91 protein-coding genes are annotated in these 107,751 nt (G+C 35.0%); 40 read left to right on the top strand and 51 right to left on the bottom strand.

What is annotated here, in order from left to right; genetic code table 11:
* Window positions 1-152 precede the first annotated feature (152 nt).
* Entirely contained in the window at window positions 153-434 is a 282-nt protein-coding gene (locus tag B3C16_RS04250; RefSeq protein ID WP_121313638.1) for a hypothetical protein, read from the bottom strand.
* Between the two features lie 98 nt (window positions 435-532).
* Here B3C16_RS04250 and B3C16_RS04245 point away from each other — a divergent pair, with 98 nt between their 5' ends.
* Genes B3C16_RS04245 through B3C16_RS04230 form a run of 4 tightly spaced genes read left to right on the top strand, consistent with a single transcriptional unit; the run spans window position 533 to window position 4,701 of the window.
* Window positions 533-1,387 carry an aldose 1-epimerase family protein gene (locus B3C16_RS04245; RefSeq protein WP_291129131.1) on the top strand — a complete coding sequence of 285 codons (855 nt, stop codon included), beginning with the start codon at window positions 533-535 and terminating at the stop codon, window positions 1,385-1,387.
* Between the two features lie 18 nt (window positions 1,388-1,405).
* Window positions 1,406-1,966 (top strand): GNAT family N-acetyltransferase, encoded by a 561-nt coding sequence (locus B3C16_RS04240; RefSeq protein WP_291129128.1) that lies wholly within the window; start codon window positions 1,406-1,408, stop codon window positions 1,964-1,966.
* A gap of 9 nt (window positions 1,967-1,975) precedes the next feature.
* Entirely contained in the window at window positions 1,976-3,148 is a 1,173-nt protein-coding gene (locus B3C16_RS04235; protein ID WP_291129124.1) for an ATP-binding cassette domain-containing protein, read from the top strand.
* A gap of 11 nt (window positions 3,149-3,159) precedes the next feature.
* Window positions 3,160-4,701 (top strand): hypothetical protein, encoded by a 1,542-nt coding sequence (locus B3C16_RS04230; protein WP_291129122.1) that lies wholly within the window; start codon window positions 3,160-3,162, stop codon window positions 4,699-4,701.
* On the opposite strand, the gene B3C16_RS04225 is transcribed toward B3C16_RS04230, so the two are convergent.
* Both B3C16_RS04225 and B3C16_RS04220 read right to left on the bottom strand, forming a co-directional pair.
* Entirely contained in the window at window positions 4,698-4,928 is a 231-nt protein-coding gene (locus tag B3C16_RS04225) for a VF530 family DNA-binding protein (RefSeq protein ID WP_121313633.1), read from the bottom strand. The two genes, B3C16_RS04230 and B3C16_RS04225, sit on opposite strands and share 4 nt — an antisense overlap.
* Window positions 4,929-5,008: 80 nt before the next feature.
* Window positions 5,009-5,647, bottom strand: coding sequence for an outer membrane beta-barrel protein (locus tag B3C16_RS04220; RefSeq protein WP_121313632.1), 639 nt, complete (start codon window positions 5,645-5,647; stop codon window positions 5,009-5,011).
* A gap of 153 nt (window positions 5,648-5,800) precedes the next feature.
* On the opposite strand from B3C16_RS04220, the gene smpB reads away from it, so the two are divergent.
* On the top strand, window positions 5,801-6,256 hold the full coding sequence (gene smpB / locus B3C16_RS04215; protein WP_121313631.1) for an SsrA-binding protein SmpB: 456 nt from the start codon (window positions 5,801-5,803) through the stop codon (window positions 6,254-6,256).
* 29 nt (window positions 6,257-6,285) lie between these two features.
* Here the strand turns inward: smpB and B3C16_RS04210 are convergent, their stop codons facing one another.
* Both B3C16_RS04210 and B3C16_RS04205 read right to left on the bottom strand, forming a co-directional pair.
* Window positions 6,286-10,032 carry a transglutaminase domain-containing protein gene (locus B3C16_RS04210; protein ID WP_291129117.1) on the bottom strand — a complete coding sequence of 1,249 codons (3,747 nt, stop codon included), beginning with the start codon at window positions 10,030-10,032 and terminating at the stop codon, window positions 6,286-6,288.
* 24 nt (window positions 10,033-10,056) lie between these two features.
* Complete coding sequence (locus tag B3C16_RS04205; protein ID WP_121313629.1) at window positions 10,057-10,698, bottom strand: protein-L-isoaspartate(D-aspartate) O-methyltransferase; 642 nt, start codon at window positions 10,696-10,698, stop codon at window positions 10,057-10,059.
* A gap of 99 nt (window positions 10,699-10,797) precedes the next feature.
* On the opposite strand from B3C16_RS04205, the gene B3C16_RS04200 reads away from it, so the two are divergent.
* From B3C16_RS04200 to B3C16_RS04165, 8 genes are all read left to right on the top strand, one after another.
* Window positions 10,798-11,766, top strand: a complete 969-nt coding sequence (locus B3C16_RS04200) for a Gfo/Idh/MocA family protein (RefSeq protein ID WP_291129113.1) — start codon at window positions 10,798-10,800, stop codon at window positions 11,764-11,766.
* An 81-nt stretch (window positions 11,767-11,847) separates the two neighbouring features.
* Entirely contained in the window at window positions 11,848-12,735 is an 888-nt protein-coding gene (locus B3C16_RS04195; protein WP_121313628.1) for a 3-hydroxyacyl-CoA dehydrogenase family protein, read from the top strand.
* An 89-nt stretch (window positions 12,736-12,824) separates the two neighbouring features.
* A complete protein-coding gene (locus B3C16_RS04190; RefSeq protein ID WP_291129109.1) occupies window positions 12,825-14,051 on the top strand; it encodes a DUF1015 domain-containing protein in 1,227 nt (408 codons plus the stop codon).
* An 11-nt stretch (window positions 14,052-14,062) separates the two neighbouring features.
* On the top strand, window positions 14,063-14,725 hold the full coding sequence (locus tag B3C16_RS04185) for a YggS family pyridoxal phosphate-dependent enzyme (RefSeq protein ID WP_291129106.1): 663 nt from the start codon (window positions 14,063-14,065) through the stop codon (window positions 14,723-14,725).
* Between the two features lie 78 nt (window positions 14,726-14,803).
* Entirely contained in the window at window positions 14,804-16,165 is a 1,362-nt protein-coding gene (locus B3C16_RS04180; RefSeq protein ID WP_291129103.1) for an exonuclease domain-containing protein, read from the top strand.
* 3 nt (window positions 16,166-16,168) lie between these two features.
* Window positions 16,169-17,002, top strand: a complete 834-nt coding sequence (locus B3C16_RS04175; protein WP_121313624.1) for an ion transporter — start codon at window positions 16,169-16,171, stop codon at window positions 17,000-17,002.
* Complete coding sequence (miaA, locus tag B3C16_RS04170) at window positions 16,995-17,930, top strand: tRNA (adenosine(37)-N6)-dimethylallyltransferase MiaA (protein WP_291129099.1); 936 nt, start codon at window positions 16,995-16,997, stop codon at window positions 17,928-17,930. Before B3C16_RS04175 ends, miaA begins: the two co-directional genes overlap by 8 nt.
* An 11-nt stretch (window positions 17,931-17,941) precedes the next feature.
* On the top strand, window positions 17,942-18,679 hold the full coding sequence (locus B3C16_RS04165; RefSeq protein ID WP_291129097.1) for an acyl-[acyl-carrier-protein] thioesterase: 738 nt from the start codon (window positions 17,942-17,944) through the stop codon (window positions 18,677-18,679).
* Window positions 18,680-18,817: 138 nt separating this feature from the next.
* Here B3C16_RS04165 and B3C16_RS04160 read toward each other — a convergent pair whose 3' ends face one another.
* The 15 genes from B3C16_RS04160 to B3C16_RS04090 form a co-directional block, all read right to left on the bottom strand.
* Window positions 18,818-19,519: a response regulator transcription factor gene (locus tag B3C16_RS04160; RefSeq protein WP_121313621.1), complete on the bottom strand. Its 702-nt coding sequence runs from the start codon at window positions 19,517-19,519 to the stop codon at window positions 18,818-18,820.
* 11 nt (window positions 19,520-19,530) lie between these two features.
* The gene (locus B3C16_RS04155; RefSeq protein ID WP_121313620.1) at window positions 19,531-21,114 is read right to left on the bottom strand and encodes a sensor histidine kinase; all 1,584 of its coding nucleotides are present in this window, start codon (window positions 21,112-21,114) and stop codon (window positions 19,531-19,533) included.
* A 70-nt stretch (window positions 21,115-21,184) separates the two neighbouring features.
* Window positions 21,185-21,769: a dephospho-CoA kinase gene (coaE, locus tag B3C16_RS04150; protein WP_121313619.1), complete on the bottom strand. Its 585-nt coding sequence runs from the start codon at window positions 21,767-21,769 to the stop codon at window positions 21,185-21,187.
* Window positions 21,766-22,770: a glycosyltransferase gene (locus B3C16_RS04145; protein ID WP_121313618.1), complete on the bottom strand. Its 1,005-nt coding sequence runs from the start codon at window positions 22,768-22,770 to the stop codon at window positions 21,766-21,768. The genes coaE and B3C16_RS04145 overlap by 4 nt, the downstream gene beginning before the upstream one ends.
* Window positions 22,771-22,891: 121 nt before the next feature.
* Entirely contained in the window at window positions 22,892-25,483 is a 2,592-nt protein-coding gene (locus B3C16_RS04140; RefSeq protein WP_291129090.1) for a T9SS type A sorting domain-containing protein, read from the bottom strand.
* Between the two features lie 103 nt (window positions 25,484-25,586).
* Window positions 25,587-26,072 carry a T9SS type A sorting domain-containing protein gene (locus B3C16_RS04135; RefSeq protein WP_291129087.1) on the bottom strand — a complete coding sequence of 162 codons (486 nt, stop codon included), beginning with the start codon at window positions 26,070-26,072 and terminating at the stop codon, window positions 25,587-25,589.
* Complete coding sequence (locus tag B3C16_RS04130; protein WP_147406840.1) at window positions 26,035-26,241, bottom strand: hypothetical protein; 207 nt, start codon at window positions 26,239-26,241, stop codon at window positions 26,035-26,037. The genes B3C16_RS04135 and B3C16_RS04130 overlap by 38 nt, the downstream gene beginning before the upstream one ends.
* A gap of 104 nt (window positions 26,242-26,345) precedes the next feature.
* A complete protein-coding gene (fabV, locus tag B3C16_RS04125; protein WP_121313614.1) occupies window positions 26,346-27,539 on the bottom strand; it encodes an enoyl-ACP reductase FabV in 1,194 nt (397 codons plus the stop codon).
* Window positions 27,540-27,605: 66 nt separating this feature from the next.
* A complete protein-coding gene (gene recN, locus B3C16_RS04120) occupies window positions 27,606-29,258 on the bottom strand; it encodes a DNA repair protein RecN (RefSeq protein WP_291129083.1) in 1,653 nt (550 codons plus the stop codon).
* Window positions 29,259-29,299: 41 nt separating this feature from the next.
* Window positions 29,300-30,187 (bottom strand): DUF4835 family protein, encoded by an 888-nt coding sequence (locus B3C16_RS04115; protein ID WP_121313612.1) that lies wholly within the window; start codon window positions 30,185-30,187, stop codon window positions 29,300-29,302.
* A 72-nt stretch (window positions 30,188-30,259) separates the two neighbouring features.
* Window positions 30,260-31,474 (bottom strand): bifunctional phosphopantothenoylcysteine decarboxylase/phosphopantothenate--cysteine ligase CoaBC, encoded by a 1,215-nt coding sequence (coaBC, locus tag B3C16_RS04110; RefSeq protein WP_291129078.1) that lies wholly within the window; start codon window positions 31,472-31,474, stop codon window positions 30,260-30,262.
* A 5-nt stretch (window positions 31,475-31,479) separates the two neighbouring features.
* On the bottom strand, window positions 31,480-31,800 hold the full coding sequence (locus B3C16_RS04105; protein WP_121313610.1) for a DNA-directed RNA polymerase subunit omega: 321 nt from the start codon (window positions 31,798-31,800) through the stop codon (window positions 31,480-31,482).
* 7 nt (window positions 31,801-31,807) lie between these two features.
* Window positions 31,808-32,602, bottom strand: a complete 795-nt coding sequence (locus tag B3C16_RS04100) for an outer membrane protein assembly factor BamD (RefSeq protein ID WP_121315042.1) — start codon at window positions 32,600-32,602, stop codon at window positions 31,808-31,810.
* Window positions 32,603-32,711: 109 nt separating this feature from the next.
* Window positions 32,712-33,596, bottom strand: coding sequence for a 4-hydroxy-tetrahydrodipicolinate synthase (dapA, locus tag B3C16_RS04095; protein WP_121313609.1), 885 nt, complete (start codon window positions 33,594-33,596; stop codon window positions 32,712-32,714).
* A 1-nt stretch (window position 33,597) separates the two neighbouring features.
* Window positions 33,598-34,116, bottom strand: a complete 519-nt coding sequence (locus B3C16_RS04090; RefSeq protein ID WP_121313608.1) for a DUF6913 domain-containing protein — start codon at window positions 34,114-34,116, stop codon at window positions 33,598-33,600.
* Between the two features lie 48 nt (window positions 34,117-34,164).
* Between B3C16_RS04090 and B3C16_RS04085 the strand changes: the two genes are divergently transcribed.
* Window positions 34,165-34,944: a 5'-nucleotidase C-terminal domain-containing protein gene (locus B3C16_RS04085; RefSeq protein WP_121313607.1), complete on the top strand. Its 780-nt coding sequence runs from the start codon at window positions 34,165-34,167 to the stop codon at window positions 34,942-34,944.
* A 1-nt stretch (window position 34,945) separates the two neighbouring features.
* Window positions 34,946-35,860 carry a bifunctional metallophosphatase/5'-nucleotidase gene (locus B3C16_RS04080; RefSeq protein WP_291129070.1) on the top strand — a complete coding sequence of 305 codons (915 nt, stop codon included), beginning with the start codon at window positions 34,946-34,948 and terminating at the stop codon, window positions 35,858-35,860.
* On the opposite strand, the gene B3C16_RS04075 is transcribed toward B3C16_RS04080, so the two are convergent.
* The 5 genes from B3C16_RS04075 to B3C16_RS04055 all read right to left on the bottom strand — a co-directional run bounded on the left by B3C16_RS04075 (window position 35,846) and on the right by B3C16_RS04055 (window position 47,537).
* On the bottom strand, window positions 35,846-36,529 hold the full coding sequence (locus B3C16_RS04075) for a hypothetical protein (protein WP_121313605.1): 684 nt from the start codon (window positions 36,527-36,529) through the stop codon (window positions 35,846-35,848). The genes B3C16_RS04080 and B3C16_RS04075 overlap by 15 nt on opposite strands.
* A 69-nt stretch (window positions 36,530-36,598) precedes the next feature.
* On the bottom strand, window positions 36,599-38,596 hold the full coding sequence (gene ligA, locus B3C16_RS04070) for an NAD-dependent DNA ligase LigA (protein ID WP_291129068.1): 1,998 nt from the start codon (window positions 38,594-38,596) through the stop codon (window positions 36,599-36,601).
* 114 nt (window positions 38,597-38,710) lie between these two features.
* Window positions 38,711-40,645 carry an OmpA family protein gene (locus B3C16_RS04065; protein ID WP_291129066.1) on the bottom strand — a complete coding sequence of 645 codons (1,935 nt, stop codon included), beginning with the start codon at window positions 40,643-40,645 and terminating at the stop codon, window positions 38,711-38,713.
* A 12-nt stretch (window positions 40,646-40,657) separates the two neighbouring features.
* Entirely contained in the window at window positions 40,658-41,590 is a 933-nt protein-coding gene (locus tag B3C16_RS04060; protein ID WP_291129065.1) for a PorP/SprF family type IX secretion system membrane protein, read from the bottom strand.
* Window positions 41,591-41,633: 43 nt separating this feature from the next.
* The gene (locus tag B3C16_RS04055; protein ID WP_291129062.1) at window positions 41,634-47,537 is read right to left on the bottom strand and encodes a gliding motility-associated C-terminal domain-containing protein; all 5,904 of its coding nucleotides are present in this window, start codon (window positions 47,535-47,537) and stop codon (window positions 41,634-41,636) included.
* A 576-nt stretch (window positions 47,538-48,113) separates the two neighbouring features.
* Here B3C16_RS04055 and B3C16_RS04050 point away from each other — a divergent pair.
* A complete protein-coding gene (locus B3C16_RS04050; protein ID WP_291129059.1) occupies window positions 48,114-48,821 on the top strand; it encodes a LexA family transcriptional regulator in 708 nt (235 codons plus the stop codon).
* Window positions 48,822-48,842: 21 nt separating this feature from the next.
* On the opposite strand, the gene B3C16_RS04045 is transcribed toward B3C16_RS04050, so the two are convergent.
* The 4 genes from B3C16_RS04045 to rpsF form a co-directional block, all read right to left on the bottom strand.
* Window positions 48,843-49,316 carry a DUF6495 family protein gene (locus B3C16_RS04045; RefSeq protein ID WP_291129054.1) on the bottom strand — a complete coding sequence of 158 codons (474 nt, stop codon included), beginning with the start codon at window positions 49,314-49,316 and terminating at the stop codon, window positions 48,843-48,845.
* Window positions 49,317-49,565: 249 nt separating this feature from the next.
* Complete coding sequence (gene rplI, locus B3C16_RS04040) at window positions 49,566-50,006, bottom strand: 50S ribosomal protein L9 (RefSeq protein WP_121313598.1); 441 nt, start codon at window positions 50,004-50,006, stop codon at window positions 49,566-49,568.
* Window positions 50,007-50,072: 66 nt separating this feature from the next.
* Window positions 50,073-50,369, bottom strand: coding sequence for a 30S ribosomal protein S18 (gene rpsR / locus B3C16_RS04035; protein ID WP_121313597.1), 297 nt, complete (start codon window positions 50,367-50,369; stop codon window positions 50,073-50,075).
* A 2-nt stretch (window positions 50,370-50,371) separates the two neighbouring features.
* Window positions 50,372-50,713, bottom strand: coding sequence for a 30S ribosomal protein S6 (gene rpsF / locus B3C16_RS04030; RefSeq protein WP_121313596.1), 342 nt, complete (start codon window positions 50,711-50,713; stop codon window positions 50,372-50,374).
* 188 nt (window positions 50,714-50,901) lie between these two features.
* On the opposite strand from rpsF, the gene B3C16_RS04025 reads away from it, so the two are divergent.
* On the top strand, window positions 50,902-51,597 hold the full coding sequence (locus B3C16_RS04025) for a LytR/AlgR family response regulator transcription factor (RefSeq protein WP_121313595.1): 696 nt from the start codon (window positions 50,902-50,904) through the stop codon (window positions 51,595-51,597).
* Window positions 51,598-51,603: 6 nt separating this feature from the next.
* Here the strand turns inward: B3C16_RS04025 and priA are convergent, their stop codons facing one another.
* From priA to nadC, 3 genes are all read right to left on the bottom strand, one after another.
* Window positions 51,604-54,054, bottom strand: coding sequence for a replication restart helicase PriA (priA, locus tag B3C16_RS04020; protein WP_291129047.1), 2,451 nt, complete (start codon window positions 54,052-54,054; stop codon window positions 51,604-51,606).
* Between the two features lie 112 nt (window positions 54,055-54,166).
* Complete coding sequence (locus B3C16_RS04015) at window positions 54,167-55,123, bottom strand: YihY/virulence factor BrkB family protein (protein WP_291129044.1); 957 nt, start codon at window positions 55,121-55,123, stop codon at window positions 54,167-54,169.
* A 1-nt stretch (window position 55,124) separates the two neighbouring features.
* Window positions 55,125-55,982: a carboxylating nicotinate-nucleotide diphosphorylase gene (nadC, locus tag B3C16_RS04010; RefSeq protein WP_291129041.1), complete on the bottom strand. Its 858-nt coding sequence runs from the start codon at window positions 55,980-55,982 to the stop codon at window positions 55,125-55,127.
* Window positions 55,983-56,179: 197 nt separating this feature from the next.
* On the opposite strand from nadC, the gene B3C16_RS04005 reads away from it, so the two are divergent.
* Window positions 56,180-57,199, top strand: coding sequence for a quinone-dependent dihydroorotate dehydrogenase (locus B3C16_RS04005; RefSeq protein ID WP_291129038.1), 1,020 nt, complete (start codon window positions 56,180-56,182; stop codon window positions 57,197-57,199).
* Here B3C16_RS04005 and B3C16_RS04000 read toward each other — a convergent pair.
* Window positions 57,185-57,898, bottom strand: coding sequence for a DUF3307 domain-containing protein (locus B3C16_RS04000; protein WP_291129034.1), 714 nt, complete (start codon window positions 57,896-57,898; stop codon window positions 57,185-57,187). The two genes, B3C16_RS04005 and B3C16_RS04000, sit on opposite strands and share 15 nt — an antisense overlap.
* The gene (locus tag B3C16_RS03995; RefSeq protein WP_121313589.1) at window positions 57,895-58,506 is read right to left on the bottom strand and encodes a hypothetical protein; all 612 of its coding nucleotides are present in this window, start codon (window positions 58,504-58,506) and stop codon (window positions 57,895-57,897) included. Before B3C16_RS03995 ends, B3C16_RS04000 begins: the two co-directional genes overlap by 4 nt.
* 171 nt (window positions 58,507-58,677) lie before the next feature.
* Between B3C16_RS03995 and B3C16_RS03990 the strand changes: the two genes are divergently transcribed.
* Window positions 58,678-59,541 carry a hydroxymethylglutaryl-CoA lyase gene (locus tag B3C16_RS03990; RefSeq protein WP_291129031.1) on the top strand — a complete coding sequence of 288 codons (864 nt, stop codon included), beginning with the start codon at window positions 58,678-58,680 and terminating at the stop codon, window positions 59,539-59,541.
* Here B3C16_RS03990 and B3C16_RS03985 read toward each other — a convergent pair.
* Entirely contained in the window at window positions 59,538-62,036 is a 2,499-nt protein-coding gene (locus tag B3C16_RS03985; protein WP_291129030.1) for a cation-translocating P-type ATPase, read from the bottom strand. The two genes, B3C16_RS03990 and B3C16_RS03985, sit on opposite strands and share 4 nt — an antisense overlap.
* A gap of 342 nt (window positions 62,037-62,378) precedes the next feature.
* Here B3C16_RS03985 and B3C16_RS03980 point away from each other — a divergent pair, with 342 nt between their 5' ends.
* Together B3C16_RS03980 and guaB are read left to right on the top strand one after the other, a co-directional pair.
* Entirely contained in the window at window positions 62,379-64,211 is a 1,833-nt protein-coding gene (locus tag B3C16_RS03980) for a tetratricopeptide repeat-containing sensor histidine kinase (protein ID WP_291129028.1), read from the top strand.
* A 62-nt stretch (window positions 64,212-64,273) separates the two neighbouring features.
* Window positions 64,274-65,746, top strand: a complete 1,473-nt coding sequence (gene guaB / locus B3C16_RS03975) for an IMP dehydrogenase (RefSeq protein WP_291129025.1) — start codon at window positions 64,274-64,276, stop codon at window positions 65,744-65,746.
* A gap of 67 nt (window positions 65,747-65,813) precedes the next feature.
* Here the strand turns inward: guaB and B3C16_RS03970 are convergent, their stop codons facing one another.
* From B3C16_RS03970 to B3C16_RS03960, 3 genes are all read right to left on the bottom strand, one after another.
* A complete protein-coding gene (locus B3C16_RS03970) occupies window positions 65,814-68,054 on the bottom strand; it encodes a cation:proton antiporter (protein ID WP_291129022.1) in 2,241 nt (746 codons plus the stop codon).
* A 106-nt stretch (window positions 68,055-68,160) separates the two neighbouring features.
* Window positions 68,161-69,504 (bottom strand): adenylosuccinate lyase, encoded by a 1,344-nt coding sequence (purB, locus tag B3C16_RS03965; RefSeq protein ID WP_121313583.1) that lies wholly within the window; start codon window positions 69,502-69,504, stop codon window positions 68,161-68,163.
* A gap of 80 nt (window positions 69,505-69,584) precedes the next feature.
* On the bottom strand, window positions 69,585-70,298 hold the full coding sequence (locus B3C16_RS03960) for an SIR2 family NAD-dependent protein deacylase (protein WP_121315041.1): 714 nt from the start codon (window positions 70,296-70,298) through the stop codon (window positions 69,585-69,587).
* A gap of 88 nt (window positions 70,299-70,386) precedes the next feature.
* On the opposite strand from B3C16_RS03960, the gene B3C16_RS03955 reads away from it, so the two are divergent.
* Window positions 70,387-71,043: a TrmH family RNA methyltransferase gene (locus B3C16_RS03955; RefSeq protein WP_291129019.1), complete on the top strand. Its 657-nt coding sequence runs from the start codon at window positions 70,387-70,389 to the stop codon at window positions 71,041-71,043.
* On the opposite strand, the gene B3C16_RS03950 is transcribed toward B3C16_RS03955, so the two are convergent.
* From B3C16_RS03950 to B3C16_RS03940, 3 genes are all read right to left on the bottom strand, one after another.
* Entirely contained in the window at window positions 71,044-71,835 is a 792-nt protein-coding gene (locus B3C16_RS03950) for a carboxypeptidase-like regulatory domain-containing protein (protein ID WP_121313581.1), read from the bottom strand. It lies immediately after the preceding gene.
* Between the two features lie 242 nt (window positions 71,836-72,077).
* Window positions 72,078-74,054, bottom strand: coding sequence for a DEAD/DEAH box helicase (locus B3C16_RS03945; RefSeq protein ID WP_291129017.1), 1,977 nt, complete (start codon window positions 74,052-74,054; stop codon window positions 72,078-72,080).
* Window positions 74,055-74,327: 273 nt separating this feature from the next.
* Window positions 74,328-74,900, bottom strand: a complete 573-nt coding sequence (locus tag B3C16_RS03940) for a non-canonical purine NTP diphosphatase (protein WP_291129014.1) — start codon at window positions 74,898-74,900, stop codon at window positions 74,328-74,330.
* Between the two features lie 232 nt (window positions 74,901-75,132).
* Between B3C16_RS03940 and B3C16_RS03935 the strand changes: the two genes are divergently transcribed.
* Together B3C16_RS03935 and B3C16_RS03930 are read left to right on the top strand one after the other, a co-directional pair.
* Window positions 75,133-77,517: a hybrid sensor histidine kinase/response regulator gene (locus B3C16_RS03935; protein WP_291129012.1), complete on the top strand. Its 2,385-nt coding sequence runs from the start codon at window positions 75,133-75,135 to the stop codon at window positions 77,515-77,517.
* Window positions 77,518-77,590: 73 nt separating this feature from the next.
* Window positions 77,591-78,850: an aminotransferase class I/II-fold pyridoxal phosphate-dependent enzyme gene (locus B3C16_RS03930; RefSeq protein ID WP_121313578.1), complete on the top strand. Its 1,260-nt coding sequence runs from the start codon at window positions 77,591-77,593 to the stop codon at window positions 78,848-78,850.
* A 53-nt stretch (window positions 78,851-78,903) separates the two neighbouring features.
* Here the strand turns inward: B3C16_RS03930 and B3C16_RS03925 are convergent, their stop codons facing one another.
* Entirely contained in the window at window positions 78,904-79,479 is a 576-nt protein-coding gene (locus B3C16_RS03925) for a sigma-70 family RNA polymerase sigma factor (RefSeq protein WP_291129008.1), read from the bottom strand.
* 308 nt (window positions 79,480-79,787) lie between these two features.
* On the bottom strand, window positions 79,788-80,285 hold the full coding sequence (locus tag B3C16_RS03920) for a hypothetical protein (protein ID WP_121313576.1): 498 nt from the start codon (window positions 80,283-80,285) through the stop codon (window positions 79,788-79,790).
* Window positions 80,286-80,446: 161 nt separating this feature from the next.
* Here B3C16_RS03920 and B3C16_RS03915 point away from each other — a divergent pair, with 161 nt between their 5' ends.
* On the top strand, window positions 80,447-80,593 hold the full coding sequence (locus B3C16_RS03915; RefSeq protein ID WP_291129004.1) for a hypothetical protein: 147 nt from the start codon (window positions 80,447-80,449) through the stop codon (window positions 80,591-80,593).
* A gap of 46 nt (window positions 80,594-80,639) precedes the next feature.
* On the opposite strand, the gene B3C16_RS03910 is transcribed toward B3C16_RS03915, so the two are convergent.
* Window positions 80,640-84,065: a methylmalonyl-CoA mutase family protein gene (locus tag B3C16_RS03910; protein ID WP_291129002.1), complete on the bottom strand. Its 3,426-nt coding sequence runs from the start codon at window positions 84,063-84,065 to the stop codon at window positions 80,640-80,642.
* A 229-nt stretch (window positions 84,066-84,294) separates the two neighbouring features.
* Between B3C16_RS03910 and B3C16_RS03905 the strand changes: the two genes are divergently transcribed.
* Window positions 84,295-85,005 (top strand): DUF4197 domain-containing protein, encoded by a 711-nt coding sequence (locus tag B3C16_RS03905; RefSeq protein WP_291129135.1) that lies wholly within the window; start codon window positions 84,295-84,297, stop codon window positions 85,003-85,005.
* A gap of 168 nt (window positions 85,006-85,173) precedes the next feature.
* Here the strand turns inward: B3C16_RS03905 and B3C16_RS03900 are convergent, their stop codons facing one another.
* Together B3C16_RS03900 and pyrF are read right to left on the bottom strand one after the other, a co-directional pair.
* On the bottom strand, window positions 85,174-85,983 hold the full coding sequence (locus tag B3C16_RS03900; protein WP_291129000.1) for an ABC transporter substrate-binding protein: 810 nt from the start codon (window positions 85,981-85,983) through the stop codon (window positions 85,174-85,176).
* A gap of 6 nt (window positions 85,984-85,989) precedes the next feature.
* Window positions 85,990-86,805 carry an orotidine-5'-phosphate decarboxylase gene (gene pyrF / locus B3C16_RS03895; RefSeq protein ID WP_291128999.1) on the bottom strand — a complete coding sequence of 272 codons (816 nt, stop codon included), beginning with the start codon at window positions 86,803-86,805 and terminating at the stop codon, window positions 85,990-85,992.
* Between the two features lie 255 nt (window positions 86,806-87,060).
* Between pyrF and B3C16_RS03890 the strand changes: the two genes are divergently transcribed.
* The 6 genes from B3C16_RS03890 (at window position 87,061) to B3C16_RS03865 (ending at window position 91,265) form a co-directional block, all read left to right on the top strand.
* A complete protein-coding gene (locus B3C16_RS03890; RefSeq protein ID WP_121313572.1) occupies window positions 87,061-87,618 on the top strand; it encodes a helix-turn-helix domain-containing protein in 558 nt (185 codons plus the stop codon).
* A 3-nt stretch (window positions 87,619-87,621) separates the two neighbouring features.
* Complete coding sequence (locus B3C16_RS03885; protein ID WP_121313571.1) at window positions 87,622-88,068, top strand: response regulator; 447 nt, start codon at window positions 87,622-87,624, stop codon at window positions 88,066-88,068.
* Between the two features lie 14 nt (window positions 88,069-88,082).
* Window positions 88,083-89,873, top strand: a complete 1,791-nt coding sequence (locus tag B3C16_RS03880) for a sensor histidine kinase (RefSeq protein WP_291128995.1) — start codon at window positions 88,083-88,085, stop codon at window positions 89,871-89,873.
* Window positions 89,874-90,056: 183 nt separating this feature from the next.
* Window positions 90,057-90,446, top strand: a complete 390-nt coding sequence (locus B3C16_RS03875; protein WP_121313569.1) for a hypothetical protein — start codon at window positions 90,057-90,059, stop codon at window positions 90,444-90,446.
* A 33-nt stretch (window positions 90,447-90,479) separates the two neighbouring features.
* The gene (locus B3C16_RS03870; protein ID WP_121313568.1) at window positions 90,480-90,632 is read left to right on the top strand and encodes a lmo0937 family membrane protein; all 153 of its coding nucleotides are present in this window, start codon (window positions 90,480-90,482) and stop codon (window positions 90,630-90,632) included.
* A gap of 39 nt (window positions 90,633-90,671) precedes the next feature.
* On the top strand, window positions 90,672-91,265 hold the full coding sequence (locus B3C16_RS03865) for a hypothetical protein (protein WP_233549776.1): 594 nt from the start codon (window positions 90,672-90,674) through the stop codon (window positions 91,263-91,265).
* A gap of 53 nt (window positions 91,266-91,318) precedes the next feature.
* Here B3C16_RS03865 and prfA read toward each other — a convergent pair whose 3' ends face one another.
* Window positions 91,319-92,392, bottom strand: a complete 1,074-nt coding sequence (gene prfA / locus B3C16_RS03860) for a peptide chain release factor 1 (RefSeq protein WP_121313567.1) — start codon at window positions 92,390-92,392, stop codon at window positions 91,319-91,321.
* Between the two features lie 150 nt (window positions 92,393-92,542).
* On the opposite strand from prfA, the gene B3C16_RS03855 reads away from it, so the two are divergent.
* The 7 genes from B3C16_RS03855 (at window position 92,543) to B3C16_RS03825 (ending at window position 101,438) form a co-directional block, all read left to right on the top strand.
* Window positions 92,543-93,811, top strand: coding sequence for a chloride channel protein (locus B3C16_RS03855; RefSeq protein ID WP_291128985.1), 1,269 nt, complete (start codon window positions 92,543-92,545; stop codon window positions 93,809-93,811).
* A gap of 3 nt (window positions 93,812-93,814) precedes the next feature.
* Complete coding sequence (locus B3C16_RS03850) at window positions 93,815-94,423, top strand: HPP family protein (protein ID WP_291128982.1); 609 nt, start codon at window positions 93,815-93,817, stop codon at window positions 94,421-94,423.
* Between the two features lie 72 nt (window positions 94,424-94,495).
* Complete coding sequence (locus B3C16_RS03845) at window positions 94,496-94,978, top strand: DUF6265 family protein (protein ID WP_121313564.1); 483 nt, start codon at window positions 94,496-94,498, stop codon at window positions 94,976-94,978.
* Between the two features lie 174 nt (window positions 94,979-95,152).
* Window positions 95,153-97,273, top strand: coding sequence for a TonB-dependent siderophore receptor (locus B3C16_RS03840; RefSeq protein ID WP_291128978.1), 2,121 nt, complete (start codon window positions 95,153-95,155; stop codon window positions 97,271-97,273).
* Window positions 97,274-97,348: 75 nt separating this feature from the next.
* Window positions 97,349-98,494, top strand: a complete 1,146-nt coding sequence (locus B3C16_RS03835; RefSeq protein WP_291128975.1) for a PepSY-associated TM helix domain-containing protein — start codon at window positions 97,349-97,351, stop codon at window positions 98,492-98,494.
* 149 nt (window positions 98,495-98,643) lie between these two features.
* A complete protein-coding gene (locus tag B3C16_RS03830; protein ID WP_291128972.1) occupies window positions 98,644-100,884 on the top strand; it encodes a TonB-dependent siderophore receptor in 2,241 nt (746 codons plus the stop codon).
* A 5-nt stretch (window positions 100,885-100,889) separates the two neighbouring features.
* Complete coding sequence (locus B3C16_RS03825) at window positions 100,890-101,438, top strand: PepSY-associated TM helix domain-containing protein (RefSeq protein ID WP_121313560.1); 549 nt, start codon at window positions 100,890-100,892, stop codon at window positions 101,436-101,438.
* Window positions 101,439-101,479: 41 nt separating this feature from the next.
* On the opposite strand, the gene B3C16_RS03820 is transcribed toward B3C16_RS03825, so the two are convergent.
* The 3 genes from B3C16_RS03820 to B3C16_RS03810 form a co-directional block, all read right to left on the bottom strand.
* Complete coding sequence (locus B3C16_RS03820) at window positions 101,480-103,828, bottom strand: hypothetical protein (protein WP_291128969.1); 2,349 nt, start codon at window positions 103,826-103,828, stop codon at window positions 101,480-101,482.
* Window positions 103,788-104,819, bottom strand: coding sequence for a hypothetical protein (locus tag B3C16_RS03815; protein ID WP_291128966.1), 1,032 nt, complete (start codon window positions 104,817-104,819; stop codon window positions 103,788-103,790). The genes B3C16_RS03820 and B3C16_RS03815 overlap by 41 nt, the downstream gene beginning before the upstream one ends.
* A 118-nt stretch (window positions 104,820-104,937) precedes the next feature.
* Window positions 104,938-105,300 carry a DUF983 domain-containing protein gene (locus B3C16_RS03810; RefSeq protein WP_291128963.1) on the bottom strand — a complete coding sequence of 121 codons (363 nt, stop codon included), beginning with the start codon at window positions 105,298-105,300 and terminating at the stop codon, window positions 104,938-104,940.
* Between the two features lie 82 nt (window positions 105,301-105,382).
* Between B3C16_RS03810 and B3C16_RS03805 the strand changes: the two genes are divergently transcribed.
* Complete coding sequence (locus B3C16_RS03805) at window positions 105,383-106,246, top strand: helix-turn-helix domain-containing protein (protein WP_291128960.1); 864 nt, start codon at window positions 105,383-105,385, stop codon at window positions 106,244-106,246.
* A 59-nt stretch (window positions 106,247-106,305) separates the two neighbouring features.
* Here B3C16_RS03805 and B3C16_RS03800 read toward each other — a convergent pair.
* Window positions 106,306-107,751, bottom strand: a 1,446-nt coding sequence (locus tag B3C16_RS03800) for an aminoacyl-histidine dipeptidase (protein ID WP_291128957.1), incomplete at its 5' end; no start/stop codon positions are given.

The raw sequence follows: 107,751 nt of genomic DNA, 5'->3' as shown, positions 1-107,751 counted from the left end.
TACAAATAAAATCGTTGAAATACACTATTATATAAATTTAATAAGATATTTTCTTACTATTATGCATTTCGTCGATATTTTTAGTTTCTCTTTTGTAAATAAAAAAACCACTCCGAAGAATGGTTTATATTTTCTATAAAAATGAAAAAGTATTAAGCAGATTTGTAAATCCTATTAATCGGTATTGAATGGCCTTGTTTTAAAATAACTCTTTGGTCTGTAACAGCCCAAACAGTAGTTTCTACCACTTTTTTAGATTGATTGTCCTCAAAATAAATTCTGATTTTCGAATGTTCCAAATTGCCTAAAGCCAAAGCTCTATGCAAATCTAAATGTCTTTGTTGGATTTCTTCACTGTTATCAAGTACGTCGGATTGAGGAAAGGAAAGAAGCTGAATAGTCTCCTTCTCGATAGATTCAAAGTTGGGTTTCATAATGCTAAGATTAAGTTTGTAAATAGATTTATGGGCAGAATAAAATTAATAAAATATATTTGCTAACCAAACATTTACAAAAAAAAGCTTAATTAATTTTGACTACAACTCTCTCAAATTCAATACTGTCTGTAACTATAAACCATAAAGGCGCTGAACTTATTTCGTTACAATCCCTTAAAACAAAAAAAGAATACATTTGGGAAGGAGACCCTTATTTTTGGGGCAAACACTCACCTGTACTATTCCCGATTGTTGGTACTTTAAAAAATAATTCTTACCAATATAAAGACAAGATTTACTTCCTATCTCGACATGGATTTGCCAGAGATTTTGATTTTAATATTGTCTCGCAAGAAAAAAACAAAGTAGTTTTTTCTTTACAAAACACTCTTGAAACTTTTAACATTTATCCATTCCAATTTGAGTTACAACTCATTTATACCTTAAAAAAAACAGAGTTAATTGTTACTTATAAAGTAATCAACAACAGTTCAGAAACGATGCCTTTTTCTATCGGCGGTCATCCGGCTTTTGCTTTAAAGGGTAAATTCGAAAACTATACTCTACAATTTGAATCAGGTGAAAAGTTGATCAGTTATGGATTGGAAAATGATTTACTTTCGGATAAAACGCAATGTATTCAATTGAAAAATGATCAATTGCCACTCACCTATTCTTTGTTCGAAAAAGATGCTTTGGTATTTAAATCATTACAATCCAAACAAATTCAAATTCTTGAAAACAACAATCCTATTTTAAATTTCAAGTTCGATAATTTTCCTAATCTCGGCATTTGGACCAAATTAAACGCGCCATTTATCTGTCTCGAACCTTGGTTAGGCTATGCTGATACTATAAACGCTAATGGAAACATACTCGAAAAAGAAGGCGTAAAATTATTGGAAAGTAATTCTGACACAGCGTATACTTTTAGTGTAGAAATTGTATAAATTTACAAAAACGAATTTATGCTTACCATTAATTTTCATCCCTTTCAAAATATTGAAACCGAACGATTACTCTTGCGCCGAATTGACCAAAATGATGTTGAGGAAGTTTTAGCCCTTCGCGGCAATCCTGAAACCATGAAATACATTCCGAGACCTTTGGCCAAAACCAAAGAAGAGGCGCTGGTACATATTGCTATGATTGAAGAAAAAATCGAAAACAATACCGGTATCAATTGGGGAATCACTATCAAAGGAAGCAACAAAATTATTGGTATCATAGGCCATTACCGAATCCAACCCGAAAATCATCGGGCAGAAATTGGTTATATGTCGTTACCAGAATACAATGGCAAAGGTTATATCACCGAAGCGATAAAAGCCGTTGTAGAATATGGTTTTGAACAAATGAACCTGCATTCTATTGAAGCGGTAATTGATCCCGGAAACACGGCATCGGAAAGGGTTTTGCAAAAAAACGGCTTTGTCAAAGAAGCTCATATTCTCGAAAATGAGTTGTGGGAAGGAAAATTTTGGGACACTGTTATCTATTCTTTATTAAAACGAAACTTTAAAAAATAACACCATTACATGAACGAATTTGAAAAGCAATTTCAGGAGTTACTCAACTTTTTAAAGTTTGAAGACTACACCATCCTAACCAAAAGAATCATTGATTTAACGCTAGATACTGAAGACATCAATCATTATAAAAAGACATTGCATTTTTTAGATTGGGTTGATGCCAATGAAAACACAATCGAAACCAAAAAAGAAAAATACGAAACGATTTTAAATGATTTGCATTCCCATTTATCGCGAAAACCATTAGCTGATAGAGATACTTTGGTTTCTACTAAAGCCATTGTCAAATCGTATGGAAATGCGAGATTTGCACTTGGACCAATTGACATGGAACTTAAGCAAGGAGAAATTCTGGGCTTAGTTGGTGAAAACGGTAACGGAAAAACCACTTTACTTCGAACACTTTGTGGTGAATTGCATGCGACTCATGGTGATTTGAAATATCATTTTGATTACAAAGATACTTATGACTTGAGAACCAAGTTGGTTTACATTCCGCAACGAACGGATACTTGGTATGGTTCAATGCTTGAAAATTTGCAGTTTGCCGCCGTAACTTATGGTTATAATCCTGAAGAAAATGAATTGGTTGTAGAACTAATCATTGCTCGTTTAGGTTTGCGAAAATTTAAAAATCATAGTTGGAAAAGCTTGTCATCCGGCTACAAAATGCGTTTTGAACTGGCGAGAATGCTACTCAGAAAACCAAAAATATTATTGATTGACGAACCTTTGGCCAACTTAGATATCATCGCGCAACAAACGGTTTTAGAAGATTTCAAGTCGATTGCCAAATCGCCGTTTCGACCTTTAGGAATTGTGTTAAGTTCGCAACAGTTGTATGAAGTTGAAAAAACTTCCGATCAAGTAATCTTCCTGAAAAATGGTGTGCAAAAGAATCTTCACCAAAGCAAAATGGCAGAAGTTGACAGCCAAGCAAAAGCAGTCGTTAATCATTTGGTCATCGAATTTGAAAGCAGTTGGGCACAAAATGAATTAGGCGACTTGTTTAACAAACACGGAATGGTCTCCATTCAGTTTAATGGCGGCACTTTCATCATTACGTTTTCTGATAGTGTTTCCGTACACGATTTTCTTAAAATCATAGCAGAAAATAAAGTGCCACTACTCTATTTTAGAAATATATCCAACTCAACCCGAAGATTTTTCGTTTCCTAAAGCCATTTCTTATGTTCAAAAAAACTCAAAAATATTTACTACTGAATTATCCATTGCTTTGGAATACAAAAGCGGTGCCTTTAACTTGTTTCTTAGTAGTAATGCATGTCATCTTTCTGGTGATTGGCTATATCGATGGCGCTTTAAATTTCAATGAAACGGAACAAAACTACAACTCTAGTAATGAAGGTGCTATCATCTTTTTTAGTGTCTTAATCTCTTTTCTAACCTTTGTTATTTGGCTGGTCTATTACTTTAAAAATAATGCTTTCAAGGCCTTTTATCCAAAAGGGGATTTTTCATTATTTAAAGAATGGTGTCTGATTTTATTGATTTCATTTCTAGTGAGCACCTTTGCGCTTACTTATGAGTTGGGTTGTGATTTAAGAATCAAAAGCTATTATTCTGAAAATGAAGCCAAAAAACGCTGCGAAACTTTAAGCAAAGCCAGTATTTTTTATGGTCAAAATTATGACGAAGCCAAAACAGAAAAAAGGTTCATTAATGATTCTACACATTATGTCGTGTTGGATTACATGCTTTTCAAGGACAAAAAATATCCTCTAAATTCATTACTTAACAAAGACATTGAAAATTATTCTTTTTTTGATGCAAAATGGGATTCGATCACCAAAGTCAAAGTCAAAAGTTGGTTGGTAAATGACAACAAAGATTCTGTCAAAGCCGTGATGAAAAACTATTTTGACATGGTAAAAGAACACCAATTGGTTTCCAACATAGATGAAAATCAATGGTTTTCTTTAGTTTACAATTTCCCTGAATTTGAACAAAAAAGGGTTATTGCCAAGCGAGTTAAAGATTTCTATAACAATGGAGATTATAACTATGACTATGATAATTACGATCAATATGCTACAGAAGCAGTAACGGCTGTACCACTTCAAAAAGGCAAAATCGATTCTATTAATGAGTATTTGAAAGTAATTGGTAGAGACAAATATGTTTATTATAAAACTTATATTCCTGCGGATCAATTAGAATACAATTACCAAAAAATTGCTGACACTTATGTCAATTCATCAGTAACCTCAGAAATGTTTTTAATCTTTCTTTATTTTGCGATGGGCTTGTCAATTGTAGTGTTTTCATTCAAAGCGACTTCAGGACGGAATTGGTTAATTGCGCTGGTCAGCATGGGCGTTTTAAACATCTTACTCGGAATAGCTGCTGCGCTTTCTTCTTCAGAATATTTTTACATATGGGCATTGTTAATTATCACTTTGGTCTTATTCGGGTATTTCATAATAGTAATAGCAAATAAGACAAAAAAAGGTATTTCAGGCATTACGCTTAATGCATTATTGTGGTTATTTCCAGCATTCATACCGCTGGTTTATACGGTCACATTACAGATAATGAGATATACCTGTGGTTACTACAGAGCCGGATTCAAATATGAAAATCATCCAACATTAAAATTCTTGAAAGACAATGATGATCTAATGCTAATGATAAACTTTGGATTCATTTTCTTAATGATGGCGTTCTTTTCAATAAAAATTAAAGCTTGGCGAGCTTTGGCTGATAGCTAACTGGAAAACTTAGGAAGGGTTTTGATGTAGAGCGCTTCCACTTGTTTTCTGGCCCAATCGGTTTTTCGTAAAAAAGTTAAACTTGATTTAATACTCGGATTGCTATTAAAGCATTTGATATTGATCAATTCGCCTAAAGTATCAAAGCCATAATAGTCGACCAATTGTTCCACTATTTTTTGAAGAGTAACACCATGAAGTGGATCTTTTGAAGAGGTTTTTTGCATGGGATAAAAATATAAAAAAACCGTCACTTTTTAACAAGTGACGGTCTTTCAACCCAAAAAAATTGGGGCAAACGATAATTTTAAAATATAAACTTAAATCCGAAAGATAACGGAGTGGTTAAGTTTGGAGCACTTCCACCAAGTAAATTAACATAAGCTTGATCCGGAGTAGCTACGTGTGCAATTGAAAAATTGTTAACGGTTGTTTTATCGCCACTATCAGGCTTAATAGTTGTTGATGTAAAGTTGGCTAAATCATAAGAAAACTCAACTGAGAAGTTTTTAGTAACAAAAAAATCAAAACCACCAGACATCGCTACACCAAATTGGGTCACTTTAGTATCTGATTCTTTTTCCTTTCCTGAGATAATTGGTGTTGCCAATTGACCAAAAAAGTAAAGATTTCCGGCTACATTCCAGTATTTTCTAACCAATGGTTCAAACACAACTAGATTTGTATTGGCATTTGTTGTAGAACCAGTTTCAGATTTGATGTTGATCATCCCAACACCGGCGCCAACAGTTACAGATGGAGAAACAAAATAACCTACCAAAGGTAAAACGGTTAAATTAGTCCCTTTTGTATCACCCTCTTTTGTCTGTTGGTAACCAAATTGTGAAGTTGCCCACCATGCGCCTTCTAATCCTTTACTTTTTTCTTGTGCTTGAGCAGTTAAACTAAAAATGGCTAATCCTGCTACTAATAATAATTTTTTCATTTTGATTTGTTAGTTTAAAATTATACCCCAAAATTAGTCGGAAGAATTAGCCCAAAAACTGATATAAATCATTGTTTAAACATTTTTTTTATTGATAATTTCGTCCCCATTTCTGAAAATAATTAGGCATTTGTTTATTACATTTGCCATCCGATGTTGAAAACGATAAACATACTTAACAAACGTGCAAGGTTCGATTACGAAATAATCGAAACTTACACAGCGGGTATTGTTTTAACCGGAACCGAAATCAAATCGATTCGTTTGGGTAAAGCCAATATTACAGAAGGATTTTGTGAATTTCACAACGGAGAATTATTTGCTATCAATACGCAAATTGATGAATACTTGTATGGTAATCAATTCAACCATAAAGCCAAAAGCGAACGCAAATTGTTGTTGAATAAACGCGAGTTAAAAAAACTCGAAAGAGCTATGGATACTAAGGGCTTGACCATTATTCCACTGAAGTTATTTACCAATGAAAAAGGAATGGCCAAATTGGATATCGGACTTTGCCGAGGAAAGAAAACCTATGACAAACGCGAAAGTTTAAAAGAACAAGATACGAAACGTGATATTGATCGTATTAAAAAAGAATTCAAATAAAAAATCCACCTTTTGGGTGGATTTTTCTGTTATTTGAAACCTACGACTTGCTCTTCTGTAGCGAGTACTTCTTCGAGGTATTTTTTGTATTCCGGATAATCAGCTACATTGATATCATCCCAAGGCGTTTTTACTGTTCTAACAATTTTCAAAGAATTTGGTTTAACCAATTCAAAGTTGATAGAATAATTGTGGTCTTTATAGTTATAAGCTTTACTTTCAGGAATCTCGGTGAATTTTTTACCTTCCGGAACATTAAGAAAAATTGTTGAGTTATAGTCAATATTATTTTCATAAGAAATATATTTGATGTCATAATTTCTGGCTTCTTGAGCTATAATGTCACGTGTGTAAACTCTTTCTACAAAAGGAATATCTGTTATTTTTAAATTGCCGACACTCTTAATTTTTTCACTGAGTTTTAATTGGGTCTCAAATTCAATTGCATCTTCAAAAGTGTCATTTTTTATCACTTTAACAGATTGGAGTTTGATTCCCTTTTTGATTTTGGAACTAAATTGCTCTTCCAAATCTTTTTTGCGTACATCTTCCGTAGTTGAATTGGAAAATAATTCATTGTAATAAGACTTATTGGCACCTTTTACAATGTGAGTACTCACATAACTAATATCAGTATCCGTAACATGAACAATACTAGTTGAACTCAAGCCGTTTACAATAGCATTATCAAACGGAATTTCAATTATTGATGCTTTTTCATTTTCAGTTTTATCAAATGAAATTACTAAAGCATTTGCTTTGTACAATGACATTGGTAACGCTTTGAAAGGCAAAAATTTATCGGTTAATTCTAAGAATACTTCTTTTCCGTCAATGATAGTTTTGACGATACAATGGTTGAAATCTTTAGAAGGTAAAGACATCATGTGTGCGCTATTTTCATTGGTAGAAACCAAAACCAAATTTGATTTTAATCCGGCCAATTGAGACAAAGCAACAAAAAGTGTTGATACATCTTTGCAATCCCCTAATTTAGTTGTAATGGTTTTAGACGGCTTTTGCGGAACATAACCACTTTGTCTGAAATCTTGTGAACTGTACTTGATATTGTCTTCTATGTAAGCATAAATCTTTTTAGCAATAGCTTCTTGTGACATACCGTTTACTCCATTTGGGAATATACCGTCAAAAGTGGTTTTAGTTATTTTATCTAAAGTCAATGTTTTTTTAACCAAATCAGCATACCAATTCGAAATTTCTTTCCAAGATTTTATAGAACTAATATTAATAGTATTGGTTAAATCGGTAAAATTTTTGGAGAACGGTTCCAATAAAGGCATCGCTGGAATATTGTTTCTTTTCCATATATGACAGATCTTATTGTTTATTTTTTTGACAACCGGTGTAATGTTTCCATTATTTAATTTAGAAGAATATTTAATGTTTTCCGGATTGATAATAGCAAAAACAGCTTCAACCGAAGGATAAGTACTATTGAAATAACAATCTAAGTTAAAGTCTTTATAGAATCTTCCTGTCGAATTGCTAAACGATTCATACTCGATGTAAATAACATCACCAACTTTCAAATTAGGAAAAACCAATGTTTCAGAGCCTTCTTCTGCTGGTACAACCGTACCGTCAGTATTTACGATTTCTGATTTTTGAAGTGTAATGCCATAAGTATTTAAATGGTATTCTTTCATTTCCTCAATTCCATTTTCAGCGGTAATTTCATAAATAAGAACTACTTTCGATTTTCTTCCACCTTCAGGTAAAATATTAACAATGTATTCATCTAATAAGGTAACCACTCCATAATCGCTTTTCAATTTAGAATTTCTTCTTTCTTTGATTATTTTGTATTTGTCTTTTACATCAATTTCCTCAATCTCATCGGGTGTTTTGGTAATGTCATACAATTGTTTTCTCAGATTGCTGTTTTCAGGATTGTATTCCAATGATTTTCTCATGTACTTTTCCGCTTCTTTCAAATTTGACATATAATTGTATACCATTCCCTTTCGTTCCATTAAATAGAAAGAATACGGATAAAGCGCCAATGAATTATCAATTTCTACCAATGCTTCAGCATACTTCTTCTCTTCGATAAGTATATTGATGTAATCCGAAGCAACTCCGGTAAAATAAGGATAACAATTTTTTCGTTCGATAAATAAACGCTTTATGTCTTCCTTTCTGTTTGCCTCTCTATAATATCTGATCAATGCAGCCATAGCTTTGAAATTGTCTTTTTTATTAACCAAATCTTCAAGCATTTTGATAGTTTTCTCTTTGTTTTTTTCTAAAGAATCATATAATGGTGCAAAAGTGGTCACATAAAACTCGCTGTTGTGCGATATACTCATAATTTCTTCTGCGTTTTTCATCATAGCTTGAACATTCGAATTTCGAGCATTGATTAAAAAATCAAACAAGTAACCAAAAACCGGTGAAGTCAATTTCTTGGCATTGTCTCGCATCTTTTCCAGTTCTGCAATACTTGCAGATTTTAACCACTCGCTATCTATTGCTTTAGTGGCAATAGTATAATAATATTCTGGATCTTGAAGTTCAAGATTTTTTACAATTTCATTAACTTTGGCGGTATCATCTTTATAAGAATAGTATTGACTGATTCTTGTTTTCACAATGGAACTATTAGGATACATGGTGTTTAACTCGTCAATAAGATCGTGAGCCAGTTCTAATTTTTTGTTATGAATATAAGCATCGTACAACATGAATTTATAAAACACGTTCGTTGGATTTTCTTTTATTTTTTGTGCCAAAAAAATTTCATAATCAGGAGTCAATTCTTCCACTTGTAAAGATTGAAATGTTGATTTTGTATACTCTTTATATGTATTATGATAAACTAAACTATCTATTTTTTTGTTTTTTGCATCTGTTAACGAAAGAATGAAGTAGTTGTTTCCTCCAGCAATTGAAGACTTAACCAAAATTCTATTCATCCCTTTCGGCAATTTAACTTTTAACTTGAAGGCATTCAAATCAGATAGTTTGTTCAAAGTATTAACATAAACTTCAGTGTCATTTATAAATATTTTCAACGACGAACTCATTCCGAAATTTAACACAACTTCCTGCTCTATCGGATTTTCAACAAACACTTGCGAATACATTATTCCGTTGCCATATTCATCTTCATTAGAAAAAGTATGATAACCTTCATTTTGTATTATTTTTGGATTATACCAACCAATTTTACCGTTACTGTTCGCATCAAATAACTTGTCATTAATTGGATAAACCTCCGGTTCGTACTCAATATCAATACCACTATCGTTTAAGTTTTCGAAAACACCACACAATTGCCAGTTCATAATCGAATTCAATTGTTTGATGTATTTATTATAACCTTCGAGATTTTTGATATTTCTGTCGGCTGTAGCCTTGTAATAAATTACAACCGGATCATCTTTGAAAATCTCTGAAGCTATCAGTGCATCAATCTTTTTATAGGTGTAATCATTAAAACCAACCGTTTGTATATCATCTAAAATAAATTGTTGTTTCAATAATGAAGTCAAATAGTATTTGCTTTCGGGAAATTTCACCAAAGTTGTAATGAATGTTTCATCAAAATCTAATTTCCCGTTTTCGAGTTCAATCATTTTTCCGAGTAAAAAATACTCCAGTTTGGTATCGGATGTAGTTTTAAATTCTTTATCAAATAGCTTTTTAGCTTCTGTTCTTTTGTTGGCGAGTAATAAATCCCAAACTTTCTTTTCTGCTGTTTGAGCAAACATAAAAGTTGAGAATAACAAAAAGAAAATTTGGATTTTTTTCATTATACTGATTTAAAAAGGGTTGGTTTAATTTTTATCTTGCAATAACGGTACAAAACGGAATTCTCCAAACTCATGTTTTTCAAATTGGGTTTCATTTTTACGAATTAACATCGTCATTACTTGGTCACCTTCGCCTAAAGGAATGACCAATCTTCCGCCTACTTTTAATTGTGCCATCAATGGTTTCGGAATAATCGGCGCGCCGGCAGTTACAATGATACTGTCAAACGGAGCATAATTAGGTAATCCTTTATAACCGTCACCAAACGATAAATGTTTTGGGCGAATGCCTAATTTGGGCAACAACGCTGAAGTGATTTTAAACAGCTCATTTTGTCTTTCCACCGAATAAACTTTGGCACCCATCGCCACCAAAACCGCTGTTTGATAACCCGAACCTGTTCCGATTTCGAGTACTTTATCATCTTTCTTTACCTTTAATAATTCGGTTTGAAAAGCTACAGTATAAGGTTGAGAAATGGTTTGTCCGGCCGCAATTGGAAATGCTTTGTCTTGGTACGCAAAGTCTTCAAAACTAGAATTTAAAAACAAATGTCTCGGAATTTTACGAATAGCATCTAAAACATGTTTATCCGTAATTCCTTTTTCTTCCAGCAGTTTAGCCAATTGATTTCGAAGTCCTTGATGTTTGTTGGTATCTTTCAATGTAGGTAGCGATTTATTTTGGTAAAAATAGAAAACAAATTATCAATTATCAATTACCAATTATCAATTAATTTCTATTTTTGTTTAAAATACATTTCTATGCTCAAAGTTGGCGTTTTAGGTGCCGGTCACCTCGGAAAAATACACTTGCGATTACTACAACAATCTGAAAAATACGAACTCGTTGGTTTCTATGATGAAAATCACGAAAACGGAGCCAAAATCGAAGCCGAGTTTGGATACAAACAATTTGATACGATAGCCAAATTAATTCACGCTGTGGATGTGATTGACATCGTTACTCCTACACTATCGCATTATAAATGTGCCAAAGTGTCTATCAAATCGGGGAAACATGTTTTTATAGAAAAACCAATCTCCGCCACAGTAGCCGAAGCGGAAGAAATCATTGCTTTGGCCAAAGAATACAATGTCAAAGGACAAGTGGGTCATGTTGAAAGATTCAATCCTGCTTTTACAGCCGTCAAAAATCAAATAGACAACCCAATGTTCATCGAAACCCATCGCTTGGCCGAATTCAATCCGCGCGGTACCGATGTTCCGGTGGTTTTAGACTTAATGATTCATGATATCGATGCAATTTTGAGCGTGGTCAAATCAAAAGTAAAAGCCGTTCATGCCAGTGGTGTTTCTGTTTTGAGTCAATCCCCTGATATTGCGAATGCCCGAATCGAATTTGAAAACGGCTGTGTCGCTAATATTACTTCGAGCCGTATTTCGATGAAAAATATGCGTAAGTCACGTTTCTTCCAAAAGGATGCTTATATCTCTGTCGATTATTTAGACAAAGTTTGTGAAGTCGTAAGAATGAAAGAAGCACCTGAAGTTCCGGGCGATTTTGATATGATTTTACAAAATGCGGAAGGCGAAAAGAAGCAAATTTATTTCAATAATCCTGAAGTGGCACCAAACAATGCGATTTTGGATGAACTGGAAACTTTTGCCGATGCCATCAATAGTAACGGAACTCCGGTAGTAACTTTAGAAGACGGAACGGAAGCTTTGCGAGTTGCTTATATGATTATCGATTCGATGAATGAAAAATAAAATTCTACCACAAATTCACAAATTACCTATTTTTAATTTGTGAATCTGCGGTTAAATATCAAAACAAACTAAACCAATATAATGAATACAATTGCTGTAATAGGCGCAGGAACGATGGGCAACGGAATTGCTCATACTTTTGCACAAAGCGGTTTTACCGTAAAACTAATTGACGTTTCAGAGAAATCTTTGGAAAAAGGAATGGCCACAATTGCGGCTAATCTTGACCGAATGGTTTCAAAAGGAACCATTACTGAAGACGACAAACACAAAACCATAAGCAACATCATCACTTACACCGATATTAAAGACGGTGTCGTTGGTTGTGATTTAGTGGTGGAAGCAGCGACAGAAAACGTTACGTTAAAACTAAACATCTTCAAGCAGCTAAGTGATATCTGTGACCATAATGTCATATTAGCTACAAACACTTCTTCAATTTCTATTACCCAAATCGCTGCACAAGTTGTTCATCCGGAAAGAGTAATCGGAATGCATTTTATGAATCCGGTGCCGATTATGAAATTGGTAGAAATTATCCGCGGTTACAACACCTCTGACGAAGTGACGAAAATCATCATGGACTTATCGGTGAAATTAGGAAAAACACCAACAGAAGTCAACGATTATCCGGGCTTTGTAGCCAATAGAATTCTGATGCCAATGATTAACGAATCTATTGAAACTTTATACAATGGCGTTGCCGGCGTAAGCGAAATTGATACCGTAATGAAACTCGGAATGGCACATCCCATGGGACCGTTACAACTAGCCGATTTCATCGGATTGGATGTTTGTCTTTCTATTTTGAACGTAATGTACGACGGTTTCAAAAACCCAAAATACGCGCCTTGCCCACTATTAGTAAATATGGTTATGGCCGGAAAGCTTGGTGTGAAATCCGGTGAAGGTTTTTATGATTATTCAGAATCTAAGAAAGCTGAAAAAATTTCAAATCAATTTAAATAAAATCTAACCGCAAAGTTCGCAATGGAAATGCAAAGCACGCTAATCCTTTCCGACCTTTGCGAAAACTTAGCGACCTTTGCGGTTAAATTATGAGCAAAATAATCCCTTTCAAAGCGGTCCGTCCAACACCCGATAAAGTAGCATTGGTCACCTGCAGAAACTACGATGATTACAGTTCGGCGGAGCTAGCGGCTTGGTTGAGTTTTAATCCGTATTCGTTTTTGCATGTAATTCATCCTGCGTATATGTATTCGCAGAAAATTACTTTGGACAAACGTTTTAAAGGCGTAGCGCACAAATACCAAGACTTCAAAGATGATGGTGTTTTTATGACAGAAGACAAACCTGCTTTTTTTCTGTATGAAATCAGAACCAAAGCACAGTCTTTCATTGGAATAGTTGCCGGCACTTCAATTGAAGATTACAAGAATAATGTCATCAAAAAGCACGAAGATACATTGCAGTATCGCGTAGAATATTTTAAAGATTATTTGCACCAAACGGGTTTTAATACCGAACCGGTTTTGATTACGTATCCAGATAATGCAACTTTAAATTCTTGGATAACTGAAAAGAAAAAAAGTACACCAATTTACAATTATTCAACCACGAACAAAGAGCAACACCAACTTTGGAAAATAGAAACCGAGGAAGAAATCAATTGGTTAATCCAACAATTTGAAAATATTCCTGAGCTTTATATAGCTGATGGTCATCACCGCTCAGCATCGGCGGAATTACTTTATAATGAAGACCAACATTTAGGCAATGAAAATCTGAATTATTTCATGAGTTTTTTGATTGCTGAAAGCAATGTCAAAATCTATGAATTTAACAGAATTATTCGCGATCTGAATGGTCATTCAAAAGATATTTTTTTAGAAAAACTCTCCGAATATTTCATCATTAAAGACAAAGAACAAGAACTTTGGAAACCGCAAAGTAAGTTTGAATTTGGCATGTATCTCGATGGCAATTTCTATGCTTTGTTTTACAAACAGGGAAACAATGTCAATGATGAAAATTCTATTTTAGGAAATTTAGACGCACAAATTTTATATGATAAAGTTTTGCAACCTTTGTTAGGCATAGAAGATTTGCGAAATGATGAACGCATTGAATACATTCCCGGAAAGCAATCTATTCTAACGATAAAAGAATTGGTAGACGAAGGCGAATTTGAAGTAGGCTTTATGCTCTACCCTTCGGATATCTCTGAAATCAAAGCATTAGCAGATAACAATTTAATCATGCCACCCAAAAGTACGTATATTGAACCTAAATTCAGAAGTGGATTGATGGTTTATGAATTATAATCAAAAAGCAAATGTCAATTAAAGACAATCTTCTCGAAATAAAATCTTCTCTTCCTGAAAATGTAACATTGGTAGCGGTTTCTAAAACCAAACCTGTTGCCGATTTGATGGAAGCCTACAATGCAGGCCAACGCATTTTCGGAGAAAACAAAATCCAGGAAATGACCGAGAAATGGCAGCAAATGCCAAAGGATATTGAATGGCACATGATTGGTCACGTGCAATCGAATAAAGTGAAATATATGGTTCCGTATGTGAAACTAATTCACGGTGTTGATAGTTTGAAATTGCTCAAAGAAATCAACCGTCACGCGGTTCGTTGGCGAAAAAATATTAATTGTTTACTTCAAATTCACATTGCTGAAGAAGAAACCAAATTTGGTTTAGACGAAAAAGAACTGGAAGAATTATTAAATTCAGAAGAATTTAAAAGCTTTACAAATATTAAAGTCATTGGTTTAATGGGAATGGCTACATTTACTGATAATCAAGAACAAATTAAACGAGAATTCAATCATTTAAAATCGATATTTGACTCGATACAAAAACAACCTACAACCCAAAACTTGCAACCTACAACCCTATCCATGGGCATGTCCGGTGACTACCAATTAGCAATTGACTGCGGAAGCAACATGGTTCGGATTGGAAGTAGTATATTTGGAAATAGATAATTTGAAAATGTGTCAATTTGAAAATTTGAAAAATGAATTTCATTCTGAACACTAAAAACTGAACACTGAACACTTATTTTGTACGCAATACTCGACATAGAAACTACCGGAGGTCAATTTAATGAAGAAGGCATAACCGAAATCGCCATCTACAAATTTGACGGACACGAAATCGTAGACCAATTCATCAGTTTGGTCAATCCTGAAAAACCGATTCAGCCTTTTGTGGTGAAATTGACCGGAATTAATAATGCTATGCTACGCTCTGCACCAAAGTTTTATGAAGTTGCCAAGCGTATTATAGAAATTACTGAAGGTTGTATTGTTGTCGCACACAATGCGTCTTTTGATTATAGAATTTTGCGAACAGAATTTAATCGATTGGGTTATGATTATATCAAACCAACACTTTGCACGGTTGAATTGTCTCAGAAATTAATTCCGGGACAAGCTTCTTACAGTTTGGGTAAACTGGTTCGGTCTTTGGGAATTCCGGTAACCGACAGACATCGTGCCAGTGGTGATGCTTTGGCTACCGTAAAATTGTTCAAAATGATTTTGGATAAAGATGTCGAAAAAGAAATCTTAATCAGTTTAATCAAAGCCGAAATCAAAAAAGGATTGTCGCCAAAGTTACTTGACATTGCTGAAAGCATGCCTAACAGAACCGGCATTTACTACATTCACAACGAGAAAGGCGATTTGATTTATATTGGCAAAAGCAAAAATATTAAAAAGCGAATTAACCAGCATTTCACCGGAACTTCAAGCAAAAGCAAGAAGATTCAGCGCGAAGTTTTTGCCGTAACTTATGAAGAAACCGGTAACGAGTTAATTGCTTTATTAAAAGAAAGCGAAGAAATCAAAATAAACAAACCAATTTATAATCGTGCCCAGCGCAAGACTATTTTTCAATATGCATTGTATGTTGAAAAAGATGAAAATGGGTATTTGGCCTTAAAAGTTCAAAAAGCGGATGGTCGCAAAAAAGAAATCACTTCGTTTACATCGATTCAGGAAGGCAAAAACATTTTGCATAAAATCACGGCTGAACATCATTTGTGCCAAAAAATTAATGGTTTATACGATACGCAAAACGGTTGTTTCCAATTAAAAATAAAAGAGTGCAACGGCGCTTGTTTAAATCAAGAGCCAACCAATGAATACAACGCACGCGTAGAAGAATTCATCCGTGAAATGAAGTTTGAAAATGACAATATGGTCATTATAGATCGTGGTAGAAATATCAACGAACGCAGTGCTGTTCTCATAGAAAATGGTATTTACAAAGGTTATTGTTTCTTCGATTTAAACTACCAAGTCAACAACATCGAAATCTTGAAAAACATCATTATCCCGATGCAAAATAACCGAGATACAAGAACGATTATTCAATGTTATTTGCGACGTCATAAAGTAATCCGAATTGTAAAATTCTAGGAGATGAAACAAATCAAGAGCAAATACGATCTTTTCAGACAAAAAATTTACATCATTATTTATGGTTCAAATACTTTTGCCGGTCGTCTATTTGACTTGATTTTATTGGGCGTAATTCTTTTGAGCGTACTATTGGTCATGCTTGAATCTGTTGAAAAATTAGACTCGAAATACCATGAATTTATACTAATCGCCGAATGGGTCATAACCATTTTTTTTACCTTAGAATATATTCTTCGAATCTTGTGCAACCGAAAACCGCTTTCTTATATTTTTAGTTTTTATGGCATCGTCGATTTAATTTCTATTATGCCGATGTATTTGTCCTTTATATTTCCGGGTTCGAGAATGTTATCGGTCATTAGAGCTTTAAGATTATTACGCTTATTTGGGATTCTAAACTTGGTTCACTTCACCGGACAAGAATCACAGTTGAAGTTGGCCATCAAAGCCAGCCGAACCAAAATTATTGTATTTGTCTATTTTATTTTAATTGTCTCGATATTATTAGGCGCTGTGATGTATGTTGTAGAAGGAAAAGAAAGTGGTTTTACCAGTATCCCGACTAGTATTTATTGGTGTATCGTAACACTAACTACTGTAGGCTATGGCGATATCGCTCCGGTTACTACTTTAGGACAAATCATTGCCTCTTTTATTATGATTATGGGTTATGGAATCATTGCGGTTCCTACAGGAATCGTAACCGCTGAATTTTCTAGCTTGAAAAACAAAAAGATTGCCAATGAAATTTCAAAATGTCCTTATTGCACCACCATTTTAACTGAAGAAGCCAAATTTTGCCATCACTGTGGCGAAAAAATTAACAATGACTAATTATCTTATTACTATAATAGGCCCAACAGCTATTGGAAAAACTTCCTTGAGCATTGCTTTGGCTAAACATTTTGGCTGCGATATTATTTCCTGTGACAGCCGACAATTTTTTAAGGAAATGAAAATTGGCACCGCCGTTCCGAGCGAAGAAGAATTGAATTCCGCTACACATCATTTTATCCAAAACAAATCGATTTTTGATTCGTATTCTGTGGGTGATTTTGAGCAAGAAGCTATTGCTAAACTAGATGAATTATTTCAAAAAAAAAGTGTCCAAATTATGGTTGGCGGTTCCGGTTTGTATGTTGATGCGGTATTAAAAGGCTTTGATGATTTTCCGGATATTGATGATGCTATACGCATACAAATTAACACTGATTTTGAAACATTTGGGATAGATTATCTACAGCAAAATTTAAAAGAACTCGATGTTTATTATTTCGAAAAATTGACAGCTGAAAATCCGCAAACGTTACAAAATCCGCAACGCATGAAGCGGTTTGTAGAAGTTTGTATTGGAACCGGAAAACCGTATTCAAGTTTTATTGGACAAAAGAAAAATTCACGTCACTTCACTCCTATTGTCATTGGTTTGGAAGCAGACAGAGCAATTATGTATGACCGAATCAACCAACGTGTTGACATGATGATTAGCGAAGGACTTTTGGTGGAAGCCAAAGAATTATACCCGAACAAAGATTTGAATGCTTTACAAACTGTTGGCTATCGTGAATTATTTGATTATTTTGACGGAAAGATTGGTTTAGAATTTGCCATAGAAGAAATCAAGAAAAATACCCGTCGTTTTGCCAAACGCCAATTGACATGGTTCAAACGAACAGAAAACACAACGTGGTTTGATTATCAAACGGAGAAAAAGAAGATTATTGAGCACATAGAACGCCAACTCCAAACTTCTAACTCCTAACAATAAATTGCATGCCAATAGCACCAAACTTTACTTCTAGACTTGAACAGGATTGGGAAATCACTTTTCTCCAATGTTATCCTAATGGCTATTTGAAATATACTGATTTGTGCAACATATTGCAGCTTACAGCCGCTTTGCATGCGGAATTAGGCGGAATTAGTTTCAGCGATATGCAAGTCAATCATCAAGCTTGGGTTTTGAGTAGGATGCGTGTTGAAATCAGTCGTTTGCCAAAATGGAAAGAAGTTGTAACGGTTAAAACCTGGATTAATTCTTTAGAAAATTCCCGTTCGATTCGCTGTATGGAAATGTATATTGGCGATGAGAAAATCATTGGTTGCGAAACTTTTTGGGCCGTTTTTAATACTCAAACGCGGCGTCCTGAAAATTTGGCATTACCACACGAACATTTTGAAAAGTTTGCGGACAGAGCGACTTTACATCCTTTTAGCAAAATTGATTTTCAACACGAAATGCAAATCGTAGGAACGCATCAGGTAAAGCTTTCTGATTTGGATATTGTCAATCATGCCAATAGTGTTAAGTATTTAGAATGGTGTTTGGATTGTGTCGATTTGGCTATCATTCACCATCAAAAAATTGATAGTTTCGAAATGAATTATCTGAAAGAGGTTTCGCTAAACGATACCGTTGAAATCAAACAAAAAACATCCGAAGACAATATCATTTTTGCCATTGAGCGCGAGGAAAAAACTTGTTTCGCTTTGCAATTGCATTGTAGTTAGCAGTTTGCCTTAGCCCGGATTGTAACGGCATCCTTTTGTAGTTGTCAGGTTTATAAAACCTTACAACTACAAAAGATATAGTGAAAAGCCGGAAATAGCTCCTAAAAAAAATCCCCGCCAAAATGACGAGGATTAGAATTATTTTTTAACAACCAGTCTGAAACCTTCACCGTGAATGTTTAGGATTTCAACGTTTGGATCTTCTTTCAAATACTTACGCAATTTGGCGATATAAACGTCCATACTTCTTGAAGTGAAGTAGTTGTCTTCTCTCCAAATTTTGGTTAAGGCTAACTCTCTTGGCATCAAATCGTTTTCGTAAATGGCCATCATTTTCAACAAATCAGACTCTTTTGGAGACAATTTGATTGGTTCATCATTACCTAATTTTAAATAACGTAGTTTTGAATTGAGGAGGAAATTACCAATTTGGAATTCAAATTTAGCCGGTTCATTCTTAGTTTCAGCCGATTTTCTTTGGATAATGGCTTTGATTTTCATCAGCAACACATCAGAGTCGAAAGGTTTGTTCAGATAATCATCCGCACCAACTTTGTATCCTTTCATCACGTCTTCTTTCATTGACTTTGCAGTTAAGAAGATTAACGGTACATCTTTGTTTTTTTCTCTGATTTCTTTAGCCAAAGTATAACCATCTTTGTATGGCATCATTACATCCAAAATACACAAATCGTAATTGTCTTTTTTGAATTTCTCGAAACCTTCCATACCATTTTTGGCTAGCGTAACATCAAAATCGTTTAATGTTAGGTATTCTCTTAGAACGATACCGAAGTTCTGATCATCTTCGACTAGAAGTATTTTTTTATTTGCTTCCATAGTATTTTTTTTTAATTTATGAGTGGGACTTTAATTATAAATGTGCTTCCTTTTCCTTTTTCACTTTCTACAAAAATTTGACAATTGTGATCGTCTAATATTCGTTTTACATAGGCCAATCCTAATCCGTGACCTTTAACATTGTGCAAATCACCAGTGTGTTCGCGATAAAATTTTTCAAATATTCTTTTTTGAGCCGCTTTGGTCATTCCGGCTCCTTGGTCTTTTATTTTGACAATTACAAACTCTTTTACGTTTTCGGTATATATATCTATAACGGGATTTTCCGGAGAATATTTTATCGCGTTATCTAAGATATTAACAAATACATTCGTAAAATGAACATCGTTTAGCAAAACGGTTGTTCTGGTGGCCTCAAAATGCGTTGTTATTGTTCCGCCACGATCATCAATAATTAGATTTACATGGTCAATCGCATCTTCAATTATGCCGTGGATATCATTTGATTCCTTATTAATTTCTAATTCTCTTTTCTCCAATTTAGAAATGCGCAACACATTCTCTACTTGGGCGTGCATTCGTTTGTTTTCATCTCTTATCATTTGAAGATAGCGGTATATCTTCTCTTTATCATCAATCACTTTTGGATTTTTGATAGCATCTAAAGCCAAATTGATGGTGGCAATCGGTGTTTTGAATTCGTGCGTCATGTTGTTAATGAAATCGGTTTTGATTTCAGAAATCTGACGTTGTTTAATTAATTGATTCAGCGCACTTGAATAAGCAATAATTATAATCAAGGTGAAGACTATTGATAAAATTGAAATCCCAATTAATTCAGAAAACAAGAATTTCTTTTTCTGAGGAAAAGTGATTAACAATTGGTATTTGTTGTTACCGTCATTATCAATAAAAATCGGAATAGAATAGGTTGACGTTTTTTCGTATCGGAACCGATCTGATTTTATTTTTGTAGCTAAACCATTGCTGTAAACATTATACTCAAAAGGGGTTTTTACCCCATATTGGTTTAACTCTTCTGACAATAACTTTTGCATCATTTCATTAGAAACCCTTTCTTGTATTGGTCTCAACGCTGCAATGTCTTTATAAAATAATTCAAATTGGGCATTATCTAACAAATCAGTTCTACCCTCTTTTCGAATTTTAATGTCGGGAGTTTGCGTTTGCTTAATCGATGGATTATCGATGTCATCACTATAAATCTCGGTTGTTCTCTTAGAAGTATAGTTTTTAATTTCTCTTAGGCTATCGATTTTTTTATCAAAGAACGATGAAGTAATTCCGTAATCTTCGGAGATGATGCTATTAGAATAGACTATAGTTTCGTTGGTTCTGGAATCTCTTTGATAATAACCAAACTCTAAAAAATCACTTTTATCCGGAGCTTTACCTGTACTGTCAATTACATTATTGTATTTTTCAAAGTAGGTATATTGCTCTTTCTTTTGCAATTTGTCGGCAACATTCCCTAACACTTGTTTTACATGAAATTTAAACTGCTCTTCATTGTTTTCAAATGACTTATTAAACCAGTACACTTGGACAAGAATTATACCGATTAAGGACAAACTCATTAAAATGACTAGTATTCGGAAAAACAATTTATTCATTGAACAAATTTAACATTTTAACATTTATACAATAAATACATTAACCAAACATTAACATCTCGAAATAATTTTATTGATTTTTTAATATTTTAAGAATATTATCCACTTGATTTTTAGTATCTTCCATTGAAATATTGTGGATGATATAATCACTTTTTTCGATCTTTTTTTCTTCGGACCACTGATTTTTCATTCGGTCTAAAACTTGTTCTTTATTGGTTTTATCTCTATCAATAACTCGTTGTAATCGAGTCTCTAAAGGTGCCGTAACTGTAATAATACTATCACAATATTTATAACTACCGCTTTCAAATAAAATAGCAGCTTCTTTAAATACGAAAGGTTGATTTTTATGTTTTTTTACCCAATTATTAAAATTTTGTTTAACGATAGGATGAACAATATTATTGAGTTTTTGAAGTTTGTCGGGATTATTAAATACCAATTGAGCCAATTGCTGTCTATTAATCTTACCGTCAGCAATGACCTCTTTACCAAAAGCATTTTGAACCAATTCAATGACATTTTTGGTTTCCATTATCTTTTTAGCTTTTTCATCAGCAATATAAACAGGAAAACCCAGCGACTTGATATAATTGGCCACTGTAGTCTTTCCACTACCTATTCCGCCTGTTAATCCTATTATTTTTGTCATGACTTTACTTTAAAAAACAATTCAGGAAATGCTTCTTCGGGATTTTGTTTTTGGATTTTAATCTTAATGTAAGATTCTAAAAAACCTCTTCCGTAACCAAAGAACTGTTTGTTAACGGCAACTACAGATAGGAAACCTATTTCTAAACTTTTACTTTGTATTGTAGCCGTAATAAAAATCAACAAGTAATAGAATGCATAACAAAGTATTGGAAAAGGTATTCCAAAAATAAAAAGAAGAATGGCAATCGAAAAACCTACAATAAATAAGGTTGGGAATAAAAAAGTCAGCTTACTGTATTCGGGATACCAACTGTCTAATATTGGTCTGGCTTTTCCAAATTTATTGACTTGAATCGAAAACTTATCCCAATCTATTCTGCGTTTGTGGTAGACAAATGCTTTAGAGAACAATCTAGTATTATACCCTAATTTCCATAATCTGATAGACAAATCAGGATCTTCACCAGGATGAATATTTCCAAATCCATTTGAAGTCTCAAAAGCTTTTTTTGAAATTCCCATATTGAAACTTCTGGGTTGGAACTTACTTAATTTTTCAGAACCACCGCGAATACCGCCGGTCGTTAAAAAAGAGGTCATCGCAAAATTAATCGCTTTTTGTACAGAAGAAAAAGAGTCTAGTGCAGCATCTGAACCTCCAAAACAATCGACATAGTTTGCAGTTAATTCCTTCTCAACATCGGATAAATAATGTTTAGGAATAATACAATCCGAATCAAAAATGATGAAATAATCGCCCTTGGCCTTTTTCATCCCGAAGTTTCTGGAATCACCAGGACCACTGTTTTCTTTGAAGTAATAAGAAATATTCAAGCTGTTTTTAAAATGTTCTATTTCTTCTTTGCAAGGAATTGTGGAACCATCTTCAATAATTACAATCTCATAGGGTTTATTAAAATCAGAAATCAATAAACTCTCTAATAGTTCTTTGATTTCATCTGGTCTGTTATAAACTGGAATAATAATTGAGAAATACATGGTCTAAATTTTAACTTTGTTCAGTTCGACCTTACGGTCTCGGGTAACAAAGATAAGTCTTATACAAAAGAAAAACCACCTAAAATTTAGGTGGTTTTAATTATAAAACTAAATGTAAAAACTATTCTTTGATAACTCTGATAGTTTTTGATTGATTATCTGCTGCAGTTACTTTAACTAAATAAGTACCACTTGCTAAACCTGTCATATCTACTTGTCCTAAATTAGCTCCAATTGTATTAGTGCTCATTTTTTGACCTAGCAAATTGTATACTTCAACACTAGAAATTTCTTGGCTATAAGAAAGATTTAAAACATTCTTAACCGGATTTGGATAATGTTCAAAATTAGAACTATCAAAACTTTCATTAGATAACAATTGGTTTTTCGAAACTCTTAAACAGAAAGAACCAACCGCTACATCACTATAGCCTGAAACTCTTACATAATAAGTTGAATTGGCAGTTACCGGTGAATCTAGTATTAATGAGTTCCATGAAAATCCATTTGGTTGTACTACAACTCCACCATCATTATCACAATCAATCTCAGTTAAAGCACCACAAGTACCTGAATAAAGTGCTACATCTGTATCATATAAAGTTCCTCCTAAAAAGTCAGTAGAAATATCAACAGTAGCCGCATCAGAAGGCGCAACAAATGAATACCACACATCATTTTCACCATAATTGAAACAAACTGCAAGTGCAACACCAGAATCTGTTGCTCCTAAATTGGTACCATTGGTGTTAGTACCATTACAGAATGTATCATCTACAACTAATACAGTTGCTCCTAAACAGTCGTCATTAGCCGGAGCTGGTGGAGGTGTTACTGTTAAGACACCATTCCCGAAAGTTGCACCATCCCAAATGCTTCCATTGTTTGGAGCATCAGCATTGATACCACCATAAACATAAGCACCATTATCTAAATTAAAACGTGTAGCATAGTAATAGGTTCCAGGCGCTAATGTAGCACCAATAGTAGCCTGATATTCATCATTGTTTCCAATATTACCAGCATTATGAGTAGCAACAACCCAATCAGTCCAAGTGTTAGGATTCGTATTTGTAGTACTATATCCAACCCAAGCATTGATTCCAGGAGCTTGTCCATCAATATTTGGAGCAACGTCTGTTAGTCCTCCTTCGTATACTTGTCCATAAACAGTTACATTTCCACCTTGAGTAATTGTTGCTGTTGGAGGCCATTGTAAACTCACATAATCAGGTAATGCTGCCGATGGAATACCACAAATAACTGAACGAGTTCTATTATCGGCATTAGCAACACAGTTATTATCTGCATGTGTATAAAATCTAATTTGACCATCAATGGTTGAAACCCAAGTTACCGGTGTAGTCCCATAAGCTGCAGCAGTTGTACCACCATCAGCACTAATAGTAATTAAATCTGTAGCTATTGAACTATTGAAAACATAAGTCTGTCCTAAAACAACATTAACTGTTGAGTATTCTCCAGCATAACCTGCTGCAGTGATAACATTATCAGTTAAACCATCACAAGTCTCAGGAGTATAAGCAGCACCCGGCCATTGACCATTTGGTGCATTCAAACAATATCCCGGTGCAGGAATAGTGGTAAAACTCCATTCTACACATCCTACAGCTGAACCTCCAACATTTTTAGGAACTATTTTCCAATAGAAAGTTGTATTAAATCCTGTGATGTTAATTGGTGTAGTAAGTGTTAAATAATTACCAACTAATATAGTTGCATTTCCAGGTGTTAAACCATAATATAAATCATAGGATACAGCAGGATCTCCTGTTGTTGGAGCTGTCCAAGTAAAATCAACTGTTCCCGGAACTACATTAGTGGCTCCATCAATTGGTGCAACATTACCTGCACAACTAGGAGCAAGAGTCGTATTAAAAGTAAACGGTCCTGCCCAAGTACTAAAACTTGAACCAAGAGTACACTCATCTCTCACATAAAATTCATAAGCGGTTTGTGGTAGTAACAAAGTAGCCGGATAAGTATTTCCTGTTACATTCACTCCAGTATCGTCTGGAGTTCCAGGAACCCCTGTTCCAGCAGGCTGTATAACAACTTCAGCGTTAGCTGCACCTCCTGAGGTCCAAGTTAAATTAGCTGTTGTAGAAGAAGTAACGGTAGCAATACCAGCTGTTGGACTTAAACAAGCAGGAAGAGCTACTACTAAAGTGTAATCTTCAGACTGACCCCATCCAGTGTTTACAGTATTACAGGAATCAGAATAACCGGCAAATTTCTTTATCACTCTCATTCTTGTGTTTCCTGCAAGAGCATTACCAGGTGCAGTTATGCTACCTACAAGTTCTACTGCATCAGCACCGGTTGAATTGACAATAGTACCAATATCGTATGATTCACCTGCATCTGTGAAATCATTGTTTTGATTCCAATCAATAAAAACACGGAGATAAGTTGTATAATTACCATCTGTATTACCTTTTAAAGTAATAGGGTAAGTACTTCCAGAAAACACATTTCCAGTGATGGCTGTGTAATCTTCATGTGCAATGATAGTGGTGCCATTGTTTGCACCAACTAAAGCGGAACTGGTGTTATTAATTCCTGCAAAATTCACCAACGTAATTGGTTCTACATTGTTGGTAAAAGTTAATGGTCCACAATAGGGTGCCGGAAATTGGGCAAGTGCCGTAAAACTGACCAATGATAATAGTAGAAATGTAATTTTCTTCATAAATAATTATTTATTTGTATGTTAATTTGATAAAAATAAGAAAAAAAAGAAAAACCACCTAAATTTTAGGTGGTTTTAATTATAAACAAAATATAAAATATTATTATTTGATTACTCTAACAGTTTTTACTTGGTTATTGGCAGTAACTTTAACTACGTAAGCCGCGCTAGGCAAGTTTGACATATCAATCTGAGCTTGGTTAACATTAACTGAATTAACACTGACTCTTTGACCTAACAAATTATAAATTTCAACACCAGAAACCTCTTGACTGTAAGATAAATTTAAAATGTTTTTAACAGGATTTGGATAGTAAGTGAAATTACTATCATTAAAGTCTTCATTTGATAATAATTGATTTCTTGAAACTTTCAAACAAAAAGTACCAACTTCATCAACGTCGTAACCTGAAACTCTTACATAATAAATTGAATTGGCAGTTACCGGTGTAGCTCCATAAACTAACGCAGTTGTGCCACCATCAGCACTAATAGTAATTATATCTGTTACTATAGAACTGTTGAAAACAAAAGTCTGTCCTAAAACAACATTAACTATTGAGTATTGTAAATGAGAACGGAAGCGCAACAGTGTAGTTTACGTCATCCAAAGCTCTAGCTGCAGTTCCACTAGCGACCGTTTGTGTAGCTAAAACAGTCGAACCGGTTAAAAGCGTATAAGCACCATCACTCTGTAAAAAAGAATAGGAACTTACTTGAGTATTTACATGAAACACACTTAATATTGCAAAGAGCAATAAGGTAATTTTTTTTATATTATTAGATTAAAAGTTGATAGCTATTAATTAAAAAAAACTCACAAATTTTTGTGAGTTTTTTTAATTAATTTACTGAAAAATTCCTATTTTTTTATACTTGGAATATGCGTCATTTCGTTTGCTTCTGCAGTGTAATCCACTTCCTCGAAACCAAAACCAAACAAGTTTAAAAAGTCTTGTTTATAGCCTGCCAAATCACCTATTTCGGTTAGATTTTCAGTAGTAGCGGTTTCCCATAAAGTTTTAATTCTTGCTTGAATATCCTCTCTCATCTCCCAATCATCAATTCTGATTCTGCCTTTTTCATCTGTTGGTATTGTTGAACCCGTGTAAAGTCTTTCTGAAAATAATCTTTGAATTTGTTCGATACAACCTTCATGAACCCCTTCGGCTTTCATTATTTTATACAATAAAGAAATGTACAATGGAATTACAGGAATAGCAGAACTAGCTTGTGTTACTAATGCTTTGTTCACCGAAACATATGCTTTTCCTTCAATCGATTTTAAACTGTCAGTAATTTCAAAAGCTGTAGCTTCTAAATGATCTTTGGCTCTTCCTATAGTTCCTTTTCTATAAACCGCTTCCGTCACTTCAGGTCCAATATAAGAATAAGCAATCGTAGTAACTCCTTTCGCTAAAACACCGGCATTAGAAAGCGCTTCCATCCACATTGACCAATCTTCACCGCCCATAACCACAACTGTATTGTCAATATCGTCTTGGTTCGCAGGCTCAATAGTAACTTGGGTTACATTTCCGGTGTGGAAATCTACTGTTTTATTGGTAAAGGTGTTACCAATCGGTTTCAACGTTGAACGATGTAAAACTCCAGTTACGGGATGCATTCGAACAGGTGATGCCAAACTGTAAATAATCATATCAACCTGACCTAAATCAGCTTTGATTAAATCAATTGTTTGTTGCTTAATCTCATTTGAAAAAGCATCACCATTGATACTTTTGGCATACAAACCTGCTTTTTGAGCTTCTTGTTCAAAAGCGGCAGTATTGTACCAACCCGGAGTAGCAGTTTTTCCTTCAGAAGGTTCTTTTTCAAAGAAAACACCAATTGTTGCAGCATCAGAACCAAAAGCACTGGTAATTCTTGAAGCCAATCCGAAACCGGTTGAAGCACCAATCACTAAAACTTTTTTAGCACCATCAATGGTTCCTTTAGATTTTACATAATTGATTTGGTTTTTAACACTTTGTGCACATCCGTCCGGGTGAGCTGTTAAACAAATAAACCCGCGCATTCTTGGTTCTATAATCATATTCTATGAAATTAAGTTGTCTGTATATTTAAATTAAAGTAGTACAAAATTAATAAATTAAAACGGTTAGTTTAGTAATGCTTTGGCATGATTCAATGCCGAATCTGAAATATCTTTACCGGAAAGCATTTCTGCAATTTCAATGATTCGTTCGTCATTGGTTAACAATTTCAATTCGGAAACCGTATTTTCACCTAAAACCGTTTTGAAAACCTTATAATGAGTGTTGCCTTTGGCTGCTATTTGTGGCAAATGCGTAATCGCAAAAACCTGCATAGTTTGGCTCATTTCGCGCATAATCTCACCCATTTTATTGGCAATTTCACCCGAAACTCCGGTATCAATTTCATCAAAAATAATGGTTGGTAATTTGGAATATTGAGACAAAATCGATTTTACAGCCAACATAATTCTCGACATTTCACCACCGGAAGCGACTTTTTTCAATAAGCCAAAATCAGTTCCTTTATTGGCAGAGAACAAAAACTGCAAACTGTCTTTTCCATTATTATAATAGGTGTCCGAAACTACAACATTAATCTTAAATCGAACATTTGGCATGCCTAATAAATTCAAGATTTCAATCAGTTTGTTGCTGAGATTTGGTATCGCTTCACTCCTACTGTGGCTGATTTTAGTCGCAATCGAATCCAATTGATTTTCAAAATCTTTAATGCCATTTTCAAGTTTACTGATTTCTTCTTCTAAAGTCACTACCGAAACCACTTTGCTTTCCAAGTCATTTTGAATATCAATCAATTCTTCCACCGTCAACACTTGATGCTTCTTTTGCAAACTGTAAATCAGTTGTAGTTTTTGATTGACTAATTCTAATTTTTCAGGATCATTAAAGACTAGTTCTGATTCGCGATTCAACTCTTTGACAATGTCATCAAATTCAATTAAAATCGAATTGGTGCGTTCAAAAAGGGATTCGTATTCTGCAGAAAAACTGGTATTTTTTTGAAGTATAGATTTGAATTCTTTTAGGTTTTTCAACAAACCAAATTGGTCTTCATTGGCCAAAGCCAAAAGCGCTGAAAGATTTTCTTTGATGAATTCAACATTATTCAGTGCTTCATAAGTTTTTTCTAATTCTTCAAGTTCACCAACTTTTAAATTAGCCGAATGCAATTCGTTGAAGAGGAATTCGTTATAATCTTTCTCTTTTAAAATGGCTGACAAACTTGTCTTTTTGGTTTCCAAAGCCGTTTTAGCCGAACGGTATTGTTTTAGAATTGACGAATATTCCGCTCTGAATTCTTGATTATTCGCAATTGCATCAATGATTTTAAACTGGTATTCTTCTTCAGACAATTCTAAGGTTTGGTGTTGAGAATGCACATCGATTAAGTAAAAACTTAAGTCTTGCAGTTGTTGTAAATTGACAGGACTATCATTTACAAAAGCTCTCGATTTTCCCGAAGGTAAAATTTCCCTCCGAATGATGGTTTCTTCTTCATAGTCCAAATCATGGGCTTCAAAGAAAGACTTCAAATCATATTTCCCGATGGCAAAATTGGCTTCAACGATGCATTTTTCTTCTTTGTTTTTCAGTGAAGTTAAATCGGCTCTTTTACCGAGAACCAATCCTAAAGCACCTAGAAGTATTGATTTTCCGGCTCCGGTTTCACCGGTTATAATTGAAAAACCCTTAGAAAAATCAATATTTAATTTTTCAATTAAGGCAAAATTTTCAATTGAAAGTGAAGTAATCATTTGCAGAAAATGTGGTAAAGTTTAAGTAGTAAATATACTAATTATAACTTGATGGTTGCCCATTTACTTGAATTGAGTGGTGAAATTTTATTCAATGTTTCTATAGTTTCCGATATAGGAACTTTTGGTCCGCCGGATAGGATTGACACAATTTCATCGACTTTAGCATCGAAGAAAACCCTGGTCAAAAACGCATTGGAACGCACTTTATATATAGCACTCAAAGCAGTGATAGAGGCTAATATTTTTTCTTTAGACGATTTCAAATCTTTTGTCATGTTGTCCAAACCTTCTCTGTGGTATTGGTACATAACGTCTCTAAAAGCATCAAAAGTTCCGGAAAGCATGTCATTGGCCAAGAAAAAACGATTTTGATTTCCATCGGATTGGCTCCAACCTTTGTATCCACTTTGTTGGGCTACAGTTACAATTTGTTGGGCAATATCAAACCATTGTTTTCCACCGTAAAGTGTGTAAGTATCGGCATCAAAACCAAGAATCATGTAGCTGTAAAATGCTAAAACAGACACTAAATTGGAATCAAAATTAGCCGGATTGAAAAGCAAGTTTTCAAATTCTACATAGCGAAATCCAAAATCTTTGTCGTTGTAGTTAAAAACCGGTGAAGAATAAGAAGAATTAAAAATAGGTCTGGAAGATTCCACTTGAATAGTCGCTGAAAAAGCGTTAGAATCATAACTGTTCAAAGTGATGACCATAGAACAATTGATCTTTTCGTTTTGCTTATAGCTTTCTCCAGTCCAATCCGTTTTGTTGACAAACTCATTAATCGATTTTTCTAAATTTCTAAAAATCTGATTATTGGTACTGGCAATTTTATCTGAGTTGACCTGAACCGAACAATTCAATTGTTGCGCATTAGTCAATCCAACCCAAAACAAAAAAAGAATACTAACTATTTTTTTCATGTGTAAATTTATATTGTTTTCAACTGTCTTTTAATTCTGATCAGCTAAAATCATTTAAAACGACTTTATTTATCAATCCTTATTATAACGAGAAATTACTTTGTTTATTATATCATCCGCAACAGCTTCTTTAGATTTTAAAGGCATGGCTTCAATCACAAAATCTTTATCAATAAAAGTAACTTTATTGGTAACCGAACCAAAACCAGCGCCTTTATCCTGAAGCGAATTTAAAACAATCAAATCTAAGTTTTTTTTCTGAATTTTCAACTTTGCATTTTCAATTTCATTTTCAGTTTCCAAAGCAAAGCCAATTAAGAATTGCTTTTGTTTTATTTGTCCCAATGAAGCTAAGATGTCTTTGGTCTTTTCCAATTCAATGGTGAAAGCTGCTTCCGATTTTTTTATTTTTTGATCAGCAACCACTTTAGGTTTATAATCGGCAACGGCGGCGGCGCAAATGGCTACATCACTATCATTAAAATATTGGTGGCACGCTTCGTACATTTCTTCAGCCGAAGTCACTCGGATCAAATTGACAGCAGAATTTTGCACATTTAAATCCGTTGGACCTGAAATTAAAATCACTTCAGCACCAAGATGGGCAGCACTTTTAGCAATATCAAAACCCATTTTGCCCGAAGAATGATTCCCAATAAATCGAACAGGATCAATCGCTTCATATGTTGGGCCAGCCGTAATCAATATTTTTTTACCTCTTAACGGTAATTTACTTTCCAAATCCTTTTCTAAAAAGGCAACAATATTTTCAGGTTCAGCCATTCGGCCTTCGCCGGATAAGCCACTGGCTAATTCTCCACTTTCAGCAGGAATCATGATGTTACCAAATTGTTTCAGCAAATTAAAACTGGAAATAGTTGAAGGATGTTTGTACATGTCCAAATCCATTGCCGGAGCAAAGTAAACCGGACATTTAGCCGATAAATAAGCAGCAATTAAAAGATTATCACAATTGCCATTCGCCATTTTAGAAAGTGTATTCGCAGTAGCAGGAGCAATAAGCATCAAATCGGCCCAAAGTCCTAATTCAACGTGATTGTTCCATTGGGCATTCTCGTCCTCATCATTATAAAAAGTAGAATGAATAGGATTTTTGGAAAGTGTAGATAATGTTAACGGTGTTACAAAATCCTTAGAAGCCGGTGTCATGACCACTTGGACATTAGCACCGGCTTTTATAAATAATCTGACTAATGAGGCTGTCTTGTAGGCGGCAATTCCTCCGGAAACGCCGAGTAAAATCTTTTTACCGCTTAAAACAGACATCTGAATTAGTCTTTTGTAGTATCTCTGTAGTAAATTTTGTCATCAAGCCATTCTTGAACAGCCAATGCGTGTGGTTTTGGTAATTTTTCGTAGTATTTAGAAACTTCGATTTGTTCTTTGTTTTCAAAGATTTCTTCAAGACTATCGTTGTAAGTAGCAAACTCTTCTAATTTCTCAGTTAATTCTTTTTTAATTTCAGAATTGATTTGGTTTGCTCTTTTAGCCATTATTGTTATTGCCTCGTAAACATTGCCAGTGCGCTCTTCAATTACAGTTTTGTTGTAAGTGATTGTGTTTACCGGTGCATTCGTCTTTTTTAAATCCATGACTTTTTTATTTAGAAAATTGTTTTAAATCTGTTTCAATTCGGGCCAACATTTCGTCAGCTTCTGATTTGTATTTGGTATCTGCTTTGTGCTTGATTAAACTATTGTACGCTGCTTTTGCATTATTCAAACGCTCTTCCATTTTTGCAGGAACACTATTAATCGCTAGTTTATAGGCTGAATCCAATTTGTAAAATAAGGCCGCTTCTTTATAAGGCGTACCCGGAAATTCAATAATAAAATTATCAAACGCTACCATGGAAGCTTTATAATCTGAAATGGTGTTATAAATCTTAGCGTTTTCATAGGCTTTTTTCTCCAATTTCTCTCTCAAAGCTTTGGCGATAGTATTTGCTTCAGTTAAATATTGAGATTCAGGAAAGGCATCTATAAAATTCTGTAATTTTTCAACTGCTTTATAGGTATCAATTTGATCCAAACTGTAAACCGGAGATAGTTTTGAAAAACATTTAGCTCCAAGAAATGATACTTCTTCTATTTTTTCACTCTTTGGAAAACTAGAGGCAAAACTCTCAAATTGATAACCGGCTAAATAATATTGATTGGTTTTGTATAGCGATTGCGAATACATGTAAAACATCTTTTGAGCTGATGGCTTTCCTTTGTAAGCAGGAGCAATTTGTTCAAAAAGGCGTATGGCTTTACCATATTTATTGGCTTCATACATTTTAGTTGCCATTTCATACTTAACAGCAATATCTTCTGATTTTAATGCTTTTTGGTATTCGCTACACGACGAAAAAAATACTACAAAGGCAAATAAGGCTAAAAATTTCTTCATTATGATGTTTAATGCTGCTGATTTTAAACACATTTTGTGACTTAAAAAGCAACTGCAAATTTAGTTATTAATTGTTTACAACAAAATATTTTTTTCGAAGTCGAAAAAATTACATTTTTGAAATTTTATTGGTGAAATCATGTAGGCGTTTGGCTAAATTTTCATCAGCATTTACTAAAGGTAAACGAACTATATTCTCAGACAAGCCCAATGACTTAAACACTTCTTTAATTCCGGCCGGATTTCCTTGCTCGAAAATCATATCAATTGAATCCGCTAGAAGATAGTGCAATTGATAAGCTTCTTCTACTCTTTTGTTCAAACCTAAATGCACCATTTCAGAAAATTGTTTCGGAAAACCTTCAGCAATTACGGAAATAACGCCTGCGCCTCCGGCTAAAACCATTGGCAACGTAATCATATCATCACCTGAAATCACTAAGAAATCTTTTGGCTTGCCTTGAATCAATTTCATCGCTTGAACGATATCGCCTGCAGCTTCTTTTACAGCCACCACATTTTTGAAATCATTAGCCAAACGAATAATTGTTGACGGCAACATATTACTAGCTGTTCTTCCCGGAACATTGTACAAAATAATCGGAAGCGGCGAAGCTTCAGCAATCGCTTTAAAATGTTGGTAAATGCCTTCTTGAGTTGGTTTGTTATAATATGGAGAAACAGAAAGTATCGCCACGAAATCGGAGAAATCTCTTGATTTTAATTCAGCGACAACTTCATTGGTATTATTACTTCCAACTCCTAAAACCAAAGGCAATCTTCCTTTATTGGCTTCTACAATTGTCTTTATTACCAATTCCTTTTCGTCCTTTGTCAATGTTGCTGTTTCGGCGGTTGTTCCTAAAACAACTAAATAGTCAATTCCGTTATCAACTTGGAAATTAACGATGGCTTTTAACGCATCAACATCTACTGAAAAATCTTTTTTGAAAGGTGTAACAAGGGCAACTCCCGTACCAATTAATGATTGCATTTTAAATTTTGTTTAGAATTTTTAAATATTTAAATAGTTCGTCCATAAAGACTTTATAATTTTCGGCATTGGTGTTGATCATAAAATGATTCAACCTTTTATCGATAGCAGCGAAGCCAACTTTAAAACCTGCTTTTGATTGATGAGAAACCAATAATAAGGCTACTTTCTCGGTATCGTAATAATTGATTAATAAATCGAATGGTTCAGCAATAAAATCTTTTACTTCTTTTTTATCAACTGTAGCACGCCAACTTAAATCTTTGTGGCTGAAAGTAGGATAATCAAAAACTTCATTTTTTTTAATTTTATTTTTGAAAACCAATACTTTAATGTCTTTCTCTGCAATTCCGTTTTGGATTAGCTCACGAACCATGGCTTCTCTTTCATAAAAGTAAGTTTCATCAAAAATAATCCCAACAGTTTTGATAACACTATCCGAAGCCAAATGTTTAACATTTGATAAACTATTCTTAACTATTTTTTTTGTTGAAAAATCCTTTAAGTAATTTAAAAACATACTACTTTTACTTGAATTACAAAATTACTAAAATTAGCGCCAAAAGCGATGGTAAAACTAAAAAACTATAACGTTGTATTAAAACATTTTGTTTTATTATTAACATTTGCAAGTCTTATTTCCTGCGCGGAAAAAAAATACACTGTCACTCGAATTGAAGGCAAAGAAATTGCAATTAATTCAACCAACACCGAAGACATTGAATTTGAAAACTTTATCAAGCCTTATCGCGATAATATTGATAAAGATTTGAGTTTGATTTTAGCCAATGCGCCAGAGACGATGGACAAATCGGGCGAATGGCAAACGCCAATGGGTAATTTCTTATCTGACATTACTTTTGATAAATCGAATGTCATTTTCCAACTTAGAGAGAAAAAAACCATCGACATTTGTTTGCTTAATCATGGTGGTATCAGAACTATTATTTCAAAAGGCGATGTTTCAGCAAGAAATGCTTACGAAATCATGCCCTTTGAAAACAGCGCTTTTGTTATTGGTTTAAAAGGAGAACAAATCTTAGAAATGGTCAATTATATCATCACCGAAAAAAAACCGCATCCATTGAAAGGGTTAACTTTTACCATTGGCAAAGACAACCAACCAAAAAATATTTTGGTCAACGGAAAAGCATTGGAAAATGATAAAATCTATTATGTTGTGACTTCAGATTATCTTGTCAATGGTGGAGACAACATGCTTTTCTTCAAAAAAGGGGTTGAAAAATATGACCTAGATTATAAACTTCGAAATATCATTATCGATTATTTCAAGGAAAACAAAAAGATTACAGCCAGTAAAGACATCAGAATCAGCAAAGAACTATAAGATGAAAAGAAGAGATTTTATACAAAAAACTGCGGCAAGTTCGGCTTTGCTAAGTCTTGGCGGACTTTCACTAAGTAGTTTCAAGACTTTGAACACTAAGCATCTTACAGTTTTACATACTAACGATGTTCATAGTTATATTGATCCGTTTCCGGCGAATCATCCCAAAAACCCAAACATGGGCGGCGTTGCCCGAAGAGCGGCTTTGATTGAAAACATTCGAAGAGAAAATCCGAATGTGCTCTTATTAGATGCCGGAGATATTTTTCAAGGAACGCCTTATTTCAACTACTACGGCGGAGAATTGGAATTCAAGCTCATGAGCATGATGAAATATGATTTGGCAACAATAGGCAACCACGATTTTGACAATGGAATTGACGGTTTATATGCCCAATTACCCAATGCAAATTTTGAATTTGTTTCTGCCAATTATGATTTCAAAAACACCGTGATGAACGGTCAGGTTAAGCCTTATAAGATTTTTAACAAAGATGGGATCAAAGTTGGCGTGTTCGGACTTGGAATCAGTTTGGAAGGTTTGGTTGATAAGAAGAATTACAAAGAAACCGTTTACAATGATCCGTTAACCGTTGCTCAAGACATGTCACGCATTTTAAAACAAGAACAAAAATGTGATTTGGTGATTTGTCTTTCTCACATTGGTTACCAATACAAAAACGAGCCTGATAAAATTTGTGACACCAAATTGGCAACATTAACCAAAGACATTGACTTAATTATCGGCGGACATACGCATACTTTCTTAGACAAGCCCACGGTTTTGAAAAATGCTGAAGGCAAAGATGTTTTGGTGAATCAAGTCGGTTGTTATGGGATTAATTTGGGGCGAATCGATTTCTATCTTGAAGACTCAAAATCAGTTACAACCCAAGGAAAATCAATTATTGTTTGATTTTTCTGCAATCATTACATATTTATAAAACGAGAAGAAAGCTAATGCATTAAAGGTCATAGCTAAAGGTCGGAGTAACTTTTGAAACTCATTGACTAAAAAGTACTTTTCTATAAAAACCGAAAACTGCAACATTACAAACAGCAAAACCGATATTAATAAAACTGAGTTTTGCTTGTTATCATTCATTACATAACTCGAAAGGGCAACACCTGCAAATACTGAAATTAAGATGTTTTGCAACATCAACAAATAAAAACTATTCTCCGGAATGTCATTGGTTTCAATAAATAAGTAAAAGAAAATAAGCAAAAAAGGCAATGTTGCAATGATCATTGGAATAAAATCTTTTACTTTTTGCAAAGAAAATACAAGATAAATGATTACAATACGATGCAGTGTAAAGATTATCAAAGCATAATAAAGACACATTGGTGTACTTGGTATAAACAATATGTTCACCACCATTGAAAATAATAATACGATGACAAAAATTGGATTTTTTCTGCTAGAACTTATAAGATAAATTACCACCAAAAGTAAAGGAATCAGCGGTTTTAGCGAACAAATAAATGGTGTATAGGCAAAGTATTCTGAAATAACTTCAAAGAATGCTATGATAAAATAGCCAAAGGTTAATGACTTTAATATATTGTCTTTTCTAACCATAGAAAATCGCTTAGGAATACTAAAGTTAACACAAATTATAATACAAAATGATTCTTTTGGTTTAAAGTTTTAAGATAGCATGACTAAAAAATCATCTTCAGAAATGATTGGTACTTTTAATTGATTGGCTTTCTCTAATTTGGCCGGCCCCATATTATCACCAGCCACCACAAAATCAGTCTTTGCCGAAATTGAACTGCCCACTTTGCCACCGTTATCTTCGATAGCTTTTTTCAAATCATCACGGGAAAATTTTTCAAAGACGCCGGAAACCACAAAAGTTTTGCCTGATAATTTGTCTGTTGCATTGGGATTGTGCTTTTCAATAAGTTCCAATTGTACACCAAACTGTTTCAAACGCTCAATAATTTTCACATTTTCTTCATTTTCAAAGAATTCAATAACACTTTGGGCAATCTTCTCTCCTATTTCATCTACCAAAATTAAATCCAATAAAGAAGCCTTTTGAAGCGCATCAATCGATTTATAATGTTTCGCTAATTTCTTGGCAACCGTTTCTCCTACATACCGAATTCCAATCGCATACAAAACCCTTTCAAACGGAACTGCTGTAGATTTTTGAACACCATTGACTAAGTTCTCCGCTGATTTTTGCGCCATACGTTCCAAGGGTAAAATTTGGTCAACAGTCAATTCATAGAGATCAGCGTAATCTTTAACCAAATTATTATTGAACAACAAAGCGACAGTTTCTCCGCCAAGACCTTCAATATCCATCGCTTTGCGCGAAATATAATGTTGGATTCTACCAATAATCTGCGGCGGACAACCATAAAAATTAGGACAATAATGATTGGCTTCACCTTCAGTTCTCACTAGTTCCGAATTGCATTCCGGACAATGAGAAATATATTGTGTTCTTTGAGAGTCAGCGCTTCTTTTAGCCAAATCAACCGCAATAATTTTCGGAATAATTTCGCCTCCTTTTTCTACAAAAACGGTATCGCCTACTCTGATGTCGAGTTTTTCAATTTGGTCGGCATTGTGTAAAGACGCCCGTTTAACTATCGTTCCCGCCAATTGTACCGGTTCCAAATTGGCCACAGGTGTAATCGAACCGGTTCTTCCCACTTGATACGAAATCGAATTTAATTTGGTAGAAACTTGTTCGGCTTTGAATTTATAAGCCATTGCCCAACGAGGCGATTTGGCGGTATACCCTAATTCATCTTGGTGTTGGAAACTATTGACTTTAATTACAACGCCATCGGTTTCATAAGGCAAATGGTGTCGGTGTTCGTCCCAATAATTGATATACTCGAAAACTTCGGCTAAACTATTGGCTAATCGTGCTTCTTTCGGGACTTTAAAACCCCAATTTCTGGCAGCTGCTAATCCTTCAAATTGAGTTTTGATATTGAGATTATTGCCAACGATAAAATACAACAAACATTCTAATGGGCGTTTTGCCACTTCACTACTGTCTTGTAATTTTAAACTTCCGGAAGCCGTATTTCTTGGATTGGAATAAGGTGTCTCACCTATTTCAATCAGTTCTTGGTTCATTTTTTCGAAACCTTCAAACGGCAAAATGATTTCGCCACGAATGTCAAATCGGTCGGGAAAACTGCCTTTCAATTTTAACGGAATCGACTTAATTGTTTTGATATTATTAGTCACATCATCGCCTTGAAAGCCATCGCCGCGAGTAACGGCACGCTTTAGCTTTCCGTTTTCGTAAGTAATCGAAATCGAGGCACCATCATATTTTAATTCGCAAGTATATTGCAACGGTACATTGCCTAGCACCTTTTGGATTCTGGTTTCCCAATCGACTAAATCTTCTGTAGAATAAGAATTGTCCAAAGAATACATTCGGTAATCGTGAACTACTGTTTGAAAATTTTTGGTAATTGTTCCGCCAACCCGTTGCGATGGCGAGTTTTCGTCAAAAAATTCAGGATATTGGTTTTCTAACTCTTGAAGCTGTTTCAGTTTTTGGTCAAATTCAAAATCGGAAATCGTTGGATGGTCTAACACATAATAGTTGTGATTGTGTTGGTTGAGTTCGTCTCGTAAATCCTGAATGATAGTTTGAATATCCATAAAATTGATTGGTAATTTGCTTCCGCTAAAAATAATAATTCTATTTCAAAATTAGGATTAAAAACAAAAAAACCACTCCTTACGAAGTGGTTTTTTGCCATAATTTTTTGGGGATTATTTTTGGATAATGATAAAATCGGAACGACGATTTTTAAAATGTTGCTCTTCAGTACATTTCACACCATTACTACATTTGTTGGTCAAGCGACTTTCTCCGAAACCAATAGCACTTTCAATTCGGGAAGCATCAATTCCTTTAGAAATAATGTAAGCCTGAGTTGACTTGGCTCTGTTGTCAGACAAGGTCATATTATAAGCATCTTTCCCTCTTGAATCGGTATGGGATTCAATTTTGATTTTTACATTCGGGAATTTTTGCATTACAAAAACCACTTTATCTAATTCTACTATTGCTTGAGGTGTAACATCATATTTATCATAATTAAAGAAGATTGGATTTACATCAATTTTTTCCTGTCCTTTTTCTTTAACGATTAAATCTTCAAATTTGCTCAATTCAAAGTTAATGTCTTTAACCTCCGCCAAATTCGTTTTGGTAGTTTCAATGGTTCTTTCTTCACTGCTGTGGTTTGGTTTAGAAGCGATCAATTTGATTTTCTTTCCACAAGGCAATTTGATTACATAAGCGCCATTTGCATCAGTCTTCGCTTGGTTTATGGCTTTGCCAAAAGCGTCATAAGCGATTAGTGTCGCGTTATCTATGACCCATTTGGATTTTGAGTTGATTACTTTTCCAGAAATCAATTGGTCACATTCCGGCTTTACTTTGGTAAAATAATAGATATCATCATCACCTTTTCCTAAAGCTCTGTTCGAAGAAACATAACCAAAAGTATCCGTCGCGTCTACTATATAAGCAAAATCGTCTTTGTTGCTATTTATCGGAGCACCAAGATTTCTTGGTACCGAGAAATTTAGTCCACCAGAAAATTTGCTTTCATAAACATCTAAATCACCCCAACCATAATGACCATCGGAAGAAAAATACAGAGTACCGTTTCGGAAATAAGGAAACAATTCGTTTCCGATAGTATTTACCGTTGGTCCTAAATTTTGAGGTGTAGTCATCGTTCCGTCTTCGGCAATTTGGACAACATACAAATCGGTTTCCCCTAAACCACCAGGCATATCTGAAGCAAAAAACAACCATTTTCCGTCTTCACTTAAAGATGGATGACCAACAGAATACTTATCGCTATTGAAGAACAATTTTTCGGTTTTTACTAGTTTTTCTTCTTCAATTCTACCTCTGATAATTTGGAAATTATTAGTTCTGGATTGGTCGATAATCAGTTTTTTATCTTTCACAATGTTAGTCGTGTAATAAACTGTTTTCCAATCCGGGCTAAATGTAGCAGTGGCTTCATGGTATTTGGTCATCACATTAGGTAAAAATAGTGATTCATTAAACAAACTTCCATCTGCGGTATTTCTTTCGGCCAAATACAAGTTTAAGAAAGGTTGCTTGTTCCAACTGTATAGTTTTTCACCATGATTTGTAGTGTCTTTACTCGAAGCAAAAACAATTTTTTCACCATAAAAAGCGGTTCCAAAATCAGACTTATTGGTATTGATGTCGAGATTTTTTACGGTGTAAAGCGGTTTGGCTTTAGCTACACTGTCCATTTGACGTTTTTGATTTACAAAGCGAGCTATTTCTTTTTCATCGCCTTTTTTATTCAAAAATTCACGGGTTAGTTTATCTGCTTTCTCATAATCCATTACCCCTTTCAAAGACTGAATATAGCGGAGAAAATAGCTGTCAGAAATCGTCTGACCTTGGATATCATAAAGTTTTTGATACCATTTAAGTGCATTTCTGTTGTCGTCTGTGAAATAATAGGAATCAGCAGCATTTTTTAGCGTTTGCGTTCCCGGTTTTTCAACATTCTTCAGATACTCTTCATAAGCTTTTGCGGCTTCAACATAAGCCATGGTCTTAAAAAGTTGGTCTGCTTTCTTCAATTTCGTTTGCGCAAAACCTGATGCCAAACAAAAGAACATAATTAGTAGATATATTTTTTTCATGATTTCAGGGTTTTAGAAAAATCTTGGAGATTTTATTTGTTGGGATTTCTTTTGCAATTGATAACGAAGAATGACCTCGTGTGAACCATCGTTGTACTTATTCAAATTGGTTACAGTATAATCATAGGCGTAACCGATGTACAAACTATTAGAAATTTGAAAACCAGCCAACCCACTAACCGAATCGTCCAAACGATATGAAACGCCTACTGTAAATTTCTCTTGAATTAAGAAATTAGCCGAAATATCCATTGACATCGGTGCACCACTAACTGCTTTTAACATGTAGGCGGGTTTGAATTTTAGATTGTCTGAGAAATTAAAAACATAACCTCCGATAAAATAATAGTGAAGTCGGTCGTAATCAATAGCTTCTTCCACATCATCATAATAATCACCTCTGATAAAACTTGGAACTGAAGCGCCGATATACCATTTGTCACTGTAGAAATACAATCCGGCGCCTATTGAAGGTTTCATTTTGTTGTCGATATTTTGATTCAGCAAAACATCAATTGGATCATTGTATCTTCCTCTTGTCCAATCGACGTTCAACACTCTCATACCGGCTTTAAGACCAAACGCCAATTTTCTTTCATTCGGAAAGGCAATACTATAGGAGAAGTTTCCATCGATGTACAATTCGTTTGAAGGTCCTAGTTTGTCATTCACAATACTAAACCCTAAACCCACTTTATCATTTCGCATGGGAGAATGAATGGCGAAGGCTTGAGTCTGTGGTGCGCCATCGATACCAACCCATTGAGAACGGTGTAGAAGAACGGCTTCCAATGAACCTGTCGATCCTGCATAAGCTGAGTTTACGCTCATTGTGTTATACATGTACTGTGTATATTCGGGGTCTTGTTGTGCCTTTATGATAAAAGGACAAAGGATGTACAGCAATAAAAAGTGTACTTTATGAATTCTTATATATGGTTTCATACTTTTTCTATTTAGTTTAATAATTAAGAAAATGATTGTAATACTATCTTGTGATGGCTAACCAACCCGCTTTTTTAGGAGTATTATCACCAATATCGAGGATATAGTAATAAGTACCGGTTGGCAACTTTTCCTCTCTATTGATAGCTCCTGAAACGTTGGCAGTTCCATCCCAATCATTGTTATAGGCCTTTCTATCATAAACTAAAGAACCATATCTATTGTATACACTTAGCTTGTTATTTGGATAATTTTCGATACAATCAATGGTAAAAGTATCGTTAGCACCATCGTTATTTGGACTAAATTCATTGTAAACCACTAAACAAATTGGTGATACTTCTGCGTCATCATCATTATTAGAATCATCTAAATCAATCGGATCTGAAATATCGATTGATGCAACATTCAAATAATTTCCGGTTGATAAAACTGTAACCGTTACTGTTAAGATAGCGCTCGTATTGGCAGGTAATATCGAAATATTCCATATCCCTGATATGTTATTAAAAGTTCCTGCAGTTGTCGTTGCACTTACGAAGCTGTATCCTGACGGCAAATTTTCATGAACAACTACATTCAGAAATTGACCGGCACCAACATTATTAACGGTAATAGTAAATGTTACATTATCATCAATACTTGGCGTTGGATTGTCAACTACTTTACTGATGGTAATATCAGAACAAGTTTGAACACTTAGGTCAAATGAAGTACTACTATTTCCGCTACAGCTATTAGAATAAGAAACACTAACATTTCCCGAACCAATGGCTAACCACGATACCGTAATCGTATTATCAGTTGTTTGTCCACCGGAAATAATCAATCCATTGGTTACCGACCATATATAATTATCCATTCCCGCATTGGTGGTGTAAGTTACCTGCTCAAAAACACAAGCTTCATTATCACCGCCCAAAATTACAGCTTGACCACTTCCATTAAAGGTTGCCATTATCGCCAATCGGATGCTACTTTCACAACCTGTATTGGTATCCACTATTGCGGCATAGTAAGTAATTCCATTAACCAAAGCTGTTGTTGTGGCTAACGGACTTCCACCGGTAGCATCTGCATACCAAACCACATTGGTTTCATTCACTTGAAGATTAGCAATGGTTGGCGCATCGACTAAACAAAATGTCTGAGTAGCATTATTTGTAGTTGGAATTGCCGGATTAGAAAGCGTTACGCTTACTGCTAACCTCGTAGCGCTCTCACATCCGGTGGTTGTCTCTAGTAATGAAGCGTAATAAATACTTCCATCCACTAGAGCTGTTGTTGTTACTAATGGAGTTCCTCCTATTGGATTATTATACCAAACCACATTGCTTTCATTTACCTGCAGATTCGAAATGGTTGGTGCATTCGCCAAACAAAATGTTTGAGTAGCATTGGCTGTTGTTGGTGTACCCGGATCAGAAATTAAAACACTTATCACTAATCTAACAGCACTTTCACAGCCTGTAACAGCATCTAATAGCGAAGCGTAATATAATCCTCCATTTACTAAAGCAGTGGTTGAAGTTAATGGACTTCCGCCGTTAGGATTCAAATACCAAACAAAGTTGCTTTCGTTCACTTGCAGATTGGCAATTGTTGGTGCAGCAATCAAACAAAAGGTTTGAGTAGCATTTGTAGTGGTTGGCGTGCCCGGATCAGTAATAGTTACATTTACGACTAATCTTACGCTACTCTCACATCCTGTTGTTGAATCATTTATGGACGCAAAATAGGAGCTTCCGTTTACTAGTAAATCGGTTGTAGCTAATTGGGTTCCGCCGATAGGACCTGTGTACCAAACTACATTGCTTTCATTCACTTGTAAATCTGCCACAGTTGGCGCATCAATCAAACAAAATGCCTGATTTGCATTTGCAGTGGTTGGTGTTCCAGGATCATTTACAATTATCATCACCGGTTCTAATGTCCCGGCTAAGTTCAAACAAGTGTTATCACTTTGCATGGCAACATAATAAGTAAACGGACTATTGGTATCTAACAAACCTGTTACGGTTAGTGTACCATTAGCCGCTACTGAAAAAGTGGCTCCGCCAATAATAGCACCATCAACAATAGGTTGTGTTGTATCATTGGTTAAATACCAAGAAAATTGTGGATTGGTATGCGAAGTCGTTGGCACTATTATAGCCGCATCATTGTTACAAATCAGAGTATCAGCTGCAGTTATATCTGAAGCTACAGAAAAAGGTAAAATGGTTAACGTAATTTCTTTTCTGTCAGGTTCAGCAGTGTCACAATATTCATCTGAACTTACCCCTAAATAATAAGTATAAGTTCCCGGTGTCAATCCTGTAATTGTCAATAAAGAGGCTGTTTCTCCAGCAATGGGTTGGACAGTTGTACCATCAAAATAATACCAATGAAAAATCGGGTTAGTGATGGTCATGGTTGAATTCAACTCAGCTTGCAAAGCAATCGTTCCGGTTAGGCTACAAATAGTAGTATTTGTCGCTCCATTTATTAAAACTTGCGTTATAGCCGTATCCGGTGCGGTTTGACCAACATTTAAGGTCACTCTACCTCTATCGTATACCGCACAACCGAAACGGAATGGTTGGATATAAAAATTATGTGATCCCGAAGTTAAATTATTCGGTACCGTAAAACTCATTCCAGTTGAAACTACGTTTCCTCCAACTTCAGCATCATACCAAATAAATGTCGTACAATCAACGGGCACAATAGTTAATTGCACTGCTTGACCTGGACAAACATCCAAAGTGTTTGTGGTATCACCACCAATAACGGAAGTATCAGCGCGTCGATTTACCTCGTGTATTCTTAAAAAATCGAATGCGTCAACAGTACCTCCAAAACGAATGGCTATTCTGTCATAAGGCATTGTTTGCGGTTGCACAACCAAAGCATATAAATCACCACTGATTAGTGATAAACTCAATAAACTGGAATTATGATCAATCGGAAGTCCTACAGGAGAATTACCCAAGTACATTTGGATTGAAAAACCGCTTAGTAAAGACAAGCTCAAAAGTGTTGCCGGTTTTGACATTATGATTTCCAAGGTATCACCGGCTAATGTTGGTGTATTGAAAGAAATTGTCAAATCGGCTGCCGCTAAAATGCCGGCTCCGCTATACATCGTTGCATAAGTAGTAACACTATTATCAACTGCATCATAAGGATCATCAACGCCTACTGTCGCTGTAGCGACTCCAACACCTAAATCATAAGCACCATAGAAAACATCTTCTACATCAGATGTGCTACAAGTGATTTGAGAAACCTGTTTGTCGTAATAAGCTTCATACACATTTACATTTTGTGCAATACTGGCGACAGAACCTACAATAATTCGGATACCATCATAATCTTGTGGTCCACTGAAATTGGAAGGAACAAAAGTGTATTCGAAAACATTCTCTCCTGATAATAAATCAACTAGCGAACCTGAAATAGGTTGGATAAATCCGATATCAATCGGAACACTTGAAGAATTTCTTTTGGTTCCAACAATTGAGTAAGCACCTAAGGCTACTAGACCACTATAATTAGAGCCTAATTTCACATTCACCGGAGTTCCGGCAGGAATTAAATCATCCCATTGCAAAGTTTGCCAAGTTGTTCCAATGCCTAATAGTCCGATACCGGTTACTATGGTGGAATGAGATTGGATATCTTCATCGATAGCATTACTGCCGTTAAAAACACCACCGGTAATTATGGAACCCCAACTTTGGGAATCTGCGTATGTTCTTTCGGTCAAAACCGGACAATTGGCAGGATCAATAACCGATACAAAAGCATTGCTTGTGGCCAAACAACTGCCATTGCCTGAAATAGCAGTGAAAGTATAAAAACCGGCAGATGCAAATGGTCCCGCAACATTTGAAGCTAAAGCATTTCCATCAGAATCGTACCAAACAATAGGCGCATTTGAAGTGGCATTGAAAGTAACCGAGCTTCCAATATTAACCACATTATTAACATTGGTTACTACCAAATTTATCTCCTGATTTACAGTAACATCAACTGATTGCATTAAAGAAGAGCAGCTTCCACTTAAACTTGTTGATTGGATATAATACAATCCCGAAGTTTGAATATTGGAAGCCGCTTCCGCAGTAATTGGAGCATTGGTACTATCAAAAAAGCTGTATATTATATCACTTGAACTATCAAAATTCAGAATGACATCGCGAAGGTTAACACTTCCACAACCTTCAATAGTTGGAGAAACATTCAATACTAAAGCAGTCGCGTGATTAACTATTACGTGTTTTAAAGTATTCACCTCATTTTCACAAATACCGTTTACAGTCAGTGATATATAATAGTGATAAGGTGAATTAATCGCGGTTAATCCTGAAATTGACAGCTCACCATTAGCATTATTCAAAACATAAGTAACTCCGGCATCACCCGAAAATCCGGTTGTAATTTCCTGAGTTTTTAATTGGTCTTTATAATATCTAAAAGTAGCACCACCGATTGTTGAAGACGGAGCAAGTACAATCACTCCATTACAAGCTTGCAAAGTATCAGGAATGGTAATGTTTGTCGCAACAGGTAAATTGATTACGGTAACAGTAACCTTGAGTCTTAACGATTCTTCTGGACAACCAATTCTTCTGGCTGAAACATAATACGAAGTGTTTTGTGTTAAAACCGGTGTTACAAAAGGTTGACCTGAACTCAAGGTCGCCAAAGCTGTTCCGCCCACGGCTTGGTCATACCAAATTAATTCGGTTCCCACGCCTGTTGTTGCAACTAAAGTAGCGGTGCTTCCTGAACAAACTGTTGGATTTAGCGTAAAAGTATCGGTAATTATCGGAACAGCCGGCGCTCGAGTTACATCATACAAATCCAAACTTTGTGTCAATTGAACATTCAACAAGGAGTTGTATCTTATTGTAATTCTGTCAACAGGAGCATTTGGGGAAAAAGGAATCGTAGCAATTTGATTGCCATGAAGTAATGTCAGTAAGTCTAAATTTAAAAGTGAATTTAAATTGGCAGTCATCACTGTGGTTGCTCCATTCGAGCCAATAATTTGAATATTATTAGCAACTCCTAAAGCCAACAATGAAGAATCAACTTTCATTCGAATAAAAAATTGATCGGTTGGTTGGGATACACCATCGTAATAAACTGTTTGCTCTATAGAAGCTGCAACCGCTAAAATTCCCATGCTAAGTCTGGAGTAATTAGTGGTATTAGCGTCTAAAACATTTTTTGGATTGCTAACACCGGCGCCGCCAAGACCTAATAAATCGAGATTTAGACCCGAACCGCTATAAGAAGTATAACTTGCCAATCCACAAACATCGGGTGTTCCAATATAGAAAGCTTCATATACATCCAATCGCTTCGTATTTCCTAATCCTATTAAAGAACCGACTCTGTTGGTCAAACGAATTCTGTCATAAGATTGTGAAGGGGTTAATGCAATAAAGTATTCATTAGTAGCATTAATGACAATTTTTAATCTTTCTAAAGCAAAATCATTTAAGATTTGACTGTTTCCCAGAAGAGCTATTGTTGAGCCGTTTTTGGCTTCCACAGTAAACTCTTGATTGCCGATTAATAAAACGCCTCCAACATCGGATAATAATCCGCCAAGACTACCACCTAGTAGAGATGGCAGAATATTATCATCGGTTTGAATTTTCACATAAGAAGTAGTGTTTGCCGGTAAAACCGAATCAAACTTAAGCTCCAGATGTCCGGAGTAAGCGCCAATTCCGATGGCAATTCCTGAACTGGCTCTTATTCTAGCCATACTTGACAAATTACCGTCAGTAGCATTTGTAGCAAAATCTACATTACTCTGACTTGTAATTGTGGTTGCATAAATCGGTAGTGATTGTGCTTCCACGGTTTGCAAAAATCCAAATACCATAAGGTAGATTACAAAAAGACTTATCCTAAGCTTTTTGCCAGGGGTAAAATTTAATTCCATTAGCAGTAATTTAAGTGAATATTTAGGGCAACTATTTCTTAATTAACTATTTGCTTGTGTGGTATTTATTGGTAGTGGTATTCAGAGGTGGTATTGTGTAATAGTATATTTTTTAATATTCTTTACGGTTTTTGTTTTATTTTTTTACGGTTTATGATTTTTTTGTAGCTTTTCTTTTATTTATTTAGCTAAAAAAAATAACTGTACTGTTATTTATCGATTTAATATGTTAATTATAGGTCATTGATGACATTTTTAACTAATTATATACTATTTTATAGGGTCAATTAATATATATTTGTTTTAATTTAACTGACATTTTAATTTATTAATAATTTAAAATATTTATTGTTTTTAAATGAATCCCAAATTTTAAAAATTTATTAACTTACATAATTTGAAGTCATAAAGTGAGATAGTGACTTTTGTTTATACGATAAAAAAAATACCACAATCGTGAATGTTTTTTTATTACTTATTGCCAACTCTACGAATACCACTAGAGTAATAAATTATTAAAAAAATATAAACTCATATTTTTATTCTCAGGATAAAAGTATAATACATTTTGCGAATATGCAAGAGAAAACATCTCAAAATGCGAATTTAATTTTACAAAAATTAAAATTTGCCCTAAAAGTACGAACTGACATAGAGCTTTCAGAAATCCTAAATGTAAAGCCAAATACCATTTCTTCTTGGAAAAAGAGAGACACATTAGACTACAGTGGAATTATCGCTATTTGCGAATTGTACGAAATTGATTTGAATGATATTTTTTACAGTAAATCAAATTCTAAAAACTATGACAGCCTGGAAGATGGCACTTTCTTAGTTAGTAGAGAATCCCAATTTCAATATTGTGTAGACAATAAAAGCATTCTGGAGACACTTCCAAAATATACTTTCCCATTTTTAAGAGGTGAATCTACTCGTGCTTTCCAAGCGGTTAGCAACAATATGTTTCCTCTAATTGAAGAACGATCTTATGTACTTTGTTCCGCAACAGATATTGACAGTATTAAAAACAATGATTTAGCAGTTGTTATAAGTCAGAAGAAAGGAATTTTTATTAATCGCTTGGTTATAACAGAAGATTCTAACACCTTCTTATTAAAAAACGATTATGTAGTAAATCACGATATTACTTTTGAAAAAAGCGATATCGATGAGTTATGGCTAATTAAAGGGGTTTTGTCTTATGACATCAGTAGCAATAGCAAATTGAAGTACCTGAACGACAATTTAAAAATTATGGACAAAGTACTATCTATAATTAAATAGTACTATTGTCCAATATATTTTTTACGACTGAACAATGCCGTTGATTTGAAGGTACAATTGCCCGTCGCTCAAGATAGCGCCTTGGGTAATCAAATCGAATATGGATGTATTTCTTCCGTCTTCATATTCTTTTTTGCCTAAATGGATTTCAACGGTATCGGTGAATAAGTTATCACTTAACCATTGTAATCCTTCTTTTTCCATAAAATTTACTTCAGGATCCAAAGCTTTTAAAACGATTGACTGAATAAACTTTTCCTGACAATGAAAAAGGAAAATGTGATTTTTAGAGAAATGCTCTAAGTATTGCGCGTTGCTCAAAACGCCTTCCCATATTAAATCCGAGAAAACGTCTAATTCTTGTTCGGCCACTTCCGGGTTATCGGCTTTGATTTTATCCCATTCTCCTTTATCTATAGATTGTGTTGCCAAGAAATTACTAAATTCTTGGTGCAAGGCTTCAAATTGTTCTTTGGTTAGTCTTTTGTATTTCATATTTTTTAAAGTTGCCGAGTGACTAAGTTTTTTTTGTTTTAGCATTAAAGCCTAGCCCCGATTATCTCACAATACTTTAATTTTCATTGGAGTTCGATGAACACTTCGTGTTTGCAATAAAAATCCTTTTATGAATTGCCATGGGTTTTAACCCGTGGTAATTCATAAAAGATTGTAATGGAAAGCTGGAAAAAGCTTCAAAAAAAAATCCCGACGCGAATCGGGACTTTTACTTTGTATGTTGAAATATTATTTCTCAGCTACAATTTCGTATGGTAATTCGATAACCACTTCTCTGTGTAATCTTACAGTAGCAGCATATTTACCTGTACGTTTAACAACACCACTAGTGATGAATTTTCTATCGATTGGTTGACCAGCAGTCTCTAAAGCCGAAGCGATATCTATGTTAGTGATTGAACCGAATAATTTTTCTCCACCAGCTTTTGCTGTGATTTTAATCTCTAAAGCTTTTAAAGCTTCTGCGATTTTTTTAGCATCATCAACAATTTTAGCTTCTTTATAAGCTCTTTGTTTTAAATTTTCAGCTAAAACTTTTTTGGCAGATGGTGTTGCCAATTGAGCAAAACCTTGCGGGATTAAGAAATTACGACCGTAACCGTTTTTTACTGTTACTACGTCATCTTTAAATCCTAAATTCTGAACGTCTTGTTTTAAGATCAATTCCATGTTGTTGTCCTTTATTAGAGAAGTTAGGTTCCGATTAACGGGAAACCAACAACTATTGTTTAAATATTATTTTAATAAATCGGCCACGTATGGCATTAAAGCTAAGTGACGCGCTCTTTTCACAGCTACAGACACTTTTCTTTGGTATTTCAATGAAGTTCCGGTTAAACGTCTTGGTAAAATTTTACCTTGTTCGTTTACGAATTTCAATAAGAAGTCAGGATCTTTGTAATCTACATATTTGATACCTGATTTTTTGAAACGACAATACTTTTTAGTTTTGTTAGTTTCAATATTCAATGGAGTAAGATATCTGATATCTCCGTCCTTTTTTCCTGAAGCGGATTGTTGTAAAGTTGCCATAATTACGCTTTTGTTGCTTTTAATTTAGTTCTTCTTCTTTCTGCCCAAGAGATTGCGTGTTTGTCTAAACTTACTGTTAAGAAACGCATAACTCTTTCGTCACGTCTAAACTCAGTTTCAAAAGCAATAAGAGCTTCTCCTGATACTTGGAATTCGAATAAGTGGTAAAAACCACTTTTCTTGTTTTGGATTTCGTAAGCTAATTTTTTTAAGCCCCAATCCTCTTTAGATACCATCGTTGCTCCTTTAGCAGTAAGAAAATCTTCAAATTTGCTTACTGTTTCCTTTACCTGAACTTCAGATAAAACGGGATTTAAGATGAAAACAGTTTCGTAATGATTCATAATAAATTTTGTTAAATTTTAAATTGGGCGCGAAGATATAAAATGTTTTCTGAAATTCAATAGACAAAGAAGAGAAATCGTCTAAAAGTAAAAAATAACGTTTAAAAGCAAAAATAATCGACGAAACGTTAGGTGGATTAAAAAAAAGGTGTTATTTTTACAATTCCAAATCTATAATAAATAATATTATGAAACTAAATTGTGTCGTTGTTGATGATAGTTCCATTCAAAGGATGATCATTGCAAAATTAGTAAATAATCACCCCAATTTACATTTAGTAGGTGATTTTTCTAATGCAATTGAAGCAAAAAATTGCATGTCGGTTCATACTGTTGATTTAATCTTTCTCGATATTGAGATGCCGGTCATCAGTGGTTTTGATTTTCTTGACGGATTAAAAGTAAAACCCCAAATTATTTTTATCACGTCAAAAGCGGAATACGCTATGAAAGCGTTCGATTATGATGCTACGGACTACCTACAAAAACCGATAGCCTTAGATCGTTTTAATGCTTCTGTTAGAAGAGCAATGGATTTCCATATGCTTAAGAAAGAAAATCAAGAAGAAGAAGGAGAACATATCTTTATTAAGAGCAACCTTAAGAAACTTAAAGTGTATACCAATAAAATTAAGTGGATTGAAGCTTACGGAGATTATGTAAAAGTAGTAACGGAAGAAGATAGTAACCTCGTACTTTCTACAATGAAATCATTTGAACAGGATTTATCGAAAGAAAAATTCATCAGAGTTCACAAATCTTATATCATTAACATTGATAAGGTAGAACGTTTCAACAGTAAGTTTGCGGAAATTGGTCTCACTAAAATTCCTTTAAGCCGTAACAAAAAAGAAGATTTAATTAAAGCTTTAGCTATTGCTTAAAATTACTCAATAAAAATCGACATTTACAGTAACCTTAATTGTTCTGTATTGCGGTACTACATCAAAACTATTCAGTACTTTCTGGATAGTTTTTTTTGTACCTTGTAATGGCGTATCGCTTGGAATTTTAATCATAATCGTACGAATGTATTCATTTCGAATGCGACTAATTGCAGGTTCTTCCGGACCAAGAACAGGAATCGATAAATTTTGTTGCAATACCTGAAACAACCACATCGAACCTTCTTTGAGTTTATCAAAATCACGATGCTTCATGGTAAGCTTTATCAAGCGATAAAAAGGTGGATAATAGTAAATCTTTCGTTCATACAATTGCTCCTTATACATGCCTTCATAATCATTGTTAGTGACTTGCTGAATGACATTGTGCAACGGATTATAAGTTTGGATAATTACTTTACCTCTTTTCTCACTTCTACCCGATCGCCCGGATACTTGTGTCATCATTTGGTAACTTCTTTCAAAAGCCCTGAAATCGGGATGATACAACATATTGTCAGCATTCATTATCCCAACTAACGAAACATTATCAAAATCTAACCCTTTCGCCAGCATTTGCGTTCCAACCAAAACATCAATTTCACGATTTTTAAATCCGTCTATGATTTTTTCAAAGCTGTATTTGCCGCGTGTCGTGTCTTGGTCCATGCGTTTGATATTCTTATTCGGAAATAATTCGGCTAATTCCAACTCGATTTGTTCCGTTCCGAAGCCTTTGGTTTCCAAATCAACGCTCGAACAAACATGACAATTCGTAGGTTTGGCCATATTGTAACCGCAGTAATGACATCGCAATTGGTTTTTGTACTTGTGGTAAGTCAAACTCACATCGCATTGCGGACACTGCGGCACATGACCACAAGTCATGCATTCTAATACCGGTGAAAAACCACGTCGGTTTTGGAATAGAATTACTTGCTCATTATTGGCAAAAGCTTCAGTAATTTGTTCGATTAAAGTCAAGCTGAAATGACCTTTCATTTTCTTTCTGAAATAACTGTCTTTTAAATCAACCAATTCAATTTCGGGCATTTGCACTTTTCCGAAACGTTCTTTTAAACTCACAAAACCAAATTTTCCCGAAGTCGCATTATAATAGGTTTCAATACTTGGCGTAGCCGAACCTAATAAAACTTTAGATTGATGCGCATTAGCCAAAACTATAGCTGAATCACGGGCATGATATCGCGGTGCCGGATCTTGTTGTTTGAACGTTGGTTCGTGTTCTTCATCCACAATGATTAAACCCAAATTCGAAAATGGTAAAAACAAAGCCGACCTTGCTCCTATCACCACTTGTGCTTTTTCGGAAGAATTTAAAACTTGGTTCCAAACTTCTACTCGTTCATTATTACTGTACTTCGAATGAAAAACAGCGACTTTATTACCAAAATGTTTTGTCAAGCGCGAAACCAATTGCGTGGTTAAAGCTATTTCGGGTAATAAATACAAAACTTGTTTTCCGTCAGCAATGTAGTTTTCTATGAGTTTGGTATAAATTTCAGTCTTTCCACTGGAAGTTACACCATGCAGTAAACAAACGTCTTTTTCTAGAAATACATTTTCAATTTCATTAAAAGCATTTTGCTGCGCTTCACTTAAAGACAATTGATTATCGAGTTTATTTTTATCAAAATTAACCCTGTCTTCCTGGATGTAATATTCTTCAAAAACGCCTTTCACTACCAACGCTTTTACAATGGCTGTTGATGATTGTGCAGTTTCAATTAATTGTTTAACTGAAATTGGTTTTTTTTCCTGCGCTTGCCATTGGAAATACTGAAGCACTAAATTTTTCCTTTTTTCAGATTTTAAACTATCTAAAAGCTCAATCAGTTTTTCTTCTGCCAAATAATTTTCGTGCAAACGAATATAGCGAATGAGTTTAGGCTTGTACTCTTCTTGTATTTCCTCTTCAAGCGAAATGATGTTTTTATGAATCAACTTTTGAATCACCGGAAAAACCGTTTTTTTGTTGAGAATGTCAATGATATTTTGAACCTTCAACGAGGACTGATGTTGTAAAGCTTCATAAACCAAAAATTCATCATCGGACAAATCGGTTTCATCGACAAAAGTTTCTTTCCGTTGTGAAATAATCGTTTCGCTTTCCAACAACAAAGCCGATGGCAAAGCACCGCGATACACATCGCCAATGTTGCACATATAATAAGAGGCAATCCAAAACCAAAGATTGATTTGAAATTCGTTTACAATAGGTTTCTCGTCAAGGATTTGATGGATTTCTTTGGCTTCGTAAAGTGTTGGTGCGTTTTGATGCAAATCGATTACAATCGCCGTGTAGATTTTGTTTTTGCCAAAGGGAACCGCAATTCGCATTCCTTTAAAAATGAAATTATACTCTGCTTCCGAAACCTTGTATGTAAAGGTTTTAGGCAAAGAAAGCGGAATGATAACTTCAATAAAAAAAGACATGGCGGAAAGTTTAAAAAATGCGAACAGTTTGAGTTTTAACCCTGACAGCAGCGGCATTTCGTCTTTTGGGACGAGATAGAGCGAATGGCAGGTATTGCGTTTAAAAAATGCCCTATTGTTGGGTTTCTTGAGATTCTAATTCCTTTTGTTTTTCTCGCTTGATGTGATTGATTGACGCGTTTAAATCAAACCCTAAAAGCAATACTATACAATTTAGCCAAAGATAAAACATGACAACCAACAAAGTCCCGATTGAACCATAAAGTTCATTATATTTTGAAAACTTCACTACCCAAATCCCAAAGAAATAGGAAGAAATTATGATTAGAATAGTGGTAAAAACGGAACCGATAGATATGAATGATCGTTTTGCATCTCTTTTAATTCCGAATTTAAACAACAAAGATGTCGTAATCAAAATCATTAAAATCACAAAAATATACCTTCCCATTTCAATCAATGGAATATTATCCGAAAGCACATCTTGCAATTTTGTCTTTTGAATAAAAACCTCAAAAACGACTATCGCCGCCACGGTTATTATCAATACCATTGACAACAAAATAGAAAGACCGAGCGACACAAAATACTGTCTGAAAAATTTTCTCTTTGATAAAATATCAATGTGATGTGAACTCTCAAATCCGCCTAGAATAGCATTCACACCATTGGTCATCAATAAAATCGCCATGAAAAATCCGGTAGAAATCAAACCGCTGTTACTATTGTGTAAAATATCTTCAATAATCACAGCAATAGCATCATAGGTGGTTGGTGGTACACTTTGTTGGACAAAGCTTAAAAAATCCTCTTGAAATCCTTCAATCGGAATGTAAGGAATCAAGTTTAAAATAAACAGCATAAAAGGAAACAAAGCCATAAAAAAACTCCAAGCAATCGCCGCAGCTCTATAAGATATAGCGCCTTCAAAAACACCGATGAAATAAATTTCGATTAAATCATAAAGTGACAAACCGTGAAGCCAAGGCAATTGTACTTTTTGCAACAACAAAACCAATTGTTTGACTACAGGAATTTTTTTGAGTCTGTCTTCAATCTCGGTACTCATTTTAGATGGCTTTTAGACTTAAATCCATATTGTAAACTGAATGTGTTAAAGCACCGGAGGAAATATAATCTACACCACATTCCGCATATTGGCGAATGGTTGTTTCATTGATGTTTCCGGATGATTCAGTCAAACATTTGTCACCAATTAGCACTACTGCTTTCTCAGTATCTTCGAAATTGAAATTATCAATCAGAATTCGGTACACACCTTCATTTTGAAGGATTTCTTCGATTTCGGCTAAATTTCTGGCTTCGACTATAATTTTCAAATCGAGATTATTGTGTTTTAAATACGCTTTTGTTTTAGTAATCGCCTGAGTAATTCCGCCTGAAAAATCGTTATGATTGTCTTTCAACATAATCATATCATACAACGCAAAACGATGGTTTTCACCGCCCCCGATTTTCACCGCCCATTTTTCACAAGCACGGAATCCGGGAGTGGTTTTTCGGGTGTCTAAAATCTTGGTTTTGGTACCTTCTAAAAGTTGGACATATTTATTGGTTTTTGTCGCAATCGCCGACATTCTTTGCATTGAGTTCAATACCAATCGTTCCGCTTTCAAAATAGATTGCGAACTTCCCGAAACATGAAAAACGATATCACCATGTTTTACCGGCGTTCCATCTTCTATAAAAACATCTACTTCTAGTGTTGGATCGACATTTTCAAAAACCTTTTTGGCAAATTCCACTCCGGCGATAATTCCGCTGTCTTTGACCAAAAGTTTGGCTTTACCTTTTGCAGTATCGGGAATACAGGCTAGCGAAGTGTAATCGCCCGGACCAATATCCTCGCGAATGCCATTTTGAATAATTATATCAAGCTCTGTCTGAAATTGTTTTTCTGAAATCATTGGGCAAGTATTGTTTGGCTAAAATAATATTTTTTTAGATACGGCTGCGCCTCTTAGATTAATAGATTATTAGACTATTTAGATAGTTAGAAACTTAGAGATTTCTAATTATCTAAGAGCGAAGCATATCTAAAGCCTGAAGGGCGTTTCTAACAATCAAATAAAACTATTATCTTTGCGTCACAACAACACAACCCATGTACAAATTACTCCTTCGCCCAATTCTTTTTTGGTTTGACCCGGAAGAAGTGCATTATTTCACTTTTTCATTGGTAAAATTTATTTCCAAAATTCCTTTTGTTCCCCATCTTTTAAAATCGATTTATGAAGTTGAAGACAAACGTTTGGAACGAGAAGTTTTTGGCTTAAAATTTAAAAATCCGGTTGGATTAGCCGCTGGTTTTGACAAAGATGCGAAGCTTTACAATGAACTATCGCATTTTGGTTTCGGGTTTATCGAAATTGGAACATTAACGCCAAAACCACAAGACGGTAATCCCAAAAAAAGACTATTCCGTTTAAAAGAAGACAGCGCAATTATCAACCGAATGGGTTTTAATAATGGCGGTGTTGAAGCAGCCGTTTTGCGATTAAAAGAAAACAAAGGCGTTTTGATTGGTGGCAACATTGGCAAAAACAAACTCACTCCGAATGAAAATGCGACTTCAGATTATTTAATTTGCTTTGATGCTTTGTTCCAATATGTTGATTATTTTGTGGTCAATGTCAGTTCTCCAAATACACCAAACCTTAGAGAACTTCAGGAGAAAAAGCCGTTAACAGAACTTTTAAACACTTTACAATCGCATAATTTATTACACCAAAAACCAAAACCAATCTTACTGAAAATCGCTCCCGATTTGACTGACGAACAATTATTAGACATTATCGATATTGTAAATGATTCCAAAATTGCCGGCGTAATTGCTACAAATACCACCATTTCTCGGGAAGGTTTACAATCGGAAAATAAAGTAGAAACCGGTGGTTTATCCGGAAAACCTCTGACCAATCGTTCTACAGAAGTGATTCGTTTTCTTTCTCAAAAAAGCAATAAAGCCTTTCCTATTATTGGCGTTGGAGGCATTCATTCAGCGGAAGATGCGATTGAAAAACTGGAAGCCGGAGCGAGCTTGATACAATTATACACCGGATTTATCTATGAAGGTCCGAATTTGATTAAGGAAATCAATCAAAAAATTCTAGAAAAGAAGTAAGCAGTAATTGGTTAACAATCCCACCAAAAAAGCAATTCCGAAACTTAACAACGTTCCGATTAATACATATTCGGTCAGTTTTCGGTCTTTGGCTTCTTTCAAATCTCCGAATCTGAATATCGATTTGGCTGCCAATAAAAACCCGATGGCTTCGTAATGTCCTGTAATCACAAAATAGAATACAAACAATCGTTCGAGTATTCCAATATAATTTCCGGCGTTTTGCAAAGAATCATCGTTCTTATCGTTTTTGCTTTCCGGTGTCCAAATGGAAATGATATTTTTGATGATTATAGAAGTTGGTTTGGTCAATAAAATCAACGCTGTTAGCATAACCCAAAGTTGATTATCCATCAAAGAAAAATCAATAGTTTGGTCGTTATATAAAAGCGAAATGACTATTATAACCAACAAATGCATTAGCTGATCAGCTATAAACCAATTGCGTTTGGTTTTCTTTTTTTGAAATCGAAGTTTTAGAAAATCAATAAAGCCATGTAATAAAGCTAACAAGATTGCGAAACCCAAAAATGCTCTTTCTCCAATAATAATGTAAGCCAAAACACCATGCAGAAAAGTATGCAGATAAAGATACACACTGCGATGAACTTTCTTTTCTTTATCTAAAACCCATGAATTCGGTTGCAAGATAAAATCACCAATTAAATGGGCTAAAAGTAGTTTTACGAAAATAATCATACGCTCAGATTTTTAATTTTTTGGCGGAAATAATTTTCGGTTTCCAATAACAAATCATACTGTGCGCGTTTTCTTCTTCGGCTAACCGCGGCTTGATTGATACCAAGCTTCTGCCCGATTCCGTCTTGTGCTAAAGTTGGATTTTGCATCGCCACTTGAACTAGTTCAGCCGATTGTGGCAACCAACTGTCCATGAACGTTGATGCCAAACGGAGTTTTAAATTCAAATCGGTGTCCAATGCAAAATTTCCGGTGTTTACCGCCAAATTAACTTTTTGCTTTTTCAAGGTTTGAAAAACTTCGCCTGAACGCAAAAATGCCGTACCGTTACTTTCTGATATTTTCTTGGCGCTATAGTTTTTTTCACCAATACCAATACTCATTCGGACATCGAGTTTTAGTGTTTTGAAAAAAGCTTTAATTTGTAAAGCCGCATATAAAGCGTCTTCGGGATTTTTAATTTCCAATTGAAATTCATCTCCGCGGTAGATTTCCCATTCGGCCGGACTTTTACCAAACGTATTCAATAAAGTCTTCAATCCATCCATCCAAACATTGGAAGACAGCTTTCTGGAATTGACAATATCGCCTGTAATGATGCTTATCATAACTCAAATATAGGTAATAAATTCTATTATCCAAACATTATTACCAAAAAGTGTAATAAATGAAATTATTACCAAAATAGGTAATATTTGGATTTATTACTTAAAAATGTAATACTAAAACAAAATATAAATTTTAAAAAATGAGGAGTTTTAGTATCTTTGAAAACGCTTATGAAACCAATCAAAATTATAGAATGTCCACGCGATGCTATGCAAGGCATCAAAACTTTTATACCTACTGAGAAAAAAGTAGACTATATTCAGTCCTTACTTCGCGTCGGTTTTGACACGATTGATTTTGGCAGTTTTGTTTCACCTAAAGCGATTCCGCAAATGCAAGACACGGCAGAAGTTTTGGCACAATTGGATTTATCGCAAACACAAAGCAAACTCTTAGCTATCATTGCCAATACACAAGGCGCTCAATTGGCTTCTGTACATAAAGAAATTCAATACTTAGGCTTTCCGTTTTCGATTTCAGAAAACTTTCAGATGCGAAATACGCACAAAACAATTGCGGAAAGTTTGGTCACTTTACAAGAGATTTTAGATATTGCCAATACCTCAAATAAAGAAGTTGTGGCTTATTTATCAATGGGCTTTGGCAATCCGTATGGCGATCCTTGGAATGTTGAAATTGTAGGCGAATGGACGGAAAGATTGGCTAATATGGGCGTTAAAATATTATCGCTTTCGGATACAATCGGAAGTTCAACGCCTGATGTGATTGAATATTTGTTTTCAAATTTGATTCCGAAATACCCAAATATCGAATTTGGCGCACACTTACACACCACTCCGGACAAATGGCACGAAAAAGTAGACGCAGCCTACAAAGCCGGTTGTCACCGATTTGACGGCGCGATTCAAGGTTTTGGCGGATGTCCGATGGCGAAAGATGATTTGACCGGGAATATGCCAACAGAGAAACTGCTCTCCTATTTTACCGCTCAAAAGCAAGATACCAACACGAGTCCGATGAGCTTTGAAAGTGCTTATAATGAGGCTACAAAATTATTCAGTGCTTATCATTAAGACTTTCTTCTTTTGAATAATTTATAGATTTCAATCCACATCACCGAAATAAATCCCACTAAGACACAAACGCCTATTTGTGCCAAATCTATTTTTTCAAACAAAAAGAATTTAGAAAAAATCGGAACAAACAATAATAATGATGTCATCAATATGGTAATCCCAATAATGAGCAATACCAAATTGTTTTTATAACGAATAGTCGTAAAAATGGAATAATAAAAAGAACGATTGGCCAAGGTTAAAAATACATTAGAAGCAATTAAAGCTATAAAAATACTGGTTCTCGTCGCGCTTTCTGTTAATCCATGATAAATACAATATTGATATACCAAAAGCAATCCTATAGTAATTACCAATCCTTGAAGGATACTAATCGTAATTTCTTTTAAATTAAAAAAAGTTGACGTTAAAGGTCTTGGTTTTTGCAGCATTAAATTTCGCTCCATAGGTTCATTTTCATAAATGATAGAGCAAGTTGGCCCCATAATTATTTCCAAAAATATAATATGAACCGGTGTAAAAATATTGGGATAAATCCATCCTAATGCCAATGGAATAAAAACGATAAGGATAATCGGTATATGAATTGAAATGATGTACTGAATCGCTTTCTTGAGATTGAGATAAATCTTTCTCCCCATAGCAATCGCATCGGTCATTTTACTGAAATCATCATCTATCAAAATTAAATTGGCTGCTTGTTTGGCAATTTCTGTTCCTTTTTTGCCCATGGCAATTCCGATGTGTGCTGATTTCAATGCAGGACCATCGTTAACACCATCACCGGTCATCGCTACAATTTGATTGTTGTCTTTTAGCGCTTGGATAATTTTTAGTTTGGCTTCCGGAAACATTCGGGTAAAAATGGCGGTTTCCATTACTTTTGTTTTTAAAGTGGTTTCATCCATTTCCATTAATTCATCGCCGTTTAAAACTTTGTCAGCGTCTTTAAAACCAACTTGTCTCGCAATAGTTGAAGTTGTAGCAGCATTGTCTCCTGTAACTATTTTTACTTGAATTCCGGCTTTATAAAACGTTTCAAAAACTTCTTGAATATTGGCTTTTGGCGGGTCATAAAAAGCGACTAGTCCTTTAAAAAGAAACTTAAATTCTTGTTGGGTTTTAGGATAATCTTTCCCTGAAAAATCGGCCACACCAACACCTAAAATGCGATAACCTTCTTTAGCCATGATTTCCATCGCCGCTATGACTTGCTTCTTTTCAGTATCGTTTAAATTACTGACTTCAATTAGAGCTTCGGGCGCACCTTTGGCGGCGATTATTCTTTTACCGTTATTATCTTCAAAGACATGAGTCATCATCGGAGGTTTTCCACCTAACGGATATTCGTGAACCAACTTAAAATTAGGTCGTTCATCAAGCGATTCTAATTTGGCGTACGCTTCATGAACCGCAATTTCCATAGCGTCAAACGGAATCGGTTCGCTTGACCACATGGCATAACTCAAAACTTCTTGTGCTTCGGGATTTAATTTCTCATTAGTATTGATTATATTGTTTGAATTGAAAAGATACAATTGCGCTAAACTCATTTTGTTCTCCGTAATCGTTCCGGTTTTATCGGTACAAATTACAGTTGCGCTACCTAATGTTTCAACGGTTTTGGTTTGTTTGGTAATAATGCCCATCTTCATCAAACGCCAAGCACCAAGTGCCATAAAAGTGGTAAAAGCCACCGGTATTTCTTCCGGAATTACGCTCATGGCAATGGTTAATGCTTTCAGCAAACTATCTAAAACACTTTGAGATTGGTAAAAATTGATGCCCCAAACTATTCCAAAAGTTACCAATCCAATGATGGACATTTTCTTGACAAAATTGGTGATTTGAATTTGCAAAGGTGTTTTTTCTTCAACAATCTCCTCCAAACTTTTCCCAATTTTTCCTAAACTGGTTTGATTTCCGATTGCCGTAACTTTACAAATGGCCAATCCTGTTGCTACTGTTGTACCTTGAAATACTTGGTTAGTTTCTAAAGTTTCACTTTTAAAGACCGATAAAGATTCACCGGTTAGGATGGATTCATTCACCGAAAAATCATTCGACTGAACAATCACCGCATCGGCCGGAATAAAAGTCCCTTCTTCAACTTGAATGAAATCACCCAATACAATTTCTTCACTCGGAATTTCAAGTATTTCATTGTTTCGAATAACTTTACTTTTGGGCTGAGACAACTTCTTTAAAGCGTCAATGGCATTCCTGCTTCGGGCTTCTTGAAATAATGAAATAGCGGCTACAAATAAAATTGCAATCGTCATAAAAATACCATCGCCATAATCACCCGAAATATAGTATATACCAGCAGCCGCAGCTAAAAGGATAAACATAGGTTCCTTAAGCATTTCTAATAATGAAATTAAAAAGTGATTTTTGCGTTGGTGCGCTAAAGAATTTGAACCGTTCTTTTTTCTGGAAGCAATTACTTCATCATTTGAAAGTCCACTGATGTTTATTTTATTTTCTGTCATTATTGATGCAATAAGTATGTACCAAGTTAGTTATTTAAGATGACTTTAACCGCTTTATTTGTTTAAGATTGATACGTTGCGAATTCAATTTAACTACATCACTGAACCACGTTCAGCATAAACTGCAAACGGCTCTCTTATTTCAACACTCACAAGCAAAATATCAATTTAAATCTAGTGAGTTTTGAAAACACCTATAATCAAGCATTGTGAGTATTTGTAAAATTTTATTAAGGTGTTGCGCTTATGAAATTGTTTTTTGTATTTTTATAAGCCCATTTTAAAAAAAGAACTTTGCCTCGTATAATTAACTTTTCGGTCATAATACTAGTATGTTTGTTTATGTTACAAAACAAAGTATACGGAAGTGTCATTTCTAGAGATTCTGTTAATTACTACCTGAAAGAATCCAAAAAATATACTTATTTCGATTTCAATAAAGCAAAATTTTATCTGGTAAAAGCCGAACGAGTTGCTAAAAAATTGAACGACAAAAATTTAATCGCTGATGTAATCTATAATTTTGGCTCCAATTATTACATCATAGGATCTTATGATATTGCTTTGCAAAACTATATCAAAGCTGCTGAAATATATGATTCAGAGAATAACAAAATAGGACTAGCAAAATGTTTAATGGGAAAAGGACTTATCCAACAAGGATTTGGCAGAGACAAAGAAGCTTTAAAAAACTTCAAAAAGTCAATCACTATTTGCCGAGCATTAAATGATAAAAAATTTATTGTAAAAAACCTTTTAAACATCGGTATTTCTCAAACTAATCTGAACGAATATGACGAAGCCTATAAAAGTTTTCAAGAATCACTAAAATTAAGTGTAAAAAATAAATCTACTGAAGATTCACAAATGTCAATGAATAAGTTAGCCAACATTCATTACATAAAAAACAATGTTGACTCAACAATTTATTACTATCAAAAAGTTTTAACTGATAATGTAAAACCTAATTTATGGGAAGAAGCTTATGCTTTGTCCGGACTCTCGGAAGCTTATTTAAAAAAAGGTGATTACCAAAAAGCCATTAATTATGGTTTAAGAGGTTATAATTCTGCTAAAATTGTTCGTGCCAAATGGGATATTGCAAGGTCAGCTGAAATTATCTCCAAAATATACAGCCAGCAAAATAATTTTGAATCAGCTTATCATTTTTTAAGAATTAACAAAATATATAATGACTCATTGTATGCCGAGTCAAAAATAAAAGAAGTTAATATCCTGCAACTTGAAGCCAAAGAAGCGGAAAACGAAAGATTAATTGCAAAAGCAGAAATTGCGCAACAAAAACTAAACAACACTCGTATTTTTGTGGGTTTTATTTTCTTTTTACTTATCGCTCTGCTCATATTTATTTATCAATATTACAAATACACGAGTCAAAAAGGAAAATTTTTTAAAGAAATTGAAATTAAAAACCGAGATATTCAAAGCCAACAATCAATGATAACCGCTCAGAATATTGCTTTAGAAGAATTAAATCAAACTAAAAATAAAATTTTCTCGATACTGTCACACGATTTAAAAACGCCAATCAATTCACTTATTCAAGTGATTGAACTCAACAAACAAAATGACTTAACCAAAGAAGAACAAACTTTCATTTTCGATCAACTTCAAAAGCAAGTTGAAGGAACTTCTTTAATCCTGAACAATATTTTAAATTGGGCAAATTCTCAAATTGATGGAACAACGGTACATTTTGAAAAGATTGCTTTAAATCAAATCATTGAAGAATCTATAAGCTCCTTTTATGCCGAAGTGATAAAAAAGAAAGTCTCATTTAATCACGACAAAGAAGAAACCATTTTTATAAAAGCTGACATTGGTCAAACTCGAATTATCATTCAAAACATCATCGCAAACGCGATAAAATTTGCTCCACTAAACAGTCATATCGATATTCATTATACTTCGGACGATAAGTTTCTAAAAATTCATATCAAAGATTATGGAAATGGCCTTAACCAAAATAAAATAGAGGAAATTATGAATTTCAACAAACGACTGGTTTCTGAAAAAGGAACATCTATGGAAGAAGGAACTGGTTTAGGGTTATTATTGGTAAAACAATTTTTAATAAACAATAAAGGGCAACTTGAGATTCAAAGTGTAGAAGGCAAATGGACTGAATTTATCATTTCATTTTTGAAATATTAACCCTTTATACTTCGGTATTTTTTATTATATTTGCTCGCAATTTAACTACAACTACAAATTGCATGAAAGCACACACTTCTAAAATCGTTGGAGAAGGTTTAACCTATGACGATGTACTGCTAATTCCAAATTATTCCGAAATTTTACCGCGCGAAGTCAATATTCAATCGAAAATATCTAAAAATATTTCGCTAAATGTTCCTATTGTTTCTGCTGCTATGGATACGGTAACCGAAAGTTCGATGGCCATTGCCATGGCGCAAGAAGGTGGAATTGGTGTTTTGCACAAAAATATGACAATTGAACAACAAGCCGCAAAGGTGAGAAAAGTTAAGCGTGCCGAAGCCGGAATGATTATCGATCCGGTGACTTTACCTTTAAATTCAACCGTAGGCGATGCTAAAATGTTAATGAAAGAACACGGAATCGGCGGAATTCCTGTCGTTGATGAAAACGGAATTTTAAAAGGAATTGTAACGAATAGAGATTTGCGTTTTGAAAAAATAAATTCACGTTCTATTTTAGAAGTAATGACTTCTGAAAATTTAGTTACTGCTGCCGAAGGAACCACATTACAAGAAGCTGAGGGCATTTTACAACAAAACAAAATCGAAAAGCTACCCGTAGTTGATGCTAATTATAAATTGGTTGGATTAATTACTTTTAGAGACATCACTAAATTGGCACAAAAACCGGTGGCTAATAAAGATAAATTTGGACGTTTACGTGTGGCTGCTGCTCTTGGTGTTACCGCCGATGCATTAGAAAGAGCAACTGCTTTAGTAAATGCCGGAGTTGACGCCGTAATTATTGATACCGCACATGGTCATACCAAAGGCGTAGTTGATGTTTTGAAATTGGTCAAAGCTCAATTCCCCAATTTAGATGTTATTGTTGGCAATATTGCTACCGCTGAAGCCGCTTTGTATTTGGTAGAAAATGGTGCCGATGGTGTAAAAGTCGGCATTGGTCCGGGTTCAATTTGTACAACGAGAGTTGTGGCCGGTGTTGGATTTCCACAATTTTCTGCGGTTTTAGAAGTCGCTGCGGCTTTACGAGGAAGCGGAATTCCGGTAATTGCAGATGGCGGAATTCGCTATACAGGCGATATTCCAAAAGCGATTGCTGCCGGTGCTGATTGTGTAATGCTCGGTTCATTATTAGCCGGAACCAAAGAATCTCCGGGCGAAACTATCATTTTTGAAGGTAGAAAATTCAAATCTTATCGCGGAATGGGTTCAGTAGAAGCCATGCAAGAAGGATCAAAAGACCGCTATTTCCAAGACGTAGAAGATGATATTAAGAAATTAGTTCCGGAAGGTATTGTTGGTCGCGTACCGTACAAAGGCGAATTAAATGAAAGTATGCAACAATTTGTTGGCGGACTTCGTGCCGGAATGGGCTATTGTGGTTCGAAAGACATACCAACACTGCAAGAAACAGGACGATTTGTTAGAATCACCGCAAGCGGAATTGGCGAAAGTCATCCACATAATGTGACGATTACTAAAGAAGCTCCGAATTATTCGAGATAATTTAGCCATTAGGCAATAGTACAAAAGGCATAAGAAATTAACTTATGCCTTTTGCATTTTAATTTCTTTACGCTTTCATAAACTCAGCTATTCTTTTCTTTTCACCGGCAATCCATAAAATATCGCTGTCTTCTAAGACTAAATGCGATTCCGGATTTAAAATACGCTTTCCATTTCGTTCTACACCAACAATAATTCCGTTCGTTTTTTCACGAATTTGAGATTCACGAATGGTTTTTCCAATGCAAACTCGGTTTTTGAGTTCCAGTTTTTGCAATATAATATCGGTTTGTTCGACTTTTTCCGGAACATCAATTTCGTTTTTATCCAAATAAATTTTGAATTCTTTCACCTGATCATCGGTTCCAATTATACTTATCTCATCTCCAGGAAATAAACGTTCTGATCTAATAGGAATATTGATTAAAACATCGCCTCTGCGAATGGACACAATATTAATACCGAATTGTTCTCTAATTTTCAGTTCCTCTAACGTTTTTCCGGCCAGATTTGATTCTTTGGCAATATTAAAATCAGCCATGTGCCCATCCCAAGGCGATAAAGTATTTTGTCTTTTATTTTCTTTTCGGGTTTCTCTATCATTAAAGTTGCTAATAAAATGACTTTCAATTCTATTGTAAACCGCATGAAGTTGTTTCGGAAATAAAATATAAGCTCCAATAGCTATTAAGAAGGCAACGAAAGCCACTCCGGTAGAGAAAAAAGTGTTTAACACAAAACCGATATAGAATAACGTAAGTACAATTCTAAAAAGTACCAACATGATTATTGGACCGTGATGTTTTCTTTCTTGCATCAAAATGTACACTTCTTTGACCGCAACTCTTCGCAGTGATAAGGCCCATAAAAATGGCGAAAGAATGACTAAAGTTATCAAGGCGGCTATGGCATGACCAAATTTTGAACCTTGAACCATCGGCAAAATAAAATTTGACGAAAGCAAGATGACCGCAACTATGATGATGGAATGTATTATTACTTGTGTCAAATAGCTTCGTAACACAATCTGCCAATTGCTTAGCGACTTGATTTCTTCTGTATTGGCACTATAAAGCTGAATTCTTTTCACCCATTTTCGCGGTAATTTTTTCTCCAAATAACCTGAAAAAGGAACGGCAAATTTCACCATAAAAGGCGTTGTAAAAGTGGTTACTGCAGAAACGGCTACCACAATCGGATATAAAAAATCACTGGTTACTTTTAAGGTTGTTCCCAATGTTGCTATGATAAACGAGAATTCCCCAATTTGTGACAAACTCATTCCGGTTTGTATGGATTGTTTGAGCGGCTGTCCTGATAATAAAGCACCAATCGTTGAACTTATTGATTGACCAAAAATAACCACAAAAGTCAAGATAGCTACTGGAATTGCATATTCCACTAAAGTTTCTGGGTTGATAAGCATACCAACGGATACAAAGAAAACAGCACCAAACAAGTCTTTAACCGGTTTGACTAAGTGTTCTATATGTTCTGCTTGCGTAGTTTCTGCTATGATTGAACCCATAATAAAAGCACCTAATGCCGGCGAAAACCCAACATTGGCTGCAAAAATTACCATTAACAAACAAAGTGCTAACGAAATAATAAGCATCATTTCATCAGTTAGTAAATGCTTGGCTTTTTTAAGAAGTGTTGGAATAAAAAAGATGCCAACTACAAACCAAATCGTTAAAAAGAAGATTAATTTTAGAACGGCTAAACCCAATTCCATGCCTGAAAATTGCTGGCTGACCGCAATAGTCGAAAGTAAAACCATCATTAGAATGGCAATAATATCCTGAACAATTAGAGATCCGATTACATTTCCGGCAAATTTTTGCGACTTTACGCCAAGTTCATCAAAGGTTTTTAAGATAATGGTAGTTGATGAAATGGATAGAATTACGCCTAAAAAGATGCTATTCATTTTATTCCAACCCATTAATTGACCAACAAAAAAGCCAACCGTAATCATGAAAATTATTTGAGTAAAAGCAGTTATTGAAGCCGTACCTCCTACTTTCATTAGCTTTTTAAAGCTGAATTCTAAACCTAAGCTAAATAAAAGAAATATAACCCCAATTTCAGCCCAAACTTCAACGCTATGCATGTCTTTTACAGTTGGAAAGAAATCAAACTCACTTCCAGCCAAAAATCCTGCAACTAAATATCCTAAAACTAAGGGTTGTTTTAAAATTCTGAAAAGTAAAACCGCAATGGCAGCAGTAATTAGAATTAAACCCAAATCACTGATTAAATCAGGCAAATGAACAGAAGTAGTGGTTGATGATAAAAACATGGGCATTTCTTTTTTTTACAAAATAGTAAAAAAACTGCTTTTTTAAAAACAAATCAAGCAGAATTAAAGAAATTATAACACTTTTTAGCTCTAAAAGACTGTTTTACAAATATTAAATTCCAAGATAATTACTAGGCGTAATTTGCATCAACTCAGCTCGTACCGAATCAGAAACATTTAACGTTCCAATAAAACTATGAATTGATTCTTTGTTCATCACTTCATTCGTTCTGGTCAATCCTTTCAAAGCTTCGTACGGATTTGGGTAACCTTCACGTCGTAAAATGGTTTGAATGGCTTCGGCTACAACGGCCCAATTTTTTTCTAAATCTTCAGCGAATTTTGGTTCGTTTAATAACAATTTGTTCAAGCCTTTTAAAGTGGCCTCGAAAGCAATAATAGTATGTCCGAATGGGACACCAACATTTCTCAACACCGTACTATCCGTTAAATCGCGTTGCAATCTTGAAAGTGGCAATTTGGCTGAAAGATGTTCGAAAATCGCATTGGCAATCCCTAAATTTCCTTCAGAATTTTCAAAATCAATTGGGTTTACTTTATGTGGCATCGCCGAAGAACCTATTTCTCCTGCTTTGATTTTTTGTTTGAAATAATCCATAGAAACATACGTCCAAATATCTCTATCTAAATCGATGATGATCGTATTGATTCTTTTTAAGGCATCAAAAAACGCAGCAAAATGGTCGTAATGCTCAATTTGAGTCGTTGGAAAAGAATGTTGCAATCCCAAAGTTTCTTCAACGAAAGTAGTACCGAATTGCTTCCAATCGACATTGGGATAAGCTACATGATGGGCATTATAATTCCCTGTTGCGCCGCCAAATTTAGCCGCAAACGGAATATTGAACAACAAACGCATTTGCTCTTCCAAACGCTCTACGAATACCAAAATTTCTTTTCCTAAACGCGTTGGCGATGCCGGTTGACCATGTGTTCTGGCTAACATAGGAATATCCTTCCATTCCATAGCCAATTCTTTTAACTTGGCAATCAGAGCAATTAGACTCGGCAGGTATACTTTTTCAAAAGCCTCTTTAGTCGAAAGCGGAATCGCAGTATTATTAATATCTTGTGACGTCAATCCGAAATGGATGAATTCTTTGTAATCACTTAAACCTAAAACCTCAAATTTATCTTTGATAAAATACTCAACCGCCTTAACATCGTGATTGGTGATTTTCTCTGTCTCTTTAATTGCTAAAGCATCTTCAGTAGTGAAGTTAATGTAGATATTTCTAAGGGCTTCGAAAGTACTTTTATTTACACCTTTTAATTGAGGTAAATCACTTTCGCATAGCGCAATAAAATATTCAACTTCAACTAGAACTCGATATTTTATTAAAGCTTCTTCAGAGAAAAAAGCAGCTAAAGGTTTGGTTGCTTTACGGTATCTTCCGTCAATAGGTGAAATGGCATTTAAAGTAGTTAGTGACATGTGTTTTGTGTTGTTGCCCTTCGACAAGCTCAGGGAAAATTGTTGTGGTGCAAAAGTAAGTATTAGTTATAAGTTATGAGTTATGAGTTGGGAGTTTTTTGTTGCAAACTAGCTAATTTTTCCCTTAATAATGGAACACCCTCAGTGGCATTCATTGGAATAACTTCTAACGGATTCTGCAAATCATAAATGTTTACCGGCTTTGGATCGATATAAAATATTGGCACATTTCGATTGGCATAATGCATCAAACCTGCCGCAGGATATACTTGAAGCGAAGTACCAATAACCGCCAAATAATCGGCGATTTCGACAATTTCTATAGCTTCTTCAAGCGCCGGAACGGCTTCGCCAAACCAAACAATATGTGGTCTTAATTGATTTCCGGCAGAGTCGATATCACCTAAATTCAAATCGGAAGTCCAATCTAAAACCTCAAATCGATTATGATTATCACTTCTGACTTTTAATAATTCGCCGTGCAAATGCAAAACTTTACTGCTTCCGGCTTGTTCATGTAAATTGTCTACGTTTTGTGTGATGATATGAACGTCAAAATCATTCTCTAATTCGGCTAAAGTAATATGTCCGAGATTCGGTTTCACTTCATGCAATTGTCTTCGACGTTGGTTATAAAAGTTCAAAACCAATGCTTTATTTCTAAGCCAACCGTCATACGAAGCGACTTCCATTACATCATGTCCTTCCCATAATCCATCGGCGTCTCGAAAGGTTTTTATACCACTTTCAGCAGAAATTCCGGCACCGGTTAAAACGACTAGTTTTTTCATTATCATTATTTGGATTTAAAGCTACGTATTTTTTCGTTATTTTGGCACTCGAGACCATTAGGTCGAACTGTACGAAGTAAAAACGAATTTTATGATTGACCTCAATTACCTAAACTATCTCGAAGAATTTTTAACCGAAAACCGCAAAGAGCGATTTCAAAAGGTCTTAGACTATCGTACCAATCACTTTACGATTGCGGTGGAAGATGTGTTTCAGTTTCACAATACTAGCGCGGTTATGCGCAGTTGTGAGGTTTTTGGCATTCAGGAAATCAATATTGTAGAACAACGTTTTGGCAAAAATATTGACAAGGAAATTGCGATGGGTGCGCAAAAATGGGTTGACATCAATAAGTTTGACAATATTTCGAATTGCATACAAACCCTAAAAAACAAAGGGTATCAAATCATTGCGACTACGCCACACAATGATTCTTGCTTGCTGCACGAATTTGATGTTACCAAGAAAAGTGCATTATTTTTTGGTACTGAAAAAGAAGGACTTTCCGAAGAAGTGATGCAACAAGCCGATGGTTATTTAAAAATTCCGATGGTTGGTTTTACGGAGAGTTTGAACATCTCGGTTTCGGCTGCAATTATCATTCAGGACATCACTACTCGCCTACGCCAATCGAATGTCAATTGGAAACTGACTGAAGATGAATTGTTGGAAAAGCGTTTACTTTGGGCAAAGAACACTATCAAAGATATTAAGCGTATAGAGGAAAGATATTATTCAAAGCAATAATTACTCTTTAATGTATTTCTCGTGTTTTTTAGTCAGCACCTTGTATTGCTCATAACATTCGCTTATAGCATCCAAAATTTGTAAATCATTAGCCGTTTGAATAAACGATTCTGAGTAATTACAGCGTTGCAGTATTTCAGCTATTTCCTTTTTATCAACTCCTAAAAGAACAGAAATCATTTCCCTATCAAACTTAGATTCTAAAAGCGTACGAACCGTATCGTCTTTTTTCATCGATTTCAGCTTCTTGAGCTCTTTGGGCTTTTTTCCGAAGAAATTATACAACATGTCAGCAGGATTGAAAATAGAGCCTAACACTCTTGTAAAAGCATTTGGCGAACTATCACCGGCTTCGTATGCAGTAGGCAAACCGGAAATACTATAACGGTAGTTTTCTTTTTCAGGAATCAATTTAGAATCTACTTCGAGATAACCGGTTAAATCATATTTTTTTACGACAACTTCTTCTAAAGCAATGGCTTTTTCGGTCATTAAAATTTTAGCTGTTCCATTTTTCAACCAGTCATTGGTTACTCTGACACGCAAAGATTGATATCCTAAAATAGAGATATGAAGTGTATCGCTTACACTAACTTCCATTTCAAAAAAACCACTGGCATTAGTAACCACTCCTTTTACTTTGTTAATGTTAATCACGTTTGCGTTGGTAATAGGCAACAGTGTATTATCATTGATGATTGTTCCTGAAACTTTTTGACCAACAACAGGTTCCTCTTGCGCAAAAGCATTAAAGGAAAGAAAAAACAAAAGAAAAAGAGTAAAATATCTCATAGCAGATTTTGATGGTTTAAAAGTATGAAACTCTTTTAAGATATTTTAATGTTTGTTTGTAGAATTAGAACAAAATTAACAAAAGCTCAAATTAAGAATTGCGAATTAGTAATTATGAATTACGAATTAGGGTTATGTAGAAAAAAAGAAACTCCGTTCCTACCTAAGTAAAACGGAGTTTCATTATATTCCAATTATAAAAAATTCGTAATTTATAATTCGTAATTTATAATTTAAAAGCGTTAGCTTTTTCTTGGTCTTCTTGCTTTTGCATCGTCAAAAGAACGACCGGCTGGTCTGTCAGCGCTTCCTTCAGAACGTCTTGGTGCTCTTTCTTCTCTTTGAAATGAACCTGGTTCTCTTCTTGGCGCTGCATCTTTGTCGCTACGGAAACCACCTTCTCTTGGTGCTGCGCTTCTGTCGCTTCTAAATCCGCCTTCTCTAGGAGCCGAACTTCTATCACTTCTGAAACCTCCTTCTTTTCTTGGTCCGAAACTTCCGCCACCGCTTCTTGGAGCAGAACTTCTACCGCCAAATCCACCTGAGCTTCTGCGTTCTCCGCCACCACTTCTTCCGTTATGGTCACGTCTTTCGCGGCTTCCACCGTCATTTTTAGAAATTTCAACGTTGATTCTTCTTCCGTTCATATCAAATCCGTTAAGGATAGACATTACTTTATCCGTATGCTCTCCGTCGGTGTTAAAGAAAGAGAAACCTTCTTTTACATCTACTTTGAATACGTCATCACGACCTAAATCTAGGGTTTCTTTCAAGAAATCTTTCAACTGCATCCAATCGAAATCATCTCTTGAACCAATGTTTACGAAATAACGAACAGGATCTCCGGCTCTGATTTCTCTTGGTTCCGAACTTCTCTCGCTTCTTTCACCACCTTTTTCTCCTGATAAATCACGTTTCTTTTTGTAGTAGTTGATGAATCGGTTAAATTCAACAGAAACCATTTTCTTGATTAATTCTTCTTTAGTCAATCCGTCAAGCACTTCATTGATAGCAGGAAGATAGTTGTCTATCTCATGGTCTACTTCTGTGTCTTTGATTTTATTGGCTAAGTGCAATAATTGGATTTCGCAGATTTCAATGCCACTAGGAATCGTTTTCTCCACAAATTTTTGTTGGATGATTCTTTCGATAGACGAAATTTTACGCAATTCACTTTTGGTGATGATTACGATAGAAGTTCCCAATTTCCCGGCACGACCTGTACGACCAGAACGGTGATTGTAAGTTTCAATTTCGTCCGGCAATTGATAGTTTACTACGTGTGTAATATTATCAACGTCAATTCCACGAGCCGCAACGTCTGTTGCCACCAACATTTGGATTTGACGACCACGGAAAGATTTCATTACGCCATCACGTTGCGCTTGAGATAAATCTCCGTGCAAAGCTGCAGCGTTGTATCCGTCTTCGATTAGCTTTTCAGCTACCGCTTGAGTGTCTCTTTTGGTTCTACAAAAAACTACAGAGAAGATATCCGGATTAGCATCGGCCAATCTTTTCAACGCTTCATAACGGTCACGAGCATTCACACAATAAAATTCGTGAGAAACGGTAGCCGAACCTGAATTTTTGGTTCCAACCGTAACTTCTGCCGGTTCGTGCATGAATTTTTTAGCAATTCTGGCAACCTCTGCAGGCATAGTCGCTGAAAACAACCAAGTGTTTTTGTCATCTGGTGTATCTGATAAAATCGATACGATGTCTTCATAAAATCCCATGTTCAACATCTCATCTGCTTCATCAAGAATACAGAAGTTAATGTTTTTAATGTTAACAAGCCCACGATTAATCATGTCTTGCATTCTTCCCGGTGTAGCGACAATAATTTGTGCTCCACGTTTTACATCTCTGGCTTGTTCCGTAATGCTTGCACCACCATAAACTGCGACTGTATGTAAACCTTTTACATATTTTGAGTATTGTTTAATCTCGTTGGTGATTTGTAAGCATAGCTCACGCGTTGGTGATAAAATTAACGCCTGTGTGTTCTTGTTTTCGGCATCAATTTTTTGAATAAGCGGAAAACCAAAAGCGGCCGTTTTCCCTGTTCCTGTTTGCGCTAAGGCAACCAAGTCTGTGTTTTGTTCCAATAGTACTGGAATCGCTTTTTCTTGTACTTCTGACGGATTCTCAAATCCTAGATCTTTGATCGCCAGCAGTAACGATTCATTCAGACCTAATTGTTCAAATTTATTCATATAAAGTTTTAAAATTTGGTGCAAAGGTAAGTTTTTAAAACCATATACGCTAATTTGTTTTTCTTTGATAATCAGAAAGTTAACTTTTACACAACAAAGGAACTTAGTTACTGAGTGTCTGAGTAACTGATTTTCAGACATTTTTTGTGTAAATTAACAATGTAATTAGGAGCAGAACTTTTATCTTTCTTCGACTTATCCTCCCGCTATCCGCACTACGCGGTAGTTTGCTCCTATCGGGGCTAACTAGAATGACTATTTTTTCTGAGCTACTCAGCTACTCAGAAACTCAACTAATTGCTTCACCGCTAATCCACGATGACTGATTGTTGATTTTTCTTCTAAAGTCAACTCAGCAAAGGTTTTAGTATAACCATCGGCCACAAAAATCGGGTCATAGCCAAAGCCATTAGTTCCTATTTTTTCTTCGATAATTTCACCATTGATTATTCCGGTAAAAAGATGCTGTTCTCCATTTAAATTCAGGCAAATGACGGTTTTAAAATTGGCTTTTCGGTTTGATTTACCTTTTAGATTGTCCAATAATTTATCCATATTGTCATTCGCTTCTTTCTGTTCACCGGCATAACGAGCTGAATAAACGCCTGGTTCACCGTTTAAACTGTCCACTTCCAAACCGGTATCATCGGCAAAACAATTGTAACCAAATTTTTCCGTTACATAATTGGCTTTGAGAATGGCATTACCTTCAATCGTGTTGGCGGTTTCGGGAATATCTTCTGTACAACCAATATCATCTAAACTCAAAATAGCAATTGATTCCGGGAGCAAAAGTTGAATTTCTTTGATTTTATTTTTGTTATTGGAAGCGAAAACTAATTTCATCTTTAAAACTATTAATTGGATTACTGCAAATATGCGAATAATATTTATGTCAATAATCGCAAACCATTAGATATAAAAAAATAGTAAAATTCTTTAAAAATAGAATATTACAGCTTGCAAACAATGTAAATTACTACTTATAAATCATAATTTTTGTCATTTTAAAAGTTTTAAGAATTGTTCAATCTCAAAGACCAATATATTCGTAAGTACAATACCACTAAGATTCCAAATGAAAAAAGAAATTACTATACACAAAAGAGATGGATTGTTATGCCTGGTTTGCATTTTTCTATTTTCACTTCAAAATACCACAGCCCAAATTCTTTTACCAAAAAGCAATCTTTCTGAAAAAATTTCCATTCATGAGATTTCCGAATACGTCGATGTTGGTCAACGCGATTTGACATTGGAACAAGTTACAACATCTAAAGATCTTAAATTTAGCCCGATGCTGAATGAAAATACGGATTTTGGGTTTACTACGCACAATTTCTGGATACGATTTCAGCTTAAAAATACTGCCAAAGAAAAGTCATATTATTTTTTTGAAACCGCCAGACCTATAACCGATGTTGCCGAACTTTATGTAATTAGTCAAGATAATAAAATCACAAAATTCATAAGCGGTGATGCTATTCCACGGGAGCAATCAAGTTTTGACCACAGAAAAACCATTTTCAAAATAGAGCTCAATCCCGAAGAACAAAAACAATTCTATCTTCATGTAAAAAGCGACGGTGAAATGCTTTCGATGCCGATGATTCTTTACAGTTTGGAGGCGTTAATTCAAATGACTTCTTTTGAGCAATTTGTCTTTGGTTTCTTTTATGGTATTTTGATTATTGCAGCCATTTTGTATTTGTTCTTTTTCTTCGGGATGCGAGACAAAACATTCCTATATTACAGCATGTATGTGGTCTTTATTGGATTGCTACAATTTGCTATTGATGGTTATTTTTACCAATTTATCACACCACAATCCGGCTGGTTTTCTTTACACGCTGTAATTATATTTGCCTGTATTGCGAATTTCTTCTTAGGTCGATATGCACAAGTTTTTTTGAAAATAAAAGAAACCAATCGAACCATCAATTATGCTTTTTATGTTTTGTATTTTCTTAATGCTGCGTTATTTTTATCCTTGTTCTTTATTCCGAAAGCACTACAATACTCCTATCCTATTGCCAATGCGCTAGGCTTAATTGTTTTGTCATTAATCATTGCTTCACAGATTTCCATTTACAGAAAAACTAAAAAAATTGACCGTTTTTTCGCCATTGGCGTATTCTTCTTAGTTTCGGGTTTTGTCGTTTTTATTCTAAAGAATTTTAGTGTATTGCCTTTAAATTTTTGGACAGAAAACGGATCAAAATTGGGTACCGGAATGGAAGTTATTTTCTTATCCCTTTCGATGGCGAATTTGATTCGAAACCTAAAAAACGAACGGGAAGAACTGCAAACACTAGCCTTACAAAAATCGGAAGAAATGAACGAATTGAAGTCTTATTTCTTATCCAATATCAGCCACGAGTTGCGAACGCCTTTAAATGCCATTTTGAATACCGCTAAATCTATGGCAAAAGAGAGCAATAACAAGGAAATTCAAGACGGAAGCCAAATTATAAAATACTCAACTTACAGCTTATTGAGTTCGGTAAATGACATTCTAGATTTTTCTAAGATTGAAAAAAACGAAATTAAATTAGAACCTTCTGACTTTGATTTAGTCAAAACTGTTGAGCACATCGCTAATAATTTTGAGCGAGAAGCTAGTGACAAAGGGCTTGATTTTACTTTTCAAAAAAGTGAGTATTTACCAGAAATGGTCAAAGGCGATGTTGACAGATTAAGCCAAATCCTGCATAATATCTTAAGTAATGCAATCAAATTTACCAATGAAGGATTTATCAAGTTTAAATTAGACACCCAAAAAGACAAAGCCAATAATATATTGGTCACTTTTACGGTAAGTGATACCGGCGTTGGAATTTCGAAAGAAAAAATCAACAGTATTTATGATTCTTTTTCGCAAGAAGGCATTAACAACAAACGAAAATTTGGAGGTCTAGGACTTGGACTTTACATAGTGAAGCATTTGGTTGATTTGCACAAAGGGAAAATTAAAATTGACAGCACGCCTGATTTAGGAACAGTTTGTGAAATCCAACTCAATTATGAAAATATTGAAGTCGTTAAACAACCGATTTTAGATAATACAACTGCGTTGGAATATGATTTAAAAGGAAAATCCATTTTGGTGGTTGAAGACAATGCAATGAACCAAATGGTCATAAAAATGATTACCAAAAAATGGTTGAATACCACAGTCGAATTTGCCAATAACGGCGAAGAAGGTGTAAAAAAACTAACCGAAAACCATTATGATATTATCCTGATGGATTTACAAATGCCAATTATGGACGGTTATGAGGCCACAATCGCCATCAGAAATGGTGAAGCAGGAGAAAACAAAAAGTCTATTCCGATTATTGCTTTAACTGCAGATGTAATGGAAACTACCAAATCCAGAGTGATTGAAATTGGCATGAATAAATACTTGTCGAAACCGGTTGATAAAGATTTACTTTTTGAAATCATTAAATTATTAGTGTAACTATTTGGCTCTAACCATTAGGAGTAAACTAAATTTATATTTACTTTTGCCTCGTTTTTAAATACACTTTACAATGGTAAAAGATTTATTCGAAAGAATACAAAACAATAAAGGTCCTTTAGGAAAATGGGCTTCTCAAGCCGAAGGTTATTATGTATTTCCAAAATTGGAAGGCGAATTAGGGCCAAGAATGAAATTCCACGGAAAAGATATTTTGAACTGGAGTTTGAATGACTATTTAGGCTTAGCCAATCATCCTGAGGTTCGTCAAGCCGATACAGATGCTGCTGCTCAATACGGCGCGGCTTATCCAATGGGCGCTCGCATGATGAGTGGTCATACCGATGCTCACGAACAATTAGAAAACGAATTGGCTGCTTTTGTTCAAAAAGAAGCGGCTTATTTATTAAACTTTGGCTACCAAGGAATCATGTCATGTATTGACGCTTTGGTGACCAAAAACGATATTATTGTTTACGATGTTGATGCTCACGCTTGTATCATTGACGGTGTGCGTTTGCACATGGGTAAACGATTCACTTACAAACACAACGATTTGGAAAGCATGGAGAAAAATCTTCAACGTGCGACCAAAATGGCAACTGAAACAGGTGGTGGAATTCTTTTCATTACCGAAGGTGTTTTTGGTATGCGTGGCCAACAAGGAAAGTTGAAAGAAATTGTGGAAATGAAAAAGAAATACAATTTCCGTTTGTTAGTGGATGATGCTCATGGTTTTGGAACTCTTGGTAAAACAGGTGCCGGAGCTGGTGAAGAACAAGGCTGTCAGGACGGAATTGATGTTTATTTCTCTACGTTTGCCAAATCAATGGCAAGTATCGGAGCGTTCTTGGCGGCAGACAAAGACATTATCGATTATTTAAAATACAATTTACGTTCGCAAATGTTTGCCAAAGCTTTACCAATGATTCAAACCGTTGGGGCGCTGAAAAGATTGCAATTGTTGAGAGACAATCCGGGATTGAAAGACAAACTTTGGGAAAACGTGAACGCTTTACAAAACGGATTAAAAGCGCACGGATTCAACATTGGCGACACTAATACTTGTGTAACGCCGGTATATCTTGAAGGTTCTATTCCGGAAGCAATGGTTATGGTGAATGATTTAAGAGAAAACTACGGTATCTTTTTGTCAATCGTAGTTTATCCGGTTATTCCAAAAGGGATTATCTTGTTGAGAATGATTCCAACGGCTTCTCATACTTTAGCTGATATCGAGGAAACGCTTACGGCATTTGATGCTATTTATGAGAAATTAGTCAATGGTACTTATAAAAAGATTGCTGAGGCGACTACAGTTGACGTAACTTAAATAATTTACATCTATTTATAATTGAAAAGCCATCCTAAAAAAGGATGGCTTTTTTATTTACACATTTTGCAATCGGCTTTATCTTGATGTTCACCTACTAAGAAACCATCGTTGTTGAGTTTGTAATGACAACAATCCATAAAGCCTTGTTGGAGTAATTTTCGACCTCTTTGAATTCTTGATTTGGCACCGGAAAGTGTAATACCTAATAAATTAGCGACTTCCGATTGTTTTTTTCCTTTGATTTCGCTTAACAATAAAGGTTCACTGTATTTTTCGGGTAGATTTTTTATAAGTGGTAACAAACAGCTTTTGGCAGAATGTATTTCTTCATCTGCAGAAAAATCATCGGCAACATCTTCAATAGGAAATGGTATGGATTTTTTATTCAAAAAATTCATCAAAGTGTTGTGAGCAATTGTAAAAACCCATGATTTTACACTTTCCTTCTTTTGTAAAGAAGCAATATTTAAATGAATTTTGATAAAAACTTCTTGCAACACATCATTAGTTGTATCCTCATCTTTGATTTGGCTAAAGACATATCGTTTCAAATCTTTGGAATAAACTTCCCACAAAGATTCAGAAGTAAAAGAATCATTATCTGATAAAAGAATAGCTTTCTTCATAATAAAACAAAAAAAACAACCTTATTGCAGTCAGCAACAAGGTTATTGGTTATTTAACAAGAACAGTTGGTACAAGTACAATTTTCACAAGTACAACTCGTACAGTTACATTCTTGGCATGAAGCACATTGACATGTGCAAGTTTCGTTCGTTTTCATGATATATAATTTTAATGTTATACCCATTAGACCTGAGAAACATCAAAAAGACGCAAAATAAAATCTTTTTTTATCAATCAAAGTTACATATTAATCATAAAAAAAGCGGACTAAAAGTCCGCTTCAATTCATTCTTATGCAAAATATTATTTATTGTACTTTGATAATTTTGCTTTCGTCAATGTTATATGCTTTCACTACTGCATTATAATCATTCAAATCTACACTGCTGGTTTTACCCAAAAATGCAGGAATTACGACAACTCTCAGCACTTGATTTAATCTGACACTTGAAGATAATCCAGCCAAATCGAAACCATCCATATACACTTCGGCATCAAATTGGGTAAAATTAAAATCATATCTAAAATCTAAAGTACCATCATCAAAATAAAAGGTTTCAGGTAGTGGTTTCCATATATCATCTCCTTGATTAGTTATATCTGACAAACGATAAACTAAAACCATGTCAGAAGTAAAAATAGGATGAGGATATTCGAGCAGTACCGTGTAGTTATTTGGTAAAAAATCCACATTGCTATATTCAAATACTTCTGCAATAGTATCATTGTCAATATCGTCATTTGTGTTGCAACTTTGTAGCGTTATCATTCCGATAAAAGCTAAAATAAGGGTAAACTTTTTCATAATATATAGGTTTTAAATGATTAATGATATTTCGCTCAGTTCAATATTGATGCCAAACTTTCTTTTTAAGAAATTTTTATAATTGTAAAATATAACTACCTTTGGAAATACCTGACTGTCACCCGCAGTCTTCCTCTTAATATCAAATGTATTTTTGCCCTATGGGAAGAAACAATCCAAGAAATATCAAAGCGCACAACGACAAACTTCACAAAGCGCAAGATAAGGAAAAAGCGAAGAAAGCGACACGTGCCGAACTGCTAAAAGCGATTGTGAAAAAGTTTAATGAGAATAAAGACGAAAAATAAAAACCTCACATTGCTGTGAGGTTTGTTATATATAAAAAGTCTGTTTTTACATATTTCTTCTATACTGTCCACCAACTTCAAACAAAGCCGAAGTGATTTGTCCCAATGAACAATACTTCGTCGCTTCCATCAATCTTTCAAATAAGTTTTTATTGGAAATGGCTGCTTCTTGTAGCATATTCAATTGTTCTTCTTCAATGCCGGTATTGGCTTGATGAAGCGTTTCCAAAGTTTTGATTTGGAATTGCTTTTCTTCTTCCGTCGCGCGAATAACTTCAAGCGGAACAACTGTAGGCGAACCTTTGGAACTCAAGAAAGTATTTACACCAATAATTGGAAATTCACCGGTGTGCTTCAAGGTTTCGTAGTACAAGGATTCCTCTTGAATTTTACTTCTTTGGTACATGGTTTCCATCGCGCCTAAAACGCCGCCACGTTCTGTGATTCTGTCGAACTCTTGTAAAACGGCATCTTCTACCAAATCAGTCAGTTCTTCAATAATAAATGAACCTTGGATTGGGTTTTCATTTTTGGCTAAGCCCAATTCTTTATTGATGATTAACTGAATCGCCATCGCACGACGCACTGATTCTTCTGTTGGTGTAGTAATCGCTTCGTCGTAAGCATTCGTGTGCAATGAATTACAATTGTCATAAATCGCATACAAAGCTTGTAAAGTCGTACGGATATCATTAAAGTCAATTTCTTGAGCATGCAACGAACGTCCCGAAGTTTGGATATGGTATTTCAACATCTGTGCTCTTTCGTTGGCACCATATTTTTGTTTCATGGCTTTCGCCCAAATTTTACGCGCTACTCTACCGATTACCGCATATTCAGGATCAATTCCGTTGGAGAAGAAGAACGATAAGTTAGGACCGAAATCGTTAATATTCATCCCACGACTTAAATAGTATTCCACGTAAGTGAAACCATTCGCCAACGTAAACGCCAATTGGGTAATTGGGTTCGCTCCTGCTTCGGCAATGTGATAACCTGAAATCGAAACAGAATAAAAGTTACGCACATTCTTTTGGATAAAATATTCCTGAACATCGCCCATCAAACGCAAAGCAAATTCAGTCGAAAAAATACAAGTGTTTTGTGCTTGGTCTTCTTTTAAAATATCAGCTTGAACCGTTCCACGCACTTGCGTAAGGGTTTTGATTTTAATCTCGTCGTAGATTTCTTTGGGTAAAACTTGGTCACCGGTAACACCTAAAAGCATCAAGCCGAGACCATTATTTCCTTTTGGCAAATCGCCGTTGTATTTAGGACGCGCTACTTTTTTAGCTTTATAAATTTCATTGATTTTCTCTTCAATTTCCACTTGAAGATTGTTTTCGATGATGTATTTTTCACAGTTTTGGTCGATGGCGGCGTTCATAAAGAATCCTAACAACATCGGTGCCGGACCGTTAATCGTCATCGAAACCGAAGTCATGGCGTGACTCAAATCGAAACCGGAATACAATTTCTTCGCGTCATCCAAACAACAAATAGAAACACCGGCATTACCGATTTTTCCATAAATATCCGGACGCAAATCAGGATCATTTCCATATAAAGTCACCGAATCAAAAGCAGTTGATAAGCGCTTCGCCGGCATACCTAATGAAACATAGTGAAAACGACGGTTCGTTCTTTCCGGTCCGCCTTCTCCGGCAAACATACGCGTTGGATCTTCGCCTTCTCTTTTGAACGGATACAAACCTGAGGCAAATGGGAATTCTCCGGGAACATTCTCTTGTAAATTCCATTTTAAAATATCGCCCCAAGCTTGGTATTTAGGCAGCGCTACTTTTGGAATTTGAGAGTGAGACAAACTTTCAGTGTGCGTTTCAATTTTGATTTCCTTGTCACGCACTTTAAAGCTGTACACCGGATTTTTATACTTGTTTACCTTGTCATTCCATGTCAGGATAATTTCCCAATTGAACGGATCAAGGTTCATTTTTACTCGGTCAAATTCTTTAACCAATAGATTTAAGAAATCTTTATTATCTTCATTGAAATTCAAACTGTTAACTTCAATTCCGGATTTGTCAATTTCAGCTTGTTTTTTTGCAACCGATTCAATCGTTTTGAAAATACCATACAACTTTTGAGCAACTTCAACTTGCGTTAAAACCGTCTCATCATACTTTCGATTGTTCTCGGCAATCTCCGATAAATAACGCGTTCTGTGTGGCGGAATTACGAATATCTTCTCACTCATTTCACGAGTGATTTCGAAAGTCGATTTTAAATCGGCTCCGGTTTTTTCTACAATCTTATCCATGATTTTTTTGTAGAGCGTATTCATTCCGGGATCATTGAATTGGGAAGCAATGGTTCCAATAACCGGCATTTCATCAGGATTGGTATCCCAAAGATTGTGATTGCGTTGGTATTGCTTCTTCACATCGCGAATCGCATCCAAAGCGCCTCGTTTGTCAAACTTATTAATGGCAACCAAATCGGCAAAATCAAGCATATCGATTTTCTCTAATTGCGTTGCTGCACCAAATTCTGGGGTCATTACATATAACGACACATCAGAATGCTCTAAAATCTCCGTATCACTTTGACCAATTCCGGAAGTTTCCAAAATGATAATGTCATATTTTGCGGCTTTCAACACCTGAATCGCTTCGTTTACATATTTAGACAAAGCCAAATTCGACTGACGTGTAGCCAACGAACGCATATAAACTCGAGGATTGTTAATCGCATTCATACGGATTCTGTCGCCTAATAAAGCACCACCGGTTTTGCGTTTCGAAGGATCAACTGAAATCAATCCGATAGTTTTTTCAGGAAAATCAATTAGGAATCTGCGCACTAATTCATCTACTAAAGACGATTTTCCGGCGCCACCGGTTCCGGTAATTCCTAAAACAGGAATGTGAGTTGTTTCGTTTTTCTTGTGGATAGCGTCCAAAGTATCTTTGGCCACATCAGGGAAATTCTCAGCCGAAGAAATCACTCGAGCAATCGCCGTTGGATTTTTTTCTTCCAAATGATTGATTTCACCATTCAATTCATCGCCAACAGGATAATCAGATTGTTTTACTAAATCGTTAATCATGCCTTGCAAACCCATAGAACGTCCATCATCCGGAGAATAAATTCGGGTAATGCCATATTCATGCAATTCCGAAATCTCGGAAGGCAAAATTACGCCACCGCCGCCGCCAAATATTTTGATATGGCCTGCGCCTTTTTCCTTTAATAAATCGTGCATGTATTTAAAGTACTCATTGTGTCCGCCTTGATAAGACGTCATCGCAATAGCATTGGCATCTTCTTGAATGGCTGTGTTCACAACTTCTTCTACACTTCGGTCGTGACCAAGGTGAATTACTTCCACTCCGGTCGCTTGAATGATGCGTCGCATGATGTTTATTGCGGCATCGTGACCATCAAAAAGAGAAGCTGCAGTTACAATTCTGACTTTATTTTTAGGAATATACGGGATTTGTGGTTCCATTTTGAGAATATGATAATTTAAGTGCCGCAATTTACGCAATTAATAAAAATTACACAGTAAATTGATGGCATAATTTTTGTCAAGTTTAGACAAATATTAACAGTTGCCTATTAATCTATTTTTAACTTTGGCATTCAAATCTTTACCATTCTTTTCTATGAAAACTAAGATTCACAACACCAGTGCCAGCGAACTGGTGAAACAATTCCAAAAAAACAATTTAATCAACATGACTAAAACAATCCTTGCTCTTTTAATCTCGTATAGCTTGCTAAGCTGCGCAGAACTACAACAAGTAGCCAATCAATTTCCTGAACTAAATCAAACCGGTCAGCTTGACATTGCCGGCGGACTAAAAGAAGCGCTCAACAATGGAATATCTAAACAAGTATCCAAATTAACCGCAATGGATGGTTTTTATAAAAATGAAGCTGTAAAAATCCTAATGCCGGAAGAATTACAAAAAGTGGATAAAGCTTTGAGAAAAATTGGTTTAAGTTCATTAGCCGATGACGGAATCAAAATGCTGAATCGCGCTGCTGAAGATGCGGTGAAAGAGTCGACTCCAATCTTTGTAGATGCTGTAAAGCAAATGAGTTTTACCGACGCTAAAAACATTTTGATGGGTAATGAAAGTTCGGCAACGACTTATTTACAAACTACAACCTCTACGCCATTGTACGCCAAATTTAATCCGGTAATTAAAAACTCCTTTGCCAAAGTGGGTGCCGATAAAGTTTGGAATAATATTATTTCCAAATACAATTCGATTCCATTAGTAAAAAAAGTAAATCCAGACTTAACAGATTACACTACAAATAAAGCTTTGGAAGGAGTTTATAAAATGATTGCTGTAGAAGAAAAAAACATCAGAACCAATTTGAATTCGAGAACTTCAACCTTATTGCAAAAAGTTTTTGCTCTGCAAGATAAGAAGTAATAAGGGGTTTCTAAAATTTTAGAAATCAATAACATAAGTATAACATAACGTTAACATAAGAATTTTAAAACACACCTTATCTTTGCTGTATAATAAATTGGTTTTTTATTATATTTGGTTAGGTTAGTTAAAAAATCGCCGGTGCTTGGGAAAGCATCGGCATTTTTTTTACGCTATTTTTTCGTGAAGTTTTTTGAAATAAGCAAAGGCTTTTACCAATCGGCTGCCATACCAAGAAAACATTTCTCCATCTACAAAAACAGTTTTCGCATGATGTGTAAAACGACCTAATTCAAAGGCGTGCTCATCAGTAAACGGGAAAGGTTCTGAAGAAAGCAACACCAAATCAGGATCGCCTTGAATTCGCATTTTCTGCACAATCACTTCAGGATATCTTCCTTCGTATTTTGGATTATTGTCATAAATGTTTTCAAATTTATTCAACTTTAATAACTCATTGATAAAAGTATTTCCAGCTGCTACCATATAAGGATTTGCCCAAATAAAATAAGCTACTTTATTGACTTCTTTGTCTTGGATGAAATGTTGAAAATTGGCGTAAGCAAAATTGATTTTGTCTATCCATTTCTGCGCTTCAATTCTTTTGTTGAAAAGCAAACCAAAATCTTCCATCATTTTCAAATTATCATCCAGCGTAATGATATCAGTAACCCAAACCGGACAAATTTTTGATAATGCTTCAACTATCTCTTGAGTATTCTCCTCTTTATTGGCAATGATAATATCAGGTTGCAACAAACGAATTTTTTCGAAATGTACTTTTTTGGTACCGCCAATGATTTTTTTTGTTGATTTAAAATGAAAAGGATGCACGCAAAATTTAGTAACACCTACAATACTTTCTTCCAAACCCAAATCATATAACAATTCTGTTTGAGATGGTACTAAAGAAACTATTCGCTTTGGTGTTGATGCAAAAGTGTGCGTTGTTCCGAATTGGTCTGTGAAAGTTTTCAAGCTGGATTATAATTTCATGATGGCTTCCATTTCTTGTTGCAATTTCAGTGCTTCTTCCCTAGCCTTTTGTGCAAAATCCTTTCCACTGGAAGCATAAATAATACCACGAGACGAATTAATTAATAGACCAATATCATCATTCATTCCATATTGACAAACTTCCGAAAGACTGCCGCCTTGGGCACCAACTCCGGGAACGAGAAAAAAGCTATTGGGTACAATTTTACGAATTTCGGCAAAATATTCTGCTTTGGTAGCGCCTACTACATACATCAAGTTATGACTGTTCTTCCATGTTTTAGAAGTCTTGATTACCGTTTTGTATAATGCAGAACCTTCTATGCTTTTCGTTTGGAAATCAAAAGCACCTTCATTAGATGTTAACGCCAATAGAATAGCATGTTTGTTTTCAAAAGCAAGAAACGGTTCAACCGAATCTTTCCCCATGTATGGCGCAACGGTAACTGAATCAAAATTTAAATCTTCCAGAAAAGCTTTGGCATACATGGTTGATGTATTACCGATATCGCCTCGTTTGGCATCGGCTATCGTAAAAATTTCAGGATGGTTTTCGTTAAGATAATTAATGGTCTTTTGCAATGATGTCCATCCTTTTAAACCATAAGCTTCGTAAAAAGCGGTATTAGGTTTATAAGAAACACATAAATCATGAGTCGCGTCAATTATGGCTTTGTTGAATTCAAATATTGGATCTTCGAGAGCCAATAAATGTTGCGGAATCTTTGTTAAATCGACATCCAAACCTATGCAAAGGAAAGATTTTTTTTGGCGGATTTGTTGAACGAGTTGCTGTGTTGTCATTTTTTGTAGTTGTTGTGCAAAGTTACAAATTGGATTGCACAATGTGATAATTTTATAAACTTCCTTGAAAATTATATAACGAGCTTACCGTGACTCTGAAATAAATTTGTAATGCTGATAATAAGTAATGCCTTAATTATTATCGCAAATAATAAAAGTTGGGGTTAGAGAGAAAAAAAAGCCGTATTTATTTACGGCTTTTTTGATGGAAATATTTTGTTACTTTTACAGGCTAAAAATAATCCAAATCTTTTTATGAAAATCTTTATCAAATTTGACTTTAATGCTGTTTGTCGAAGAGTTTTAGACGATAAACTTCTTAAGTTTGGCATAAAACACCGAGTACTTGGCTTTGGTGAAGTTGAAATCTTGGAAAAAACCGATACTCAAAAGTTTACCGAGTTCACAGAAGAACTCAAAGAATACGGTATTGATATTATTGAAAATCAAAAAACAATTTTGGTTCAAAAAATGAAAGATACCATCATTGAGATGATTCATAGTCCGGAATTAGTAAATGTCAAAAGCTCTGTTTATCTTGCCGAAAAATTGAGTCACAGCTATGGCTATCTCTCCAATTTGTTTTCAGATGTAACCTATACTTCAATAGAGAATTACATCATTATGCAAAAAATTGAATATGCCAAGCAGCTCATTGTGAGTGCCCATTTAAGTTTAACAGAAATTGCTTTTAAATTAAATTATTCGAGTGTTGCCCATTTGAGTACTCAATTTAAAAACGTCACTGGTATTACACCATCGGCTTTTCAAAGAATTATAACCAAGAGAAGAGAGATTGCTAACAAAAAATAATTTATGGATAAGGAATATATACACATCATTTTGGCGGATGACGATGAAGATGACAGGCTCTTTTTTACCGATGCGTTTGATGAATTAAAAATCAATACCAAAGTCAACACCTTTAATGATGGTGTTGAATTGATGAATTATCTTAACAAACCCGATGCTATTTTGCCCAATGTCCTATTTCTGGATTTAAACATGCCGAGAAAAAACGGTATCGAATGTCTTGATGAAATAAAAATGGACGAAAAGTTCAATGATATTGCCATTGCTATTTTTTCTACTTCTTCCTCTGAAGAACACATAGAAGAAACCTTTGTCAGAGGTGCAAATATTTATATCAAAAAGCCAAGTGATTTTGCTACGCTGAAAAAAGTACTGTCTGATGTTGTAACGATTAATTGGCAATACCATACATCGGGATTGAATAAAGATAATTTTTTATTACGCATGTAAAAAGAACCAAAACCATGAAACTAAATGCATTTTATAAATCTCCTATTTTTCTCAAAAGCATTTTTGTGGTTTCTATTTTTGCTATCTTTTTTATTTCCGCAGTTACTTTTAAACACATCAATCTATTAAATAATTCCTCTAAATGGGTTAACCATTCCTATGATGTAAATCTGGAATTGGAACGGTTGTTCTCCTATTTAAAAGATTCCGAAACCGGCCAACGTGGTTTTTTGATTACAAAAGATTCTACTTTTTTAGAACCTTATCTGAGTTCGAAAGAAAAAATTGATCGTTCTTTTAAAATTGTAAAAAGCTATACTAAAAATGATCCGGCTCAGGAAAACAACTTGAGAAAACTACAATTATACATCAGTAAAAGACAAAACTATCTTTCTAAAACGTTGCATCTTTCTTTAAATAGAAAGCTGGATGACAAAAAATTAAAAGAACAACTCATTATTGGGAAACATACCATGGATAGTGTTCGCAGTCAAGTGAACTCTATGATTCTATTGGAGAAAAAAAACTTAAAATTAAGAGAGTTAAGTTATAAAGACACTATCAAGGTTACGCCTATTTTTATTTACGTCACTTTACTGATAACCTTAGTTTTAATCTCCATCTCTTATATCAGAATTACTCGAGATTTAGAAAAATTACAATTATCAAACAACCGTTTAACAGTCTTAAATGAGTCGAGTAACTTAGCTGAAATTGTGGGTAGTTTTGGTAGTTGGCAACTCAATATTGACAGCCACGAATATACTTTTTCAGATAATATTTATCGCCTCTTGGGATGTGAACCGCAATCGTTTAAAAATGGGCAAGAAGATTTTTTGAAATATGTTCATTCAGAAGACAAGTCCTATTTTGAAGGCATCACATCCGATAGACTGGAAAAAGATAATTTACCGCCTTTCACCTATAGAATCATCGCTAAAGACAAAAAGTTACTTTACTTTAGGACTACCGGTAGAATTGTAACCAATAAATCCGGTCAAAAAATCTTAATCGGAACTACTAGTGATGTAACTGAGGAAGTTTTAGCTTCTTTATCGTTGGAACAACAAAACATAGAACTCGAAGCCAGTAACAAAGAACTATTAGCGTTTAACTATGTTGCCAGTCATGATTTGCAGGAACCTTTGCGAAAAATTCAAACTTTTATTTCAAGACTTTCCGATAAAGAATATGACCACCTTTCTGATAATGGAAAAGAATACATTACCCGAATCCATTCTTCGGTTGACCGAATGAGAATATTGATAGACGATTTGCTTCAATATTCGAGAGCGAATAAAACAGAAAAGGTTTTTGAAAAAGTAAATCTCAGTGACTTATTAGAAAATGCCAAATTCGATTTGGCACAATCAATAGAAGAAAAAAACGCGGAGATTGAGAGTGAAAAGCTACCTAAAATGACTGTGATTCCTTTCCAAATTCAACAATTATTTATTAATTTAATTGGGAATTCTTTGAAATACAGTAAAGAAAATATAACTCCAAAAATTAAAATTTCTTCTAAAAAAGTAGTAGCGCTGGAAGAAGACTTGATTCCGAAAAAGACCAAAGACAAATTCTATAAAATTACTTTTGAAGATAATGGAATCGGTTTCGAACAAGAATATGCCGAAAAAATATTCATTCTGTTCAACCGTCTGCACAATAAAAATGAATACGCAGGAACCGGAATCGGACTAGCTATTTGTAAAAAGATTGTCGAAAATCACAAAGGCTATATTTTTGCAGAAGGCAAGCCAAAAGAAGGATCAAAGTTTACCATTTACCTTTCCGACGATTGTTAAAACAATTTATTCATTCTAAAATATTAAAATCCTATGTAGTTTGCGTAGGATTTTTTTGTGACCGTAATGGAAATTCTATAACAATTTGGAGAATTCTTGTAACGCAAAATAATTCAAACGATTGCAACTTTGTGGTGTAAAAAATATACCAATTTATTGTTAAACCGATAAAATTGTTGCCTCATGAAAAATTATATCCTACTATTCACCGCATTATCACTTTTACAAGCGAATGCCCAAGTCAATGAAGAAAAAAAACTGACTATTGACCCACAAACCAATTGCGAACTGCGTTACTTTTATTTTCCCAATATGGAAGCTTATTATGATATGAAAAATGAAGTATTCCACTATCAAGAAAATAATGAATGGGTAACCAACACGCAACTTCCTCCAAATTATGGTGGCTATTCACTTTACAAAAAAGAAAGAGTTATACTCACTGATTTTGAGGGTGACAATCCCGAACAGTTGATAAAAACGCACAGAAAAATGTATCCTTACAATCCGAAAGGAAGAATACAAAGACCGGCGCAGCCCAAACTATCAGACAATACAATAGCTTTTTTTTAGAATAAAATATTAAAATCAAAACTAAACAATATCATGCAAAATTTATTATACACTATAGCCGTAGTACTTGTCATACTTTGGTTTTTTGGATTCCTGGTTTTTAATATTGGCTCCATCATTCATATACTGTTATTAGTTGCAGTAATAGCCATTTTGCTAAGAATCATTAAAGGAGAAGAAGTATAGATAGAAAACGAGGCAAACCAATCATTTAAATTCAATACCATGAAATCGAAGATTAACGAATGCCAAAAAAAGAATTTTAAAATTGTGAGTAAAACAATTTTTAGAAATTCCGTGAATTTTGTTGTGGCACTGTGCTTATTGACTACCGTTACAACATTTGCTCAAGAAGCGCCAACCAAAAATTATGACCAAGGTTTCCGCTTGGGATTTGGTCTCAGTGGCGGACTTCCGCTCCAAGATCCGTATGATTTTAATTTAGGAGCTGATGTTAGACTTCAATATGATTTATCGACTAAATATTCATTGACCTTGACTACCGGTTTCAGTAACTTTTTTATTAGTGGAAAAGACAATGATTTAGGCTATATTCCGGTAAAAGGTGGATTTAAAGCCTTTGTTTTAAAAGACAAATTATACTTACTAGGAGAAATTGGAGCTGCCTTTGCAGTGACCAATGATTATGATGAAACTTCCTTTTTATTAAGTCCGGGAATTGGTTACGCTACGGAAATGATTGATATTAGCTTGCGCTACGATCATTACAGTGATTTTCCAATACTCGACAACAACAATACTGTAGACAAAGGTTTGGGACTGGTTGCTTTGAGAATTGCCTACGGATTTAGGCTATAATTTGATAAGCACGAAAAAGGGCTAACAATCAAATGTTAGCCCTTTTTTATTTTTTAGAAAACTTCGCTTTCTTTTAATTTTTCCATATTGTTAACCAACTGAAGTTCGTCAACAAATTTTTGAATTTTCCCATTCATCACACCATCCATATCAAAAACGTCTAACCCAATTCGGTGATCGGTTACTCGACCTTGTGCATAGTTATAGGTACGAATTTTAGCAGAACGGTCACCCGAACTTACTTGAGAAGTACGTTTGGTAGCATCTTCGGCTTGCTTTTTAGCTAATTCTTGTTCGTATAAACGAGAGCGTAATACCTCCAAGGCTTTGTCTTTATTCTTATGCTGTGATTTTTGATCCTGACATTGTGCTACCAATCCGGAAGGAATGTGCGTTAAACGAACCGCCGATTTTGTAGTATTTACTGATTGTCCACCTGGTCCTGACGAACAGAAGAAATCTACACGAACATCATTCATGTCAATTTGCACGTCAAATTCTTCGGCCTCCGGTAAAACCATAACCGTAGCTGCTGAAGTGTGAACTCTTCCTTGTGTTTCGGTTTGAGGTACACGTTGTACACGGTGAACACCGGCTTCAAATTTCAAGGTTCCATAAACATCTTCTCCGGTTACTTCAAAAATCACCTCTTTAAAACCACCAGAAGTTCCTTCATTCATATCAACTACTGAAGTTCTCCAACCGCGAGACTCGCAATATTTGGTATACATTCTGTATAAATCTCCTGCAAAAATAGAGGCTTCATCACCACCAGTCCCGGCACGGATTTCCACCATGACGTTTTTAGCATCTTCGGCATCTTTAGGAATCAACATAAATTTGATTTCTTCTTCCAATTCAGGTAAACGATCTTTGGCTTCGTCCAATTGCATCTTGGCCATTTCAACCATTTCAGCATCTGAACCATCAGCAAGAATTTCGTTGGCTTCTTTTATATTGGCGTCAAGCGTAACGTATTCATCACGTTTTTCCATTAACGCTTTTAACCCTTTGTATTCCTGATTTAACTGTACATAACGCTTTTGATCAGCGATAATATCAGGCTGAATAATCAAATCTGATACTTCGTCGAAACGTTGTTTTACATATTGTAATCTCTCTAACATGTGTCTGTCTTTCTGTTTTGGAGTGCAAAAATAGTAAAAAACGTTTGATTTTTTTGATTTTTAACCTTTCGTTTTTTAGTGCAGTTTTAAGACTCTATTTATAGTGTTTAGAAGAATGCTTTAGTATTTTTGTAAAATATACTGCTTCAAATGACTGCATTTTCAAAAGACAAGAAAAACTTCAACTCCATTTTAATTGGAAAATTAATCATCGCTTCGGTTTTAATTAGTGTTCTTTCCTCTTTTTTAGCCATTTCTTTAAAACATTCCACGGAATATTTTGAGAATGCTTTCTTTTTAAAGGCTGAAAGCAATATTATTTATTTATTGATTTTACCAACATTCGGATTGGCGGTTATTTACTTTCTACGCCAATATTTATTCAAGAAAAAAGCCAATAAAGGCATTACCGAAGTTTTTGAAGCTACCGAATCAAAGTCAAAGAATTTGCCGTTGTATAAAATTCCTTCACATTTTATCAACGGATTATTAACCGTTGCGTTTGGCGGTTCCACCGGAATTGAGGTTTCTACTGTCGTGGCAACTGCTGCAATTGGAAATACGGCACAACAAAAAGAAAAAATCTTCAGAAAATACAAAACCGAGTTAATTTGCACCGGAATCACGGCCGGAATCACCATTTTATTCAGCAGTCCAGTTGCCGGAATTTTGTTTTCCTTGGAAGTGATTGCCAGAAAGACAAATCGGGTTTTCTTTTTAACCAATGTCATAGCGTTAACAGTGGCTTCGGCTTTACTTTTAATACTGAATGAAGGTCCACTATTCAATGTTATCATTACTACTTGGCATTTGTATGCGATTCCATATTTCATTTTACTCGGCATTTTAGCCGGGCTAAATTCGGTTTACTTAACCAAAACGGTGTTGTTTTTTAAATCCTTTTTTGGCAAAAAATTAGATGGACAGAAAATCCTATTTGGTGGCATTATTTTAAGTGTTTGTCTCATTCTGTTTCCACAATTGTATGGCGATGGTTATCATGCTTTGAAAGAAATTTTCTCCCATACCAATTCAATACTAACTCCAATCTTAACCTTAATTGGCATCCTTATTTTAAAACCGATTATCACTTCAGCAACATTGGCTGCGGGTGGAGATGGTGGTGTTTTTGCACCGAGTTTGTTTATTGGTGCTTTTTTAGGATTGTTTGTTGCAACCATTTCCAATAATTTTTTCCAGGCCGATGTTATTCCTATAAACTTCATGGTTATCGGAATGGCAGCTGTTTTAAGTGCTAGTATTCATGCGCCTTTTACTGCCTTATTTCTGGTTTGTGGTATGATTAATAATTACACACTATTCTTCCCTATTCTACTGGTTTGTTTTGTGTCTAAATATATTTCGAAAATGATTTTCCCATTTACAGTCTATACTTATTCATCAGCCAATTTAAAATAGATTATGCCGATTAAAAATATAAAAAGAAGTTATCGTAAGACAAAATACATTCTCTATAAAGAAACTTTAATTGATTTTAAAGAACACTTTTGGGCGTTTATTGGTTCGTTTATTGGCATTGGTATTATTGCTTATTTACAATCACAAACTTTACCCAATAGCGATGTCATCTATATGATTGGCTCTTTTGGTGCCTCTAGTGTTTTGGTTTATGGCGTAATTCAAAGCCCATTAGCTCAGCCTCGAAATCTGGTTGGCGGCCATTTGATTTCAGCAATCATTGGCGTAACGGTTCAAAGATTAGCACCCGATGTCTTATGGCTCACTGCTCCATTAGCTGTTTCGTTATCAATCGTATTAATGCAAATCACCAAAACGCTTCATCCTCCGGGAGGAGCTACTGCTCTGATTGCAGTAACCGGTTCGGCTGAGTTGAAAAGTTTAGGTTACTGGTATGTAATTTCTCCGGTTTTAATTGGAGCAATAATATTATTAGTTGTGGCCTTATTTTTTAATAACATTACCTCGAACAGACAATATCCAACGAATAAAGGCTTTAACAAATGGATGGCAAAAATTCCTTTATTTACGAAATACAATATAAAAGAGTAAACAATAGGCTTGCCACTCTCTTTTTGCTTTAACTGTTTTTACCTATTTTTACCCTCTAAAACTTAAAAATTTATGAAAGTTATAAAACCCTTGTTGATTGGAACAGTTTTGATTTTGGCTTCATGTCAAGATAAATCGGAAAATAAATATGAAAAACTAGAGAAAATGACTTGGCTTATTGGCCAATGGGAAAATAAATCACCAGAGGGACTTTTAACTGAGACTTGGACTAAAGATAATGACAGTACCTTTTCAGGCCAAACCTATTTTATCAAAAACGAAAAAGACACCTTACATTCGGAAAGTATTGTTTTAACCCAAACAAAAGAAGCACTGATTTACAGACCGACTGTAAAAGGACAAAACAATGACCAACCGGTTGACTTTAAATTGACTTCTGACTTAGAGAACAGTTTTACTTTTGAAAATCCGAAACATGATTATCCACAAAAAATAGTCTACAAAAAATTAAACGACAAATCATTGGTTGCAACTATTTCCGGAATTCAACAAGGCAAACAGAGTTCAGAAAGTTATCCGATGAAGAAAAAATAACACCAAACTCTTATCAAAAGCAAAGCTTCTCCTATTTTGGGAAGCTTTTTTCATTTGTAAGCTAAAGCAATTCAATCTATTAAATTAATTATTCATATTTAGTCTAAATAAGCTTTGAAAATAGAATCCTCCTATTTATATTTGCAAAGTTATTTTTAATTAATCTAAATAAGAATGAAAAGTATAATCATCCTATCTGCAGGTCTGCTAATTTCAATGACGACTATTGGTCAAGAAACAAAGAAAGATACCATTAATAAATTGAAAGAAGTAGAAATCAATACCAACAAATACAAATACAAAAGAGAAAAAAGTACTACTGTATCAAGAATGCCATTAAACAACATTGAAAACCCACAAGTTTACAATACCGTTACAAGCGAGCTTTTGAAAGAACAAGTGGTAACTAATTTCAATGATGCTTTAAAAAATGCAACAGGAATCACCAGATTATGGGAGTCAACCGGTCGTGGCGGTGATGGTGCCGAATATTACAGCATGAGAGGTTTTGCTGTGCAACCAACAATGATCAATGGTTTACCCGGAATTAACAACGGTTCAATTGACCCAATAAATGTTGATAATATTGAAGTGATCAAAGGTCCATCAGGGACTTTATTTGGCAGTAGTTTAATTTCATATGGAGGCTTAATCAATATAGTGACCAAAAAACCACATTCGAAATTTGGTGGAGAAATTGGATATAATGCCGGAACTTACGGAATGGACCGAGTGACAGCCGATATCAATATTCCTTTAAATAAAGATGTGGATGTTAGAGTAAACACCGCTTACCAAAGCGAAAGCTCGTTTCAAGATGCTGGTTTTGCAAAATCATTCTTCTTTGCTCCTTCTTTGAGTTATAAAGTCAATGATAAACTTTCGTTCTTAATTAACACCGAATTCTCTCAAAGGAAATCTGCTAACGCACCTATGATTTTTTTAAACAGATATGCAACACTTTCCTTTGACTCAATGGATTTATTTGAACAGAATTATGAGAATTCATTCACTTCAAATGAATTAACAATAAGCAATCCAACATTTAACATGCAAGCGCAGATGTTTTATAAATTATCTGAGCAATGGACATCGCAAACAGTATTGTCAAGAAGTAATAGCAAAACAAGTGGTTACTATTCTTATTTATATGACAACGCAAATGGCAATGATTTCAATCGTTGGATTTCTAAAAGAACCGGAGAAACATTGACCACAGACATTCAACAAAACTTTATTGGCGATTTCAAAATTGGAAATTTGAGAAACCGAATGGTTATTGGTGTAGATTATTATAATTCCAATATCATCAATGGAGGAACCAATTGGTTTACCAACGGAGTGGTATCATTAGCAGATGGTAACGATACCGGCGATTTGACACAAGCAGGCGTTGACAATATTCTAGCCAATTCATTCGAAGGAAATACAACTGCTGAAACAGAAGTAATCAGCGCTTATGCATCTGATGTATTAAACATTACAGACAAACTTTCGGTAATGGCCAGTTTGAGAGTTGATAGTTTTAAATCGGGTTCAGGTCCATCAGAAAATAAACAAACCTCCTTTTCCCCAAAATTTGGTGCTGTTTATCAATTAATTCAAAACAAAGTTTCCGTTTTTGGTAACTATATGAACGGTTTTATTAATTCAGCTCCACAAGGAACAAGTAATCCAAACGTGTATTTAACTTTCAAACCTGAACATGCCAATCAATATGAATTTGGTTTAAAAACCAATTTATATAAAGACATTATTTCGACCACTATCAGCTATTACAACATTGATGTAAAAGATAAAGTAATGTCTGATCCTAGCTTCACCAATTTCCGTCAAGGCGGAAAAGTCAACAGCAATGGAGTTGAAGTGAGTTTTACAGCCAACCCAATGAAAGGTTTCAACATCATAGCAGGTTACAGCTATAATGATAGTGAAGTAACCAAAGATATTTTAGATGATTCCTATGTTGGCTTGCGACCGGAAGAAGCCGGTCCTCAAAACTTAGTGAATCTTTGGGCAAATTACACTTTCCCTTCGGGAGATTTGAAAGGTTTCGGATTTGGAATTGGAGGTAATCATGCCAGTGAATACAAAACTTTACACCGAACCAACATTGGTACTTTTGCTTTACCGGATTATACCATCTTAAATTCTGCTTTATCATACAACAACGATAAATTCAATATTACGTTAAAAGTAAATAACATTTTTAACGAAAAATATTATTCAGGTTGGTCAACCATCACGCCACAGCGTTTGAGAAGTTTGACTGCCGGTTTAACTTATAAATTTTAATTCACTATTAAAATTTGATTACTTGTTTGTTTAATTAAACTCCTCATTTCGATGAGGAGTTTTTACACTTTATAAATGAAAAACGGGGCTGTTAAAAAAACCATTAGAAACATTCATCTTTGGTTAGGATTATCATCGGGTATTATTGTTTTTATTATCGCTATTACCGGTTGTTTGTATGCTTTTCAAGAAGAAATTCAAAACATTACCGAGGAATATCGCATTGTTGAAAAACAAAACACTCCTTTCCTATTGCCTACTGAATTGGAAAAAATTGCCCGAAAAGAATTCCCTAGCAAAATACTTCACGCTATTAAATACAATGGTTCGAGCAAATCGGCTGAAGCTATTTTCTTTAGTCATGATGATAATGATAAAAGTAAAGACTACTACAATATCATTTATCTCAATCCGTATTCAGGTGAAATTTTGGAAGTCGCAGACATGTATTCCGGCTTTTTCAGATGGGTTTTAGACGGTCATTTTTACCTTTGGTTACCGCATGAAATCGGACAAACGGTTTGTGCTTCGGCTACCTTAATCTTTTTATTCATGTTGATTACAGGTTTAATTCTTTGGTACCCAAAAAACAAAAAAGCAGCCAAACAACGCTTTTGGTTCCGATGGAAAGATGGTTTGAAATGGAAACGTAAAAACTATGATTTACACAATATTACCGGTTTTTATGTGATGTCAATAGCGCTAATCTTTGCCGTTACCGGTTTGGTTTGGGGATTTCCATGGTTTGCTTATAGTTATTATACAATTATTGGTGGCGAAAAGTCTTTGGTTTATGAAGATCCGATTTCTAAAAAAGAAATTACCTATACTGCTGTTGCAAAACCTTTGGATAAAGTTTGGATGTTGATGCAAAAAGAATATCCTGAGGCCAAATCAATCGAAGTGCATCCGCCGGAAACTGATTCGAGTTCTATTGCCGCCAATGCCAATTTAGACGAAGGCACATATTGGGAAACTGATTATCGCTATTTTGACCAATATACCTTAAATGAAAAAAAAGTAAATCACATCTACGGAAAGTTACAAGACGCCAATACATCCGATAAATTGATGCGAATGAACTATGATATTCACACCGGTGCTATTTTGGGTTTACCCGGAAAAATATTCGCATTTTTGATTAGTTTACTAATTGCCAGCTTACCCATTACCGGCTTTTTGATATGGTACGGAAGAAGAAATAAAAAGACACCTAATTAATTTAGGTGTTTTTTTTTACTCCTATTTTTCAGTAAATCAAAGTATTAAATTTAACTTGTTAAAAACTATTTATATTTAATCTAAATAAACTTTTTTTATCCGTTTCTCGTATTTATATTTGCACCGTTATTTTAACTTATTCTAAATAAATGTACAAATATACCTCAATCCTCGCCTTCTCACTTGCTATCAATGCTGTTGGTTTTTCTCAAGAAACCAAAAACAATTTTCAGGAAGACCTTTATGCAGTCAATGATACTGTAAAAAACAAAAAAGGGGAAACACTACAAGAAGTAGTTATCATTTCTCAACAACAAAAAACGATAGTAAAAGGTGGTAAAACCAATATCAAACCTTTAGACTTACCACAAGCCACTTTTGTAATTGGTAAAGAAACCATCAAACAACAACAAATTTTAAGATTATCTGATGCTTTGAAAAACGCTAACGGAGTTTATGTATCGGGTGCCAGTAATGCTTCAGGAAATAACCAAGAAGAATTGGGTTCAAGAGGCTTTACTTTCAGCGGCGCCAATACTTTTAAAAACGGTGTTCGTTTCAACGGTTCCTTAATTCCGGAAACAAGCTCTTTAGAAAGCATCGAAATCCTAAAAGGAAGTGCGGCACTTTTATACGGTAACGTTGCTCCGGGTGGAATTTTGAACCTTATCACCAAAAAACCACGATTTGACCATGGTGGCGAATTGAGTTTCAGAGCCACTGAATACAATTTCTTCAAACCTACTGTTGATGTTTACGGTGCTGTAAACAATAGCAATACTGTAGCTTACCGATTTATCACCAGTTACGAACAAGGAAATAGTTTTAGAGATGAAGTACAAACGCAGCGAATTTATTTCAATCCTTCTTTCTTATTTGATATTTCTGCCAAAACTAACATTATAGTAGAAGCCGATTATACTAAAGACAATCGAACGCCCGATTTTGGTTTGGCCGCCATTGACTACAAAGTAGTTGAATTGCCTATAAACTCCTTTTTAGGGTTCAATTGGGGAAAATTTGATTCAGAGCAAATTGGCTTTACATCAACCATCAACCATGATTTAAGCAAGAATTGGCAACTGAAAGGAATTTTTTCTTACCAAGGTTATAGCACTAATTTACTGTCAAGTTTAAGACCTAATGCCGGAATTACAGATCCTTTAAACCCAAACAACAATTTAGTTCGGGCGAATGGAGATTGGATTAGAGGTGTTCAAAAAACCGATACAGAACAAGATTACAGCTTGGTTGAAGTAGATTTAACCGGTACATTCAATACCGGAAAAATAAAACACACTTTACTGATTGGTGCCGATGCGGATCAAAGCAATACAACTACTTTGGCTTACAAAAACATCAATTACTACGACAAAATAAACATCTACAATCCGTATTTTGTAATTCAAAAGAATTCAATTTATGCTAATACTATTGTGCCATCAATGGATAAAAACACCAATGCATTAGCCAATGTAAAAAGAGCCGGGGTTTATATTCAAGACTTAATCGAATTACACGCTAAATTCAAAGTATTGGCCGGATTGCGTTACAGCTATTTGGAAAACACAAGCAGTACCTTTACTTTTAGCGCTACTCCTACGCCGAGTGTTCCAACAACTACTAACGATAATATCATTTCACCAAAATTAGGTTTGGTATTCCAACCAACCAAAACCAATTCAATATTCGCAAGCTATTCTGATTCCTTTGTATTGAATACCGGAACCGACATAAACTTGAATGCTTTACCACATTCCACCATCAATCAATATGAAGTTGGAATTAAAAATGAGTTTTTCAAAGGTCATTTGGTGGCCAATTTGACGACTTATTTAATCGACTACAGCAATTTGGCACAAACCGATTTCTCTAACGGAAATACGAACACCAACATCAAAGAATTAGCCGGTGCTTACCAAAGTAAAGGAGTAGAATTAGACATTACTGCGCACCACAAAGGTTTGAGAATGATTGCCGGTTACAGTTTTAATGAAACAAAATATACCAAAAGCAACATCTACAATCCGGGAACCTATTTAAGATTTTCTCCAAAACATACTGCTAACGCCAGTGCATTCTATACATTTGAAAATACTAAATTGAAAGGATTAGAATTAGGATTACAATCTACTTTTATCGGAGAACGTTTAGGCGGAAGATTAAGACCAAACAACGCTTCTACTGCGGCAGAATTGGCTAGAAAACCAATTCCGGTTGAAGGTTTTTTACAATTTGATGCTTCTATCGGTTATTCTATCAAAGAGTTTTCCATCAGAGCCAGATTATCCAACTTAGGAAATGTAGTGAGTTACTACGTTTACGATGACAACACCGTTACTCCTATTGCACCTAGAATGCTTACCACAACATTGTCTTATAAATTCTAAAAATAATGAAGCAAGCCACCATCAGAAATTTGCACCGCGACTTAGGGTATTTTTACATTGGATTGATCATTTCATTTGCCTTTTCGGGCATCATGATGAACCACAGAGAGAATTGGCATCCTGAAAAATACACGGTAGAAACCAAAGCCATCGAAGTAAAAATGCCAACTGAAGACAAAATCAGCGAGCCGTTTGCGGATTCATTAGGTAAAGCTTTAGGCATTGAGGACAAAATTCGCCGTCACAGTGTAAAGAAAGGAACTTTCAAAATTTCATTCGAAAAACACGATGTTGAAATCGATATGAAAACCGGAAAAGGCGAAATTGTTTCTTTTCACAAAACACCTATCATCAGTCATATGATGAAACTGCACAAAAACACTTCCAATTGGTGGATTTATTATTCCGACATCTTTGGAATATCATTGATAACGATAGCCATCACGGGAGCGATTATGATTCCTGCCGGTAAGTTTACCTTTAAACGCAGAGGTTGGAAACTGGCACTCGCCGGACTTATTTTCCCTTTATTGTTTTTATTCTTGTTGGGTTAACAAGTACAAACAAAAAGCCCCGATTAATCGGGGCTTTTTTATTAACGCCTGGCGCTGAAATACTTTCCGAAAGCATCACAGTTTGAGGTCAATTCGTTATAATAATTGGGATACTTTTCTTTTAACTCTTTATAGTATTTATTATTAGCCATAATGTAATTCTGGAACCGATTGTAATCACCTTTAAAACTATCGTTGTCGGCATGAATCAATCTATTGGCTTCACAACGGGCAATCATTCGCAAACACAAAGCTTTAAATTTATCCGTTTTAGCATTTTTTAGGGCTAACAAATAATAAGTCTTAGCCGAAAGACATTCGTAATATTCTCTTTCATCTTCCAGTGTAGTAGGATTTCCTCCACCAGTCCAATAGTAACGACGCATCATCCAGGCATTTCCAAAATGTGTCATGTTATAATAGCAATTGCCCACTAAAAAATAATAGTAATCTTTATTCTTCTCGTTGGGGTTTTCGGCTTTGTTGATATACTTAATCAATTGTCTGGTAACGGTATATTTATTGATGCGAACAGTATCTTTTATGGGAATAAACTCCGGAGTATACTTTACAACATAGAAAGGATTTTGGTCAAAAATTTTATCGCCAAAAAACCAACCGTTGTTATCGCGTTCCCAGTTAGTATATTTTTCATTCCAAAGTTTGGCATCTACTTTCTTAAAGCTTTGCATTGCTTTGGTCAGTTTGTTTTGTCTAATGTATTTGGTTCCCAACAAATCATACAAAAGAGGTAATTCCGTCTTTAACACATTGTATTTAAAAACCGAAAACTCATCTTCCTTGTCTCTGTTTTTATAAACGTTGTCAATCAAAGCTTCCATTTGTCCGGGCGTATACATTACGTTGATGTAATCGAAATAATTAGTATAGAAATCAGAATAATTGTCGGTTGCATTGGTAACCGTTTTCCAATAAACACTATTGTAATAGTCATGATTTTCATAATAATTCTCATACCCTTTGCCTAAGGTGGAATACAATAATGCCGCATCACTCGTGTTTCCTTTGTATTCCAATTCTCTTCCCAAAGCAAAGAGAAACTTTTGGTGATTTTTATTTCTTAAAATAACCGGTTTTACTTCGTTGAGCAATATGGCGCTTCCGTAGGCCTGATTGGCTGTTAAGGCCAATGCCTCAATAATTTCTAATTGATTGGTAACCAATTCAGATTGTTTGACTTTTTGCAATTCATTCAACAAAGCAATGCTGCTGTTGTAGTCTTTAGTGATGAATAACAAATAAGCTTTACAGGTTTTCCAAAGCATCGGATTTTCAACTGAATTCAAATCCAGACCATTGATAAAGCGCAATAATTCTCCGGCGTAATTTCTATCGGCAACAACTCTTTTTTGCACGGCGGCAAAGACAGAGACTTCTTCTTGCCAATAACTGTTGGTTTCTACCGATGGCTCAAAAAGCGAATAATAAGGCGTAAAAACCCAATCTTCTATTTTGTTCATTTCACGCAACAGCATAAAACTCAACCCATCAAACTTTGGTCGGTATTCATGTACTTTCTTGAAATATTCTAACGATTTATCGTGTTTTAAAATTCCGGCAAAAAGATAAACATTAGCTCTTTCATCGTTGGTTTTTGCGAAGGCCAATACTTGTTCTAAAGGAATATCACTATGATAATATTGCGAAATGACAAAACGTTTTTCAGGTGCATTGACAAAAACCTGTGAAGCATAAAAATTGGCCAAAGCTTTATCTTCTTCGGCAATGGTTCTGAAATACAAACCCCAATAAAACAAGATGTCTTTTGATGGTTTCTCTTTAAAAACAGTATCAAAAAGCATTCTTATTTTAACCAAATCTTGACTGTAAAATGCCAATCGGATAGCCAAAAAAGTATAGCGGAACTTTAGGGCTTCATTTTTAGTTTGTTTCGAAAGCAAAATGGCTTTTTCTAACAATTTCTTTCGAACCGGAGACGCTTGCACTTCATTGCGTTCCCAAGGATCTTCCATCCAGGAATTGAAAAACTCGCAGTTTTTGGCAAACTTCAAATAATTAATAGCCTCAAAATCTTTGTTTTGGTACAAATAAATCAGCATCGCATTTTGTGACCTCGAATGGATATCACCCAAAGTCATTCCGTTCATTACCTCTTGAACCGCTTGATAGGAAATTTTATTTTTGCAATATTTCACCCATAGCAATTCATTGGGTGTTTTATCAAAATCCCTATACGCCGCATTAGATTGGAATGAATTGGCGGAATAATAAAACTCTGAATAAGAATGGTATCCCATCAAATCGGGATTGAAAAAAGAAAACCGAAGTTCTTCACCATAAGGATAAAACCCACAAGCAAAAAGACTGTTACTTGCTAAAAGTGCTATAAAACCGAGAAAGTTCTTCATTGGTATAATTGCTTAATTGTTGTTCGTCTAAATGGAATAAAGAAACAGTAGTATGCTTGTCAAACTTGACATACTTCTTTAATAGATGAATGGCTTCCTCCACTTTTTGAGCGTTAATTTCTTCAAACTTAACTTTATCGCCAATCCGCAAATAAGTTTCATTGATAACAGTGTCTTTGGTTACCGAATACCAAAAAGGTTTTATCTCTTTCAACAACTTTTTGACGACTTTATTATCTGTATAGATTACATTGGAAAACTGCTCATTTTTATAGACTTGCATCCACGAATAAATGGGCAAAGCTATGTCTAAATGCTTTGGATAAACTTTATCTGTATCCAAATAACTTTCTAATTCATCAATATCCAATATCGAGTTTTTGGTGTGATTTTGCAAAGGATTCAATAAATTGTAACACATCAAAGTGGCTTTATCAACCGGTGGAACGCCCATTTTATCGGGATATTTATAAGGATACAAACGCAGTGTGCAACTAATTTCCTTTTGGGAAATGGCTTTTAGTTTTTTCAAAAAATAAAAATAGTTGTCTTTGGATTTCAACGTCCAATCACAATCCATTTGAAACTCAGTCAGTGCTTTAGCCTCTTTGAATTTTTCTTTATAAAATTTAGCAATCAAAAAATTAATGTTATCGGCCAAAGTATCCAAACTGGCTTGATTGGATTTTAAGAAAACCGCATTTTTTATATATACAGTCGGCACTATATTTATACTATCAAGGTTGTACAAATAAAGTTGCGTTTTAGAAATGGGAAAATTACCCATAGCATCACTATAATCGACTTCAAAAAACTTAACATACAGCTTGTTTACTTTCTGCTTTTCCCGAATAGAATCCTCTTTTTGTGACATATTCCAATTGTCACTCTTCCAATAGTAAAAAGCACGTTCCACATTGGCTATTTTGTGTTCCTCTTTACACGAAAAAAACAGGCAGGAAATCAAACCGAGAAGCAGCACTTTTTTCATAAAATTGATGTTTTGGGTATAACGTAAAATTCGTATTAAAATTATACAATTCCTCAAGATATTTTCAATAAAAAAAACCGCTCCTATTTGAACGGTTTCTAATGGATTATAATTTGATTTACATCGAATAATTCTTGAACATATAAATCCAAATCATCCTTGACAGCCGAATGTTGAAACAACTCAGCAACACGATTACGACTCCAATAATCGGGATAATTCTCAAATCGAAAGTTTCGTCAAAAAATTGACTGGCGATTAAATAGGTAACAATCCCTTGTCCAACGGTCAAACCGTAATTGACAAACATAGCGCCGAAGAAATAACCCGGTTCTTTTTCGAACTTGAAATTACAATGGCTACAGTGTTCATGCATTTTGGGAAACCCAAAACTAAAGAAAAAACTCTTATCGGCAAATACTTTCCCTTGGTGACAATTCGGACATTCGTTTCGGAAAATATGGTATAAACTACTTAGCATGATTTATTTTTATACAAAGGTAAAAGGTCTGGGTTAATCCATTGTTTAGTATCTTCGCTAATTATAGCACAATAAAGACATTTTGAAAAAAGAGCCTATTTACAATATTGACCATTTCAAAGCTGATTTTGGTAAAAAAGAGTTGTACATCAACACCTTTAAAAACCATTTGAAAATTCATCCTTTTATTGAAAAACCGCATCGGCACAACTTCTATCTGTTGGTTTTGTTTACCAATGGCAGCGGGACACACGAAATTGATTTTACCAAATACGACATCAAACCGGGAAGCTTGTTTGTGCTCCAACCGGGACAAATTCACCATTGGCAATTGTCAAATGATATTGAAGGCTATATTTTCTTTTATTCTCAGGAAGTTTACAATCTCTATTTTGGCAACAAAAAGATTGAAGATTATCCTTTTTACCAATCGGTGATGAACCAACCGGAAATCGTATTTGAAATGGGTGAATTAGCCACTATTCTACCCTATTTCGATTTAATGATCACCGAAAGCCAAACCAACCATCAAAGAAAAGAAGAAAAGCTATTAAACTTACTCGATTGTATTCACATAGAGATTTCCCAAAAATACCTTTCGACAACAAATCATAAATCACATTCTTATAATTACAAAATCCATCAGTTAGAACAACTTTTGGAACAATACTATAAAACCGAAAAATCGCCTTCGTTTTATGCCGAAAAAATGAACATCACACTCAAACATTTAAACCGAATCTGCAAAGACATTTTGAACCAAACCGTGACCGAATTAATTACCAATCGGGTTATTTTGGAAGCCAAAAGACTTTTAACCAATGCTTCAAAAACCGTAAACCAAGTTGCTGACACATTGGGATTTGAAAACTATTCTTATTTCACTCGCTTATTCAAAAAACAAACGGGAATGACACCGAGTGAATTCCGAAAAAACCTAAACTAAAAAACCCGCTCATCTCTAAGCGGGTTTCTAATTATCTAATAATCTAACAATCTAATTATCTAATTCTTCTCCGGTATACTACTCAAAATCTCCACAAAAAACTTCCAAAACTTCTGAGAAGATGTAATCGAAGCTCTTTCGTCCGGACTGTGCGCACCGTGAATCGTTGGTCCAAAAGAAATCATATCCATTCCCGGATAATTCGTTCCTAAAATACCACATTCTAATCCGGCGTGACAGGCCACTACGTTAGGTTTGGCGCCATTTTGTTTTTCGTAAATATTGACCAAAACGTCTAATATTTCAGAATTCACATTCGGTGTCCAACCCGGATAGCTTCCGCCAAATTCCACTTCGCAACCAAACAATTCATAAGCCGAACGCAAACCATTGGCTAAATCCATTTTAGAGGTTTCTACTGAAGAACGGGTTAAATTCTGAATCGAAATCTGGCCGTCTTTTACAATTACACGAGCAATGTTATTGGAAGTTTCCACCAAATCTTCCATATCGGCAGACATTCGGTAAACGCCATTGTGTGCGGCATAAATCGAACGCAACAAACCTTCTTGAACGCCTAAATCCATCACTTTAGAAGGCAAATCGCTTTTTACGATTTCAATCTCCAGCTTCGGTTCCATCGTTTTGTATTCGGTTTTGATATCATTGATGATTTCTTGCATGTCGAAAACAAACGCTTCGTCGTACATACCGGCTACAATTACTTTGGCAACACTTTCACGCGGAATCGCATTGCGCAAACTTCCACCGCTGATTTCGGCAATTTGCAACCCAAAATTCTCAAATCCGTCAAATAACAAACGGTTCATGATTTTATTGGCATTCCCTAAACCTTTGTGGATATCCATTCCGGAGTGTCCGCCATTCAAACCTTTAACGGTAATGGTGTAACCCACAGAACCTTCGGGTGTTTCTTCTTCATTATAACTTCTGGTAGCCGTTACATCAATGCCTCCGGCACAACCGATATCAATTTCGTCATCTTCTTCAGTATCTAAATTCAGAAGGATTTCACCTTTTAAAATACCGCCTTTTAAGTTCAAAGCGCCGGTCATTCCGGTTTCTTCATCAATCGTAAAAAGTGCATCAATCGCCGGATGCGGAATGTCTTTGCTTTCTAAAACCGCCATAATAGCGGCAACACCTAAGCCGTTGTCAGCGCCTAGAGTCGTTCCTTTGGCACGAACCCAGTCACCATCAACATACATCTCGATGCCTTGGGTTAGAAAATCAAAATCGGTGTCATTATTTTTTTGGTGCACCATATCCAAATGTCCTTGTAGAACAATGGTTTTACGGTTTTCCATGCCCGGAGTGGCTGGTTTGCGGATGATTACATTTCGGATGTCGTCTTCAAAAGTTTCCAATCCCAAACTGTTTCCGAAGCTTTTCATGAATTCAATTACACGTTCCTCTTTTTTAGACGGACGAGGTACCGCATTTAAATCGGCAAACTTGTTCCAAAGTACTTTGGAACAAGTTTG

The organism is Flavobacterium sp. UBA7682 (assembly GCF_002482945.1).
Lineage (GTDB): Bacteria > Bacteroidota > Bacteroidia > Flavobacteriales > Flavobacteriaceae > Flavobacterium.
The sequence above is the reverse complement of the archived record's forward strand: the minus strand, read 5'-3'. Positions and strand labels throughout refer to the sequence as shown.

What these genes read in the sequence shown, in the direction of transcription:
- B3C16_RS04250 (WP_121313638.1), bottom strand. Translation starts at nt 434, where the DNA reads ATGAAACCCAACTTTGAATCTATCGAGAAGGAGACTATTCAGCTTCTT.
- B3C16_RS04240 (WP_291129128.1), top strand. Translation starts at nt 1,406, where the DNA reads ATGCTTACCATTAATTTTCATCCCTTTCAAAATATTGAAACCGAACGA.
- B3C16_RS04235 (WP_291129124.1), top strand. Translation starts at nt 1,976, where the DNA reads ATGAACGAATTTGAAAAGCAATTTCAGGAGTTACTCAACTTTTTAAAG.
- B3C16_RS04230 (WP_291129122.1), top strand. Translation starts at nt 3,160, where the DNA reads ATGTTCAAAAAAACTCAAAAATATTTACTACTGAATTATCCATTGCTT.
- B3C16_RS04225 (WP_121313633.1), bottom strand. Translation starts at nt 4,928, where the DNA reads ATGCAAAAAACCTCTTCAAAAGATCCACTTCATGGTGTTACTCTTCAA.
- B3C16_RS04220 (WP_121313632.1), bottom strand. Translation starts at nt 5,647, where the DNA reads ATGAAAAAATTATTATTAGTAGCAGGATTAGCCATTTTTAGTTTAACT.
- smpB (WP_121313631.1), top strand. Translation starts at nt 5,801, where the DNA reads ATGTTGAAAACGATAAACATACTTAACAAACGTGCAAGGTTCGATTAC.
- B3C16_RS04210 (WP_291129117.1), bottom strand. Translation starts at nt 10,032, where the DNA reads ATGAAAAAAATCCAAATTTTCTTTTTGTTATTCTCAACTTTTATGTTT.
- B3C16_RS04200 (WP_291129113.1), top strand. Translation starts at nt 10,798, where the DNA reads ATGCTCAAAGTTGGCGTTTTAGGTGCCGGTCACCTCGGAAAAATACAC.
- B3C16_RS04195 (WP_121313628.1), top strand. Translation starts at nt 11,848, where the DNA reads ATGAATACAATTGCTGTAATAGGCGCAGGAACGATGGGCAACGGAATT.
- B3C16_RS04190 (WP_291129109.1), top strand. Translation starts at nt 12,825, where the DNA reads ATGAGCAAAATAATCCCTTTCAAAGCGGTCCGTCCAACACCCGATAAA.
- B3C16_RS04185 (WP_291129106.1), top strand. Translation starts at nt 14,063, where the DNA reads ATGTCAATTAAAGACAATCTTCTCGAAATAAAATCTTCTCTTCCTGAA.
- B3C16_RS04175 (WP_121313624.1), top strand. Translation starts at nt 16,169, where the DNA reads ATGAAACAAATCAAGAGCAAATACGATCTTTTCAGACAAAAAATTTAC.
- miaA (WP_291129099.1), top strand. Translation starts at nt 16,995, where the DNA reads ATGACTAATTATCTTATTACTATAATAGGCCCAACAGCTATTGGAAAA.
- B3C16_RS04165 (WP_291129097.1), top strand. Translation starts at nt 17,942, where the DNA reads ATGCCAATAGCACCAAACTTTACTTCTAGACTTGAACAGGATTGGGAA.
- B3C16_RS04160 (WP_121313621.1), bottom strand. Translation starts at nt 19,519, where the DNA reads ATGGAAGCAAATAAAAAAATACTTCTAGTCGAAGATGATCAGAACTTC.
- B3C16_RS04155 (WP_121313620.1), bottom strand. Translation starts at nt 21,114, where the DNA reads ATGAATAAATTGTTTTTCCGAATACTAGTCATTTTAATGAGTTTGTCC.
- coaE (WP_121313619.1), bottom strand. Translation starts at nt 21,769, where the DNA reads ATGACAAAAATAATAGGATTAACAGGCGGAATAGGTAGTGGAAAGACT.
- B3C16_RS04145 (WP_121313618.1), bottom strand. Translation starts at nt 22,770, where the DNA reads ATGTATTTCTCAATTATTATTCCAGTTTATAACAGACCAGATGAAATC.
- B3C16_RS04140 (WP_291129090.1), bottom strand. Translation starts at nt 25,483, where the DNA reads ATGAAGAAAATTACATTTCTACTATTATCATTGGTCAGTTTTACGGCA.
- fabV (WP_121313614.1), bottom strand. Translation starts at nt 27,539, where the DNA reads ATGATTATAGAACCAAGAATGCGCGGGTTTATTTGTTTAACAGCTCAC.
- recN (WP_291129083.1), bottom strand. Translation starts at nt 29,258, where the DNA reads ATGATTACTTCACTTTCAATTGAAAATTTTGCCTTAATTGAAAAATTA.
- B3C16_RS04115 (WP_121313612.1), bottom strand. Translation starts at nt 30,187, where the DNA reads ATGAAAAAAATAGTTAGTATTCTTTTTTTGTTTTGGGTTGGATTGACT.
- coaBC (WP_291129078.1), bottom strand. Translation starts at nt 31,474, where the DNA reads ATGTCTGTTTTAAGCGGTAAAAAGATTTTACTCGGCGTTTCCGGAGGA.
- B3C16_RS04105 (WP_121313610.1), bottom strand. Translation starts at nt 31,800, where the DNA reads ATGGATTTAAAAAAGACGAATGCACCGGTAAACACAATCACTTACAAC.
- B3C16_RS04100 (WP_121315042.1), bottom strand. Translation starts at nt 32,602, where the DNA reads ATGAAGAAATTTTTAGCCTTATTTGCCTTTGTAGTATTTTTTTCGTCG.
- dapA (WP_121313609.1), bottom strand. Translation starts at nt 33,596, where the DNA reads ATGCAATCATTAATTGGTACGGGAGTTGCCCTTGTTACACCTTTCAAA.
- B3C16_RS04090 (WP_121313608.1), bottom strand. Translation starts at nt 34,116, where the DNA reads ATGTTTTTAAATTACTTAAAGGATTTTTCAACAAAAAAAATAGTTAAG.
- B3C16_RS04085 (WP_121313607.1), top strand. Translation starts at nt 34,165, where the DNA reads ATGGTAAAACTAAAAAACTATAACGTTGTATTAAAACATTTTGTTTTA.
- B3C16_RS04080 (WP_291129070.1), top strand. Translation starts at nt 34,946, where the DNA reads ATGAAAAGAAGAGATTTTATACAAAAAACTGCGGCAAGTTCGGCTTTG.
- B3C16_RS04075 (WP_121313605.1), bottom strand. Translation starts at nt 36,529, where the DNA reads ATGGTTAGAAAAGACAATATATTAAAGTCATTAACCTTTGGCTATTTT.
- ligA (WP_291129068.1), bottom strand. Translation starts at nt 38,596, where the DNA reads ATGGATATTCAAACTATCATTCAGGATTTACGAGACGAACTCAACCAA.
- B3C16_RS04065 (WP_291129066.1), bottom strand. Translation starts at nt 40,645, where the DNA reads ATGAAAAAAATATATCTACTAATTATGTTCTTTTGTTTGGCATCAGGT.
- B3C16_RS04060 (WP_291129065.1), bottom strand. Translation starts at nt 41,590, where the DNA reads ATGAAACCATATATAAGAATTCATAAAGTACACTTTTTATTGCTGTAC.
- B3C16_RS04055 (WP_291129062.1), bottom strand. Translation starts at nt 47,537, where the DNA reads ATGGAATTAAATTTTACCCCTGGCAAAAAGCTTAGGATAAGTCTTTTT.
- B3C16_RS04050 (WP_291129059.1), top strand. Translation starts at nt 48,114, where the DNA reads ATGCAAGAGAAAACATCTCAAAATGCGAATTTAATTTTACAAAAATTA.
- B3C16_RS04045 (WP_291129054.1), bottom strand. Translation starts at nt 49,316, where the DNA reads ATGAAATACAAAAGACTAACCAAAGAACAATTTGAAGCCTTGCACCAA.
- rplI (WP_121313598.1), bottom strand. Translation starts at nt 50,006, where the DNA reads ATGGAATTGATCTTAAAACAAGACGTTCAGAATTTAGGATTTAAAGAT.
- rpsR (WP_121313597.1), bottom strand. Translation starts at nt 50,369, where the DNA reads ATGGCAACTTTACAACAATCCGCTTCAGGAAAAAAGGACGGAGATATC.
- rpsF (WP_121313596.1), bottom strand. Translation starts at nt 50,713, where the DNA reads ATGAATCATTACGAAACTGTTTTCATCTTAAATCCCGTTTTATCTGAA.
- B3C16_RS04025 (WP_121313595.1), top strand. Translation starts at nt 50,902, where the DNA reads ATGAAACTAAATTGTGTCGTTGTTGATGATAGTTCCATTCAAAGGATG.
- priA (WP_291129047.1), bottom strand. Translation starts at nt 54,054, where the DNA reads ATGTCTTTTTTTATTGAAGTTATCATTCCGCTTTCTTTGCCTAAAACC.
- B3C16_RS04015 (WP_291129044.1), bottom strand. Translation starts at nt 55,123, where the DNA reads ATGAGTACCGAGATTGAAGACAGACTCAAAAAAATTCCTGTAGTCAAA.
- nadC (WP_291129041.1), bottom strand. Translation starts at nt 55,982, where the DNA reads ATGATTTCAGAAAAACAATTTCAGACAGAGCTTGATATAATTATTCAA.
- B3C16_RS04005 (WP_291129038.1), top strand. Translation starts at nt 56,180, where the DNA reads ATGTACAAATTACTCCTTCGCCCAATTCTTTTTTGGTTTGACCCGGAA.
- B3C16_RS04000 (WP_291129034.1), bottom strand. Translation starts at nt 57,898, where the DNA reads ATGATTATTTTCGTAAAACTACTTTTAGCCCATTTAATTGGTGATTTT.
- B3C16_RS03995 (WP_121313589.1), bottom strand. Translation starts at nt 58,506, where the DNA reads ATGATAAGCATCATTACAGGCGATATTGTCAATTCCAGAAAGCTGTCT.
- B3C16_RS03990 (WP_291129031.1), top strand. Translation starts at nt 58,678, where the DNA reads ATGAAACCAATCAAAATTATAGAATGTCCACGCGATGCTATGCAAGGC.
- B3C16_RS03985 (WP_291129030.1), bottom strand. Translation starts at nt 62,036, where the DNA reads ATGACAGAAAATAAAATAAACATCAGTGGACTTTCAAATGATGAAGTA.
- B3C16_RS03980 (WP_291129028.1), top strand. Translation starts at nt 62,379, where the DNA reads ATGTTACAAAACAAAGTATACGGAAGTGTCATTTCTAGAGATTCTGTT.
- guaB (WP_291129025.1), top strand. Translation starts at nt 64,274, where the DNA reads ATGAAAGCACACACTTCTAAAATCGTTGGAGAAGGTTTAACCTATGAC.
- B3C16_RS03970 (WP_291129022.1), bottom strand. Translation starts at nt 68,054, where the DNA reads ATGCCCATGTTTTTATCATCAACCACTACTTCTGTTCATTTGCCTGAT.
- purB (WP_121313583.1), bottom strand. Translation starts at nt 69,504, where the DNA reads ATGTCACTAACTACTTTAAATGCCATTTCACCTATTGACGGAAGATAC.
- B3C16_RS03955 (WP_291129019.1), top strand. Translation starts at nt 70,387, where the DNA reads ATGATTGACCTCAATTACCTAAACTATCTCGAAGAATTTTTAACCGAA.
- B3C16_RS03950 (WP_121313581.1), bottom strand. Translation starts at nt 71,835, where the DNA reads ATGAGATATTTTACTCTTTTTCTTTTGTTTTTTCTTTCCTTTAATGCT.
- B3C16_RS03945 (WP_291129017.1), bottom strand. Translation starts at nt 74,054, where the DNA reads ATGAATAAATTTGAACAATTAGGTCTGAATGAATCGTTACTGCTGGCG.
- B3C16_RS03940 (WP_291129014.1), bottom strand. Translation starts at nt 74,900, where the DNA reads ATGAAATTAGTTTTCGCTTCCAATAACAAAAATAAAATCAAAGAAATT.
- B3C16_RS03935 (WP_291129012.1), top strand. Translation starts at nt 75,133, where the DNA reads ATGAAAAAAGAAATTACTATACACAAAAGAGATGGATTGTTATGCCTG.
- B3C16_RS03930 (WP_121313578.1), top strand. Translation starts at nt 77,591, where the DNA reads ATGGTAAAAGATTTATTCGAAAGAATACAAAACAATAAAGGTCCTTTA.
- B3C16_RS03925 (WP_291129008.1), bottom strand. Translation starts at nt 79,479, where the DNA reads ATGAAGAAAGCTATTCTTTTATCAGATAATGATTCTTTTACTTCTGAA.
- B3C16_RS03920 (WP_121313576.1), bottom strand. Translation starts at nt 80,285, where the DNA reads ATGAAAAAGTTTACCCTTATTTTAGCTTTTATCGGAATGATAACGCTA.
- B3C16_RS03915 (WP_291129004.1), top strand. Translation starts at nt 80,447, where the DNA reads ATGGGAAGAAACAATCCAAGAAATATCAAAGCGCACAACGACAAACTT.
- B3C16_RS03910 (WP_291129002.1), bottom strand. Translation starts at nt 84,065, where the DNA reads ATGGAACCACAAATCCCGTATATTCCTAAAAATAAAGTCAGAATTGTA.
- B3C16_RS03905 (WP_291129135.1), top strand. Translation starts at nt 84,295, where the DNA reads ATGACTAAAACAATCCTTGCTCTTTTAATCTCGTATAGCTTGCTAAGC.
- pyrF (WP_291128999.1), bottom strand. Translation starts at nt 86,805, where the DNA reads ATGACAACACAGCAACTCGTTCAACAAATCCGCCAAAAAAAATCTTTC.
- B3C16_RS03890 (WP_121313572.1), top strand. Translation starts at nt 87,061, where the DNA reads ATGAAAATCTTTATCAAATTTGACTTTAATGCTGTTTGTCGAAGAGTT.
- B3C16_RS03885 (WP_121313571.1), top strand. Translation starts at nt 87,622, where the DNA reads ATGGATAAGGAATATATACACATCATTTTGGCGGATGACGATGAAGAT.
- B3C16_RS03880 (WP_291128995.1), top strand. Translation starts at nt 88,083, where the DNA reads ATGAAACTAAATGCATTTTATAAATCTCCTATTTTTCTCAAAAGCATT.
- B3C16_RS03875 (WP_121313569.1), top strand. Translation starts at nt 90,057, where the DNA reads ATGAAAAATTATATCCTACTATTCACCGCATTATCACTTTTACAAGCG.
- B3C16_RS03870 (WP_121313568.1), top strand. Translation starts at nt 90,480, where the DNA reads ATGCAAAATTTATTATACACTATAGCCGTAGTACTTGTCATACTTTGG.
- B3C16_RS03865 (WP_233549776.1), top strand. Translation starts at nt 90,672, where the DNA reads ATGAAATCGAAGATTAACGAATGCCAAAAAAAGAATTTTAAAATTGTG.
- prfA (WP_121313567.1), bottom strand. Translation starts at nt 92,392, where the DNA reads ATGTTAGAGAGATTACAATATGTAAAACAACGTTTCGACGAAGTATCA.
- B3C16_RS03855 (WP_291128985.1), top strand. Translation starts at nt 92,543, where the DNA reads ATGACTGCATTTTCAAAAGACAAGAAAAACTTCAACTCCATTTTAATT.
- B3C16_RS03850 (WP_291128982.1), top strand. Translation starts at nt 93,815, where the DNA reads ATGCCGATTAAAAATATAAAAAGAAGTTATCGTAAGACAAAATACATT.
- B3C16_RS03845 (WP_121313564.1), top strand. Translation starts at nt 94,496, where the DNA reads ATGAAAGTTATAAAACCCTTGTTGATTGGAACAGTTTTGATTTTGGCT.
- B3C16_RS03840 (WP_291128978.1), top strand. Translation starts at nt 95,153, where the DNA reads ATGAAAAGTATAATCATCCTATCTGCAGGTCTGCTAATTTCAATGACG.
- B3C16_RS03835 (WP_291128975.1), top strand. Translation starts at nt 97,349, where the DNA reads ATGAAAAACGGGGCTGTTAAAAAAACCATTAGAAACATTCATCTTTGG.
- B3C16_RS03830 (WP_291128972.1), top strand. Translation starts at nt 98,644, where the DNA reads ATGTACAAATATACCTCAATCCTCGCCTTCTCACTTGCTATCAATGCT.
- B3C16_RS03825 (WP_121313560.1), top strand. Translation starts at nt 100,890, where the DNA reads ATGAAGCAAGCCACCATCAGAAATTTGCACCGCGACTTAGGGTATTTT.
- B3C16_RS03820 (WP_291128969.1), bottom strand. Translation starts at nt 103,828, where the DNA reads ATGAAGAACTTTCTCGGTTTTATAGCACTTTTAGCAAGTAACAGTCTT.
- B3C16_RS03815 (WP_291128966.1), bottom strand. Translation starts at nt 104,819, where the DNA reads ATGAAAAAAGTGCTGCTTCTCGGTTTGATTTCCTGCCTGTTTTTTTCG.
- B3C16_RS03810 (WP_291128963.1), bottom strand. Translation starts at nt 105,300, where the DNA reads ATGCTAAGTAGTTTATACCATATTTTCCGAAACGAATGTCCGAATTGT.